Genomic DNA, 92,203 nt, shown 5'->3' with positions numbered 1-92,203 from the left:
GTGACATCCGGAAACTCAGCCTGCCAGAGGTAGTACACCTGAATCCCGAGAGGGACCCGGTGCCACAGGCAGCAGGGTTTTAAAGAGCCAGAACTATTTCATATGCCAACTATGTTGACAGGCTCCGTGGACGACTACCTAGTCACCCACAACACGAAACGGCCGCATCAGGCCGCAACATGAAGGGGGCAACGCCCTATGCCATCTTCTAGAAAGGGCTCCCCAAAGCGACGACGAAGGAACCCAGAAAAACGGCAGAAAATACTGCTTAACTATAGGGAACCCATGGGGGCATGTGACAGGTGAATACCGTCACTGTACAGACAAGCCCCGATTATTCCGAAACCTCACACGACATTTACATCTGTCTCTCATTTAACAAACAGCACCAAGACCAGCACTTACACTAGCCTTTCCTTCAAGGAGACAAAAAGAGGCCTGAATATTTCCAAAATTTCTTCCTCTTTTTTTGACTTTTCAACTATCCATTCGGCAAATTTTATTTTATAGTCCTTATGAGGCGTTCTTAGATAAGTATGATCTTCTGAAGGCGCATACTTAACAGCTGCATGTCTTGATTTATCACAATCGAGCAATTCTTTATGTGGCATGCATTCAAAATATAACGCTCCCTCATCAACTGCTTCTTTGTGTAAATCAGTTGAGAAACTATTCTCCAAAGTAAAAGGCCATGACACTTCAGGAATTTCGAGATCCTTCATAAAAAATGTGAATTCGTCACTGAATGGCAACCTACACCAACAGCTGCCATTGCCATTGTGATCAACCCAGACTCCACCACCTTTAAACCTCTTTCCGGAAAAATTGGACAAATCTCTCCCCTCTTTATCGTTATCTACCAAGACAAATATCAAAGCCTCCGAATTCAAAGATCTGAGCACAGCCCCATTCTGTGAGAGCCCTTTCATTTTTGTAGTACCACTACACGGAACTATTCTTATTTCGATACCATTACCAAACAGCTCCCACGCTCGCTCAAATATTATTTTATCCGATTCTCCCTCAACAAAAAGAATAGGCTTTGAATTTTCTTCAATCTCTTCCTTAAGCGATTGAGTGGCTTTCTCTAGCTCATTTAACTTTTTCGCCTGCACTCGCAAATAACTACTTACTGCAGGAAGTAACGGGGTTTCCTCCATTAAGTCAGCAGGCTCTTTGCCTAGTTTTATTTCTTCCGCTATACTTGTTTCTTTTTTTCTATCATCCTGAATCTTTTTAGATACAAAATAACGCTTTACAGACTCCTCTTCGAGTGAGAAAAAAGCAGGGCTATGACTTGTTAGAAAAATCTGCTTATTCCAACTTTTTGAGAAATCAAGAAAAGCTTTCGCCTCTTCACACGCACTGGCAAGTTCTAATGAATTTTCAGGCTCCTCGAATCCCCACACATGGTAGTCTCTTTTACTTTTATCCGACAAAAAACTTAATATTACAGGTATGTGCCTAGCCTGCACTCCATCTCCCTTCTGCAAAGTAAGCGAATACGGATCCTCGTGTTGATTTTTTGTTTCAAAATCGAGCGAGCGAAACAAGTCAGTGAGATCCTCAGGAGGTGCAATTACACTTTTAATATTTAAACCATGCAGTAAGCGCCGGCTAATTTCGTCTGTTTTATCTTGCAGCTCTTTAGTAAACCCACTCAGAGATTCATAAAATGTCTCATCGGCAGACAAAACATCATAGACCTGCCCCAACAAGCTCTCAAAAATACCTCTATCTTTTACTGCAGGGATGTAATGGAACTGGACCTTATTCAAAAACCTTGTCAAGAACTGCTGATTTTTCTTCTCAATAGAAGAATCAACAATATACTGATTACCTCTTGAAACGCTCCATGTTTTCTTTACCCAAAAAGTCTCACCAAGTGATTTCTCCCAGCTAGACGGAGTATCAAAAACCACCTTTATATATACAAACTTCCTAGTGTCTGCTCTTTCACTACATTCATGCATTCTACCATGGTTAAAATCCAAGAAAAAATCAAAATACCTTTCAGGATTTGTGCAATCATTAAAAAAAAGATTCAAAGCTCTCAAGAAGTTACTTTTCCCAGCATCATTTCTACCAAAAATTATTGTCATATCGGCTAGGTTTTGAAGGCTTTCCTTATAAATCGAACGGAAATAACCCACTTCTACAGTCTTGATCAATCTCATCAAATATCCTTGTTAAAATATAACCAAGATTTTCCACGAACAGCTCAGCAGAAAAATAATCAATATTAGTCTTTCACTCTCATACGCTACCGCCCGGGGATGACATCCTTTCCCTGCGACCGTCCTTGCCTGCGTTGTGCTACCTGTTCTCTCGGCGGTCGTCTCGGCAACCTTAACCTGAGTTAACTAGACCCTGTAACGGTTTGCAAAGAAAAAGGGCCTACCCTTTGGTAGACCCTTGATCCCGGTCACCCTAGCCGCGTCAGGCGTTCTGCCTAAACGTGCCTCACTCCCACTCGATCGTCGCGGGCGGCTTGCTGCTGACGTCGTAGGTGACGCGGGAGACGCCGGGCAGCTCGTTGATGATGCGGTTGGAGACCTTCTCCAGTAGCTCGTAGGGCAGGTGGGCCCAGCGGGCGGTCATGAAGTCGATGGTCTCCACGGCGCGCAGGGCGATGACCCACTCGTAGCGGCGGCCGTCGCCGACCACGCCGACGGACTTCACCGGCAGGAAGACGGCGAAGGCCTGGCTGGTCTTGTGGTACCAGTCGGCCTTGTGCAGCTCCTCGATGAAGATGGCGTCGGCCTCGCGCAGGATGTCGGCGTACTCCTTCTTCACCTCGCCGAGGATGCGCACGCCGAGGCCCGGCCCCGGGAAGGGGTGGCGGTAGACCATGTCGTAGGGCAGGCCGAGCTCGAGGCCGAGCTTGCGCACCTCGTCCTTGAACAGCTCGCGCAGCGGTTCGACCAGCTTGAGCTTCATGGTGTCGGGCAGGCCGCCGACGTTGTGGTGCGACTTGATCACGTGGGCCTTGCCGGTCTTGCTGGCGGCGGATTCGATCACGTCCGGGTAGATGGTGCCCTGGGCCAGGAAGTCGACGCCCTCGATCTTGCTGGCCTCGTCGTCGAACACCTCGATGAAGGTGTTGCCGATGATCTTGCGCTTGGCCTCGGGGTCGGCCTCGCCCTCGAGCTTGCCGAGGAACAGCGCCTCGGCGTCCACGCGGATCACCTTGACGCCCATGTGCTGGGCGAAGGTCTCCATCACCTGGTCGCCCTCGGCCTTACGCAGCAGGCCGTTGTCGACGAACACGCAGGTGAGCTGGTCGCCGATCGCCTTGTGCAGCAGCGCGGCCACCACCGAGGAGTCGACGCCGCCGGAGAGGCCGAGCAGCACGTGGCGGTCGCCGACCTGATCGCGCACCCGGGCGACCTGGTCCTCGATGATCTGGGCCGGGGTCCAGAGGCGCTCGGCGCCGCAGATCTCCAGCACGAAGTGCTCGAGGATGCGCTGGCCCTGCAGGGTGTGGGTCACCTCGGGGTGGAATTGCACGCCGTAGAAGCGCTTCTCCTCCCAGGCCATGGCGGCGATGGGGCAGCTCGGGGTCGAGGCGGTGACGGTGAAGGTATCGGGCACCCGGGCGACCTTGTCGCCGTGGCTCATCCACACGTCGAGCAGGCCGCGGCCGGTCTCGCGGTCGACGTGGTCCTTGATGTCCTTGAACAGCGCGGTCTCCTCGTCGACGCGCACCTGGGCGTAGCCGAACTCGCGCTTGTGGGAGCCTTCCACGGCGCCGCCGAGCTGCTCGGCCATGGTCTGCATGCCGTAGCAGATGCCCAGTACCGGCAGGCCCATCTCGAACACGCACTGCGGGGCGCGCGGTGAGTCGAGCTCGATGACCGACTCCGGGCCGCCGGCGAGGATGATGCCGCTGGGGTTGTACTCGCGGATCTCGGCCTCGGTGATGTCGAAGGCGCGGATCTCGGAGAAGACGCCGATCTCGCGCACGCGGCGGGCGATCAGTTGGGTGTACTGGGAGCCGAAGTCGAGGATCAGGATCTTGTGGGCGTGAATATCGGTCATCTGGCCTTTCCCGTGAGAGGTAGACGGCCCGGAAACAGGAAAGCTGGAAGCGGCGCGGCCACTTCCAGCTTCAAGCTTCCGGCTTCAAGCTTGGGTTAACCCGCGCGGTAGTTCGGGGCTTCCTTGGTGATCTGCACGTCGTGCACGTGGGACTCGGCGAAGCCGGCGCCGGTGATCTGCACGAACTCCGGCTTGGTGCGCATCTCCTGGATGTCGGTGCAGCCGGTGTAGCCCATGGAAGCGCGCAGGCCGCCCATCAGCTGGTGGACGATGGCGCTCATCACGCCCTTGTAGGGCACGCGGCCTTCGATGCCTTCCGGCACCAGCTTCTCGGCGCCTTCGCTCTTGTCCTGGAAGTAGCGGTCGGCGCTGCCCTGGCTCTGGGCCATGGCGCCCATGGAGCCCATGCCGCGGTAGGCCTTGTAGGTGCGGCCCTGGAACAGCTCGACCTCGCCCGGGGCCTCCTCGGTGCCGGCCAGCAGGCCGCCGACCATCACGCAGCTGGCCCCGGCGGCGATCGCCTTGGCCAGGTCGCCGGAGAAGCGCACGCCGCCGTCGGCGATCAGCGGGATGTCGTAGGGCGCCAGCGCCGCGGCGACGTTGGAGACCGCGGTGATCTGCGGCACACCGACGCCGGCCACCACGCGGGTGGTGCAGATAGAGCCGGGACCGATGCCGACCTTGACGCCGTCGGCGCCGGCCTCGGCCAGGGCCTTGGCCGCTTCGCCGGTGGCGATATTGCCGCCGATCACCTGGATCTGCGGGAAGTGCTCCTTCGCCCAGCGCACCCGGTCGACCACGCCCTTGGAGTGGCCATGGGCGGTATCGATGATGATCGCGTCGACGCCGGCCTCGGCCAGGGCGGCGATGCGGTCGGGCGTCTCGGGGCCGGTGCCCACGGCGGCGCCGGCCAGCAGGCGGCCGTCGGCGTCCTTGGCGGCGTAGGGGAAGGTGCGCGCCTTCTCGATGTCCTTGAAGGTGACCAGGCCGCGCAGGTGGAACTGGTCATTGACCACCAGCATCTTCTCGACGCGGTGCTCCTGCATCTTGCCCTTGATCACGTCGAGCGGGGTGCCCTCGGTCACGGTGACCAGGTGCTCGCGGGGAGTCATGATGTCGTAGACGCTGTCGCCGTGGTTGGGCTGGAAGCGCATGTCACGCTGGGTGACGATGCCGACCAGGGTCTCGCCCTCGACCACCGGGAAGCCGCTGAAGCCGTGCTCGGAGGCCATGGCCAGCAGGTCCTCGAGCTTGGCCTTGGGCCCCACGGTGACCGGGTCCTTGACGATCACGCTCTCGTGCTTCTTGACCTTGCGCACCTCCGCGGCCTGCTGGGCGATGCTCATGTTCTTGTGGATGATGCCGATGCCGCCTTCCTGGGCCATGGCGATGGCCAGGCGGGCTTCGGTCACGGTATCCATGGCGGCCGAGACGAGCGGGATGTTCAGGTAGAGGTTGCGGGTCAGGCGGGTCCGCAGGCTGACGTCCTTGGGCAGGACCTCGGAGTAGCCGGGTACGAGTAAGACGTCATCGAACGTAAGAGCTTCTTGGGCCATACGTAACATAATCGGCAACACCCATTTTGAGCAGATGGGAAGACGGGGGCGTGGAGAAGTTAATCAGCCATTATAACGGCTAGGGGACCGGGGCGGCAATGTGGTGTCGTGGCCTTCGGGATCCCCTCATCTACCCTGCAGGGCCTGCCCCCCTGCCTCGGCGGCCGCGCGCTGCGAACGTCGCGCGAATTCGCGCTGCCAGCGCGCCATGAAGGCGTCGCGGCGCTGGGGATCGACGAAGGCCAGCAGCGAGGCATTGAGCGGAATGGGGTAGAGACGGTCGCCGACCTGATCGCGCAGGCGCTGGGCGGTGTAGGGGCCGACCACGTCGGGACGCACGCTGAACAGCGGCGTCTGGCCGGCGAGCACCCGCTGGCCGTCGCGGCTGAGCAGGAAATCGAGGAAGGCCTCAGCGGCCCGCGGCTGCGGCGCGTCGCGATGGATAAAGGCCATGCGCATCATCACCAGCGAATAGTCCTGGGGCACCTGGACGACGACCTCGGGATGCTCCTGGGCCCACACCATGGCGTAGGAGCCCAGCAGGTTGTAACCCAGCCAGTAGCGCCCCGCGCTGATCCCCTCGAGCATGGCCCGGGTGTTGGCTTCCAGCACGGTCTCGGCGTCGCCCATGGCGGCGACCAGGTCCCAGAAACGGGTGGTGTAGCGGGCATCCTGCTGGAACAGGGTATACCCCACGCCGCTGCGCGAGGGGGAATAGGTCGTCACCCGGCCCCGCAGCAGCTCCAACTGCTCGGTCAACAGGGTATGCAGGTCGGCATGGGTGGCCGGCGGCATCATATGGCGCGACAGGTCGAGGCGGTAAGCCATGACGATCGGCTCGAAGGTGAAGCCGAACACCTCGTCACGCCACTTGGCCCACTCCGGCCAGCCCCGCGCTGCGGCGGAATTCAGTCGCCGCGCATAGCCTTCGTTGACGCGCGCCATCTGCCACGGCATGGCCGAGCTGATCACCACGTCCGGTGCCGGCTCGGCCTGGGCGACGCGCTCGTCGACCTCCAGGGTGGAGCGATCACGGAAGTCCAGGGCGATGTCGGGATGCGCTTGCTCGAAAGCTTCCAGCAGCGGCGCGACCACCTCGCGGTCCAGCGCCGCCTCGACCACCAGTGGCGTCGCCGCCCCGCCCGCAGCCGGTGCCAGCAGCAGGCCGACCAACAGCACGATACGGCAGTGCGCGATCATGGCGTCTCCTCCGGTGACAGGGGGAAGCGCAGGCCGACCCGGAGCCCGTGCGGCTCGCGAGCGGCCAGGCTCAGGCGGGCGCCATGGCGCCGGGCGATGGAGTCGACGATCGCCAGGCCCAGGCCGGAGCCGCGGGTGTCCTGGCGCCCGCCGCGCTCGAAGGGTTGGTGCAGGCGCTCTCGGACCTCCGGGGCCACGCCGGGCCCGTCGTCCTCGATGAACAGCTCCACCTCGCCGGCCTGGCGCACCAGGCCCAGGGTGATCATGCTGCCCGGCGGCGTGTAGCGCAGCGCATTGTCGATCAGGTTGCCGAGCAGCTCGCGCAGCGCCCAGGGCTCGCCGTGGATGAACAACGACGTGCCGGGCAGTTCGGCCAGCCCCAAGTCGTGATCCCCGGCGACATCGCGCTCGGCCCAGTCGAGCACGGTCTCGCGCAGCAGCGCCGCCAGGTCGAGGCGGCGCATCTCGCTGCCATCGGCGACATGGCGCAGGCGCGCCAGGCTCAACAGCTGGTTCGCCAGGCGGCTGGTGCGTTCGGCCCCACCGTGGACCGCCGCCAGCGCCCGGCGCCATTCGTCGGGCCGGGGGCTCTTCAGCGCCAGTTCACTGGTGCTCTGCAGCCCGGCCAGCGGCGTCTTGAGCTGATGGCTGGCATCGGCGGTGAAGCGCAACAGCGCATCGCGGCTCTCGCGCTGGCGGGCGAACAGGGTATCGAGGGTCTCGGCCAGCTCGCGCATCTCCTCCGGCACCCGGGCGTCGAACGGGCGCATGTCGTCGGCCTCGCGCTGGCGCAGCAGCTGGCGCAGCCGGCGCATGGGCGTCAGCGCCACGCGCATCGCCAGCAGCATCAACAGCCCGGCCAGCAGCACCATGACCAGGAAACGGGTCACCGCGCGCTCGAACAGCTCGCCGGCCAGCGCCTCGCGCCCGGCCAGGGTGTGACCGACCCAGATCTGCACCGGGTCCTGGGTTTCCCAGCCGGCCGAATCGAATTCCCGCCCATGCAGGCGCCAGCCGGCACCGGGGGTGTCGGCATTCGTCCACACCGGCTGCTCGGCCACCTGCTCGCGCCCGTCGGCCGGGATGGGGAAATCCAGGTTGGTCGAGACCCGCTGTCCGTCGGCATCGAGCACCGCGTAGAAGACGCGTTCCTGATGGCGGGTGGCGAGGATCTGCAACGCCGCGGCGGGAATCTCCACCACCGGCCGGCCCTCCTGCCATTGCACCGCCTCGGCGATGGTCAGCGCCGCGGCCTCGAGCTGGCTGTCGTAGGCGCGCTCGGCGGCACGCTGGGAGCTGACATAGGCCTCGATCAACAGCAGCGCCCCGAGTGCGCTCACGGTGACCAGCAACCATGCCGCCAGGCGCGATTTCAGGGTGCCGTCGACCTCGATCACCGCGGCTCTTCCTCGAGACGATAGCCCAGGCCGCGGAAGGTGCGGATGCGCAGCCCACTGCCCTGCAGGCGCTTGCGCAGCCGGCTGACGTAGACCTCGAGGGCATTGGTACCCACCTCGTCGAAGCCGAACAGCCGGCGCTCCAGGGCCTCGCGCGGGGCGATGCTGCCGGCATGCAGCAGCAGGCCCTCGACCAGCAGCAGTTCGCGGCGCGGCAGCTCCAGCGGCGCCTCGTCGAGGCTGGCGCTGCCGGTCTCGGGGTCGAAGGCCAGCGGCCCGTGGCGCAGGCGGTTGTCGCTGCGCTGCTGGCTGCGCCGCAGCAGGGCGCGCACCCGGGCCTCGAGCTCGGCGATCGAGAACGGCTTGGCCAGGTAGTCGTCAGCGCCCAGGTCGAGGCCGGAGACCCGGTCGTCGATGGCGTCCCGGGCGGTGAGGATCAGCACCGGAGTGGTGTCGCCGCGGTCGCGCAGCGACGCCAGCAGGTCGAGGCCGTTGCCGTCGGGCAGGCCAAGGTCGAGCAGCACCAGGTCGAAGCGGTCGTGGCGCAGCGCGGCCCGGCCCTCACCGTGGGTGGTAAACACCTCGACCGTATTGCCCAGAGGGGACAACGCCTGCTCCAGGGAGCGGGCGATCAGCGGATCGTCCTCGATGACAAGCAGGCGCATGCGACCAATGTCTCACAGTGTCGGGGATGAGATGACAGGTTGATGAAAGGTCGCGCGCCTAGCATCGCCCTGGTCATCACCGCGATGGCGGGCGAGACAGTTCCTCGCCTTTCGCACTCGCATCTCACAACAAGAGAACAGGAGTTCGTCATGAAGATCAATATGGCCATCCGTCACGCCTCCGGTATCGCCCTGCTGGGTGGCACCCTGCTCGCCGGCCACGCCCAGGCTGCCGGCGACACCGAGTGCATCGCCCCCGCCAAGCCCGGTGGCGGCTACGACCTGACCTGTCGTCTGGCGGCCAACGGCCTGCAGGAGACCGGGCTGATCGACAGGCCGATGGTCGTCAGCTATATGCCGGGCGGTATCGGCGCCGTGGCCTACAACCACGTCAACGGCGTGCGCACCGACGATCCCAACCTGATCGTCGCCGCCAGCACCGGCGCCGCCGTCAACCTGGCACTCGGCAAGTTCGGTCAGTACGACGGCGACGAGGTGCGCTGGCTGGGCGCCCTGGGCGTCGACTATGGGGCCATCGTCGTCAGCGCTGACGCACCCTGGCAGTCGTTGGACGAGTTGATGGCTGACCTCCAGGAAACCCCGGGCGAAATCGCCTTCGGCGCGGGCGGCACCGTAGGTAGCCAGGATTGGATGAAGGTGGCATTGACCGCCAAAACCGTGGACATCAACCCGCGCGACCTGCGCTATGTTGCCTTCGAAGGCGGCGGCGAGGCCCTGGCGGCGCTGCTCGGCGATCATATTCAGGTCTTCACCGGCGATCTCTCCGAGCTCAGATCACAGCTCGAGGGTGGAGACATCCGCGTTTTGGCAGCGCTCTCGGAGGAGCGGATGGGTGGGCCATATGCCGACATACCCACTGCAGCCGAACAAGGCTACGACGTCCAGTGGCCGATCTGGCGTGGCTATTTCATGGGGCCTGAGGTCAGTGATGAGGCCTACGCGACATGGGTCGAGCGCCTGAAGACCCTTTCGGAAGATCCTGGTTTTGCCGAAATCCGTGAGGCGCGTGGCCTTTTCCCGATGTCACGCTTTGGTGACAGCTTCGACACCTACGTGCAGGAGCAAATCACTGGCTTCAAGACACTGGCCGAAGAAGTAGGTCTGAAATGAAAATCGCTGCCGACCGACTGTTGGGGTTCGCGCTGATCGGTCTGGCGGCGTTCGTTGCCGTCCAGGCCATCAACCTGGAAGTCCCTTTCAACTATGAGCCCGTGGGACCACGGGCCTTTCCCCTTGGGCTGGCCATCCTGCTCGCTGCACTATCGCTGGCACTAGTGTTCAAACCTGGCCCCGACGGCCACTGGCCACACGGAGCGCTGGCTCTCAAGTTGTTGCTGGTACTGGGCTTGCTGCTGGTTTACACCATGTTATTCACCCGCCTGGGCTTTATACCCACGACGTTTATGGTAGTAGCAGCCTTGGCATGGTTGTTCGATGCCACTTGGGGCAAGGCGCTGATCGCCGGGGCACTGATGGCGGTAGGCAGTTTCTTTCTGTTTACCGAGGTGCTGGGCATCGCGCTTCCCACCGGGTACTGGCTAAACGCCATCATTTAAAGGAACGCCAAGATGTTTGATTTCCTGATCCAGGGCTTTGGCGTCGCGCTGAGTCCACTGAACCTGGGGCTGGCCTTCCTCGGTGCGCTGCTCGGTACGCTTTTCGGAGCGCTGCCGGGCATCGGGCCGATCAACGGTATCGCCATCCTGATGCCACTCGCCTATACCCTGGGCCTTCCGGCCGAATCAGCCCTCATCTTGCTCGCCGGTATTTACACCGGCGCGGAGTACGGCGGGCGCATGTCGAGCATCCTGCTCAACGTGCCCGGCGATGCCGGGGCGGTGATGACCACCCTCGACGGTTATCCACTGGCCAAGAAGGGCCTGGCTGGCCCGGCGCTGGGGCTGTCGGCGGTCAGTTCGTTCGTCGGCGCCACCATCGCCATCATCGGTCTGACGCTATTCGCACCGATGCTCGCTAAAGTGGCAGTAATGTTCGGCCCCGCTGAGTTCTTTGCACTGATGGTCTTCGCCTTCTCATCGATGGCGGTCATGATGGGCAAGGATCCGATCAAGACCGGTATCGGTGCGGTGCTGGGTGTACTGATCGCCATGGTAGGCGTCGACTCCGGTACAGGCGTATTGCGCTATACCTTCGGCATGGCCGAACTCTATGACGGCATCGACTTCGTGGTAATGATCATCGGGTTGTTCGCCATCAGCGAGATTCTGCTGATGTTAGAACACGCTAATCGTCCGGATAGCGAAAACGAGGAGATCCCGCCGTTGGGCCGCGTCTTCGTCACGCTAAAGGAGGTGCTCTACTGCAAGGGCGCAATGTTACGCTCAGGTCTGATCGGCTTTATCATCGGTGTGCTACCCGGTACCGGCGCCTCCGTGGCCGGCGCGGTGTCCTACACTACCGAGAAGCGCCTCTCCGACAAGGACGGCACCTTCGGCCATGGCGACATGCGTGGCCTGGCCGCCCCGGAGTCAGCCAATAATGCCGCAGCGGCGGGCTCCTTCGTCCCCATGCTGACACTGGGCATTCCTGGCTCCGGCACCACTGCCGTTCTGCTTGGCGCCCTGATGCTCTACAACATCACCCCTGGGCCAATGATGTTTACCGAGCGGCCCGAGGTCGCTGGCGGCCTGATTGCGTCCCTGTACATTGGCAACATTGTGCTGTTGGCGCTGAATCTGCCATTAGCCGGGGTCTTCGCCAAAGTGCTGACCGTACCGCGCTGGGTCCTAGTGCCAGCAATAGCCATTCTCGCCTTCGTCGGCGTCTATCAGCTGCATTCCGATCTCATGGCCATTTACCTGATGCTGATCATCGGTGTGTTCGGCTACCTGCTTCGCAAGCTGGGCTTTTCCCTGGCACCGGTGATCCTCGGCTATGTGCTCGGTGGCCTGATGGAGCAGAACCTTCGTCGTGCCTTATCGATCAGCGGGGGGGACGTCGACATCCTCTGGCAATCCGGTATCTCTCTGGGCCTGTGGATCGCCGCGGCGGCGCTGCTGGTGCTGCCCTGGCTGGTGCCGAAGCTGCTGGCCGGCAACTCACCCCGTGAGGACGTTGAGGACGGCTGAGGCAACCCACTGCCGTACACTACTTGCCCGTCGTGATATCACGACGGGCACGTCATCATGTTTCACCGGAGACGACAGTGTTGTGAAGAGCAGTATTGGAGCGCGGTTGGGGACCGCCGGAAGGTTTCTCCCCACTCTGGCCCTGGGGCTCACCGGAGGGGGCCTCGCCTACGCCCTGCACATTCCCCTGCCCTGGCTGCTCGGCGCCATGTTCGCTACCACCCTGGCGAGCCTTTCCGGCGCCCGGCTGCGCTCGCCGGGACGAGGGCGCAAGGGCGTGCTGGTGGTGATCGGGGTGATGCTGGGCGCGGCCTTCACCCCCGAGATGTCCGGCGACCTGCGCCTCTGGACCATGAGTCTGGCCGTCATGCTGCTGGCCACGGCAGTGATGATGGTCTTCTCGGTGTGGTTCTCGTGCCGGGTAGCCGGCCATTCCCTGGATACCGCCCTCTATGCCGGCGTACCCGGGGGCGTGTCGGCGGTCACCGGCATGGCGCTGGACTCGGGCGCCGATCTGCGGGTGGTGGGCATGACCCATGCCGTGCGTATCCTGGTGCTGCTGGTCGCCATTCCTCCGGTGCTGAAGGGCATCGGCCATGTCAGCCTGCAGCCCACCGGCATGGACCTGGCCCAGTGGCTGTGGCTGCCCGGCCCGGCGGACACCGCCTGGCTGGCCGGCGCCGGCGTGCTGGGCGCCTGGCTGGGGCACCGCCTGCACCTGCCCAACGCCCTGCTGTTCGGCCCGGCGCTGGTCTCGGCGGGGCTGCACCTGACGGGGCTGACCCATGCCGCCATCCCGCCGACGCTGATCGCCCTGGCCCAGGTGATCATCGGCGTCTCGGTGGGGGTGCGCTTCACGGGCACCTCGCTGGCCAAGGTGGGCCATACCCTGGTGATGGCCGGACTGCAGGCGCTGGGCCTGCTGGCCATCGCCATCCTCGCCGCCTGGGCCATCCACGCCGCGACGGGGGTGTCGCTGCCCGCGGCGCTGCTCGCCTACATGCCGGGTGGGGCGCCCGAGCTGAGCCTGGTCGCGCTGTCGCTGGGCATCGACCCGGCCTTCGTCACCTCGCACCACCTGCTGCGCATCACGGTGCTGATCCTGCTGATGCCCGTGCTGCTGAACCTCTGCCGACGCTGGAGCGCCTTGGGAAAACACTGATAAAGTTGCCTGCTACAGCCGCTCCAACCTTAGCTGTCGCGACATCCATGGATACCCACGAAATGGGCCATGGCGATGGCCAGGCGGGCTTCGGTCACGGTATCCATGGTGGCCGAGATGAGCGGGATGTTCAGGTAGAGGTTGCGGGTCAGGCGGGTCCAAAGGCTGACGTCCTTGGGCAGGACCTCGGAGTAGCCGGGTACGAGTAATACGTCATCGAACGTAGTACTTGGGCCATACGTAACATAATCCGCAACACCCAGTGCGCTGGCGGGGGGAGTGAAGTTAATCAACCTTCATAACGGCCAAGGGTGGGTCACGTCACGGGGGGAAAGGCAACGGAAGCGTAGCCCGCCTACGAGCCGGCCCATTAGAAAAGCTGGTATTACCATCAGGTTCGCCGCAGTGAACTAAAATGGATAGGCTCGACCAAGGCTTCCCTCAAGCAACGTGCCGCTCAGGAAAGGGGTGTCGACATGAACTGGGACCAGATCGAAGGCAAGTGGAAGGAGCTGAAGGGCAAGGCTCGCTCGAGCTGGGGCGAGCTCACCGATGACGAGCTGGATCAGCTCCAAGGCAAGCGCGACCAGCTGGTCGGCAAGTTGCAGCAGAAATACGGCCTGGCCCGAGAAGAGGCCGAGAAGCAGGCCGATGAATGGGCCAGGAAACTCTAACCCGAGTTGTGACTCGATCGACGAGCCACAGGAGGACTGCCATGCACAAGCACGTCCTGACCGTTGCGATTGCGGCCCTGGCTGGAAGCCTCGCCCTCGTTGCCCAGGCTGTCGAGGAGCCCGGTGCCCCCCAGGGCCTCTACGCAGCCGATGACATTCTGGGCTCCGATGTCTTTCTGGCCGACGACCCCGAGGAAGACGTCGGTAGCGTGGAGAACCTGTTGCTCGATGACGACATGCGCGTCACCGCCATCGTGGTCAAAAGTGGTACGGTCCTGGGCCTGGGCGGACGCGAGGTGGTCGTCGAAGCCGAACAGTTCCGGCTCGAAAGCGAGCTGGACGAGGCTGGCGCTACCACGCACCGCATCCTGGTGGAAGCCGCCGCCGAGGAGATGGAAGCGTTTCCGGAGTACGACCGTGACTGGTGGGAACAGGCCAGGGAACAAGCTCGCGAGACCTGGGAGAAGACCCGCGAGGGTGCCGCAAGCGCCTGGCATAGCACGCGCGAGGCCCTGACCCCCGACGAAGAGCCCACGCCCGAGCCTCCCGACGAGGCTGAAGTCCCCGAAGAAGCTGAAGTCCCCGAGGAGGCTGAAGCGCCCGAAGAGGCTGAAGCCCCCGAAGACCAAGGCTGATCTCCGCTGACGGGCCATCGCCCCACCGCCATGACATGACGCCGAGCCGGCCAGGCTCGGCGTCATGGGTGGGTAGCCGCCATGATAGAGTGGCGGCTCGCCCCCGTCAGGATGAGAGAGTGCCATGTCCCGCCCCGATGCCCCCGCCCTTTCCGTCAGCGAGGTGAACCGTCGCGCCCGGCAGACGCTGGAGCGCGACTTCGGCGAGCTGTGGGTCGAAGGCGAGCTCTCGGGGGTGTCGCGGCCGAACTCGGGGCATCTCTACTTCACCCTCAAGGACGACCGGGCCCAGCTGCGCTGCGCGCTGTTCCGCAACCGCGCGCGCTTCATCGCCGCGCCGATGCGCGACGGCGACCGAGTCAAGGTGCGCGGGCGGCTGTCGATCTTCGAGCCGCGGGGCGACTACCAGTTGATCGTCGAGGCAGTGCAGGCGGCCGGCGTCGGCGAGCTGCTGGCGGCCTTCGAGCGGTTGAAGACCCGGCTCGCCGCCGAGGGGGTGTTCGCCAACGCCCGCCCCCTGCCCTACCCGCCGCGCCACCTGCTGGTGCTCACCTCGCCCACCGGCGCGGCGATCCGCGACGTGCTGGCGGTGCTGGCGGCGCGCTGGCCGCAGGTCGCGGTGACGCTGATCCCGGTGCCGGTGCAGGGCCGCGAGGCGGCCCCGGCGCTGATCTCGGCGCTGGGCCTGCTCAACCGCCAGGCGGCGCTGGACCCGGCCCGCGACGCCATCCTGATCACCCGCGGCGGCGGCAGCCTGGAGGACCTGTGGGCCTTCAACGACGAGCACCTGGCCCGGGCGATCTTCCACTCGCGGCTGCCGGTGATGTCGGCGGTGGGCCACGAGGTGGACGTGACGCTCGCCGACTTCGCCGCCGACGTGCGCGCCCCCACCCCGTCCGCCGCGGCCGAGCAGCTGGTGCCCGACCGGCGCGAACTGGCCGCCCGCCTGGTCACCCTGGGCAACCGGTTACGGCGCGCCCAGCTCGGCCGGCTGGAGCGCGAGGCCCAGCGCCTCGACCACCTGCGCGCCCGGCTGCGCCACCCCCGCGAGGCGCTGGCGCGCCAGCGCACGACCCTGGCCCAGCTCGAGGCCCGGATGGTGCGCGCCATCCAGGGGCGGCTGGCGACCGAGCGCCGCCGCGAGGCGCACCTGGCCCAGCGGCTGGCCGCCCATCCGCCGGGGCGCCAGCTGGAAGAGGCGAGACAGCGGCTGGCCCGCGCCCGCGGCCGGCTGATCCCGGCCATGCAGCGCGAGCTCGCCCGCCGGCGCGAGCGGCTCGGCGGCCTGGCCCGCGAGCTGCAGGCGGTGAGCCCGCTGGCGGTGCTGGGGCGTGGCTATGCGATCCTGGAGGACCACCGGGGGCAGGTGATCCGTCGGGCGACGGACACCGAACCCGGCCAGGCCCTCACCGCCCGCCTGGGCGAGGGGCGCCTGACGCTGGAGGTGAAGCGGCGGCTGATGAAGTGACGCTCCCCTCGCCCACGGCCAGGAAAGGTTGCGCGAATTACCGATCGGTCATTCGAGGTAATGGTCAGCGCTCGTAGCGGCATGGAATTACCGCTCGGGAATTCACTCGATGCAGGTCGGCGGATTCGGCCCTATACTTACCGAACGGTAATTCAAGGCAGGGCATCTCATGGCCGACATCGACTCGCTCAAGCCTCGCCTGGTGGCCGAACGGATTCGCCACAGCGAGGACCTCGGCAAGCTGGTTCGCCGGGTTCGCACCGAACAGGAGCTGTTGCAGACTGACCTAGCGGGGCTTGCCGGCACCGGGAACCGCTTCATCGTCGACCTGGAGCGAGGCAAGCCCACCCTGCAGCTGCAGAAGGTCCTGGATGTGCTGGACCTGATGGGCCTCGAGGTCGTCATCCAGCGCAAGGGCACCATCAGGATCTGACCCCCAGCGCTGACAACCCACTGCCAGACTGCCCTCAACGAGCTGATTTCTCAGCAGGATTTCCGAGAATGCCTCACTCCTCGCTGTGGCGAGCGGCCGGCTTGAAGGTGCCGGGCTCGAGGTCATGGCGGGCCAGCAGCTTGTAGAAGTCGGTGCGGTTGCGCCCGGCGATGCGTGCCGCCTGGGTGACGTTGCCCTCGGTGATCTTCAGTACCTTGATCAGGTAGCTGCGCTCGAAGCCGGCGCGGGCGTCGTTGAAGGTCGGCAGGGCGTTGTCCTCGGCGGCCAGGGCCTGGGCCACCAGCGCCTCGGGGATCATCGCCGAGCTGGTCAGGGCCACGCACTGCTCGACCACGTTGACCAGCTGGCGCACGTTGCCGGGCCAGCCGCTGGAGGCAAGCAGGTTGAGCGCCTCCGGCGAGAAGCCCTTGACGAAGGGCTTGTGGCGCTCGGCGGCCTGGGTCACCAGGTGTTTGGCCAGCAGCGGCACGTCCTCGGCCCGCTCCTTGAGCGCCGGCAGCTTGAGGTTGACCACGTTGAGGCGGTAGTAGAGGTCCTCGCGGAACTCGCCCTCGTGCATGGCGCGGTCGAGGTCGCGGTGGGTGGCCGAGATGATGCGCACGTCGATGGGGGTCGAGGCGGTCGAGCCCAGCGGGCGAATCTGGCGCTCCTGCAGGGCGCGCAGCAGCTTGACCTGCAGCGTCAGCGGCATGTCGCCGATCTCGTCGAGGAACAGGGTGCCGCCATCGGCGGCCTGGAACAGGCCCTGATGCTGGCTGACCGCGCCGGTGAAGGCGCCCTTGGCGTGGCCGAAGAGCTCGCTCTCGAGCAGTTGCTCCGGCAGCGCCCCGCAGTTGATCGCCACGAACGGCTTGCCGGCCCGCGAGCTGGCCTTGTGGATGGCATTGGCCAGCAGTTCCTTGCCCGAGCCGGAGGCGCCGGTGATCAGCACGCTGACGTCGGAGGCCGCCACCATGCGCGCCTGCTCGAGGATGCGCTCCATGTCGGGGCTGCGGGTGATGATCGCCGAACGCCACGACTCGTCGCCCTCGGCGGTGGGGCCGCTGGTCTGGGCCAGCGCTTCCTCGATGGCGGCGAACAGCTCGTCGCGGTCGACCGGCTTGGTGAGGAAACTGAACACCCCCTGGCGGGTGGCGCTGACGGCGTCGGGAATCGAGCCATGGGCGGTGAGCAGGATCACCGGCAGCCCCGGGGCCTGGCGCTGGACCTCCTGGAACAGCGCCAGGCCGTCCATCTCGTCCATGCGCAGGTCGGTGAGCACCAGCTCGGGACGGTCGGTCTCCAGCACCTTGAGTGCCTGCCGGCCGCTCTCGGCGGTGGTCACCCGGTAGCCGCGGCTCTCCAGGCGCATGCCCAGCAGCTTTAGCAGACTGACGTCGTCGTCGACCAGCAGGATATGGGCACTGGGCTCGCGAGCGCCGGACATCCGCGCGCCAGGCCCTCGGCTAGCTTGCATTCGTGTAGCGTGCTTCACGTTTCATCTCCCTGTCAGTCGTTCTGCTGTCGCAGGTTGATGTTCTGTTCGATGGCGGTGAGCGCCTCCAGCTTCTCGGCCAGGGCGGCGTTCTCCGCTTCCATTGCGGCAAGCTCCTCCTGGGAACTCGCCAGGCGACCGGCCATGGCACGGCGCCCCTCCACCTCGTTGAGCCAGTAGCGCAGCAGCGGCTGCAGCGCCGCGGGCGCGGTATGCAGGTCGGCCTTGAAGAGCTCGGATGCGCGATCCCACTGGTTCTCGTTGCCCCAGGCCAGGAGCACGGCCCGGGCCAGCCTGCGCTCCTTGGCCTCGCCCGCCAGGCGAGAGAGCATGACGTCGCGCCAATTGCGCTCGCCGCGCTGGGAGGCCAGCCCGAAGGCGACCCAGTCGGGCAGCAGGCAGGCCTCGTCGTCGAAATCGGGAATCACGGCATGACAGCCCTTGGCCGCCGGCTGGGCCACCTTCGGTGCCATCGAGCGCGGCTGCTCGGGCAGCAATTCGCAACCGGCCAACCAGGTCACCGCCAGGCAGGCCAGCAGAGGGCGAAATTTCATCGTCATCGGTTCCTTGCGTGGGCGCTTGCTTCTCCGACGAGCGCCGGATGATCGGGGGCGATCTGCTCCGTCGCATGGGCACGCGGCAAGGTCAGACGGAAACAGACCGCATAGTACGGGTCGTTCACCAGTTCCAGGCTGCCCTGCTGCAGCCGGGCACAATCGGCGGCTACCGAGAGGCCGATGCCGGAGCCCTTGAGCGGCCCCTTGCGGCGGGCGCGGCCCTGATAGAAGGCCTCGAACAGCCGCGGGCGGTCCTCGTCGGCGATCGGCTCGCCGCTGTTGGCCACCTCGATCACCAGGCGGTCGTGGCCGCGGCGGGCGCGGATCTCCAGTTCGCCGGCATCCTCGCCATAGGCGATGGCGTTGGAGATCAGGTTGTCGAGGATGCGGGTGGTGGCGGTGCGGTCGGCGAGCCATTCCAGCGGACCGTCGAAGCAGTCGACCCGCATGCCCTTGTTGTCCAGTGCCAGGCGGTGCTTGGCCAGCACCTCCTTGACCACGGTGGCAACATCGAGCCGCTCGGCCTGCACCTGGCGGTTGTGCTGCAGCAGGTTGTAGTCGAGCAGCTGCTCGATCAGCCGCTGCAGCTCGCCGCCGCTGGCGTCGATCAGCTCGAGAATCTCGCGCTGGTGCGGCGACAGCTCGCCGACCACCCCGTCGGCGAGCAGCGCCGAGCCTTCGCGCACACTGGCCAGGGGGGTCTTGAGTTCGTGGGACATGTGGCGCAGGAACTGCTGTTTCTCGGCCTCGAGCTCCTCGAGGCGCGACGAGAGCCAGTCGAGTCGCTCGTCGAGCTGCACCAGCTCGGCCGGCCCCTGGATGGGCCGCACCACATGCGCCTGGCGGCCGCTGCCGATGCCCAGCACGCGCCGCTCGAGCTGGCGCACCGGGCGGATGATCAGCCAGGTGAACAGCAGCATCAGCACCAGGCTGGCCGAGACCAGCGCGGCGGTCTGCAGCCACAGCCGAGTCTGCACGGCCTCGGCACGTTCGCGAATCACCTCGATGCGGGAGTCGATCTGGCGGTTGGTGGCACGCCGCATTGCGTCGGTATGCTGGGCGAAGGGCAGGAAGTCGGTGAGCCGCTCCTCGAACTCCTCCATGGGCAGCTCGGGCAGCCGGGCGAGCTCCTCCAGTTGCTCCTGCAGCGCCGCCACGTCCGGGTCATCGGGCAGCAGCTGGCGCTGCTGGGCGAGCAGTTCGCGGTACTCCTCGATGCGCTCGGCGTAGATCTCCATCAGGCTCTCCTCTTCGACCACCGCGTACTGGCGAGCGCCGCGCTCCATCTCCAGGGCCAGGGCGCTGAGCGAGCGCGCCCGCCGGGTCTCTTCCACCGCCTGACGGGCGCTGACATCGGCCAGCCGCGACAGCTCCGACAGGGCCTGACCGGCCTGGAGCATCAGCACGGCCAGGGGGAGCATGACGACGAGAAAAGCCAGCAGAACGAGCTGCAGCAATGAGCGAGGGCGCCAACGACGCGAGACTCGGGTGGTCATGACCAGAGCTCTTTGCAGAATAATGAGAGGCATTGCCATCGTTTACGCTCAAAGAATACCAGAGTTCTGCTGGACAGCCTTCCGCTGCCTGCCATGCACCCAAAAAGGAGGGTAAAAAAAGGGCCGGCAGAGCCGGCCCAAGTACGCAGGGAACTGAAAGGGTCTGGGAAACACACCGCTCGACTGCCTGGTCAGATCGATCGGCCCGCTTTCCATGGGCCATAGGCCCCGAAGCCATGTGAAGATCGTTAGTTACCAGGGCCCATCTTCACATGCGGGTGGCGAACCACCCCTGCTTCGTTCCTGGCACCACCGCCGCGGCCTGGGCCGAAGGCGATGCTGCGCGATTCGATCCCCCCGGAAGGGGGATGAGGCATCCTTGCCTGGGCGTCCTTGCCCTTCTGGTACCCTTCCTTGCCTGGCGGCGGTACCCGTCTCATCGCAACCTAAAGTCACACATCGCTTGGAGCAGACGCTGATCGCTTCCGGGGCCGGACGCACAGGGCAGTGTTTGACCGGACTCCCTTGGCGATCGGAAAGCGGCTCGAGCCGTAATGAACCGCTTCCGTTGCTCACCCAACCTATTGCCAGTATCGTGCCATGAAATTGGCATTCCTTTTACTTTCAATGATTTATTATGAACAACAAGGTTGGCACGCCACCTCGCGTGACCGATCTCTCGCCAAAGGGCGAATTTTCGATGGCGTTTCGTCGCCGCATGGCGACACCAAATTCGCCAAACAGAAAAAAGCCACTAGAATCAGTGCATTGAAGCGTATGCCAATGGAGACACCCCTTCGGACCACGACGCCACCCGACGACAGTACTCAGCGCCCATGAATCGCGAGGGGAAGGGGGGGGCCGCTCAGGCGAGCGGCTTGACCAGGATCTTGGACTTGCGGGCGTGGTTGTAGGTGTCGCGCTTGAGCGGCGGCAGGGCCTCGATGTCGGCCATGCGGAAGCCGTGCTCGAAGAACCAGTGGGTGGTATGGGTGGTCAGCGCGAACAGCGCCGTGAGCCCCAGACGCCGCGCACGACGTTCGATCTCCGCCAGCAACAGCTCGCCCCGGGCCCCGCCGCGGTAGTCGTCATGCACCGCCACGCAGGCCAGCTCGGCCATCTCGGCGTCGCGGAAGGTGTGCAGCGCCGCACAGCCGATGACCATGCCGTCGCGCTCGATCACCAGGTAGTCGTCGATCTCGTGTTCCAGCCGCTCGCGGGAGCGCGGCACCAGCATGCCGCGTCGCTCGAGCGGCTCGAGCAGCTCGAGCAGGCCGCCGATGTCGCCGAGTTCCGCCGGGCGCAGCTGCTCGTAGCGGTGCTGGGTGATCATGGTGCCCACCCCGTCGCGGGTGAACAGCTCGCCGAGCAGGGCGTTGTGGTCGTGCCAGGAGATCAGGTGGGTGCGGGCCACGCCGTGCCGGGCGGCGGCACAGGCCGCGCCCAGGTGGCGGGCCAGCTCGCTGCCGGGGTCGGCCTGGCGCAGCAGCGGTTCGGCATCGGCCGGGGTCAGTTGGCGCTGCAGCCGGCCGCTCTGGTCGTACAGGCCGCTGGCCTCGCCGAGCAGGATCAGCTTGTCGGCGGAGAGCGCCATGGCGGCATGCTGCGCCACCTCGGAGGCGTCGAGGTCGAATACCTCGCCGGTGCTGGAGAAGCCCAGCGGCGGCAGCACCACCAGCGTCCCCTTCTCCAGCAGCCCCTCGATGGCCGCGGCCCTCACCCGGCGCACCTCGCCGCTGTGGTGGAAGTCGATGCCCTCGCGCACGCCCAGCGGCTTGGCCATCACCAGGTTGCCCGAGACCGCCGTCAGCTCGACGCCGTGCAGCGGGGTATTGGGCAGCCCCAGCGACAGCCGTGCCTCCAGCCACAGGCGCTGCTCGGCGGCGATACGCTCGACGCACGCCATGATCCCCTGGTCGGCGACCCAGCGACCCTGGTGGCACTTCGGCACGATACCGGCCGCCTCCAGGGCCTGATCGACCTGGGGGCGAATGCCGAACACCACCACCAGCCGCACGCCCAGGGTATGCAGCAGCGCCAGGTCCTGGATCAGCTGTTCGCTTCGCCCGCGTGCCATGGCCTCGCCCTCGATCAGGATCACGAAGGTTCGGCCCCGGTGGGCATTGATATAGGGCGAGGAATTGCGGAACCAGTCGACGAAGGGGAAACGAGTATCCAAGGCCGCACTCCGGCAGCAGATGAGAGAAAGGTGAAACCGCCTTCGACTATATCAGAGCCAATAAAAGGGCGGCACCACTGCCGTGGTACCGCCGTTTCGGGCTTCGGGCAGGATGTTACCCCTGCCCTGCTCGTAGCTCGTAGCTCGTAGCTCGTAGCTCGTAGCTCGTAGCTCACATTTAGCCGAAGATGCCCTTGAACATGAAGAAGAACAGAATCGCCAGGCCCGCGCCGGCCGGCAGGGTGATCAGCCACGACATGATGATGGTGCCGATCACGCGCAGGTTCAGGGCCGACATGCCGCGGGCCAGGCCCACGCCGAGCACCGCCCCCACCAGGGTGTGGGTGGTGGAGATCGGCAGGCCGGTGCCCGAGGCGAGCACCACGGTGGTGGCGGCGGCCAGGGTGGCGGCGAAGCCGCGGCTCGGGGTCAGCTCGGTGATGCCGGTACCCACGGTGGCGATCACCTTGTGGCCATAGGTGACCAGGCCGACGACGATGCCGATGCCGCCCAGCAGCAGCACCCACCAGGGCACCACGGCGGAACCGCCCACGGCGCCGCCGCGATGCACCACATCGACCACCGCCGCCAGCGGCCCCACGGCGTTGGCCACGTCGTTGGAGCCGTGGGCGAAGGCCATGGCGCAGGCGGTGAAGATCATCAGCACGCCGAACACCCGCTCGACATTGCCGTAGCCGAAGTTGTCGTCGGCGCGACGTTCGTAGACGACCCGCCGCTCCATCAGCACGCCGATGCCCATGATCACCAGGCCGATCGGAATCGACAGCAAGAAGCTCAGGCCGAAGCCCAGGTCGAGCCCCACATGCTTGAGGCCCTTGTTCAGGGTGACCATGGTGACGATGAAGCCGACCAGGAAGACGTAGAGCGGCAGATAGCGCTTGGCCGAGGCGAAGGGATCGCGGGCCTCGAAGATCAGGTGCTGAACCGACTTGAACAGCAGATAGGCGATGGTGCCTGCCAGCAGCGGCGAGACCACCCAGCTGGAGGCGATCTGGCCGACCTTGCCCCAGGCCACCGCTTCCATGCCCAGGCCCACGGCGGCGAAGCCGACGATGGCACCGACGATGGAGTGGGTGGTGGAGACCGGCCAGCCCCGGGCCGAGGCGATCAGCAGCCAGATGGCCGCCGCCAGCAGTGAGGCCAGCATGCCGTAGACCAGCAGTTGGGGGTCGTTCGCGAGCAGGGTCGGATCGATGATGCCCTTGCGGACGGTATCGGTGACCTCGCCGCCGGCCAGGTAGGCGCCGAGGAACTCGAAGATCACGGCGATGATGATCGCCTGCTTGATGGTGATGGCCCGGGACCCCACCGAGGTGCCCATGGCGTTGGCGACGTCGTTGGCGCCCACGCCCCAGGCCATGAAGAAGCCGAAGGCACAGGCCAGGATGATGAAGATTTCGCCGTGCTGCGCGATGATCGACATAGGGGAAGTCGTCCTATGTGGCTGTCAGGGAGTAGCGGATTGGCGTGATGGCGGACGCGCCGCGCACCCGGGCATGCGGTGCCGCGACGGATCGCAGCCTAGCGAGCCGTGAGGATCTGCAGGCGACTGCCGACGCGTTCGGCACGGTCGGAGAGTTCGCCGACCCAGTCGATGATCTTGTAGAGGAAGACCACGTCCACCGGCGGCAGCTGGCTCTCGAGCTCGAACAGCTGACGGCGGATGGCCACCTGCTGATTGTCGGCCTGCTGCTCGAGCACGTGCAGCTCGCGGATCAGCTTCTGCATTACGTCGGAGACGTTGCGGCCGAAACCGGACTCGAGCAGGTCCTTGAGCTCCTCCAGGGCGTGACGCGCCTGGGCCACGCAGGCCACGGAGGTCTGCATGTAGTCGCGCATCGGCTGGGCCAGGGGCTCCGGCACCTGCATGCGGCGGCCGAGCATGATGCCGGTGATGTCGCGCACCTTGTTGGCGATCTTGTCCTGGACGCTGATCAGGTCGAGGATGTCGGTGCGCGAGACCGGCAGGAACATGGTGTTGGGGAGGTTGAGACGCAGCTCGGTCTTGAGCTCGTCGGCCTCGTGTTCGAGCCGGGTGACGGTCTCGCGGTGTGCCTCGGCAACCTCCCAGTCACCGACGAGGGCGGCTTCGAAGAACGGCAGCAGTTGGTCGGCACATTCGTTGGCCTTGACGATGTGGGCCAGCAGCGGCTGGAATGGCGAGCGGCCGAACATCGCGGAGAACGGATTGGGTGTAACCATGGGTATCCATGTGCGCTGAAGAATTTGCGGCGACAGTATAGAGGCAGGCTCCGCTCCCGTCATGGAAATATCAACTTACCTTCACGAAACCGAGGTGGCGATGCCATGAGTCACGAGATCGAACTCAAGCTGGCCCTGGGGCCCCAGGGTCCCGAGGCGCTGCGTCGCCACCCGCGGCTCGCCGGCCTCGCGCCGCGGCTCGCCACCCTCGGCAACACCTACTTCGACACCCCCGAGGGGGCCCTGGCAACCGCCCGCATGGCGCTGCGCCTGCGCCGGGCCGATGGCCGGCTGCTGCAGACCCTCAAGACCCGCGGCCAGGGCGGCGGCGGGCTCTCGCGCCGCGGCGAGTGGGAGTGGGAGGTGCCGGGGCCGGGGCTCGACCTCGCCGGGCTCGCCGCCCTGCCGCCCATGGCCGGCCATGGCGACGCGCTGCTGGCCCGGCTGGTCCCGCGCTTTGCCACCGACTTCCGCCGCGAGACCTGGCGGCTCGAACTCGGCGAGGCTCGCATCGAGCTGGCGCTCGACCTGGGCGAGATCCGTGCCGCCGACCGCACGGTGGCGATCCGCGAGCTGGAGCTCGAACTCGAGGCCGGCGAACCGGAGGCCCTGTGGGACCTGGCCGAGGCGCTGGCCGAATCGGTTCCCCTGCGCCCGGCGGATACCAGCAAGGCCGCCCGGGGCGGCGCCCTGCTGGACGGCACCTGGACCCTGCCCGAAGGCGGCAGCGCCGACGCCTGGCTGCACCGTGCCGTGGTGGCACTGGATGCCCTGGCCGATACCGGCGAGCCCCGGTGGCGTGAGCTGGCCCGCGATGCCCTCCTGCACCTGGTCGACCCGGCGGGCAGCCCGCATGCCGCGGCCCGCGAACTGGCCCAGGGGCTCGACGATCCCGCCTGGCCGACGCCGGCCTTCGGCCTCGCCGCCCTGCGCCTCGCCCGCCGGCTGCCCGGGGACGGGCAGCTCAGCTGACGGGCAGGCAGGCTCCAGGGTGGTTGCACGACGCGGGCGGTTCGTGTGATGAGGGAGGTTCGTCAATGAGCAGGTCGGCAGCCGGGAGAGCACCATGACCCTAGACTTCAAACCCGGTGGCGCAGGGCTGCGTACCCGCGTCTTCCAGGTCATCTTCGAGTCCGACACGCCGCTGGCCAAGGGCTTCGACATCGCGCTGATCGGCGTGATCCTGGCCAGCGTGCTGGTGGTGATGCTCGACAGCATCCAGAGTCTGCGCGCCGACTACGGCACCCTCTTCTACTGGGTGGAGTGGGGCTTCACCCTTGCTTTCACCATCGAGCTGGCGGTGCGCCTCTACTGCCTCGACAAGCCCCTGCGCTACCTGCGCAGCTTCTACGGCATCGTCGATGTCATCGCCATCCTGCCCACCTGGCTGGTGCTGATCGTTCCCGGCGCCCAGTCGCTGGTGGTGGTGCGCCTGCTGCGGGTGCTGCGTATCTTCCGCGTGCTGCGGCTGATGCAGTTCGTCGGCGAGGCGCGCCTGTTGCTGGAGGCCCTGAGACGCAGCATCCGCCAGATCTTCCTGTTCTTCTTCGGCATTTTCATGCTGGTGACCATCTTCGCCTCGCTGATGTATCTGATCGAGTCCGCCGAGGCCGGCTTCACCAGCATTCCCCAGTCGATCTACTGGGCCATCGTCAGCCTGACCACGGTGGGCTATGGCGACATCGTGCCGGTCACCCCCATCGGCCAGGCGATCACGGTGCTGCTGATGCTGACCGGCTACTCGATCATCGCCGTGCCGACCGGGGTCTTCTCCGCCCAGGTGATCCGTGCCATCCGCGAGGACCGCTACTCCGACGAGGCCTGCCCCGGCTGCGGCCACGACCGCCACGAGAAACGTGCCAAGTACTGCCTGAAGTGCGGCACCTGGCTCGACGAGGAGACGCCGGACCCGCGCCTGACGGAGGCCGAGACGTAAAGGAGACAAGGAGGACGAGCCGCCGGAGCATTCAGCCGACGGCTCGCCCGGATCACTCGCGGAAGGGTTCGACGTCGCCGCGCCCCTCGCGGACGATCTTCGGCGGCAGGTCGCGCAGGTCGATGACGCTGGTGGGCTCCAGGTGGCAGGCGCCGCCGTCGATGATCAGGTCGAGGTGGGCACCGAAGCGGTCGCGGATCGCTTCCGGGTCGGTCATCGGCAGCGCCTCGCCCTCCGGAATCAGGGTCACGCTCATCAGCGGCTCCCCCAGGGCACCGAGCAGCGCCAGAGTGATGTGGTGATCCGGCACCCGCACGCCGATGGAGCGCCGCTTGGGGTGCAGCAGCAGCCGCGGCACCTCGGTGGTGGCGTTGAGGATGAAGGTATAGGGCCCCGGGGTATGGGCCTTGAGCAGCCGGAAGACGGCGTTGTCCACCTTGGCGTAGGTGCCGATCTCGGAGAGGTCCGAGCAGATCAGGGTGAAGTTGTGCTTGTCATCCAGCGAGCGCAGCCACTTGATCTTCTCGATGGCCTTCTTGTCGCCCAGGTGACAGCCCAGGGCGTAGCCCGAATCGGTGGGATAGGCCACGACGCCACCATGACGAATGATCTGGATCGCCTGGTCGATCAGCCGCTTCTGTGGATTCTCTGGATGGATCTGGAAGAACTGGCTCATGCGAGCTCCCTGTTCGATGGCCGATGAAAGTCTGTCACTACTATAACCCGGCCAGCCACTCACACCGCCACCACCTCGACGAGGCCGGCCAGGTGCGGGTGCACCCAGACCGGCGGGGTGGCGGTACGCGGCACCGGACTCATGCTGCCCGGGGCCAGGTGGCCGCCGGGAAAGTGGAAGTCACTGCCCACCGAGGCGTAGAGGTCGCGCTCCTGCAGCTGGCGCGCCAGGTCCCGGGTCGCATCCGGGTTCTGGAAACCGCTGACCAGCTCGGCGGCCTGGCCGCCGGCGGCGCGGAAGGCATCCAGCAGCAGGCCCCGCTTGCGCCGGGTCAGGCCGTGGCGCAGCGGATGCGCCAGCACCGCCACGCCGCCGGCATCGAGGATCCAGCCCACGGCCTCGGCGAGCTCCGGCCAGTGCGCCTTGACGTCGCCGGCCTTGCCGTTGCCGAGATGCTTCCGGAAGGCGGTGGCCACGTCGGGCACCAGCCCCGCCGCCACCAGGGCCCGGGCGAAGTCGGGCCGACCCAGCGGGCGCGGCGAGCCGGCCTGTTCCCGGGCCCGCGACAAGGCATTCTCCAGCCCCAGCGTCTCCATGCGCTGGGCGATCAGCTCGGCCCGCGCCTCGCGCGCCACGGCCTGGGCCTCGAGCCCTTCGACCAGGGAACCCTTGGCGCCCTTGGGCAGCAGGCCCACCACATGGATATTGATGCCGGCCCAGCGGGTGGAAAGCTCGGTCCCGGGCAGCAGACGGATCCCCTCGCGCTCGGCGGCGACGCGGGCCTCCTCGATGCCGGCCATGGTGTCGTGGTCAGTCAGCGCCATATGGGTCAGGCCCCGGGCCTTGCACAGCGCCACCACGTCGGCCGGCGGCAGGGCGCCGTCCGAAGCGGTGGAATGCATGTGCAGGTCGATGGAAAGCGGAGAGCTCTCGCCCTCGAAACGGGCGGGAAGTGCGTTCATTGGCATGACGCCGGCAGGTGACTTTGTCAGAATATCCGTTCATGGTGCTCGCCCGGCCGACCTCGGTCAATGCCGGGCCCCGCCGGACTCTCGCGGCCCGTGCCGCTCAACCCGAGGAAGCGACTGCGATGCTCTATGCGATCATCAGTGAAGATGTGAAGAACAGCCTGGAGCGGCGCCTCGCCGCTCGCCCCGATCACCTGGCGCGACTCGAGGAGCTGCGCGACGAGGGCCGCCTGGTGCTGGCCGGCCCGCATCCGGCCATCGACAGCGAGGACCCGGGCGAGGCCGGCTTCTCCGGCAGCCTGGTGGTGGCCGAGTTCGACAGCCTCCAGGAGGCCCAGGCCTGGGCCGATGCCGACCCCTACATGATCGCCGGGGCCTATGCCAAGGTGGAGGTGAAACCCTTCCGCAAGGTCCTGCCCTAGGGAAACACTGATTCATTACTGCGCTCGATATCTTGGCCGCCGGCGGTACTCAAGATCCTCATTGACTACCGTGTCAACTCCAGTCTCTCCGTTCCGGCGGCGACCAACCTATCATCGCTCGTGACATGAATCAGCGCTCCCCTACCTGAGGTAAGAACTTATCAACAACGGGTTTCCCACAGCATCTGTGGATAACACTGTTGAAACGCCGCGGACGCCTTGCGACAGCCCTGTCACGCCGGCGCTGCGGCGGCAACGATCAAATTCTGACCAGCACCTGCCCATCGGAGCTCCGCCTTGACCGCCGCCCCTGATGGCCTGCCCCCGCTGGCGGGCCTGGAGATCGCTCGCCTCGACTGGCGCCAGGACGAGACGGGCGAGTCCGCGCCGCACTCGACCGCCTTCGACGACGTCTACTTCTCCCGCCATGACGGCCGGGCCGAGACCGAGCACGTCTTCATCGCCGGCAACGACCTGCCGCGACGGTTCGCCGAGTGGCGCCCGGGGCGTCCCTTCGTGATCGGCGAGACCGGCTTCGGCACCGGGCTCAACATGCTCTGTGCCTGGGCCTGCTTCGATGCCCATGCCCCTCGGGGCGCGCGGCTGCACCTGGTCTCCACCGAGAAGTTTCCGCTCGCCAGGGAGGATCTCGCCCGGGCCCTGGCCGCCTGGCCGGACCTGGCCGAGCGCGCCGCGCGGCTGATCGCACAATGGCCCGAGCCGGTGGCCGGGGTGCACCGGCTGTGGCTCGACGCGCGGGTGACCCTCGACCTGCACTTCGGCGACACCACCGAGCGGCTGGCGCTGCTCGACGGCCGGGTCGACGCCTGGTTCCTCGACGGCTTCGCCCCGGCGAAGAACCCCGGGATGTGGCGGCCCGAGCTGTTCGTCGCCATGGCGGCGCGCTCGCGGCCCGGGGCGACCCTGGCCACCTTCACCTGTGCCGGCGTGGTCAAGCGCGGCCTGGCGGCCGCCGGCTTCGCCTGGCGCAAGGTGCCGGGCTTCGGGCGCAAGCGCGAGATGCTCGCCGGCGAGATTCCCGCCCCTCCGGTGGACGAACGCCGGCAGCGCACCCCCTGGTTCGCGCCGCCGACCCCCGAACCGGCGCGGCATGTCGCCATCGTCGGCGCCGGTATCGCCGGCGCCAGCGTGGCGCATGCCCTGGCGCGACGCGGGGTCGCGGTGACCCTGCTCGACCGGGAAGGCCCCGGGGCCGGCGGCTCCGGCAACCGCCAGGGGGCGCTCTACGTCAAGCTGGCGGTGGAAACCAACCCGCAGAGCCGGGTCTATCTCGCCGGGCTGCTGCACAGCCGGCGCTGGCTGGCGGCCCTGGACCCGGACCATGCGCTCTGGCAGCCCAGTGGCGTGCTGCAGCTGGCGACCAGCGACAGGGAGCGGGACCGCCAGCAGCGCTTCCTGGCCCACCACGCCCTGCCGGCGAGTGTGGTGGAAGGCCTCGATGCCGAGGCCGCCGCCGAGCGCGCCGGCGTCCGGGTAGTCGCCCCCGCCCTCGACTACCCGCTGGCGGGCTGGGTGCGGCCGGCGGCGCTCTGCGCGCACCTGGCCGACACGCCGGGGGTGACCTTCCGCCGGGGCGAGGTCAGCGACTTGGCGCGGACGGAGCGCGGCTGGCGGCTGGGCCTGGCGACCGGCGACACCCTGGCCGCCGACCAGGTGGTGATCGCCACCGCCGAGCTCGCCAACCGCTTTGCCCAGACCTCGCCGCTGCCGCTGCAGCCGGTACGCGGCCAGGTATCGCAGCTCGTGCTGCCGGCGGGGGTGCCCGCGCTCGAACGGGTGGTCTGTGCCGGTGGCTATGTGTCGCCGGCGCTCGACGGCGTGCTCACCTTCGGCGCCACCTTCGCGCCCAACGACTCGGCGACCGAGCTGCGCGAGGCCGACCATGCCGCCAACCTGGCGGAGCTCGAACGCACCCTGCCCGCCTTCGTGGCCGCCCTGCGCGATGCCGGCGCCGACCTCTCCCCGGCCCAGCTGACGGGCCGGGCGGCGCTCCGCGCCGCCAGCCCCGACAAGTCGCCCTACGCCGGCCCGGTGCCCGACGCCGGGGCCTGGCAGGCCGACTACGCCGCGCTGGCCAAGGACGCCACCCGCGTGCCCGACACGCCGGGCCGTCACCATGACGGGCTGTGGCTCAGCGCCGCCCACGGCTCACGGGGGCTCGCCAGCGCCCCGCTCTGCGCCGAGCTGATCGCCTCACGGCTCTGCGACGAGCCGCTGCCCCTGGAGTGGCCGCTGGTGGATCACCTGCACCCGGGGCGGCGCATTATCCGGGACCTGGTGAGGGGGAAGTAGGCAAGGGGCTGCACGTTTGCCGGATAAAGACACCGAGGCCTGCCCCTATGGGGTCAGACCCTGACGAATCCCCGCATTTTTCTCGACGTTGATGGCCTGTTCGCCGAAGAAGGCGCCGAGGCCGCCCCTATGGGGTCAGACCCCAGCCAAATCGCGAAGCCCGTCATGGTGCGTCTTGCGAGCGAATTCGACGCCGCCGGGGTCTGACCCCATAGGGACCTGCAGCGCTGGCAGCCTGCCTCCCATCCATGTCCAACACATTGATAATTCTTAAATATCTCTGGGGATGCCTCAGCGTCAGACCCCACAGGCTCCCCCAACATCGGCGCCCCACTCTCCCGGAGGAGCGATCTCACGGAAACACCGCAAGGTGCCAGTCGCCCAACGGCGTATCTACAATGCAAACCCGGAGCCCGTGGCCCGTGGCCCGTGGCCCGTGGCCCAGCCTACCCCTCCTCGTCATCGGCCAGGTCGCGGCCGAAGGCACGCCACTGGGCGAGGGTCATCACCTCGGTGCTCTCGGTCTCGAGGTCGTGGGCGATCAGCAGTTCGCCGCGCTCGAGCTGGCGCTTGAGCTCGGCGACCCAGCCGCGCATGCCGTCACCGGTATCGGTGGTGTCGTAGCCCTGGCGGGTGACGAAGGCCTCGAGCAGGGCGTCCAGGGTCTCGCCCGGCAGCATGCGGTGGGGCACCTCGATGAAACGCTCGCTCATGCCTCGCCCTCCCTCTTCGCGTCTTCGTTCACTTCGCCGCCGGTCTCGCCACTCTCCCAGCGCTCCAGGCGCGCCAGGAAGGCGGCCTCGTCGAGCACCGGCACGCCCAGTTGCATGGCCTTCTCGAGCTTGCTGCCGGCGGCCTCTCCGGCCACTACGGCGGCGGTCTTCTTCGACACGCTGCCGGCCACCTTGGCGCCCAGCGCCTGGAGCCGCGCCTTGCCCTCGTCGCGGGTCATGTTCTCCAGGGTGCCGGTGAGTACCCAGGTCTGGCCCGCCAGCGGCTGGGGCCGCTCGCCCACCGCCTCCTCGGCCCAGGTCACGCCCTGGGCGCGGAGGTCGGCGATGGTCTCGCGGTTGTGGGGCTGACGGAAGAAGGTGTGCACATGGGCCGCCACCACGGGGCCCACGTCCTCCACGGCCTCGAGGGCCTCGACCTCGGCCTCCATCAGCGCCTCCAGGGTGCCGAAATGGCGCGCCAGGTTGGCGGCGGTGGCCTCGCCCACCTCGCGGATGCCCAGGGCGAAGATGAAGCGCGCCAGCGTCGTCTGCTTGGCCTTCTGCAGCGCCGCGACCAGGTTCTCGGAGGACTTCTTTGCCATGCGCGGCAGGTCGGCGAGGCGTTCGGCCTCGAGCCGGAACAGGTCCGCCGGGGTGGTGACCCAGTTGCGCTCGACCAACTGGTCGATCAGCTTCTCGCCCAGGCCGTCGATGTCCAGCGCGCGGCGGGAGGCGAAGTGCTTGAGGGCCTCCTTGCGCTGGGCGGCGCAGAAGAGCCCGCCGGAACAGCGCGAGACGACCTCGCCCTCGAGGCGCTCGACCTCGGAGTCGCACACCGGGCAGCGCTCGGGAAAGACGATCTCCCGGGCATCGGCCGGGCGCTCCTCCTCCAGCACCCGCACCACCTGGGGAATGACGTCGCCGGCGCGACGGATGGCCACGGTGTCGCCGATCATCACGCCCAGGCGAGCGATCTCGTCGGCGTTGTGCAGGGTGGCGTTGGAGACGGTGACGCCGGCCACCGAGACCGGCTCCAGGCGCGCCACCGGGGTGATGGCGCCGGTGCGACCCACCTGGAACTCCACGTCGTTGAGACGCGTGGTCTCCTCCTGGGCGGGGAACTTGAAGGCGATGGCCCAGCGCGGCGCCCGGGCCACGAAGCCCAGCTCGCGCTGCAGGCGCAGGTCGTCGACCTTGATCACCACGCCGTCGATATCGTAGCCGAGGGCGTCGCGATGCTCGCCCAGGCGCCGACAGTAGTCGATCAGCCCGTCGCTGCCGGTCACTACCTTCAGCTCCCGGCTGGTGCGAAAGCCCAGCGCGCCGAGGCGTGCCATCAGCGTGCTGTGGGTGGCGTCGCCCGGGTCCGGCTCGATGCGGGCCACCTGGTAGGCGCTGAATTCCAGCGGCCGGGTGGCGGTGATCCTGGGGTCGAGCTGGCGCAGGCTGCCGGCGGCGGCGTTGCGCGGGTTGGCGAAGACCTTGCCGTCCTCCTCGCGGGCCCGGGCATTGAGCGCCTCGAAGCCGTCATGGCTGATGATCACCTCGCCACGCACCTCGAGCAGCTCCGGGTGGTCGCTGCCGCGCAGCTTCAGCGGAATCGATTTCAACGTCTTGAGGTTGGAGGTGATGCCCTCGCCGGTGCGGCCGTCGCCGCGGGTGGCGCCGCTGACCAGCATGCCGTTCTCGTAGACCAGCGACACCGCGGCGCCGTCGAGCTTGGGCTCGCAGCTGAACGCCAACTGCGCCGGGTCCCTTTCCAGCCGCTCGGCCACCCGCTTGACGAAGGCGGTGAGCTCGGCCTCGTCGAAGGCGTTGTCCAGCGACAGCATGGGCACGGCATGCTGGATTTCGGGGAAGCCGGCCGCCGGCGTCGCCCCGACCCGCTGGGTAGGCGAGTCCGGTGTCACCAGTTCGGGATGCGCGTCCTCGATCTCCTGCAGGCGGCGCAGCTTGCGGTCGTAGTCGGCATCGGTGAGCTTCGGCGCATCGAGCACGTAGTAGCGGTAGTTGGCGTCCTCGAGCTCGGCGCGCAGGCGCGCCGCCTCGTCCTGTATCGATGAGTCGGGCTGGGTCATGGAAGTCTGTTTCTCGGTCTATGGCGCGGGCCGTGAAGCTCGAAGCTCGAAGCTCGAAGCTCGAAGCTCGAAGCTCGAAGCTCGAAGCTCGAAGCTCGAAGCTCGAAGCTCGAAGCTCGAAGCTCGAAGCTCGAAGCTCGAAGCTCGAAGCCAGCATGATTCCCTAGCTTATCAAAGCGACAACCCCCGGTGGGACGCCACCGGGGGTTGTCTTCCAGCTTCAAGCTTACAGCTTACCGCTAATTCACCTGGTAGCGGTGCAGGCGGTTGCGCCGCACGAACTCCTGGACCCGCTGGCGGGCGAATTCCACGGTCTGGGCGGTCATCACGCTCTGGTTCTCGTCCTTCAGCTCGCCGCCCAGATGACGGACGATGACCATGGCGGTCTCGACCATCGCCTCGAAGGCGGCCGAGGTATCGCTGGCCCCCGGCATGGGCATCAGCAGGGTCACCCCGGGGGTCCGGAAGTCGTCCATGGACTCGATGGGGAAGGTGCCGGGCTTGATCACATTGACCATCGAGAACTGCAGCTGGCTCTCCGGGTCCTCGGTCTCGAAGCGGTGGAAGATGCCCATGTCGCGGCTGTAGCGCAGCCCGCAGGCGAGCATCAGGTCGAGCAGCGCAGTGCCGGAGAAGCCCTGCTCGTCGCGGGACATCACGCTGATGACGATGATCTCCTCGGCGTGGCTGAGGGCGTGCCGGGCATGCTCGGCGCTGACGTCGTGACGCAGCGCCTTCTCGAGTACCGGGTGGGCACGCACCACGTCACTCTGGAAGCGCTCCTCGACGGCCGGGGCCTCGTCACGGGGCGCTTCACGATGCTGCCGCTCCGGCGCCTCGGGGGGGAGCTCCTCGGCACTGCGCAGCCGCGGCGGGGCGAACAACGGATCGTCGTCGTCGGCCTGGGCGATGGCCTCGGCCTCGAGCCGGCGGCGCTCCTCCTCGCGGGCGGCCTTCGCCGCTTCGGCCTGGCGGCGCTGCTCGGCGTCACGCTCGGCCTTCTCGGCCCTTTCCTGCTCGCGGCGCTGCTTCTCGACTCGCTTCTGCTCGCGACGCTCGGCGATGGACTTCTGCAGCGAGGCGCCGAAACGGTGCATGGAGGCCCCCACCCGCTTCGAGCCGCTCTTGATCGAGTCGCTCACGCCGTCGAGGTCGACCAGCTGGTAGCGCTCGGCATCCTGGTGATCGTCGTGATCCTCGGGATCGGCGGCCAGGGGCGCCGAATCCGCCACGGTGGTCGCCTCGTCTTCCAGTGCCGAGAGGCTGGGTTCGCGACGCTCGCCGCTGGCCGACGCGCTCGACCGTGACGTGGTGGCATCCGGCGCCGGTTCGGCTGAGCGGCGGGCTTCTTCACGCGCTCCGGTACTCTCTTCGTTGACGGCCGCTTTCCTTTCGCTCTCTTCCCGACCTTCCCGAGCGTCGTGCACCGGCGCGACGGCCTCCGGCTCTGCCTGCGGCCGGCGGGCCGAGGCGGCCTTGCCGGCCTTGGCCGGTTCGGCACGCGATGGCGGGGACACCGCTTCGGCCGGCTCGGCGGACGACCGCGGCGTCACGGGCGCCTCCTCGCCGGCGCTGGCCTTGAAGCCGGCCAGCACGCGAGAAGGGCCGGGATGCTCCCGGCGCTCGAGCTTGGGTTTGGGTTGCATGCCGCTGTAGTCCGCGGGCCTGACGACTCGCGCCCCTCCGTTGGGCAGCTCCCAGTTGATTTCAGCCTCGCGGGCCACCGCTTCGGGGTCGGGCTCCTGCCCTTGCGCGTCGCCCTCCACCTCGTCGAGGCGAGGGATTCGACGCTGGCGCTGCAGGCGACGCACCCCATCGATGACGATGAGGGTCACCAGCGCCAACCCCAGGATGATCAGCCACTCTCTAAGTTCCATGGGTCGTCATGCCTTTTGCTAAGGCGCCATGCCTGATGGTTGTCCGTCAACAGCATAGCGCGATTGCCAAAAAAAGGGCCACTTTTTTGATTGTCAAGCCTGGCTTTTCTCGGCCGAGAGTCGACGGTGCCCTGTGCAATCGCCCTTCCATAATCCCTGTGCATCCATGCAATGCAGCAACATTGCCTTCCTTGTTACCCCTTTTGCCGTTCGCGATCAAGTCCGTCAGGCCTCGGCGAGGGCCGCGGCCTCCTCGACGCCCACTGCCACCAGGCGGGAAACCCCCGGCTCCTGCATGGTCACCCCCATCAGGCGTTCCGACGCCTCCATGGCGATCTTGTTATGCGTGATATAGATAAACTGAACCGTCTCCGACATCTCCTTCACCAGCTTCGCGTAGCGCCCCACATTGGCATCATCGAGAGGGGCATCCACCTCGTCGAGCATGCAGAAGGGTGCCGGATTGAGCTGGAAGATGGCGAAGACCATCGACAAGGCGGTGAGGGCCTTTTCCCCCCCGGACAGAAGATGAATGGTACTGTTCTTCTTGCCCGGTGGCCTGGCCATGATGGCCACGCCGGTCTCGAGCAAATCCTCGCCGGTCAGGGTCAACCATGCGGTTCCGCCCCCGAAGACCCGCGGGAAAAGTGACTGCAGGCCGGCATTGACTCGCTCGAAGGTCTCGCGGAAACGGGTGCGGGTTTCCTGGTCGATGCGGCGGATCGCCCGGTCGAGGGTCTCCAGGGCCTCGCTGAGCTCGGCGTGCTGGGCCTCCAGGTAGTCGCGCCGCTCGGCCTGCTGGTCGTACTCCTCGATGGCCGCCAGGTTGATGGCACCGAGCCGCCCGATGCGCTCGCCGAGCTCCTCGAGGCGGGTCTGCCAGGCGGACTCGGTGGCGTTGGGATCGAGCGACTCAGCCAGCTCGCGCTCGTCGTGGCCCAGCTCCCCGAGCTGCTCGTCCTGGGTCTCGGCCCTGAGGCGAAGCGCCTGGACCTGCATCCGCGCCTCCTGCAGCCGCTCGCGAATGCCCTCCAGGTGGCGCTCGTGGGCCTGGCGCGCCTGCTCGTCCTCGCGCAGCCGCTCGACCAGCTCGGCGGCCCGGCCTCGCACCTCGTTCAGCACGCGCTCCTCGCGCTCGCGACGGTCGAGCAGCTCGTCGAGACGCTCGCGGCGCTCCTCCTCGGGCTCGCGCAGCATCTCGCGCTCCTCCGCGAGCTCGGTGGCGCGCAGCTCGAGGCGCTCGCGCGCCTCGCCGGCACGCCCCTGCTGCTCGGCCAGCCCGGCCCGTTCGGTGGTCAGCCGCTCCTGCTCCAGGGCGAGCTGCTGGACCTTCTCGGCCAGCGGGCGCTGGCGACTGCGCAGCGAGGCGAGCCGCTCGCGGGCCAGCTGGCGCTCGCGGTCGAGCCGCTCGCGACGCTCGGCGCCCTCCTCGAGCCGCGCCATGGCCTGCTGCCAGCGGTCGCGCACCTCCTCGATGGCCAGCAGCGCCTCCTCGCGCGCCTCGGCCAGCCCGGCGAGCTCCTCGGCCAGTTCGGCGGCCCGCCCCTCCAGGTGCTCGAGGCGGCTGGCCAGGCCGCTGTCTTCGATCGCCAGCTGCTGGCGCTGCCGGTCGAGGTCCCGCTCCTCCAGCCGCGTTTCCTCCAGGGCTGCCTCGGCCTGCTCGACCCGCTCGGCGGCGTCGGCGAGGCGCGCCTCCTGCTCGTCCAGGCGCGCCTCCACGACCTCGAGCTCGGCCCGGGCCTCGGCCTCTCGGCGACGGCTGACCAGCAGGGCATCGAGCCCCTCGCCCTGGCCGCGGTGACGCGCCCAGCCGTCCCCCAGCCAGAGGCCGTCGGCGGTGATCAGGCTCTCGCCGGGCGAGAGCGACTCACGTTGCGCCCAGGCCACCTCGCGGGACGCGACGCAGCGGATGCCGGCCAGCCACTGGGCGGCGGCCCCGGCGCCTCGCACCTTCGTCGCCAGACTCGGGGCGGCGAGGCCGTCGGCCGGGCGCGCGCCGGCCTCGAGCAGGCCGAGCTCACCGGGGGCGGCGTCGAGGACGGCACGCCCCTCGCCGAGGGGACTCAAGCGTGCCCGCAACCAGGGCGAGAGCACCCAGGAGACGGCCTCCTCCCAGCCGGCATCGACCTCCAGGCTCTCGCCCAGGCGCGGGGCCTCGGCCAGGCCATGCCCGGCCAGGTGGGCATCGAGCGCCTCGTCGTGATCCGCCAGGCCCGCCTGGATCAGCGCCTCCAGCGAGGCCAGCTCACCCTGCAGGGTGCTGCGGCGCTGACGATCGATCTCGCGCGCCTGCTCCGTCTCGCGCACCCGCTCGCGGGCCGCGTCGCGGCTCGCCTGGAGCGCTTCGCGGCGCTCCTCCACCGCCTCGCGCGACAGCTCCAGCTCGGCCAGGCGCTCGGCCAGCTCGCCGCGCTGCCCGGCGAGCAGGGCGATGTCGGGCAGCTCCTCGTGCTGCTGGCGGCGACGACGCTCGTCGCCCTCGAGGCGCTCGAGCCGCCCCTCGAGCTCGCGCAGGCGGTCCTGGGCGCGTTCCGCCTCGCGGCTGGCCTCCCGCCACTGTTCGTTGAAGGCCTCCCAGGCGGCGTCGGCTTCCTCGGCCAGGGGTTCGGCGTCCTCGAGGCCCGCCTCCAGCTCGGCGAGCCGCTCGGCGACCTCCTCGCGTTCGGGGGCCAGGGTCTCGAGGCGTTCGTCGAGTCGCGCCAGGCGCTCGCCGTCGTCCTCGCCCAGGCGGTCGAGCTCGGCGAGTTCGCGCCGGGCGTTCTCGAGGTCGCGGGCGAGCTGGGCATCGCGGGCACGGGCGTGCTCGATGTCCTGCTCGAGGCGGGCGATGGCGGTGGTGGTCTCGTAGAAGCGCGCCTGCTGGGCATCGAGTTCGCCGGCCAGCCGGTCGTGGTCGGCGCGGGCCTCCTCGAGGCGGGTCTCGCACTGGCGCAGCCCCAGCACTTCGCGCTCGACGCCGGTCTCCAGGTCGCGGACCCGACTCTCCTCCTCGGCCTGGCTGGCGCGCAAGGCGCGGGCGCGCAGCAGCGCCAGCTCGCCCTTCACCCGATGCTCCTCCTGCTTGAGGGCCTGGTAGCGGCGGGCGGCCTCGGCCTGGCGCCTGAGGCGCTCGAGCTGCTTGTCGAGCTCCTCGCGGATGTCCTCCAGGCGCTCCAGGTTCTCCTGGGTGCGGCGCATGCGGTTCTCGGTCTCGCGGCGGCGCTCCTTGTACTTGGAAATGCCGGCGGCCTCCTCGAGGGTGGCGCGCAGCTCCTCGGGGCGCGCCTCGATCAGCCGCGAGATCATGCCCTGGCCGATGATGGCGTAGGAGCGCGGGCCGAGGCCGGTGCCGAGGAAGAGGTCGGCGATGTCGCGGCGCCGACACTTCTGGCCGTTGAAGAAGTAGCTCGACTGGGCGTCGCGGGTGACCAGGCGCTTGACGGCGATCTCGGCGTACTGGGCGTAGATGCCCCCCATGGTGCCGTCGCGGTTGTCGAAGAGCAGTTCGATGGAGGCCTGCCCCACCGGCTTGCGGCCGGTGGAGCCATTGAAGATGACATCTGTCATCGACTCGCCGCGCAGGGTCTTGGCCGAGGATTCGCCCATCACCCAGCGCACGGCGTCGATGATGTTCGACTTGCCGCAGCCGTTGGGGCCGACGATGGCGGTCATGTTGCCGTCGAACGGCACCGTGACCGGATCGACGAAGGACTTGAACCCGACCAGGCGAATCGACTTGAGGCGCATCCCTGCTGAATCCTCCGCTAGCCCGTGACCATCATTCGAAGACCCGGTCGATCACCACCTCGACGGGCGCGCCGTCGATGCCGCCCACCGGCACGCCCTCGCGGTCACCGAACAGGTCACCGGCCTGGGGAGTCGCCTCGCCGCTGGGCGAGACGCGTACCACCAGTCGTGCCTGGCTCACCCGGGAGAGGCTCGCCTCGGGCGACATCGCGCGGGTATCGTCGAGCACCAGGTCGGCCGGCAGGTCGCCGAGGCGCAGCCGGGCGACGGCCAGCGGCGGCAGGTCGCCCTCCATGTCCCGGGCCACCACGAACACCGCGGCATCGTCGTCGACGCGATCGGCGAGAGCATCGTCGAGGCTCACCCGCACATGGATGCCGGGGCCCTCGGCGGCCGCCTGTTCCCGCTCTTCCGGCGCCACCCCCAGGCGCTGCTGGGCCACGCGGATGCCTTCGCGCAGGGCCTGGCCGGAGGCCGGGTCATCCATGCCGGCAATGGCGCGGCGCCAGTGGTCGATGGCCGCCTCGTAGTCGCCGCGGTCGAAGGCCTCGATGCCGAGGATGCCGAGCACGGTGGGCTGGCTGGAGTCCAGCGCCAGGGTCTCGTCGACCAGCGCCTGCACCTCCTCGGTGAACCGACGGTCGGCGGCGAAGAACTCGACCTGGGCCAGCTGGCCGAGCAGCGATGCGTGGCGGCCCTCGATCTCGATCAGTCGCTCCAGGGCATCGCTCGCCTGGTCGGCCCGGCCGGCATCGCGGTAGAGCGGGAACAGCATCATCCAGACGTTGGGGTTGCCCGGCTGGCGGGCGGCCTGCTCCTCGAGACGCTCGATCATCATCGCCATGGAGCCGTCGGGATGGTTCACCACCTCCTGCCGCACCTCCAGCAGGGCGAGGTCGCCCTCGGCGCCTTCGTGCTGGTACCAGAACACGCTGGCGACCACCACCGCCACCATCACCACCGGCACCACGAGCCGGCCGGCGGCAGAGGGCTTGAGCGGCGCGCGCCCGAGGCTCTCGGTGTCCTCGAGCAGGCTGCGCTCGAGCTCCAGGCGGTCCTCCTCGAAGCGGGCCTGGTCGATATCGCCCCGCTCGAGGGCGGCCTCCAGCGAGGCCAGCCGGCGGCGATAGATGGCCAGGTTCTGGTCGGCGGAGCGGTCGTTGGCCTCGAAGTCGCGCTGGGCCGCACCCACGGCCGCGGCACGCCGCAGCGGTGACACCAGCAGCCACAGGGCCGGCAACAGCAGGATGGCGAAGGCGATCCAGAGTAGGCTCATTCGGTCCTCTCGCGATTGATCAGGGCGTCGAGACGGGCGCGCTCCTCGGCGCTCAGGCGCCGGGACGCCGTGCGCCGGCGGGCTCGCACCATGAGGATCACCACCAGGGCACCGAGCAGCACCAGGGCCGCGGGCAGGCCCCACAATAGCAGGGTGCGGCCCTCGAGCCGCGGGTTGTAGAGCACATAGTCACCGAAGCGGTTGACCATGAAGTCGAGGATCTCCTTGTCGGAGCGGCCATCCTGCAGCAGCACGTAGACCCGATCGCGCATGTCACCGGCGATGGGCGAGTCGGAGTCGTCGATCGCCTGATTCTCGCACTTGGGGCAGCGCAAGGTGGCGGTGAGATCTCGGTAGCGCTGCTCGGTCACCGGATCGTCGAACTCGCGGACCTCCACCGCCGCCTGGCCCAGGGCCGGCACCAGCAGGAGGACGCAGAGCAGCCATCGCATCATCAGCGCCATTTCTCCACCTCCGGCAATATCGTGTCGCGCACGTCCTCCGGCTTGATATAGCCGGTGTGGTGGTAGCGAATCACCCCGTCGCGGTCGACCAGGAAGGTCTCCGGGGCGCCGTAGACCCCCAGGTCGAAGCCCAGGGTTCCCTCCGGATCGAAGATGTTGACCTCGAAGGGGTTGCCGAACTCGTCGAGGAACTCGCTGCCCTTCTCGCGGGTGTCCTTGTAGTCGACCCCCACCAGGCGCACGCCGCGCTCGGCAAGGTCGAGCAACTGGGGCATCTCCTGCTTGCAGGTCGGGCACCATTCGCCCCAGACGTTGACCAGGGTGACTTCGCCCTCGAACAGCGAGGCGTCCACCACCCGCTCGGGATCCTCCAGGGTGGCGAGCTCGAAGGCCGGGAAGTCGCGGGCCATCAGCGCCGAGTCACGCTCGAAAGGGTTGATCGACAGTCCCATGTAGAGGAAGGCGCCGAGCGCCAGGAAGCCGACCAGCGGCAGCAACAGCAGCAGGCGACGCTTCATACGGTAACCTCCCGGGGCTTCTTGGCCGGGGCCCGTTCCGGGTCGCGGGCCGTGACGGTGCGCCGGTAGCGACGGTCGACCACCGCCAGCACGCCACCGGCGGCCATCAGCAGGGCCCCGAGCCACAGCCAGCGCACGAAGGGCTTGTACTGGATGCGCATGGCCCAGCTGCCGTCGTCCAGGTCCTCGCCCATGGCCACGTAGAGGTCACGGAAGAGCCCCGGGCGCAGCGCGACCTGGGTCATCGGCATGCCGCGGGCGATATAGAGCCGCTTCTCGGGGGTCATGGTGAAGCTGCGCCGGCTCTCGCCGCGCCGCACCTCGATCTCTGCGAGGTCGGCCAGGAAGTTGGCGCCGCGGCGGCTGGTCAGCCCGGTCATGGTGAAGGTGTAGCCGGCCACCTGGACACTGTCGCCCACGCCCATGCGCACGTTGCGCTCGATGGCGTAGTTGGAGACCACGGTGACGCCGACGATGGTCACCGCCATCCCCAGGTGCCCGAGGATCATCCCCCAGTAGGCCAGCGACAGCCGCTTCACGCCGGCCAGACGGCCGGACGCGTGACGCGTCCTGGTCCAGAGGTCGCGCAGCATGGGTAGCACGATCCACAGCGCCACCACCACCCCCAGGCTCACCTTGAGGTTCCACTCGCCGCGGTAGAGCAGCGGGGCGGCCGCGCCGATGACCAGGGCGACGAGGCCGGCGAGCCAGCTGCGCCGCAGCAGGTCGCCACTGTCGGTATGCTTCCAGCGTGCCAGGGGGCCGAGGCCCATGAACAGGCAGAGCACCACCGTCAGCGGCACGAAGAGCGCATTGAAGTAGGGCGGGCCCACGCTGATCTTGCCCAGGTTCAGGGCATCGAGCAGTAGCGGGTAGACCGTGCCGAGCAGCACCGTGACGGTCATGATCACCAGCAGGATGTTGTTGATCAGCAGCAGGGCGTCTCGGGAGAGCCAGCTGAAGCCGACCTGGTGGCTGACCCGGGGGGCGCGCAGGGCGAACAGCAGCAGCGAGAGGCCCACGGTGATGCCCAGCAGCACCAGGATGAAGAGCCCGCGGGAGGGATCGTTGGCGAAGGCATGCACCGAGGTGAGCACGCCCGAGCGCACCAGGAAGGTGCCCATCAGCGACAGCGAGAAGGTGGAGATCGCCAGCAGCACCGTCCAGCTCTTGAAGGCACCCCGCTTCTCGGTCACCGCCAGGGAGTGGATCAGTGCGGTGCCGGCCAGCCAGGGCAGCAGCGAGGCATTCTCCACCGGGTCCCAGAACCACCAGCCTCCCCAGCCAAGTTCGTAGTAGGCCCACCAGCTGCCCAGCGCGATGCCCACGGTGAGGAAGGCCCAGGCGATGTTGGTCCAGGGCCGTGCCCAGCGGGTCCAGGCGGCGTCCAGGCGCCCGCCCAGCAGCGCCGCGATGGCGAAGGCGAAGACCACCGAGAAGCCCACGTAGCCCATGTAGAGCATCGGCGGGTGCACGATCAGGCCGAAGTCCTGCAGCAGCGGGTTGAGGTCGGCACCGTCCTGGGGAATGTTGGGCAGCAACCGCTCGAAGGGGTTGGAGGTGACCAGCACGAAGGCCAGGAAGCCCACGCTGACCAGCCCCATCACGCCGAGGACCCGGGCCAGCATGTCGCGGGGCAGCTCCCGGGAGAAGCGGCTCACGGCGAAGGTCCAGGCCGCCAGGATCAGGCTCCACAGCAGCACCGAGCCCTCGTGGTTGCCCCAGACGGCGCTGGCCTTGTAGTACCAGGGCAGCATGGAGTTGGAGTTGCTGGCGACGTTGGCCACGCTGAAGTCGTCGAGCAGGTAGCTGGCGGTCAGGCAGACATAGGCGATGGCCAGGAACAGGAACTGGCCGGTGGCCATGGGGCGCGCATAGGCCATCCACAGCGGACGGCGGGTCGCCGCGCCGGCCAGGGGCATCACTCCCTGGACCAGCGCCATCAGCAAGGCGATGATCAGGGCGTAGTGGCCGATTTCGGGGATCATCAGGGTCTGCATGGACACTCCGGATCAGTTCTGGCTGGCGCCGTCGTCCTGGGCGCCGAGCCGCTCGGCCACCTCGGCGGCCTTGGCCTGGTAGTCGGCGGGCGAGTAGCCGGCCTCCTCCAGGGCCTGGGCCACTTCCGGCGGCATGTAGTTCTCGTCGTGGCGGGCCAGTACCTGGTCGGCCCTGAGCCAGCCGTCGCGCTGGAGCTCGCCGACCACCACCACCCCCTGCCCCTCGCGGAACAGGTCGGGGAGGATGCCGCTGTAGCGCACCTCGAGGTCTTCGACGTAGTCGGTCACGGTGAACGCCACCTCGAGGCTCTCGCGGTCGCGCGACACCGAGCCCTCCTTGACCATGCCACCGGCACGGATCTGGCGCTCGAAGGGCGCATCCCCGGCGGCGATCTGCACCGGGCTGAAGAAGAGGTTGATGTTGCTGCGCAGGGCGTAGAGGGTCAGGCCCACGGCAATGGCGGCCAGTGAGACCAGCCCCAGGACCACGAACAGCTTCTGCTTGCGTTTAGGTGTCATCGACGTGTCCACCCCTCTGATGGGAAACCGGTGCCCGGCCGCCGGCAAGGCGCCGCTCGCGCCGCGCCCGGCGCTGGAGGTTGCGCAGCAGTTGGCGACGCTCGCTGCGGGCATGTATCACGATGCCCCCGAGCAGCGCCGCGGTGACGGCCCAGGAGGTCCAGACATAGGGGCCGTGGCCGCCCATGGCAAGAAACTCGTTGAAGCTGGCGAAGGCCATCATGTCTCCTCCGCGGCAAGGTCACGCACCCAGCGCTTGGTCGACTCGCGGCGCAGGATCTCGCTGCGGGTGCGCATCAGCGTCAGGGCGATGAAGAAGCTGTAGAACCCCAGCAGCATGATCAACAGCGGCAGCCACATCTCCATGGGCATGGACGGCCGCGAGGTGACGGTGAAGGTGGCCGGCTGGTGCAGGGTGTACCACCAGTCCACCGAGTACTTGATGATCGGGATGTTGATCACGCCCACCATGGCCAGCACCGAGGCCGCCCGGGAGGCGCTGTCGCGGCTCGAGAAGGCACCGCGCAGGGCAATGACGCCGAAATAGAGGAACAGCAGGATCAGCATCGAGGTCAGGCGGGCGTCCCACATCCACCAGGTGCCCCAGGTGGGCATGCCCCAGACCGCCCCGGAGAACAGGGCGATGAAGGTCATGGCCGCGCCAAGCGGCGCCATCATCGCCGCCGCCATGTCGGCGACCTTGATCTTCCAGACCATGAAGATCAGCCCGGCCACCGCCATGGCGACGAAGATCGACTGGGCCAGGAAGGCCGCCGGCACGTGCACGTAGATGATGCGGAAGCTGTTGCCCTGCTGGTAGTCGGCCGGCGCGAAGGCCAGCCCCCAGACGCTGCCGACCAGGAGCAGCAGCGCCGCCGCGGCCCAGAACCAGGGCTGCAGGCGGGCGCTGATGGCGTAGAACCACCTCGGTGACCCGAGCTTGTGAATGAAGGCCCACATGCCTCGTCAATTCCTCAACCGTTGATACTGATACGCAGCGACGCCGCAATTGCCCAGGGGGCGAAGATCAGCGTCACCGCCAGCAGGGCGCCGAGAATGGCCAGATGCGCCGCAACGCCATCTCCCAGGATCGCCGCCTGCACGGCACCGGCACCGAAGATCAGCACCGGGATGTAGAGCGGCAGCACCAGCAGCGAGAGCAGCACGCCACCGCGCGAGAGCCCCACCGTCAGGGCCGCCCCGATGGCACCGATCAGGCTCAGGCTGGCGGTGCCCAGCGCCAGCGACAGCGCCAGGATCCCGTAGCTGCCGGCCGGCAGCGACAGCATGATGCCCAGCACCGGCGCCATCAGCGCCAGCGGCAGGCCGGTGAGCAGCCAATGCACCGCCACCTTGGCCAGCCCCAGGGCGGCCAACGGCTGGGGCGTGAGCAGCAGTTGCTCCAGGGAGCCGTCGTCGTAGTCGCCGCGAAACAGGCTGTCCAGCGAGAGCAGGGCTGCCAGCAGGGCCGCCACCCACAGCAGCCCGGGTGCGATGGTGGCCAGCAGTTCCGGGTCCGGCGAGATGCCGATCGGGAACAGGGTGATCACCAGGGCGAAGAACACCAAGGGGTTGAGCACCTCGCTGCGCCGACGCAACAGCAGCACCAGATCGCGTTTCAGGGTCGCCCGCAATGCGACCATCAGGCCGCCGCGAGGTTCCCGGTGGAAGGGCATGGCCGCCTCGGTGTCGGTCATCGGTGTCTCAGTGCCGGGCATCGTCTCCTCCCCCACCGAGACGGATACGCCTCAGTTCATCGGTGGCCCGGAGCTCATGGTGGGTGGTGACCAGCACGCAACCACCGGATCGGGCATGGGCGACGAGGCGCGCCTCCAGGGCCGCCACGCCGTCCCGGTCGATGGCGGTGAAGGGCTCGTCGAGCACCCACAACGGCCGCGGCGTCAGATCCAGCCGGGCCAGCGCCACGCGGCGCTGCTGCCCTGCCGAGAGCTGTCCCGTCGGCAGGTCCTCGAAGCCGGCGAGCCCCACGCCCTCGAGCGCCGCCAGGCGTGCCGCCTCGTCACCAGGCTCATCGGCCAGCGCCTGGTACCAGGCGAGATTCTCCAGCGGCGTCAGGGCCGCCTTGATGCCCGGCGCATGGCCCAGGTAGAGCAGGCTGGCGAGGAAATCGCCACGCACCCGGCGCATCGGCACCCCGTTCCAGAAGAGCTCGCCCCGATAGTCGGCCAGCTGGCCGGAAAGGATCTTGAGCAGCGTGGTCTTGCCGCTGCCGTTGGGCCCTTCGACCCGCACGATCTCGCCGGCGCGAATGTCCAGATCGAGATCCTCGAACAGCCGGCGGTCGTCACGCTCACAGGCCAGCTCTCGGGCTTGCAGACGCAGGGGCAAGGCACTCTCCCGACATGGGGTAATTTCGCCGGAACTCTACACGGAAAGGGCTTTTGCTGCCAGAGCAGGCCGTGTGTCAGCCGGTCGCAGTTGACCTGTATCAACGCTACCGTCGATAGCCGCCCCTTGCCAGATCCCGACCCCCTGCTATGCTTCAGATGCACTGTACGCATCGACAGTGGTTTGCTCACTGGTCTGCCGACAGGAGAGACGCATCATGCCAAAGGTCACCCCGCAGTTCCTGCATCGCCGGCCCAACCTGCCGCTGGCGGAGGCCTGGGAAGCCATCGAGGACGACGACCTGCTCCACGATGAGCTGATCGAGGTCCCCCTGCTGGGGCGGGTCTCGGCGGGACTCCCCATCGAGGCCTGCCTGGACGCCGGCAGCATCCACGTGCCCTCGCGCATGGTGCGCCGCAACACCTACGCCCTGAAGGTGCGCGGCGACTCGATGATCGATTGCAACATCTTCGACGGGGATGTGATCATCATCGAACGCCGCGAGAGCGCCGAGAACGGAGAGACCGCCGTGGTGATGATCAACGACCAGGAGGTCACCCTGAAGAAGCTCTACATCGAGAAGTCGGGCGTGCGCCTGCAGCCGGCCAACGAGAGCATGGCCCCCATCTACCTCAAGAACAGTGACATCCAGGTCCTGGGGCTGGTGATGGGCGTGGTGCGCCAGACGGGGCTGGCCGCCTGATGCGCTTTGCGGTGCCCGACATTCCCGCCGGGCAGTGGCGCGAGAGCGAGCTGGAAGTGGAGAAGAGCCGCTTTATCGCCTGGCTCTGCCATGCCCCGGACACGGCCGCCTTCGACGCCCTGCTGGCCGAGGCCCGTCGCGCCCACCCCAACGCCAGCCACCACTGCAGCGCCTTCATCGCCGGCCCGCCCGGCGAGCAGACCGCCATCGGTTTCTCCGACGACGGCGAGCCCGGCGGCACCGCCGGGCGGCCCATGTTCCAGGTACTCGCCGGCGCCGGCCTCGGGCAGGTGGGCTGCGTGGTCACCCGCTACTTCGGCGGCACCAAGCTCGGCACCGGCGGCCTGGCGCGGGCCTACGCCCAGGCCATCGCCCAGGCCCTGGAAGACCTGCCCCGGCGCGAGGTCATCGAACGCACCTCCCTGCAGTTGAAGCTCGACTTCGCCGGCGAGGCCGAGGCCCGCAGTTGGCTGGCCGAGCGCGGCATCCCCGTGGAGCGGGCCGACTACGGCGCCGATGGCGTGCTGCTCACCGTGGGCTGGCCCCGCGACACCGACGTCGACCTGACTCCGCTGGAGGCCCGGCTGCGCGGGCGGGTCAGCCGCCTTACGCCAACTCCCAGCGGGTGAGCGGGAACGCGACCCGCTATCAGGTCACCGAACTCACCGGCAGTGAAAGCCGGCGAACGCCCAGCAACAGCGCCACCAGCGTCACGGCAGCCGCCAGCCACAAGGCCAGCGGGAGGGTACCGAAGGGAAGCGCCATCACCAGGGCCACCAGGGCGGAGCCCAGGCACTGGCCGAACGTCCTGACCGAAGCCAGCACCCCCGAGGCACTCGAACTCATGGCAAGCGGAGCACTCCCCATGATTTCCCGATTGTTCGGGGCCTGGAAGAAGCCATAGCCGAGCCCGCACAGCAGGGAGGGCAGCACGAGGTACAGGGCCTGCTCCACCGCACTCAGCCAGGCCAGGCTGGACATGCCGGCCAGGAAGAGCGCCAGACCACCAGCCGACAACAGGGCAGGATCCCACTTGTCCGCCAAGCGGCCCGCCACCGGCCCCGATACCAGCAGCGCCATCGGCCAGGGCGTGAACAGCAGGGCGGCCTGCAAGGGCGTGGTCCCCAGGACCCCCTGATAGAAGAAGGGCAGCGCCACGAAGGCGGCACCCTGCCCGGTAAAGGCGAGCATCGTGACCACTGACGCCGAAGCGAATCGCGGCTCTGAAAACAGCGATAGCGGCACCAGGGGGGCCGGGGCGCGCCCCTGTCGCCAGATGAACAGGCCGGCGGCCAGCAGGCTGACAGCCGTCAGGCCAACGACGACGGCGTAGCTCTCACCATTGGCGATCCGCTCCATGCCAAGCACGAACCCTCCCATCATGAGCATGGAGAGCAGCGCTCCCGGCCAGTCGAAGTGACCACGACCGAGGGCTTCACCGGGAAGCGCGCGCCAGGCCAGCCATATGGCCACCAGACCGGTCGGCACATTGAGCGCGAAGACCCAGGGCCAGCTGGCAACGGAGAGGACGACACCGCCCAGTGAAGGCCCGGATGCCAGGCCAAGGGCGACGACCAGCGCATTCAAGCCGATGGCACGCCCCAGCAGGCGGCGGGGGAAGATCACTCGATAGAGCGAAGGGCCCAGACTGAGGATCGCCGCGGCACCCAGCCCCTGGACGGCACGGAATAGCAGCAGGACTTCCAGGCCGGGAGAGAGCGCCGCGCCGAGGGAACCCAGGGTGAAGAGCATCAGCCCGCCGGTAAAGACACGACGGTGACCGACGAGGCGACTGAGAGCGGCGAAGCAGAGCAGCGCCCCTGCACAGACAAGTTGATAGACCGTCGCGATCCATACCGCCTGCGAAGCGGGAGCGCCCAGTGCCACCGCCATCGTCGGCAGGGCAATGTTGACGATCCCCAGGTCGAGTACCGCCATCAGGGTCGCCAGAACCACCACCCACGCGGCCAACCGTCGCCGGGGCCCAGGCAAGCCTTGATCCCCCGGGGCCTCCTCGAAGAGTTGCCTCAGCATCGAAGCCTCCTTGTACGCTGTCGCATCAGGACCGCACGTCCGAGTTCCGCCTTTCTGCCATCCCGGGGCACTTCCGATGCACGTCTCTCCCCCATTCGGGCAAGTGCCGGACCGAGCGTGCCCGGGCGGCAACGGAGATTCGAAAGCGGTATACCATAAACAGGCGATCGGACTCAATTGACCGTGATCGTCACACCGTGCCGCTGGACACCATGGGGCCGGACGCCCCTCCCTCGAACGAACAGTGAGATACGCCAGCACGGCCCTGCGGCGCCGGATCCGCAGGCCGCTCCGGCATGGCGAATGGGAATCTCGCGCCCCGGAAATTGACCCAGGTCAGAAAAAGCCTTGACAGCATCGGAGGGGGGAAATTAGTCTTGCTACATGGCTTTTGGTATACCATGAGCCAAACAGGAAGACAGAAGCCTCACAACGCCAACGGCTCTGCCCTCCCTGACTCCCGTAGGCATACCAACAAGACGGGCCATTGACTGCAGCAGCAGCCAAGCCCCAGGCAACCAGGAGAGATCCCCATGGCCGAACTGATGAATCGTGACGATTTTCGCACCGCCCTTGAAGACGCCATCAAGGGCAAGAGCGCCAACAAGGCACCGTTCAGCGTGGCCTGGGCCAGCGGCAAGCTGAGCCGCGCCCACCTCGCCAAGTGGGCCGAGAACCACTACCACTACGTCGGCCCGTTCGCCGACTACCTGGCCTACATCTACGCCAACACCCCGGAGAACTACACCGAGGCCAAGGACTTCCTGCTGCAGAACATGTACGAGGAAGAGCTCGGCGGCGACCGCCACACCGACCTGCTGATTCGCTTCGCCGAGGCCTGCGGCACCACACGCGAGCGCGTCGAGAACCCCGACAACATGTCGCCCACCACCCGCGGCCTGCAGAGCTGGTGCTATGCCGTCGCCATGCGCGAGCATCCGGTGGTGGCCGTGGCCGGCCTGGTGGTTGGCCTGGAGTCCCAGGTGCCCTCCATCTATCGCAAGCAGACCCCGACCCTGCGCGACAAGTATGGCTTCACCGATGAAGAGGTCGAGTTCTTCGACCTGCATATCGTCTCCGACGAGATCCACGGCGAGCGTGGCTATCAGATCGTGCTCGAGCACGCCGACACCGTCGAGCTGCAGCAGCGCTGCCTGAAGATCTGCGAGATCGGGGCCCAGATGCGCCTGCTTTACACCACCGCGCTCTACTACGACTACGTGGCTGGCGACCTGCCCCTCTCCGAGCTCGACCTGGCGGCCTGACACGGCCCGCCCGGACTCGTACCGGCAACGATGCCATCGGGATCCCCGCCGACTCGGGTCGGCGGGGATCCGCCACAGGACAGACAGCGCCAACGATCAGAGGTGAGCTTCTTGGACAACGTCACTCAGTTTCACAATTACATCGACGGCAAGTGGCTGTCATGCGGCTCGGAGGCCACCTTCGAGAACCGCAACCCGGCAGACCAGGACGACCTGCTCGGTCATTTCCAGGCCTCTTCCGCGGAAGATGCCCAGCAGGCCATCGCCGCGGCCGAGAGGGCGTTCCCCGCATGGCGGGACACCCCCCTCTCGAAGCGGGCGAAGATCCTCAACCAGGCGGCCGATTATCTGGTCGAGCATATCGAGCAGTTCGCCGAGGAGCTGACCCGCGAAGAGGGCAAGCTGCTCGCCAACAGCCGTGACGAGATCGCTCGCTCGGCCCAGACCCTGCGCTTCTACGCCGTCGAGGGGCAGACCATTACCGGCGAGACCTTCCCCCAGGACGACGCCAAGATGATGGTGTATACCCAGCGCGAGCCGCTGGGCGTGGCCACCATCATCACGCCCTGGAACTTCCCGATCTCGATTCCGGCGAGAAAGATCGCCCCGGCCCTGATCACCGGCAACACCGTGGTGTTCAAGCCTTCGTCGGATGCGCCGCTGATCGCCTATCGCCTGGCGGAAGCGCTGCACCACGCCGGCGTTCCCGAAGGCGTCTTCAACTTTATTACCGGCGGCGCCTCCGCCATCGGCGAGGCGATCACCGGCGCCCCCGCGGTGCGTGCGATCTCCTTCACCGGCTCCACCGCCGCCGGCGAGAAGATCCACCGCAGCGCCTCGATGGCGACACGCACCCAGATGGAACTCGGCGGCAAGAACCCCCTGATCGTGCTGGACGATGCCGATATCGATACCGCCGTCGACCTGACCATCAAGGGTGGCTTCTCGCTGACGGGCCAGGCCTGCACGGGAACCAGCCGCGTGTTGATCGCCCGCTCGATCAAGGCCGAGTACCTGGAGCGCCTCGTCGCTCGGGTCAAGGAACTGCAGATCGGCAACGGCCTGGAGAAAGGCACCCAGATCGGCCCGCTGGCCACCCGCCAGCAGCTCGACAGCGTGCTCGGCTACATCGAGCTGGGCAAGCGCGAGGCGACCCATGTCCACGGCGGCGAGCACCTCACCGGCGGCGAGTACGACAAGGGCTTCTACGTCTCGCCGGCCATCTTCAGCGACGTGACCCAGGAGATGCGCATCGCCCAGGAGGAGATCTTCGGCCCGGTCGTCGCGGTGATCGAGGTCGACGGCTACGAGGACGCCATCGCCAAGGCCAACGACTCCCCCTATGGCCTCTCGGCAGGCCTGGTGACCAACGACATTCGCTACATCCAGCGCTTCCCGCTCGACGTCGAGGCGGGCACGGTCAAGGTCAACCGCACCACCACCGGCAACCTGGTCAACGCCCCCTTCGGCGGGCTGAAGCAGTCGAGCACCTCGACCTTCCGCGAGTCGGGTCGCGCAGGCCTCGACTTCTTTACCCAGACCAAGACCGTCTACATCGGTCGCTGAACACTCACTACACCAGATCAACAACAGACTCTGACGACAGGTGACACATGAAACAGGTATTTCGACTGGAACTGGAAGAGGCCAAGCTGATGGTGGAGGCCGCCAAGCAGCGCTCCGAGGAGATCGGCGTGCTGGAGACCATCTGCGTGGTCGATGACGGCGGCTACCCGCTGGCGCTGGAGCGCATGAACGGCGCCCGCGTCACCGGCCCCCAGATCGCCTGGAACAAGGCCTTCACCGCGGCCGGCCACAAGCGCTCGACCCATCTGTTCAACACCGCCCCCAAGGGCCCCGCCCTGCCCGGCAACGAGGCCTTCGGCATCCAGTGGAGCTTCGAGGGCAAGTTCGCCGTCTTCGTTGGCGGCTTCCCGATCGTGGTCGACGGCGAGGTCATCGGCGGCGTGGGCCTCAGCGGCGGCAACGGCGAGCAGGACACCCAGGCGGGCCTAGCGGCCCTGCAGGCCCTGCAGGATCACCTGGGTGAGGCCGGTCACGAGGTGATCGTCCAGGCCGACATCAAGAAATAAGCCCCCCCGTCGGCAAGTGGCCGCCGCCCCCTTGCCGACCCCTGACGACAAGAACAAGCCATGCCCCATGACGGGGGCCCAGGAGGCTGTCATGAGCTACCGCATCACCCTCAACGAGACCGCCGACACCTTCGAGGCCGAAGCGGGCGAACCCCTCCTCGATGCTGCCGAGCGGGCGGGCTTCCCGCTCGCCCACGACTGTCGCTTCGGTGGCTGCGGCGCCTGCCGCGTCAAGCTGCTCGAGGGCCAGGTCGACTACGAGGAGTTCCCCTTCGGGCTGAGCGAGGAGGAGGCGGCGGAAGGCTACGCCCTGGCCTGCCAGGCGCACGCCCAGTGCGACCTGACCATCAGCGCCACCCTGCTGCCGGCAGGGCACATCCCCGCCGACTTCCACGTCGCCACCATCGAGCGGCTGGAGAAGTTGAGCCACGACGTGACCCACCTGGTGCTGCGCATTCCCACGGCGAGCGAGGTGGACTTTCATCCCGGCCAGTACCTCAACGTCATGCTCGATGACGGCAGCCCACGCAGCTTCTCCATGGCCTCCCCGCCCAACGGCGAGCTGTTCGACTTCCATATCCGCCGCGTCCCCGGCGGCTACTTCACCGGGCGACTGGAGACGCACTACAAGCCCGGCGACGCCCTGGACGTGGAACTGCCCCTGGGCACCTTCCGCCACGATGCCGACAGCCCTCGGGACCTGCTGATGGTGGCCGGCGGTACCGGCCTGGCACCGATCAAGAGCATCATCGAATCGCTCCTGGACAGTCCCGATACCCCGAACATCGCCCTCTACTGGGGGGTGCGCCGCGCCGAGGATCTCTATCTCGATGACCTGCTGCACCAATGGACCCGCACCCTGCCGAACTTCCGCTACGTCCCGGTGCTCTCGGAGGGCGACGACCAGTGGGGCGGCCGCCGCGGCTTCGTACACGAGGCGGTGTGCCAGGATCACCAAGACCTGAGTGCCTTCGATGCCTATCTGTGCGGCCCGCCGCCGATGATCGCCGCGGCCAAGAGTGGTTTCTCCCAGCGCGGGCTGAGCGTGGAGCGCATCTTCTCCGACAGCTTCAATTTCACCCACGAGCTCGATGACAGCGTGGTTTGAGGAAACGCTGAATAACTCAGCCGAGCGAGATGAAGCGCAAGGCGCACGCAGCGCAGAAACCGGAGCCTAGGCGGTACTAGGTGAGGATTTCGAGCACCGCGCAACGCAGCGATTCGATCGCGCAGGCATCTATGCAGTGTTTCCTTGACGCTGCAGCGGATACGACGAGGTAAGCCATGCTGGATATCACCTTCATCACCAATGACCACAAGGTCATCAGCGCCCCCGCGGACTCCAACCTGCTGCGCATCTCGCTGCGGGAGAAGGGCGGCATCCCCTTCAAGTGCGGCGGTGGGCTCTGCGGCACCTGCAAGTGCCGCATCGAGGAGGGCATCGAGAACACCGATGCCGTCAAGAAGAAGGAGGAGAAGCTGCTGAGCGCCGACGAGATCGACCAGGGCTACCGCCTGGCCTGCCAGACCTTCCTGACCGGCAGCGTCAAGGTCGCCTGGGAAGAGGTCCCGAAGGGCGGCACCGGGGCCCGACAGCTGCGCCCCAGGGCCGAGGCCTGACGCTCACGCATCGACCCGCCCGGCGGGCCGGATCCCCCCGGGCCGGCCGCCATGCGGCTGGCCCACTACCATGACGAGGTCATATGATTACGGTTGGACTCATCGGCTACGGCACGGCCGGCAGGGACGTCGCCGAGGCCATTCTCTCCGGGCAGGCCGGCGACTGCCGTCTGGTCAGCGTGCTGGTCCGTGATGCTGGCAAGTATGCCGACACGCCCCTCGAGGGGTGTCGAATCACCGACAGCGAGGCGGACTTCTTCGCCTGCCGGCCCGACGTGGTCGTCGAGACGGCGGGGCACGAGGCGGTCAAGCGTTATGCCAGGCGAGCCCTGGAACAGGGTAGCGACTTCATGGTCGTCTCGGTCGGCGCCTTCTGCGACCCGGCACTGCTCGACGGCGTGACCGAGGCCGCCCGCCGCCAGGGCCGACGCCTGATCGTGCCTTCGGCGGCCATCGCCGGCCTGGACCGCATCGCCGCCGCCGCCCAGGGCCCCCTGGAGCGCGTCACCCTGACCACCCGCAAGCCCGTGAAAGCCTGGCGGGGCACCTTTGCAGAAGAGGTCGTGGACCTCGACACGATCACCCAGCCCACGCTGATTTTCGAGGGCAACGCGCGGGAATCTTCACGAGTCTTTCCCGAGAGTGTCAATGTGTCGGCGGCCTTGAGCCTGGCAGGCCTCGGCTTCGAGGCCACCGCGGTACGCGTGCTGGTGGACCCCACCATCGAGAAGAACGTGCACGAAGTCTCGGCCCGGGGGCTGTTCGGCGAAGTGCGTATCGAGGTGCGGAATACCCCCTCGCCCGACAATCCCAAGACCGGTTATATCGTCGCCATGAGCGTAGCGAGTGCGCTGAAGAACCTCTCCTCGCCCCTGGTGATCGGCTAGCCGTCGGCCCCTGACCCACAATGACACCGGGCGCCGCTGGATGGCGGCGCCCGGTGTCGTTGCGTTCTCTGGTGGATCAGACCCTGACGAATCCCACGACTATCCCGGCGATGGCGGCACGTTCGCCGAAAAAGGCGCCGAGGCCGCCCCTATGGGGTCAGCCCCCAGCCAAGTCGCGAAGCCCGTCATGGTGCGTCTTACGAGCGGATTCAACGCCGCCGGGGTCTGACCCCATAGGGACCGGCAGCGCTGGCAGCCTGCCACCCACCCATGCCCAACACATTGATAATGCTGAAATGTTTCTGGGGAGGCCTCAGGATCAGACCCGGGAGCGACTTACATAGGCCTTCCGGGACTTCTCCAGGTGGATGCGCGTGAAGCTCTCGGCCAGATCCCCCTCCCCGCTGCGGATGGCCCCCAGGATGTCCAGGTGCTCGCGCAGCGCCTCCTTGGTGCGCCCCGGCAGGCCGCTGCTGAGGTTGGAGAAGGCGCGAACGTAATCCTTGAGGTCGGTCAGCATCTCGTGCAACTTGGGATTGCCGGCGGCCCGGCCGATCAGGTCGTTGTACTTGACGTTCAGCTCCACGGCGTCCTCGTCGCCGTCACCGTCCGCCAGCGCATCGTCCATCTCGTCCACCAGCTGGTCGATCTCGACGATAATCTCGTCGTTGACCTTCTGGGCTGCCAGTCGCGCGGCCAGCGACTCCAGCGAGGCGAGGATCATGAAGACCTCGAGGATCTCCGCCTGGGTGATCTCGTTGACCACCACCCCCTTGCGCGGCACGGTGCGCACGAAGCGCTGCGTCTCCAGCCGAAACAGCGCCTCGCGAATCGGGGTGCGACTGATGTTGAGCTTATCGGCCAGCACCCTCTCCACCAGGCGATCCCCCGCCTTGTATTCACCGCGCAAGATGGCGTCCTTGAGGTAGGTGTATACCTTGTCGCGGATGGGGGAGAGATCTTGCTGGGTCCAGGGCTCTGCCATTCGGGCTACCATCGGTGTCATTGGCCAAAGGGAGAAAGATGGCAGCGTACCATATCGGCGGAATCTGGTACACGAAGACCCAGAGCGGGACGGGGCTATTGCCGATAGCCTTATCGCTCGAGGCTGTTCCGGCGACAGACCTGCGAGGAGGCGCGGTGACCCCATCCCTGGGCGCTGGCGCTACCTTCGCCCTGCTGCGCTCTCGCGTCCTGCTCCGCTTGCAGGGCCGGTGCTGGCCATCCATGGCCAGCCCGTTCGGAGGAATCCTCCTCACCCCTGGCGAAGGACCTCCTCTTCGGCCTGCCCCCGGCGCCTCTCGCTTTGAGCAACTGCGATTGCCGACAAGGCAGGCGAGAAAGTTGCCAATCAGCGCAGAGGCGTGCGTTCGAGCCGGGTCTCGATGTGACCGAAGGTCACCAGTTGCTTGAGTTCCGCCCGCGCCTCCTCGAGGGTCTCGAATCGTTCGAAGAACTTGAGCGGCACGCTGTTGACGGCGCCCCCCTCGCCGGCCTCCACGATGCTGACGCGTCCCCCGTCGGCGATGACCTCGGCAATGGTGAAATCGGCCTTCTTCTTGTCGTAGAAGAAGTATTCGTAGGATTCCACGGGCACCATGCCGCCCTCCGGCTGGGCAGCGTACTCGTCGGACTTGCTGGTCAGGATGATATACATGTTCGCTTCTCGAGTGAGTTCTTGTCGTGTCTCTTGCGCCATGCCGGGTGGGGCTTCGGCCCCCCGGGTCTTCTCAGGACGTCAGGGCTCGCTCACGCGGCTGGGCCGCCGCCCTCGGCTCGGCGATCAGTTCCCGAACCGCCGCCGCCAACCCCTCCAGGGCCTCCTCGACGATCGCCTTGCCGATCTCGTAGCTGGCCTGGGTGGCATCGCCGATACAGCCGTTGCGGGTCATCTCCTCGTAGCGGTAGAAGCCCTGGATGGGGTTGCCCGGCCGAAGCCCTTCCCAGCGCCCACCCGCCACGATGTCGCCCTTCTCCAGCCGCTCAGGGCGAACCAGGTGGGGCGCCAGGTAATAGGCCTCCGACACCTCGCGCTCGCAGCTGTGACCATAGAGGGTCGAGTGGATGTGCTCCTTCATGGCACTCTTGGCGGCCGCGGTGGTCTTGGCGTAATAGCACTCGACCCCCAGCTCCTGGGCAAAGGTGGCGCAGGCCATCCCCAGCGTGGCCTGGTTGCCACCATGCCCATTGAGGAACAGCACCCTGTCGATGCCGTGCCGCTGCAGCGATGTGACCATGTCCCGCAGCAGCGCCAGCAGCGTTTCCGGCCGCAGGCTGATGGTGCCCGGAAAGTTGAGGTGGTGGGGTGAGATACCCATGTTGACCGTCGGCGTGACCATCACCTGCGGATGGAGGACCTTGGCCAGGCGCTGGGCCATCGACGTGGCGAGCACGGCATCGCAGCTCTCGTTCATGTGTGGCCCGTGCTGTTCATGGGCCCCTACCGGAATGATGGCCATCTTGACCGTCTTCAGGGCGTCCTCGACCTCCGGCCAGGTCATCTCTGTCAGCACATAGCTGTCCATCCCGCTCTCCTCCAGGGCGATGCGAGCGCCGCCGCGCGACCCTCTCCCCCCCTTCTGTAGTTGTCGTTACCGTGTTGTCGTCAGGAATCACACCGCAAATGGTTTACGGTATACCAATAAGAAACTAGCCGAAGGGGGGCACCGCTGTAAAGCCCCGGGTCGCCAACAGGCGTCGACACTCGCCAGGCCAAGGGTCAGGCATGGCAGCTGCGGCGCGCCACCTGGCTGGAGAGGGTGATGTGCTCCTCGATCAGGGCGCGCGCGCGCCGCGCATCGCGTTCGATGGCGAGCTGCACCAGGGCGTCATGCTGGGCATCGAGGCGCTGACGCAGCTCAGGCGCCCGCGGCGCCACCCGACGGTAGCGGTCGAACTGGTCATGCAGCTGTGCAATGAAGCGCAGCAGCCAGATCGAACCGCAGGGCGCAACCAGGGCATTGTGGAACCGCGTATGGAGCTGCTCCCACTCCCCCACCGGAGTGTCGTCGCCGGCCCGGGTCAGGCGATGGTTGGCGGCCAGCAGCTGGGACTCCCACTCGGCGTCACCGCGCTCGATCGCACGCTCGATGGCCATCCCCTCCATCTGCCGGCGCATCTCGGTGATGTCGTCCAGTTCATGACGGGTCAACTTCAGGACCCGGAAGCCGCGCTGATTCTCCTGATGCAGCAGCCCGTAGGCCGCCAGGCGATTGAGCGCCTCGCGCAGTGGGCTCAGCCCCACTTGGTACGTCTCCCTCAGCGCCGTGATCGACAGGCGTTCACCCGCACCGAACCGCCCATTGAGCAGATCCTGACGCAAGACCTCGAACAGGCGGCTCGCCCCTGTCGCTGCCTCCTTGATGCTTTTCGCCATGGCGTGGCTCCCTATCTTTTTTGGAATTTGGTATACCGAAACCTTGACGCTCTCGGTTTGCGTGTCCTACTCTAGCCCACATAATCGATTTTTTCCATAAAAACACATTGGGCACTCCAGGCAAGTTGCTGTTTTCTATTGCATCGCCACCCGCCCCTCTCAAGGAATCACTGCCTCATGAGCACACCGGAACAGCGCAAGATCTTTTGCTCCTTCCTGCGCATCGGCCTGCTGGGGTTCGGTGGCGGCCCCTCCATGATTCCCCTGGTACACCAGGAGGCGGTCAAGCGGCATGGCTGGCTCAAGGACGAGGAGTTCGCCGACATCCTCGCCATCGCCAACACCCTGCCGGGCCCCATTGCCACCAAGATGCCCGGCTACATCGGCTATCGCGTCGGCGGCCTCCTCGGCTGCATCAATGCCGTGCTGGCCGTGATCCTGCCGATGATCGTGGCCATGATCCTGCTGCTGGGGCTGTTCAGCCACTATCGCGATGTCGGCTGGATCCACGGCATGGGGCAGGCCGTGGTCCCAGTGGTGATGGTGATGATGGCCCAGCTCGCCTGGGACTTCCTGAACAAGTCTCGCCTGGCGCTCGGCTGGACCGTCAGCCTGCTCATGGCTGCCACCTCCGGCGGACTGATCCACTGGGTGGGCGTCCACCCGGGCTGGATCATCGGGGCCCTGCTGGTCACCGCCCTGCTGCAGCCGACCCGGGAAGCCGGCAAGACCAAGGAGGCAACCCAATGATCTACCTGCAGCTGTTCCTGGCCTTCTTCATTCCCAACATCATCGGCTATGGCGGTGGTCCTGCCATCATCCCCCTCATCGAGGCGGAAGTCGTGGGCAACTACGGCTGGATGAGCGCCCAGGAGTTCGCCGAGACCCTCGGGCTCGGCAATGCATTGCCGAGCCCGATCGCCACCAAGATGGCCGGTCATGTGGGATACGAGGTGGCCGGGATGGGCGGAGCGCTGGTGGCCGTGTTCGCCACCGTCGTGCCCTCCCTGCTGCTGATGCTGGGGGCGCTGGGCCTGATCTATCGCCACCGGGAGTCGCCTCGCGTCAAGCGCATGAGTCAATGGGTTCGCCCCGTCATCGCCATGATGATGGCCTGGCTGGTGGTGAGCTTCTTCAACGAGGGCCTGGCCGGAGCCGGACCCATGCACACCCTGCTGATCGGCAGCGTGGCAGCCGTTGCCCTGCTGCGCTTCAAGCTTCATCCCGCTTTCGTGGTCGCCGGTGCGCTGGCCTACGGCGGTTTCATGCTGGGCTAGTACCACGCTAGAACTGGCGAATAGCAACACAGCAGCAACAGGAGAAAGCCATGAAACGAGCCCCACCCTAGCCTTGCACCACCGTTCGCACCGCTTTTCATGTGCAATTGGCATAACGCTACCGCGACAATGCAGTAATCCGACAATTACAACCAATCGATGGGCAACCGACAGCGAGTCGGTGCCACATGGCCAAGCCTGACAACACAACAAGGTGCAAAATGGAACAACTGGAACAGGTACCCCTCACGGCATCGCACTGGATCTTCCTGCTGGTCATCCTGGCGATCTTCGTCTCGATCGGCTTCCGCAAGGGGGTCATCATCCCCTCCCTCGCCGGCATCTTCATGCTCGGCCTGCTGGCCGAGGCGCCCCATGAGGGCGTGCTCAATCAATCGATCTTTGCCACCCAGGTGGTCTTCCAGGCCCTGCTCAATGCCGGGAATGAGCTGTTCGACATCATGCTGGTCATCGCCCTGATGGTGGCCATGCTGAAGTCCCTGCAGCAACTTGGCGCAGACCGGCTCATGGTGGCGCCCATGAAGCGGCTGATGATCGGCCCCTGGACCGCCTTCTTCGCCCTCGGCATCACCATGTATATCGCGGCAGCCTTCTTCTGGCCGACACCGGCCGTGGCCCTGGTCGGCACGGTGCTGATCCCGGTGGCCATGCAGGTCGGCCTGCCAGCGATCGGCGCCGCCATGGCGGTCAACCTGTTCGGTCACGGCATGGCCCTGTCCGCCGACCCGGTGATCCAGGGCGCCAGCCGCCTCACCGCCGGTGCCGCCGGTGTCGACACCACTACCCTGGTCCCCTATACCCTGCTGTTCTCGCTCACGGTGGGTGCCGTGGCCGTCACCATCGCCTTCCGCAACCTGCGCCGCGACATGCGCTCGGGTGCGCTGAAGGCACCGGCGTCCGATGCGGTGTTCACCCCCGAGTCGCCCAAGTCGGTCAACGCGGCCGCCGTCCAGCCGACCACCGTCGCCGAGGCGCCCGAGACCGGCCGCTATGCGCGCCTGTTCGCCGTGGCCGTGCCGGTGATCCTGCTGGGCATCGCGGCGCTGATGATCTATCGCGCCCTCTTCCTGCCCGACCAGGCGATCCGCGGCGGCGACGCCACTGCACTGCTGGGCGGCACCGCCACCGTGCTGCTGGTGCTCTCGTCCTTCGCCTCGCACGGCCATCACGCCCTTGACGGCATCAGCAGCTCTATCCGCGACGGCTTCTTCTTCGCCATCAAGATCTTCGCGCCCATCCTCCCGATCGCCGGCTTCTTCCTGCTGGGCCACCCGGACCATGCCGCCGGTGTGATCGGCAACGGCGCTACCGGCTATCTGTTCGACATCGGCCATAACATCGGCCACTTCATAGATGGCAACACCATCCTGCTGGCGTTCGGCATGGCCTTCATCGGCCTGCTCACGGGCATGGACGGCTCCGGCTTCTCCGGCCTGCCGCTGGTGGGCTCGTTGTCAGGCGCGCTGGGTACGGGCGCCGGTGTCAACGTCAACGTGCTGGCCGCGCTGGGCCAAGTGTCAGCGATCTTCGCCGGCGGCGGCACCCTGGCCGCCTGGGCCTTCGGCGTGGCGGCCGATGCCGGGATTGCCGGGGTCAGTCCGGCCGAGCTGGTCCGGCGCAACTTCGTGCCGGTGATCTCCGGTATCGTCGCGGCATCGATCCTCGCCATCCTGCTGATGTAGTCTGCCGGTGCCCACCCCGAGCCCCCGGCGTCTCCGGCGCCGGGGGCTCGTGATCAAGAGGAGGAGGCGAAGGAAAAAAGGATTGACGAGCTTTCGCCCCTGACACATGGTATACCATACGCCAAATACTGAATGGCACGCCGAACCCTCGCGGCTGGAACGACCGGCCCGACCCGACGACGAAGAGCCAAGGTGACTGCTATGCCCCTGATCAAGATCCACAAGAACGGCGAGGTCTTCGAAGGCGAAGTCCAGCCCAACACCAACCTGGTAGTGCGCGCTGGCATTCGCCAGTTTCCCTACCCCCACCTGAGCTATGGCTGCGGGATGGGCAAGTGCGCCAAATGCATGTGCAAGGTGGTCAAGGGCGGCGAGGCGTTGCCCGTGCCCAACTGGAAGGAGAAGAAGATGCTGGGGCCACGCCTCGAGCAGGGCTACCGGCTGGCCTGTCAGCTGTGGGTCGAGGAGGACCTGGAGCTGGCCCAGGAGAGCGCCGGGAAAACGGCTCGATCGGTGCAACCGGACGCCGTCACCACGACTTCCTGATTCTCCTCCCCTCTTGTCTCCCATGATGCACGAAGCCCATCGGCGCTGGCCGATGGGCTTCGTGCATTTATGGGTGCCGTCATGACGGCAGACGTCAGCCCAGGTACTTGATCATCACCCCGGCGGCCACCGCCGAGCCGATGACGCCGGCCACGTTGGGGCCCATGGCATGCATCAGCAGGAAGTTGTGCGGGTTGGACTCCAGCCCCACCTTGTTGGAGACCCGCGCCGCCATCGGCACCGCCGAGACCCCCGCCGAGCCGATCAGCGGGTTGATCGGCATCCTGCTCATCGTGTTCATCAGCTTGGCCATCAGGACGCCGCAGGCGGTGCCGATGGCGAAGGCCACCATGCCCAGCCCCAGGATGCCCAGGGTCTCGAAGGCCAGGAAACGATCGGCCATCAGCTTGGAGCCCACCGACAGCCCCAGGAAGATGGTCACGATATTGATCAGCGCATTCTGTGCCGTATCGCTCAAGCGTTCGACCACGCCGCACTCGCGCATCAGGTTGCCGAAGCAGAACATCCCCAGCAGCGGCGCGGCGTCGGGCAGGAACAGCACCACCAGGATCAGCAAGCTGAGCGGGAAGACGACCTTCTCCAGCTTGGAGACCGGCCGCAACTGGGTCATGGCGATCTCGCGCTCCTGCTTCGTGGTCAGCGCCTTCATGATCGGCGGCTGGATCAGCGGCACCAGCGCCATGTAGGAGTAGGAGGCCACGGCGATCGCGCCCAGCAGTTCCGGCGCCAGGATGCTCGACACATAGATCGAGGTGGGGCCGTCGGCGCCGCCGATGATGCCGATGGCGGCGGCCTGCTGGAGCGAGAAGTCCATCCAGCCCATCGCCGACATGCCCACCGCGCCGAGCAGGGTGGCGAAGATGCCGAACTGCGCCGCCGCCCCCAGGAACAGCGTCCGCGGGTTGGCCAGCAGCGGGCCGAAGTCGGTCATCGCGCCCACGCCCATGAAGATCACCAGCGGAGCGATACCCGAGGCGATCGCCACGTTGTAGAACTGGTAGAGCACGCCGTGGGCAAAGCCCGCGTCCATGGCGAGGTCGTTGGCCGCGCGGATCAGCGCCGGGGAGGTATCGCCATGCAGTACCTCGGCGACCTCATGCCGCCACCCCTCGACACCGCTTGCCGGTTCGAGGCCGACCTGCAGCGCTGCGGCCATCTGTTCCAGCACCTCGGGGCGGGCCAGGTGCGCCGCCTGCTCGGCGGCGGACAGCGCCAGCCCCGCCTCGGGGATGTTGGCCAGTATCCCGCCGAAGCCGATCGGCACCAGCAGCAACGGCTCGAACTTCTTGGCGATGGCCAGCCACAGCAGCAGCAGGCCCACCACGACCATCACCGCCTGGCCCGGGGTCAGGTTGTAGAGACCCGAGCCTTCCCATAGCGTCAGTAGCTTTTCCATGGGATCACCCTCAGAGCTCGATCAGGGTGTCGCCGACGGCGACGCTGTCGCCCTCGTTGACCCGGATGGCCGATACCGTGCCGGCGGTCGAGGCGCGTACCTCGGTTTCCATCTTCATCGCCTCGAGGATGATCACCACGTCGCCGGCCTTGACGCTGTCGCCCGGCCGCACGTTGACCTTGAAGATGTTGCCGGCCAGCGGCGCGGGGATCGCCTCGCCGCTGGGCGCCGGCGCCGCCTCGGCGGCCTCGCTCGCCTCGCTGACCTGGCCGATCTCGCCGCCCTCGGCGACCTCGACCACGTAGGCCTTGCCGTTGACCTTGACGGTATAGGTCTCGGGGCCACTGGACACGGCCGGGGCCTGGGCGGGGGCGCCGCCCTGCCGTGAGGCGACCGGCAGCGTCGCGGCCGAGCCGGGGTTGTCGGGGGCCTGGGGCGCCGGCTCGAAGGCGTCGGGGTTATCGCGGTGCTTGAGGAACTTCAGGCCGATCTGCGGGAAGAGCGCATAGGTCAGGACATCGTCGATCTCGCGCTCGCCCTCGGCCAGGCGAATGCCCTCGGCCCTGGCCTTCTCCTTGAGCTCGGCGGTCAGCCTGTCCATCTCCGGCGCGAGGTTGTCGGCCGGGCGACAGGTGATCGGCTCGCCCCCCTCCAGCACGCGGGCCTGCAGCTCCTTGTTGAATGGGGCCGGGGCGGCGCCGTACTCACCCTTGAGCAGCGCCTGGACCTCCTTGGAGATCGACTTGTAGCGCTCCCCCATCATCACGTTCATCACCGCCTGGGTGCCGACGATCTGCGAGGTCGGGGTGACCAGCGGGATGAAGCCCAGGTCCTCGCGCACCCGCGGGATCTCCTTGAGCACGTCGTCGAGCTTGTCACCGGCGCCCTGCTCCTTGAGCTGGCCTTCCATGTTGGTGAGCATGCCGCCCGGCACCTGGGCGATCAGGATCCGCGAGTCGATGCCCTTCAGCGACCCCTCGAAGGCGGCGTACTTCTTGCGCACCTCGCGGAAGTAGGCGGCGATCTCCTCGAGCAGCTCGAGGTCCAGGCCGGTGTCGCGCGCGGTACCCTGGAGGATGGCCACCACCGACTCGGTGGGGCTGTGGCCGTAGGTCATGGACATCGAGGAGATGGCGGTATCGACGTTGTCGATGCCGGCCTCGGCGGCCTTGATCGCGGTGGCGGTGGACATGCCGGTGGTGGCATGGCACTGCATATGGATGGGGATATCCAGCGCGGCCTTGAGCTTGGTGACCAGTTCAAAGGCGTCGTAGGGCTTGAGCAGGCCGGCCATGTCCTTGATGGCCAGGGAATCGGCGCCCATGGCGGCGATGCTCTTGCCGAGCTCGACCCAACCGTCCAGGGTGTGCACCGGGCTCACCGTGTAGGAGAGCGTGCCCTGGGCGTGGCCCTCGACCTTGCGCACCGCCCGGATGGCGCGTTCGAGGTTGCGCGGGTCGTTCATGGCGTCGAAGACCCGAAAGACGTCGACGCCGTTGGTCCGGGCGCGCTCGACGAAGCGGTCGACCACGTCGTCGGCGTAGTGGCGATAGCCGAGCAGGTTCTGGCCGCGCAGCAGCATCTGCTGGGGGGTGTGGGGCATGACCTCCTTCAACGCCCGTATCCGCTCCCATGGATCCTCGCCGAGGTAGCGGATACAGGCGTCGAAGGTGGCGCCGCCCCAGGACTCCAGGGACCAGAAGCCGACGCGGTCGAGCTTCTCGGCGATGGGCAGCATGTCGTCCAGGCGCATCCGCGTGGCGAACAGCGACTGGTGGGCATCACGCAGTACGACATCGGTGATGCCCAGCGGGCGAGCAGCATTGTCAGTCATGGGAGTGACCTTGTCGTTATGGGATGGAGGATGAAACCGGCAAGGAGCGCTCAGCGACGATGGCGACGCCGATAGCGATGCACCGCGGCACTGATGACCGCCATCAGGTCATCGTCCTGGCGGGGCGTCGGCGCGCGGCGGTCGGTGGCGGAGGCAGGGACCGCCGGCTCGGGGAAGAAGCGGCCGATCGTCTTGGACATCAGGGTGGTGACGATCACCAACACGGTAAGAAAAACAAAAACAAAGCCCATACCGACGCCCATCAGGGCCAGCCCTTCCTGTAGTAGCTCGATGTCCTGCATGCGGCGTTCTCCTAGATCTTGTCTCCAGCCGGCGCCGATCTCACGCGATCAGGCCGGCTTGCGTAATTTTTTCGATCATATAACCTGCCACATCCCCGGCAGATTGCAATGGCGATATGGTGGAAATCAGTGTTGTTAATTTACTACATAACGGCCGCATCGGCCTAGCGCCCATGGAGGGCGTGATCGATGCCGTGACCCGCGATCTGCTGACACGACGCGGCGGCTTCGACTGGGCGGTCACCGAGTTCGTGCGCGTGGTGGACGCCCGCTTGCCACCTCGCGTCTTCCTCAAGCACTGCCCCGAGCTCGCGGCCCCCCGTGTCGCCACGCCCAGTGGCGCGGCGGTGCACCTGCAACTGCTGGGCGCCGACCCGGAGGCCCTGGCCGCCAATGCCCGCCAGGCACTCGCACTGGGCGCCGTGAGCCTGGACCTCAATTTCGGCTGCCCGGCCAAGCTGGTCAATCGCCATGACGGCGGCGCCTCGCTGTTGCGCGACCCTCGCCGGGTACAGGCCGCCGTGGCCGCCGTGCACGCCGCGGTGGGCGATGCGATCCCGGTCACCGCCAAGATCCGCCTGGGCTTCTCCGACCGACGCCGGGCGCTCGAGTGCGCCCTGGCCGCCGAGGATGGCGGCGCACGCCAGTTGGTGGTCCATGGCCGCACCCGCGACGAAGGCTATCGGCCGCCTGCCCACTGGGAGTGGATCGGCCGCATTCGCCGGCGGCTACGCATCCCGGTGGTGGCCAACGGCGACATCTGGACCCTCGAGGACTACTGGAAGGCCCGCACCCTCTCGGGCTGCCGCGATGTCATGCTGGGTCGCGGGGCCCTGGCCGACCCCTGGCTCGCCCCGCGCATCCGCCACTGGCAGGCCACCGGCGAGCGGCTGCCGGCGACTCGCTGGTCGCAGCGAGGCCAGCTTCTGGCCGAGTATGCTGCAATGCAGCGTAACATACTTCCCGACCGGATTGTCACCTCCCTGGTGAAGCAGTGGCTGAACCATATGCGCGCCCGCGACGCCGAAGCGGCCCGACGCTTCCAGGCGCTCAAGCGACTCACCGACCTGGATGCCCTGGCGGCAGGGCTGCAGGCAGCGGAACCCGGCACCAGCACTCCCCCGCCCGGCACGCACAGCACCGAGCCGACGGAACGCCGCAGACGGCTTGTCGTCGGTAAATAAAACCAATAAACAAAAAAAGAGGCGCTCGTCGCATCGCGACGGCGCCTCAAACGATCGCGGAACCGACGCACGAGCGGCGACGCCGATTCAGCCAGCAGAACGGTGCGGTTCCGGAAAGCAGAAGACCCGCCCTCGTGGGCGAGGACGGGTCGAGATCTGGCGCGCCCGGGAGGATTCGAACCTCCGACCACCTGATTCGTAGTCAGGTACTCTATCCAGCTGAGCTACGGGCGCTGGATACAATGATGGAATCACTGTGGGGAATGCGACACGTGGCGGAGATGCCACCGGCAACATTCACTCGAAGATGGCGCGCCCGGGAGGATTCGAACCTCCGACCACCTGATTCGTAGTCAGGTACTCTATCCAGCTGAGCTACGGGCGCTCTATCTTCACACTGTGCCGAACCGCTCCGGATGGGGGTTTGCTGATGAAGCCACCCTCGGGAACTTGGCGGAGAGGGAGGGATTCGAACCCTCGATGGGGCTATAAACCCCATACTCCCTTAGCAGGGGAGCGCCTTCAGCCACTCGGCCACCTCTCCCTCATCGACACGGCGCGTATGTTACCGTTTCTGAAGGCCATTGTCCAGCGACCTTCGTGGTTTTTTCAGACTGACGGCGGCGATCATCCCGGCACGCCTCAGCCTTCCTGATCACCACCCTCTGCATCGGCCTTCTCGCGCTGGATGCGCTGGTAGATCTCCTCGCGATGCACAGCGACATCCTTGGGGGCGTTGACGCCGATTCGGACCTGGTTTCCCTTGACGCCCAGCACGGTGACGGTGATGTCGTCTCCGATCATCAGGGTTTCGCCGACTCGGCGGGTCAGGATGAGCATGGCTGATCTCCTTCTCAGACTTGTTCTCGGACTTGCGGGCAACGGGATGTTCGCCGACAGGGCGGCACCGCCTCATTATGTGGCATCGCGTCGTCCCTGACCAATGGCGCCGACTCCATGACACCCCCGAGCAGCCCGTTCGCCGTTACAGGGGTGTCATGGACTTCCCTACAAGCGTAGAAGGTGTCGGCCGCACGCGACGCCCTTATTCGCTCTCGATGTCGCTCTTGTCCAGGCCGAAGGCCTTGTGCAGGGCCTTGACCGCCAGCTCCATGTGCTTCTCGTCGACCACCACCGAGATCTTGATCTCCGAGGTCGAGACCATGCGGATGTTGATGTTCTCCTCGGCCAGCACCCGGAACATCTTCGAGGCCACACCGGCGTGGGAGCGCATGCCCACACCCACCAGCGAGACCTTGGCGATGTTGTCGTCGCCCTTCACTTCGCCTTCGCCCAGTTCGGGCAGTACCTGCTCCTTGAGGATCTTCAGGGTCTGCTTGTAGTCGCCCTTGGCCACGGTGAAGGTGAAGTCCGTGTAGTCGCCGGCCGGCGCCACGTTCTGCACGATCATGTCGACTTCGATGTTGGCATCGGCGATCGGGCCCAGGATGCGCCAGGCCACGCCCGGCACGTCGGGGGTGTTGAGCAGGGTCAGCTTGGCTTCGTTGGCGGTGAAGGCGATGCCGGAGATCAGCGGTTCTTCCATGGAATCCTCGTCTTTGTCGGAGTCTGCAATGATCAGGGTGCCGGGGCCATCCTCGAAGCTGGACAGCACGCGCAGCGCGACATTGTACTTGCCGGCGAATTCGACGGCGCGGATCTGCAATACCTTGGAGCCCAGGCTCGCCAGCTCGAGCATCTCCTCGACGGTGATGGTCTCGAGACGCTGGGCCTTGGAGCAGACCCGCGGGTCTGTGGTGTAGACGCCGTCGACATCGGTGTAGATCTGGCACTCGTCGGCACCCAGCGCCGCGGCCAGGGCCACGCCGGTGGTGTCGGAGCCGCCGCGGCCCAGGGTGGTGATGTTGCCCTCCTCGTCGACACCCTGGAAGCCGGCCACCACGACCACCTGGCCGTCGTCCAGGTCGGCCCGTAGCTCATCGGTCTCGATGCGCTGGATGCGCGCCTTGGTGTGGGCGCTGTCGGTCTGGATGCCCACCTGGGAACCGGTGTAGGAGGTCGCCGGCACGCCCAGCTTGTGCAGGGCCATGGCCAGCAGCGAGATGGTGACCTGCTCACCGGTGGAGACCAGCATGTCCATCTCGCGCGGCGTCGGCTCGTCGTTGATCTCGTTGGCCATGCTAATCAGGCGGTTGGTCTCGCCGCTCATGGCGGAGACCACGACCACGACCTGATGGCCGTCGTCGCGGAAGCCCTTGACCTTCTCGGCCACGGCCTTGATGCGCTCCACGGAGCCCACCGAAGTGCCGCCGAACTTCTGTACGTATAGTGCCATATGCCGTTTTCCCTCGTAGGTCGAGCGGGTAGCGCCCGGATGAGTGAAAGGTGAATGAATGTGGCCAGGGCCGGGGCATCGCTGCCACCGGCCCTGGGAAAGCGGTTACTGGAGCCGCGACTCGACCCAGCCCGGTACGCTCTCGAGCGCCCCGGGCAGGGCCGCCACGTCGTTGCCGCCGGCCTGGGCCATGTCGGGTCGGCCGCCACCCTTGCCGCCGACCTGGGAGGCCACGTGGTTGACCAGTTCACCGGCCTTGACGCGGCCGGTGAGGTCCTCGGTGACGCCGGCGATCAGGCTCACCTTGCCGGCACTCTCGTCGGCCACGCCCAGCACCACGATGCCGGAGCCCAGCTTGGTCTTGAGCTGGTCGAGCATGCCGCGCAGCTCCTTGCCGGACACCCCCTCGAGTCGGGTGGCCAGCACCTTGACCCCGTTGACCTCCCGGGCCTGGCTGAGCATGTCGCTGCCGGCGGCGCTGGCGAGCTTGGCCTTGAGCCGCTCGAGTTCCTTCTCCAGGGTGCGGTTGCGCTCGAGCAGCGACTCGACCCGCTCCTCCGCCTGCTCCGGCTTGGCCTTGAGCCGCTCGCCGATGCGATTCAACCGGGCCTCCTGCTCGCGGAACCAGGCGAGTGCCCCTTCGCCGGTGATCGCCTCGATACGACGCACACCGGAGGCGATGCCGGTCTCGCTGACGATATGGAAGCAGCCGATGTCGCCGCTGCGCGCCACGTGGGTGCCCCCGCACAACTCGATGGAGAAGTCGTCATCGCCGATGGTCAGCACCCGGACGTCGTCGGCGTACTTGGCCTCGAACAGTGCCGCGGCGCCCTTGGCCTTGGCCTCGTCGAGGCTCATGTGCTCGATGCGTGTCGGGGCATTGGCGAGGATCTGCTCGTTGACCAGGCGCTCCACCTCGTCCAGCTGCTCCGGCGTCATCGCCTCGAAATGGCTGAAGTCGAAGCGCAACCGCTCGGGGGTCACCAGCGAGCCCTTTTGCTGGACATGGTCGCCCAGCACCAGGCGCAGCGCCTGGTGCATCAGGTGGGTGGCCGAGTGGTTGCGCACCGTGGCCGCTCGCAGCCTGGCGTCGACCTGTGGGCGCACCTCGACCCCCACCGCGAGAGCGCCCTCGAGCAAAACGCCGTGGTGCAGGTGGTGGCCGGCCTGCTTCTGGGTGTCGGTGACCAGGAAGCGGCCGCCGTCGTCGAGGTGCAGGTAGCCGGTGTCGCCCACCTGGCCGCCCGACTCGCCGTAGAAGGGCGTGCGGTCGAGTACCACCACGGCCTTCTGCTCGGGCTCCAGCGCCGCCAGCTCGTTGCCGGCGCTGTCGACGATGGCGGTGACCCTGGCGCGATCCTCCAGGCGGTCGTAGCCGGTAAAGGCGGTCTCGCCCTCGAGCTCCAGGGCGGCAGCGTAGTCGGCGCCGAACTGGCTGGCGGCGCGCGCCCGCTCCCGCTGGGCCTCGAGCTCGCGCTCGAAGCCTGCCTCGTCGAGGGTCACGCCGCGCTCGCGACAGACGTCGGCGGTGAGGTCATAGGGGAAGCCATAGGTGTCGTAGAGCTTGAACACCGTCTCGCCGGGCAGCACCTCGCCGTCGAGACCGCCCAGCGCCTCCTCGAGCAGGCGCATGCCGTGCTCGAGGGTGCGGGCGAACTGCTCCTCCTCCTTGAGCAGGATGCGCTCGATCTGGTGGCGCGCCCGACGCAGCTCCGAGAAGGCCTCGCCCATCTCGGCGTCCAGCGCCCCCACCAGCTTGTGGAAGAAGCTGCCCTTGGCGCCCAGCTTGTGGCCGTGACGGATGGCGCGGCGGATGATCCGGCGCAGCACATAGCCGCGCCCCTCGTTGGAGGGCAGCACGTCGTCGGCGATCAGGAAGGCGCAGGAGCGGATATGGTCGGCGATCACCCGCAGCGACGGCGTGGTGGTGTCGTCATGGCCGGTGGCGCGGGCCGCGGCCTCGAGCAGGCTCTGGAAGAGATCGATCTCGTAGTTGGAGTGCACGCCCTGCATCACCGCGGCGATGCGCTCCAGCCCCATGCCGGTGTCGATGGACGGCTTGGGCAGCGGGTTCAGGGTGCCGGCCGCGTCGCGGTCGAACTGCATGAACACCAGGTTCCAGATCTCGATGTAGCGATCGCCGTCCTCCTCGGGGCTGCCGGGAGGCCCGCCCCACACCTCGGGGCCGTGGTCGAAGAATATCTCGGAGCTGGGGCCGCAGGGGCCGGTGTCGCCCATCTGCCAGAAGTTGTCCTCGTCGAGCTTGGAGAAGCGCGCCGGATCGATCCCCATCTCGTCCTTCCAGATGCGCTCGGCCTCGTCGTCGCTGACATGCACCGTGACCCACAGCTTCTCCTTCGGCAGGCCCAGCACCTCGGTGAGGAAGACCCAGGCGAAGCGGATGGCGTCACGCTTGAAGTAGTCGCCGAAGCTGAAGTTGCCCAGCATCTCGAAGAAGGTGTGGTGGCGGGCGGTATAGCCGACGTTGTCGAGGTCGTTGTGCTTGCCGCCGGCACGCACGCAGCGCTGGGACGAGGCCGCCCGCACGTAGGGGCGCGGGTCGCGGCCGAGGAAGACGTCCTTGAACGGCACCATGCCGGCGTTGGTGAACAGCAGGGTCGGGTCGTTGCCCGGCACCAGGGAGCTGGACGGCACGACGGTGTGGCCGTGCTGTTCGAAGAAACTCAGAAAGGCCTGTCTGATATCTGCGCTTTTCATGGGGTATCCGTGGCGATGGCATGGTGACCCGGCGGGCAGGCGGGAGTCCGGCGAGAGCCGGAAACGCCGCGCCGGCGCGCGCTGCTCGCGCCACCCGGGCTTTCGCAAAGGGAGCTATTATACCGCAGTTGTCAAGCGACTGAAGAGGGCCGCCCGGACGGGCCCAGGCCTATCGCAGTGAGCGTTTTTTTCACACCCTCGCGGAGTCGGGGCTACCCCGGGGGCAGGCCCGCCCCCGGCGCCCCGCGGCTAGACTAGCCCTGTTCAGGCGCTTCGTCCCAGGCGTGGGCCAGGGCGTGGCGCAGCTGGTCGAACGCGAACCCGCGGCCGGCCAGGAAGCGCTCGCGGCGGGCACGCTCGCGAGGGGTGTCGCCGGGGCCGGTGAAGCGCCGCGCCAGGGCATCGCAGGCCAGGGCGAACCAGTCGGCCTCGCCCTGGCCCTCGAGTTCGGCGAAGGCGTCACGGATCCGCTCGCGATCGATGCCGCGCCGCTCGAGCTCGGCGCGGATCTTCAGCGGACCCTGCCCTCGAGCGATCCGCGAGCGCAGGAAGCTCTCGGCGAAGCGGGCGTCGGACTGCAGCCCCTGCTCGGCCAGGGCGTCGAGGCAGGCCTGGATGTCGGCCGCTTCATGGCCGCGGGCAGACAACCGCTCGAGCAGCTCGGCGCGAGAGTACTCGCGCCGCGCCAGCAGGCGGATGGCATCGTCCCGGGGGGTCGCGTCGCGACCGGGGGCTGGCTGGTCGGGCATCGTTTAGAGCAGGTCGTCCTCGCGCGCCTCGGCGCCGGCCACCGCCACCTCGGCCTCCTCCTTCTTCGGCTCCGGTGCGGCGAGCAGCTGGGCGCGGATCTGGCTCTCGATCTCCTCCATGATGGCCGGGTTGTCCTCGAGGAACTGGGCGGCATTGGCCTTGCCCTGGCCGATCTTGTTGCCCTGGTAGCTGTACCAGGCGCCGGCCTTGTCGACCAGCTTGCACTGCACGCCCAGGTCGATCACCTCGCCGGCATGGTAGATGCCCTTGCCGTAGAGGATCTGGAACTCGGCCTGGCGGAACGGCGGCGCCACCTTGTTCTTGACCACCTTGACCCGCGTCTCGTTGCCGGTCACCTCGTCGCCCTGCTTGACCGAGCCGGTGCGGCGGATATCGAGACGCACGCTGGCGTAGAACTTCAGCGCATTGCCCCCGGTAGTGGTCTCGGGGCTGCCGAACATCACGCCGATCTTCATGCGGATCTGGTTGATGAACACCACCATGCAGTTGGCGTTCTTGATGTTGCCGGTGATCTTGCGCAGCGCCTGGGACATCAGGCGCGCCTGCAGGCCGACGTGGGAGTCGCCCATCTCGCCCTCGATCTCGGCCCGCGGGGTGAGCGCGGCCACCGAGTCGATGATGATCACGTCGACGCCGCCGGAGCGCACCAGCATGTCGCAGATCTCGAGGGCCTGCTCGCCGGTGTCTGGCTGGGAGACCAGCAGGTCGTCGAGGTTGACGCCGAGCTTCTCGGCATAGCTGGGGTCCAGGGCGTGCTCGGCATCGATGAAGGCGCAGGTCTTGCCCTGCTTCTGGGCCTGGGCGATCACCGACAGGGTCAGCGTCGTCTTGCCCGAGGACTCCGGCCCGAAGATCTCCACCACCCGACCCAGCGGCAGACCGCCGATGCCGAGCGCGATATCGAGCCCGAGCGAGCCGGTGGACACCGACGGCATGACCACCCGCGGGGCATCGCCGAGGCGCATCACGGTGCCCTTGCCGAACTGGCGATCGATCTGGGAAAGCGCAGCATTCAGCGCCTTGGAACGGTTGTCGTCCTGAGCCATCACGGGTCTCCTGGCAATGGAATGAAACGAGAGAAATGGATTGGGTACTGTATGACTGCACAGTAGTATGGCGAAAAAAACCTCGCTCGGCCAGCATCGGCGACGGGGGCGCGTCAGTCGCGCTCCAGCTGCCGGATCAGCCCGACCAGGGCCTCGCGCACCGCCTGCTCGCGCACCGCGCGACGATCGCCGGGAAAGTGGCGACGGACCGCCTGCTGGTGCTCGCCGTCGCCCCAGGCCAGCCAGACGGTGCCCACCGGCTTCTCGGGGCTGCCGCCCCCCGGGCCGGCCACCCCGCTGATCGCCACGCCGAGGTCCGCGCCGCTGTCGCGGCAGGCGCCGGCGACCATGGCCTCGACCACCTCGCGACTGACCGCGCCGTGCTCCGTGAGGGTCGCTTCCGGGACCCCCAGCAGGCGGGTCTTGGCGCCGTTGGCATAGGTCACATAGCCGGTCTCGAACCAGTCGGAGCTGCCGGCCACCGCGGTGATGGCGCTGGCCACCCCGCCGCCGGTGCAGGATTCGGCGGCCGTCACCGTCACGCCACGCTCGCGGCAGGCCCGCCCCAGGCGTTCGGCGAGCAGCGTCAGGTCGAGATTGGCCAGGCTAGCGGCACTGTGGGACATCGCATCGCTCCTGAAGGAATTTGCGTCGACTTTTCCGTACAATACTGCCTTTGTTCGCGACATGCAGGCCGCGGCACACCACGCTGCCGCGGCCCCACGGAACCCGACGGAGTATCACAGGAACCCCATGTCCCAGGCCAGCGCCCAGCATACGCCGATGATGGCCCAGTACCTCAAGATCAAGCGCGAGCATCCGGACGTGCTGCTCTTCTACCGCATGGGCGACTTCTACGAGCTGTTCTTCGACGACGCCAGGCGCGCCGCGTCCCTGCTCGACATCACCCTGACCCAGCGCGGCCAGTCCGCCGGCAAGCCGATTCCCATGGCCGGGGTCCCCTACCACAGCGCCGAAGGCTACCTGGCCCGCCTGGTGGCCGCCGGCGAGTCGGTGGCGATCTGCGAGCAGATCGGCGATCCGGCGACCAGCAAGGGACCGGTGGAGCGCCGCGTGGTGCGCATCGTCACCCCGGGGACCCTCTACGACGAGGCGCTGCTCGACGCCCGCCGCGACAACCTGCTGGTCGCCCTGCATCCGCGAGGCGAATGCTGGGGGCTGGCCTGGCTGGAGCTCTCCAGCGGCCGCTTCAGCGTGCTGGAAGTCGAGGGCGAGGGCGAGATGCTGGCCGAGCTCCAGCGCCTGGACCCGGCCGAGCTGCTGGTCCCCGAGGGCCTGGCGCTGCCGCCGGGCCTCGACGGGCGCCGCGGCCTGCGTCGCCAGAGCGACTGGCTGTTCGACCTGGAGAGCGCCAGCCGCACCCTATGCGACCAGTTCCAGGTCCAGGACCTGCGCGGCTTCGGCTGTGCCCACCTGGAAGCGGCACTGACCGCCGCCGGGGTGCTGATCGACTACGCCCGCGACACCCAGCGCTCGCGACTGCCCCATGTCACCGCCATCGGCGTGGAGAGCCGCGACGATGCCGTGGTGATCGATGCCGCCAGCCGCCGCAACCTGGAGATCGACACCAACCTCGGCGGCACCGCCGACAACACCCTGGCCAGCGTGCTCGATACCACCGCCACCGCCATGGGCTCGCGGCTGCTCAAGCGCTGGCTCAACCGGCCGCTGCGTGACCGCGACCAGGTCGCGGCGCGCCAGGCGGCGGTGGCCCTGCTGCTCGACGTCGAGGGCTTCGTGGCGCTGCGCGAGGCACTCAAGGCGATCGGCGACATGGAGCGCATCCTGGCGCGGGTCGCGCTCTACAGCGCCCGCCCGCGGGATCTCGCCCGGTTGCGCGACGCCCTCGCGGCCCTGCCCGGGCTGGAGCGGGAACTCGCCGTCTACAGCGAGGGCACGGCCCTCGACGAGCTGCGCCGGCACATTCGCCCCTACCCCGCGCTGGCCGACACCCTGACCCGCGCCCTGGTCGAGAACCCACCGGTGGTCATCCGCGACGGCGGGGTGATCGCCGAGGGCTTCGACGCCGAGCTCGACGAGCACCGCGGGCTCGCCGAGCACGCCGGCGACTACCTGGTCCGGCTCGAGACCCGCGAGCGGGAACGCACCGGCCTGCCCGGGCTCAAGGTCGGCTACAACCGGGTCCATGGCTACTACATCGAGATTCCCCGCGCCCAGGCCCGCGACGCCCCGGCGGACTATGTCCGCCGCCAGACCCTGAAGAACGCCGAGCGCTTCATCATCCCCGAGCTCAAGGAGTTCGAGGACAAGGCGCTGTCGGCGAAGTCCCGCGCCCTGGCCCGGGAGAAGCTGCTCTACGACGGCCTGCTCGACACCCTCAACGCCGACCTCGATGCGCTGCAGGCCACCGGCCGCGCCCTGGCGGCGCTGGACGTGCTGTGCGCCTTCGCCGAACGCGCCCAGGCGCTGGACTTCTCGCGCCCCCAACTGCTCGAGCCCCCCGGCATCAGCATTCGCGGCGGCCGTCATCCGGTGGTGGAGCAGGTCAGCGAGACGCCCTTCGTGCCCAACGACCTGGTGATGGATGACACGCGGCGGATGCTGGTCATCACCGGGCCCAACATGGGCGGCAAGTCCACCTACATGCGCCAGGCCGCGCTGATCACCCTGCTCGCCCACACCGGCAGCTTCGTGCCGGCGGACGCGGCGGAGATCGGCCCGGTCGATCGCATCTTCACCCGCATCGGCTCCTCCGACGACCTCGCCGGCGGGCGCTCCACCTTCATGGTGGAGATGACCGAGACCGCCAGCATCCTGCACAACGCCACCGACCACAGCCTGGTGCTGATGGACGAGATCGGTCGCGGCACCAGCACCTTCGATGGCCTGTCGCTGGCCTGGGCCAGCGCCGAGCACCTGACCCGCTCGCGGGCCTTCACGCTGTTCGCCACCCACTACTTCGAGATGACGGCGCTGGCCGACCAGGCCGGGAGCGTGGCCAACGTGCACCTGACGGCGGCGGAACACAGGGATGGCATCGTCTTCATGCACCGGGTGGAAGAGGGACCGGCCAGCCAGAGTTACGGCCTGCAGGTGGCGCAACTCGCCGGCGTCCCCCCCGCGGTGATCGCCCGCGCCCGGGAGAAGCTCAGCCTGCTCGAGCAGCAGGAGATCGACCAGGGCAGCCGCCAGCTCGCCTCCGCAACGGACGGGCCCGGCGTACCGCAGCAGACCGACCTCTTCGCCAGCGCTCCCCACCCGCTGGTGGAGGAGCTCGGCGCCCTGGCCGTGGACGACCTGACGCCACGGCAGGCGCTGGAGCTGCTCTATCGCTGGAAGGGGACGGTATGAATGACCGACAATGGCAGCGGGGCACGCTTGCGGGAAAGCCCGCGCCACGACTAGAATGGCCCGATCAAATTATCAGGATTATAAGAACCACTTCTCTTATAACCATTCCTGAGTTACTCATTACCGGCCGCGGGCGACCCCGGCCCGAGGGAGGGAGACTGACATGACATTCGTCGTCACCGAGAACTGCATCAAGTGCAAGTACACCGACTGTGTCGAGGTCTGCCCGGTGGACTGCTTCTATGAAGGCCCCAACTTCCTGGTGATCCACCCCGACGAGTGCATCGATTGCGCCCTGTGCGAGCCCGAATGCCCCGCCGAGGCGATCTTCTCGGAGGACGAGCTGCCCGAGGGCCAGGAGCCGTTCATCGAGATCAACGCCGAGCTGGCGGAGGTGTGGCCGAACATCACCGAGAAGAAGGACCCGCTGCCCGACGCCGAGGAGTGGGACGGCAAGCCGGACAAGCTCGAGCAGCTCGAACGCTGATCCCGGTCACCTGGCACGCAAACGACGCCGCCGAATGTCTCGCGACATTCGGCGGCGTCGTTTCTGCCTTGAGCGAAGAAGGAGAACACCAGGCAAAAAGGCGGCCCGCAGGCCGCCCGCTCCCAGCCAATCCTTGGGCGGCTCCCTCCGCCCGACTCCTGTGGCGCCTTCCCTGCCCGGAAGCGGCTTCCTGTCGCACCAGGCGCACCACACTTGCATCCCGTTGCATCCTGCCGAGAGAACCTTGCCGTTCTCCCTTGTCCCATGACCATTGTGGCAGCCCTGCGCTGCAGCACAACCCTCCCCCGGCCGCGCATCTTTCGCGAGCCAGCGCAAGCCGGCTCGGATGAGGCCAAATCAATCCAATAAAATCAACAACATAAAAAGACCGACACCGGAAGGTATCGGTCTTCGACAGGCGTGACGAGCGAATCTCTTCGGCTCTATGTAGGCAATTTCCTACAAAAGATCAGGCAAAAGACAACAGCGTTCGATTACTGCCCCTTGACGGCCGCACGCCCCGGGTAGCTCACCCGGTCGCCCAATTCCTGCTCGATCACCAGCAGGCGGTTGTACTTGGCGACACGATCGGAACGGCTCAGCGAACCGGTCTTGATCTGGCCGGCACTGGTGCCCACGGCGAGGTCGGCGATGGTGGTGTCCTCGGTCTCGCCGCTGCGGTGGGAGATCACCGCGGTGAAGCCGGCATCCTGGGCCATCTTGATGGCGTCCAGGGTCTCGGAGAGCGAGCCGATCTGGTTGAACTTGATCAGGATGGAGTTGCCGATCTGCTCGTCGATACCGCGCTTGAGGATCTTCGTATTGGTCACGAAGAGGTCGTCGCCGACCAGTTGCACGCGGTCGCCGAGCTTGTCGGTCAGCGCCTTCCAGCCGCCCCAGTCGGACTCGTCCATGCCGTCCTCGATGGAGACGATGGGATAGTCGTCGCACAGCTCGGCCAGGTAGTCGACGAAGCCTGCCGCATCGAAGGACTTGCCTTCACCGGACAGGTTGTACTTGCCATCCTTGTAGAACTCGGAGGAGGCGCAGTCGAGCGCCAGGGTCACGTCGCGGCCGAGCTCGTAGCCGGCATCGGCCACCGCCTGCTTGATGACCGCCAGCGCCTCGGCGTTGGAGGCCAGGTTCGGCGCGAAGCCGCCCTCGTCGCCCACCGAGGTGGCCAGGCCCTTGGCCGACAACACCTTCTTCAGGGCGTGGAAGATCTCGGCACCCATGCGCAGGCCTTCGCGGAAGTTCGGCGCGCCGACCGGCTGAACCATGAACTCCTGGATATCGACGTTGTTGTCGGCATGCTCGCCGCCGTTGAGGATGTTCATCATCGGCAGCGGCATCTGGTACCGGCCCGGCTGGCCGTAGAGCTCGGCGATGTGGGCGTAGAGCGGCATGCCCTTGGCGTTGGCGGCGGCCTTGGCGGCGGCCAGGGACACCGCGAGGATGGCGTTGGCGCCCAGCTTGGCCTTGTTGTCGGTACCGTCGAGCTCGAGCATGGCGTCGTCGAGGCCGCGCTGGTCACGGGCGTCGATGCCCAGTAGACGCTCACGGATGGGACCATTGACCGCCTCGACGGCCTTGAGTACCCCCTTGCCGAGATAGCGCGCCTTGTCGCCGTCGCGCAGCTCGAGCGCCTCGCGGGAGCCGGTGGAGGCGCCGCTCGGCGCGCAGGCCACGCCCGCCGCGCCACTCTCCAGGCGCACTTCGGCCTGCACGGTGGGATTGCCGCGGGAATCGAGCACCTCGAGGGCGTGAATGTCGACGATCTTGGTCATATGCGTTTTCCTTTTGTCGTGTCAGCGTGAAGAAGCGTGTTATTGGATCTCGAGCGGCGCGAACCCCTTCACCAGGTCATCGATGGCCTTGAGCTGGGTGAGGAAGGGCTCGAGCCTGTCCAGCGGCAACGCACAGGGGCCGTCGCACTTGGCGTTGTCGGGGTCCGGATGGGCCTCCAGGAAAAGCCCGGCCAGCCCCACGGCGACACCGGCACGGGCCAGCTCGGCGACCTGGGCGCGACGGCCGTCGGCGCTGTCCGCCCGCCCGCCGGGGCGTTGCAGCGAGTGGGTGACGTCGAAGAACAGCGGATAGCCGGTCTGCTTCATGTCACCGAAGCCGAGCATGTCGACCACCAGGTTGTTGTAGCCGAAGCTCGAACCCCGCTCGCAGAGGATCAGGCGGTCATTGCCGGCCTCCTCGCACTTGCGGATGATGTGGCGCATCTCGTGGGGCGCCAGGAACTGCGGTTTCTTGATGTTGATCACCGCCCCGGTCTCGGCCATGGCCACCACCAGGTCGGTCTGGCGGGCCAGGAAGGCCGGCAACTGGATGATGTCGGCGACCTCCGCCGCCGGGGCGGCCTGCCAGGGCTCGTGTACGTCGGTGATCACCGGCACCTCGAAGCGCGCCTTCACCTCGGCCAGGATCTCCAGCCCCTTCTCCAGCCCCGGGCCGCGGAAGGAGTGGATCGAACTGCGGTTGGCCTTGTCGAAGCTGGCCTTGAACACGTAGGGCATGCCGAGCCGGCCGGTGACCTCGACATAGGCCCCGGCGACCTCGAGGGCGAGCTCCCGGGACTCGAGCACGTTCATGCCGCCGAACAGCATGAGCGGCAAGGAATTGCCGGCGGTGAGGCCGGCAAAGTCGATGTGACGTTCGGATCTGGACGCGGTCATGACAGACATGGGCCTCACTCCTGGTGCGAGGGCTGGACACGGGTACGTGCCGCCTTGTGCTCCAGCGCCGCATTGACGAAGCCGGTGAACAGCGGATGGCCGTCACGGGGCGTGGAGGTGAACTCCGGGTGGAACTGGCAGGCCACGAACCAGGGGTGGTCCGGCAACTCGACCATCTCCACCAGGGAATTGTCGACGCTCTTGCCGGAGACCACCAGGCCGGCCTTCTCCAGCGCCTCGACGAACTGGTTGTTGACCTCGAAGCGATGACGGTGACGCTCGACGATCTCGTCGGCGCCATAGGCCTCGCGGGCCCGGGTGCCGGCCGCGAGGTGACAGATCTGGCCGCCCAGACGCATGGTGCCGCCCAGGTCGGAGCCCGCATCGCGCAGCTCGATCTTGCCCTCGGCGTTGATCCACTCGGTGATCAGGCCCACCACCGGATGCTGGGTGTCGTGGGTGAATTCGGTGGAGTTGGCGTCTGCCCAGCCGGCCTTGTTCCGGGCGAACTCGATCACCGCCACCTGCATGCCGAGGCAGATGCCGAGGTAGGGAGTGCCGCTCTCGCGGGCATAGCGGGCGGTGGCGATCTTGCCTTCCACCCCGCGCTCGCCGAAACCGCCGGGGACCAGGATCGCGTCCTTGCCGGCCAGGCGCTCGGTGCCGTGGCGCTCGATGTCCTCGGAGTCGATGTAGTCGACGTTGACCTTCACCCGGGTCTGGATACCGGCGTGGATCAACGCCTCGTTGAGCGACTTGTAGGCGTCGAGCAGCTCCATGTACTTGCCGACCATGGCGATGTTGATCGACTTGAGCGGGTTGAGCTTGGCGTCGAGGACGTGCACCCACTCGCCGAGGTCGGCCTCGTCGGCCGTGAGGCGCAACTTGTCGCAGACGATCTCGTCGAGGCCGTGCTCGTGGAGCATCAGCGGGATGCGGTAGATGGTGTCGGCATCCTGCAGCGGGATGACCGCGCGCTCTTCCACGTTGGTGAACAGCGCGATCTTGCGGCGCTCGGCTTCCTCGAGCTCGACCTCGCTGCGGCAGATCAGGATATCGGGCTGGATACCGATGGAGCGCAGCTCCTTGACGCTGTGCTGGGTCGGCTTGGTCTTGGTCTCCCCCGCCGTCTTTATATAAGGCACTAACGTAAGGTGCATGAAGATCGCCCGGCTCGCACCCAGCTCGCTTCTGATCTGGCGGATCGACTCCAGGAAGGGCAGCGACTCGATGTCGCCGACGGTGCCGCCGATCTCGACGAGTGCCACGTCGAAGCCCTCGCCGCCGGCATAGACACGGCGCTTGATCTCGTCGGTGATGTGGGGGATCACCTGCACGGTGCCGCCCAGGTAGTCGCCGCGGCGCTCGCGACGCAGCACGTGCTCGTAGACACGCCCGGTGGTGAAGTTGTTGCCCTGGGTCATCTTCGTGCGGATGAAGCGCTCGTAGTGACCGAGGTCGAGGTCGGTCTCGGCGCCATCCTCGGTGACGAACACCTCGCCGTGCTGGAAGGGGCTCATGGTGCCGGGATCGACGTTGATGTACGGATCCAGCTTGAGCATGGTGACCTTGAGGCCGCGCGCCTCGAGAATCGCCGCCAGCGAGGCCGACGCGATGCCCTTGCCGAGTGAGGACACAACGCCGCCGGTCACGAAGATATATCGTGTCATGGAGAACCTGTCGAATCGTGATCATGAGGCGTGGCAGGAAACCGCGCCGGGATGGGACGACAGACTAGCAGAATACGACCAATGGCTCAATTTTGGCCAGGCCAGAGGAGGCCATACAGGAGCAGGGCTGGCTAGAGAAGCGACTTTGCAAGGACGCTGACAGAGAGCGAAGCGACTAGCGGCGATCGACAGGGATGTCGATCGAGGGCCGGCAAGAGGGACCTTGTTCCGGCCCGACGCGCAAGTCGCAAGCGAGATGTCAGGGTTTCGTCCTTGTGCGTCGCGAGTCTGCCAGCGCTGCTCCGGTGGCCAGCACCCGCGGCTGTTCCGGCGACAGGTCTTCGCGGAGGCGCTGTGAACCCCTCCCTGGGCGCTACATTCTTCATCCATGAAGAATGACCTCCGCTCCGACCCGTCCCCGGCGCCGCTCACCCTTGGTGGAGCCATCGCGCTCGAGCTTCGAGCTTCGAGCTTCGAGCTTCGAGCTTCGAGCTTCGAGCTTCGAGCTTCGAGCTTCGAGCAGGATGGTACCTCCGCCCTGCCCGAGGCCCGAAGCCCGCGGCTCGTGGCTTACACCCCCAGGTAGTCGAGGATGCCCTCGCCGGCCTGGCGGCCCTCGTAGATGGCGGTGACCACCAGGTCGGAGCCGCGCACCATGTCGCCACCGGCGAAGATCTTCTCGTTGGTGGTCTGGAAGGCATAGGCGCCCTCTTCCGGCGCCTTGACCCGGCCGCGCTCGTCGAGCTCGATGCCCACGGTCTCGAACCAGGGCGCCGGGCTCGGCTGGAAGCCGAAGGCGATGACCACGGCATCGGCGGGGACGATCTCCTCGGAGCCCGGCACCACCTCGGGGCGCTGGCGGCCGTTCTCGTCGGGCTCGCCCAGGCGGGTGCGCACTACCTTGACGCCCTCGACCTTGCCCTCGCCCACCACCGCGACCGGCTGGCGGTTGAACAGGAACTCGACGCCCTCCTCGCGGGCGTTGGCCACCTCGCGACGCGAGCCCGGCATGTTCTCCTCGTCGCGACGATAGGCACAGGTCACGCTCGCCGCGCCCTGGCGGATCGAGGTGCGGTTGCAGTCCATGGCGGTGTCGCCGCCACCCAGCACCACCACCCGCTGATCCTCGAAGGTGATGTAGTCGCGGGGGTCCTTCTCGAAGCCCAGGCAATGGTTGACGTTGGCGATCAGGAAATCGAGCGCCTTGTGCACCCCCGGCAGGTCCTCGCCCGGGAAGCCCCCCTCCATGTACTTGTAGGTACCCATGCCGAGGAAGACCGCGTCATACTCCTCGAGCAGGGTGTCGAAGGCGATGTCGCGGCCGATCTCGACGCCGAGACAGAACTCCACGCCCATCTCCTCGAACACCGCCCGGCGGCGCTCCATGACGTTCTTCTCGAGCTTGAACTCGGGGATGCCGAAGGTCAGCAGGCCCCCGATCTCCGGGTACTTGTCGAACACCACCGGCTTGACGCCGTTGCGCACCAGGATGTCGGCGCAGCCGAGCCCCGCCGGGCCGGCCCCGATCACCGCCACCTTGCGGTCGGTCCAGGTCACCTTGGACATGTCCGGGCGCCAGCCCATGGCGAAGGCGGTATCGGTGATGTACTTCTCCACCGAACCGATGGTCACCGCCCCGAAGCCGTCGTTGAGGGTGCAGTCCCCCTCGCACAGGCGGTCCTGGGGACAGACCCGGCCGCACACCTCGGGCAGGGTATTGGTCTTGTGCGACAGCTCGGCGGCCTCGAGGATGTTGCCCTCGGATACCAGCTGCAGCCAGTTGGGAATGTAGTTGTGAACCGGGCACTTCCACTCGCAGTAGGGGTTGCCGCAGTGCAGGCAGCGATGCGCCTGGCTGGCCGCCTCCTGGGGCTTGTAGGGCTCGTAGATCTCGGCGAACTCCCGCGAGCGGGTCCGCGCTTCCTTCTTCTTCGGGTCCTGGCGACCCACGTCGATGAACTGGAAATCGTTGCTCAGACGGTTTGCCATGGTCTCTGCTCCTCTCTGCCTGGCTTACTCGGGACGCCGACGGGATTCAGCGAGCAGGCCATTGAGGCTCGCTGCCTTGGGCTTCACCAGCCAGAAGTGGCGAATGAAGTCGCTGAAGTCCTCGAGGATCGCCTGGCCCCGGGCAGAGCCGGTCTCGGCGACGAACTCCTCGACGACCTCCCGCAGGTGACGCCGGTAGGCCTCCATGGCCTCGGTGTTCACTCGGTGGATCTCCACCAGTTCATGGTTGTACTTGTCGACGAAGGCGCGGTCCTCGTCGAGCACGTAGGCGAAGCCACCGGTCATGCCGGCACCGAAGTTGACCCCGGTCTCGCCGAGCACGCAGATCATGCCCCCGGTCATGTACTCGCAGCAGTGGTCTCCGGCTCCTTCGATCACCGCATGGACGCCGGAGTTGCGCACCCCGAAGCGCTCGCCGGCGGTGCCCGCGGCGAACAGCTTGCCGCCGGTGGCGCCATACAGGCAGGTGTTGCCGATGATCGCCGTCCGGTGGCTCTCGAACCGACTGCCCGCCGGCGGCACGATCACCACCTTGCCGCCGTTCATGCCCTTGCCGACGTAGTCGTTGGCATCGCCCTCCAGGTAGAGGTGCAGGCCGCGGGCGTTCCACACGCCGAAGCTCTGGCCGGCCACGCCCTTGAAGCGCGCGGTGATCGGCGCGTCCTCGAGCCCCTCCTCGCCATAGCGCTTGGCGATGGCGCCGGAGGTCAGCGCCGCCACGGAGCGGTCGCAGTTGGTGATGGTGAACTCGAACTCGCCACCGGACTTCGACTCGATGGCATCCTTGAGCGCCTCGAGCACCTCCTGGTTCTTGGCACCCGGGTCATGGGGCACATTGCGACTGACCCGACAGAACTGCGGGGCGTCCTCGGGCACGAAGTCGTTGGCGAGCAGCGGCGTCAGGTCGAGGTTGCGCTGCGACGGCGTGATGCCCTCGAGCACCTCGAGCAGGTCGGTGCGCCCGATCAGGTCGGTGAGCCTCCTCACCCCCAGCATGGCCATCAGCTCGCGCACCTCCTCGGCGATGAAGCGGAAGTAGTGCTTGACCATGTCGACGGTGCCGCGGAAGTGCTCGTCGCGCAGGTAGTCGTGCTGGGTAGCGACGCCGGTGGCGCAGTTGTTGAGGTGACAGATGCGCAGGTACTTGCAGCCCAGCGCCACCATGGGCGCGGTGCCGAAGCCGAAGCTCTCGGCGCCGAGGATCGCCGCCTTGACCACGTCGAGGCCGGTCTTCAGGCCACCGTCGGTCTGCAGGCGAATCTTGTCGCGCAGGCCGTTGATGCGCAGCGCCTGGTGTACCTCGGGCAGGCCCAGCTCCCAGGGAGAACCGGCATGCTTGATCGAGGTCAAGGGGCTCGCCGCGGTGCCGCCGTCATAACCGGAGACGGTGATCAGGTCGGCATAGGCCTTGGCCACGCCGGTGGCGATGGTGCCGATGCCGGGCTCGGAAACCAGCTTCACCGACACCTGGGCATCCGGATTGACCTGCTTGAGGTCGAAGATCAGCTGCGCCAGGTCCTCGATGGAGTAGATGTCGTGGTGCGGCGGCGGCGAGATCAGGGTCACGCCGGGCACCGAGTAGCGCAGCCGGGCGATCAGGTCATTGACCTTGCCGCCGGGCAGCTGGCCGCCCTCGCCGGGCTTGGCGCCCTGGGCCACCTTGATCTGCAGCACCTCGGCGTTGACCAGGTAGGCCGGGGTGACGCCGAAGCGCCCCGAGGCGATCTGCTTGATCTTGGAGGAGCGAACGGTGCCGTAGCGGGCCGGATCCTCGCCGCCCTCGCCGGAATTCGAGCGACCGCCGGCCTCGTTCATGGCCTGGGCCAGGGCCTCGTGGGCCTCCGGCGACAATGCGCCCAGCGACATGCCGGCGCTGTCGAAGCGCGGGATCAGCTCCTCGATCGCCTCGACCTCGTCGAGCGGCACCGCCTCGGCGGCCGGCTTGAGCCTGAGCAGGTCACGAATGGTGGCCGGCGCCCGCTCGTTGACCAGCGCCGCGAATTTCTTCCACTTGGCGTAGTCGCCCTCCTGCACGGCCTGCTGCAGGGCCATCACCACGTCCGGGTTGTAGGCGTGGTACTCATGGCCGTGCACGTACTTGACCAGGCCGCCCTGGGAGATGCCCTTGCGGGGAATCCAGGCATCGCGGGCGAGCCACTCCTGCTGCAGCTGCAGCTCGGCGAAGCCGGTGCCCTCGATGCGCGAGGCCATGCCGGTGAAGCACAGCTCCATCACCTCGGAGGCAAGGCCCACGGCCTCGAACAGCTGGGAGCCGCGATAGGAGGCCAGGGTCGAGATGCCCATCTTGGAGAGGATCTTGAACAGCCCCTTCTGCAACCCCTTGCGGTAATTCTCGCGGGCATCGGCCGGGTTGCCGACCAGCTCGCCGGTGCGGTGCATGTCGGCCATGACCTGGTAGGCCAGCCAGGGGAAGACGGCGGTGGCGCCCACCCCGAACAGCACCGCCATCTGGTGGGCGTCGCGGGCATAGCCGGTCTCGACCACGAGATTGGCCCGCGGGCGCAGCGCCAGGCGACCCAGGTGGTGGTGCACGGCACCGACGGCCAGGGCGGCGTGGATCGGCAGCTGCCCCTGCGCGAGGTTGGCATCCGACAGCACCAGGACCACCTTGCCGTCGCGCACCGCGGCCTCGGCCTGGCGACAGAGCTCGACGATCGCTCCCCTGAGGCCAGTCTGCTCGGGGTCATAGCCGAGCGACAGGACATGACTGGCGAAGGCGGGATCGTCCTGGTCCACCAGCGCGGAGAACTTGCGCGGCGAGAGGACCGGCGTCGTCAGGATGATGCGGTGGGCGTGGCCGGGGGTCGCCTGGAAAACGTTGAGCTCGGGCCCGATGCAGGTCTCCAGCGACATCACGATCGCTTCGCGCAGCGGGTCGATGGCCGGGTTGGTGACCTGGGCGAACTTCTGGCGGAAGTAGTCGGTGAGCAGCCGCTGCTTGCCCGACAGCACCGCCATGGGGGTGTCGTCGCCCATGGAGCCGACCGCCTCCTGGCCACTCTCGGCCAGCGGACGCAGCAGCTGGTCGCGCTCCTCGAAGCTGATCTGGAACATCTTCTGCTGCACGTTCAGCGCATCGACGCTCATGGTCTGGAAGCTGGCGAGTTCGGTGAGCGCGGACTCGAGGTAGTTGGCTTCCTGCTTCAACCAGCGCTTGTAGGGATAGGCCGACTTGAGGCGTTCGTCGATGTCGCTGGTGTGCAGCACCTCGCCGGTCTCGGTATCCACGGCCAGTATCTGGCCCGGGCCGACGCGCCCCTTGGCCACAACGTCCTCGGGCTTGTAGTCGTAGGTGCCGATCTCGGACGCCAGGGTGATGTAGCCGTTACGGGTGATCACCCAGCGGGCCGGACGCAGGCCGTTGCGGTCGAGCATGCAGACCGCCTGGCGACCATCGGTCATCACCACCCCGGCCGGGCCGTCCCAGGGCTCCATGTGCATGGAGTTGTACTCGTAGAAGGCGCGCAGGTCGCCGTCCATGATCTCGACGTTCTGCCAGGCCGGGGGCACCATCATGCGCACGGCACGGTGCAGCTCCATGCCGCCGGTCAGCAGCACCTCGAGCATGTTGTCCATGCTCGAGGAGTCGGACCCGGTGGTATTGACGATCTCCTCGAGCTCGGCGATGTCGGGCAGCCGCTCGTTGACGAAGTTCTCCTTGCGCGAGTTCGCCCAGCCCCGGTTGGCCTCGATGGTGTTGATCTCGCCGTTGTGGGCCAGCAGGCGGAACGGCTGGGCCAGCGGCCAGCGCGGCGCGGTGTTGGTGGAGAAGCGCTGGTGGAAGACGCAGATGGCGGTCTCCAGGCGTTCGTCCCCCAGGTCGCGGTAGAAGGCCGGCAGGTCCACCGGCATCACCAGCCCCTTGTAGGAGACCACTTCCGGCGACAGCGAGCAGACATAGAAGTCCTCGTCGTCGCGCAGCGCCTGCTCGGCACGCCGGCGGGCCATGTAGAGATCCACGTCGAAGTTGCCGGCATCTTCGCCACCCGGCTCGACGAACAGCTGGCGGATGCGCGGCAGGCAGTCCAGGGCCATGGGGCCGCAGACGCTCGGGTCCACCGGCACCTCGCGCCAGCCCAGCACCTTCAGGCCACGGGCCTCGAGCTCGGCCTGCAGGGTCTCGCGCCCGCGGCTCTCGCGCGCATCGTCGTCGGGCAGGAAGACCGCGCCGACCGCATACCGGCTGCCCAGCTCGACCCCGAGGGACTCCTGTGCCACCTCGCGCATGAAGGCATCCGGCATCTTCAGCAGCAGGCCGCAGCCGTCGCCGGTCTTGCCGTCGGCGGCGATGCCGCCGCGGTGGGTCATGCAGGTCAGGGATTCGATGGCGGTCTTGAGAAGGTCGTGACTGGCCTGCCCTTCCATATGGGCGATCAGGCCGAACCCGCAGTTGTCACGGAACTCGCCGGGCTGGTGAAGACCTCTGTTCATGGGCATGCCTCGGATAGGGATGTTTCTTTCTCAGCCAATGCGTGATATTCTATTTGGTTTTCTTTTTATCATTGTCACCATCGAGTGCATCGACTGCGCGGCAAAAAAGGCTAACAAGGATAGCGAGCCTGGTAGCCTCCACGCAATCATCCCGCCCCTCCCGCACCTCGAAAAACGATGGCAAATCCGGAACTTGCGACTCCCTTTCGGAAAAAAATCCCAACAAGTCAACGACTTGCAAAGCCCTTAAGCGGTTTTTAAACGAACGGGGCGAGAGATTAGACTTTAGTCTAAAATGCCACATCAACCCCATGCCGATCCGGCATACCGCATACGGATTGATGTATCGCCAGGGATTGCCGGACGGGTGACCGCCGCGCTGCCGGGCAGTGCCACCCCCTGGAAACCGCGCAGAGACGACGACGCCCGCACGTGGCGGGCGTCGACGACAAGCGATCACGGGGTCTCACCGGGATTCAGCGGCGCGGGAACTCCGCGAGCAGCGCCGTCAGCGTCTCGACGGGCGTCTCGTCATGCACGCAGGCATCCCCCAGGGCACGCAGCAGGATCAGCCGCAGACGACTGTCGAGGTTCTTCTTGTCCAGGCGCATGATGGCGAGGAAGTCGTCGACCGCCATGTCGGCCGGCACCGCCAGCGGCAGGGCCGCGGCCTCGAGGATGGCGCGCACCCTCGCCACCTCGGCCTCGGTAAGCCAGCCCAGGCGCTGCGAGAGCTCGGCGGCCATCAGCATGCCGACCCCCACCGCCTCGCCGTGCAGCCACTTGCCGTAGCCCTGGTGCGCCTCGATGGCATGCCCGAAGGTGTGCCCCAGATTGAGCAGCGCCCTCACCCCCTGCTCGGTCTCGTCCTCGGCGACGATCTCGGCCTTGAGCGCACAGCTGCGCTCGATGGCGCGGGTCAGGGCCGCGGCATCGAGGCCGCGCAGGGCGTCCATCTCCGCCTCCAGCCAGGCCAGGAAGTCGGCATCGCGGATCAGGCCGTACTTGATCACCTCGGCGAGCCCGGCCGAGAGCTCCCGCGGCGGCAGGGTGGCCAGGGTGTCGGTGTCGATCAGCACCGCCCGGGGCTGCCAGAAGGCGCCGATCATGTTCTTGCCACGCGGGTGATTCACCCCGGTCTTGCCGCCTACCGAGGAGTCCACCTGGGCCAGCAGGGTGGTCGGCACCTGGACGAAGGCCACGCCGCGCTGGTAACAGGCCGCGGCGAAGCCGACCATGTCGCCGATCACCCCACCGCCCAGGGCGACCAGGGTGCAGCGACGGTTGAAGCCGGCCTCGAGCAGGGCGTCCCAGATGCGACTGACGCTCTCCAGGGTCTTGGTCGCCTCGCCGTCGGGCAGCACCAGCTCGCGCACCTCGAGACCCTCCGGCAGGCCCCGCCTGACGCCTTCCAGGTAGAGCGGCGCCACCACCTCGTTGGTGACGATCATCACCTGGCGCCCGGCCAGGTAGGGAGCCAGCCATCGGGAGTCGCCGAGCAGGCCGGGGCCGATATGGATGGGGTAACTGCGCTCGCCCAGCGCCACCTGGAGGGTGCGCGGGGCGTCCGGGGAGTCGGTCATGGGGTCAGGCCTTGCATTGCAGGGGATCGACCAGGCGCGTGACGCGCCGCACGATCTCGTTGACCACGGCCCGCGGACCGCGGCGGTCGGTACGTACGATGATGTCGGCGGTGGCGCGGTAGAGCGGGTCGCGCAGGGCGAACATCTCGCGCAGCACCTGCTCGCGGTCGCCGCGCTGCAGCAACGGCCGGTTGCGGTCCTTGGCGGTACGCCTGAGCTGCTGCTCCACGGTGGTGAAGAGGTAGATCACGGTGCCGCGGTCGCGCAGGGCACGGCGATTCTCCTCGCGCAGCACCGCGCCCCCCCCGGTCGCGATGACCACCCCCTCGAGGTGGGTCAGCTCGTCGATCATCTGGGATTCGCGCTCGCGAAATCCCGCCTCGCCCTCGACGTCGAAGATCCAGGGGATGTCCGCGCCGCAGCGCGCCTGGATCTCGTGATCGCTGTCGAGGAAGTCGCGTGACAGTTCGGCCGCCAGCAGGCGGCCAATGGTGCTCTTGCCGGCCCCCATGGGGCCAATCAGTATCAGGTTGGGTAAGTCCAGCATCAGCGAATGGCCAGGCCGTCCTCCAGGATTCTGGGAGTGATGAAGACCAACAACTCCACTTTCTGGTTACTGCTCTCATTGAATCGGAAAAGCCGCCCCAGTACCGGAAGGTCGCCTAAGAACGGGGTCTTGGCCAGCCGGGTCAGCTCTTCAGTGGTGAGTATACCACCCAACACGACGGTCTCGCCGTTGTTGACCAACACCTGGGTCTGGATCTGGTTGGTGTCGATGGCGGGCACCCCGCCGAACTCCTGATCGGCGACGGTATCGTTGTTGATCATCAGGTCCATGATGATGCGGTTGTCCGGGGTGATCTGCGGGGTCACCTCCAGCGACAGCACCGCGTCCTTGAACTCCACGTTGGTCGCCCCGCTGGAGGTCGACTCCTGAAAGGGAATCTCCTGGCCCTGCTTAATCACCGCAGTGCGCTGGTTGGCGGTGATCACCCGCGGCTGGGAGATGGTCTGGCTCTTGTTCTCGCTCTCCAGCGCCCGCAGTTCGAGATCGAGCAGGATATCGCCGGACAGGTAACCGAAGGCCAGGGAGGTGAGGGGATCACGCCCATCGCCGCCAAGATCCACCGCCAGGCCGCCACGCGGAATCCGGACCAGTTCATCCGCGACAGGATCGAAGAAGACCTGATTGGGGTTATCGCCTGTGGCGGCGCCACCCAGATTGAAACCCTGCCGCGGGCCACCATCGCCCGCCCTGCCGCGATTCGAGGAAACCCCCCAGTTGACGCCCAGCTCCCGGGTGACGCCTTCACGGGCGATGACGATGCGCGCCTCGATCTGGACCTGGCGCACCGCCACGTCCAACTGGTCGAGGGTGCGCAGGATCTCGTCGATCTGCTCGGCGGTGTCCTGGATCAGCAGGGTGTTGGTGCGCTGGTCCACGGCCACCCGGCCACGCTCCGAGAGCAGGCCGAACCCCTCACCGCCGCGCAGCAGTTGCGCCAGGTCGTCCGCCTTGGCATAGCGCACCTGGACATACTCCGAGGTCAGCGGCGCCAGGGTCTCCATCTGGCTGCGCGCCTCGAGCTCCTGGCGCTCCATGTCGGCGAGCTCGGCGGCCGGCGCCACCACGATGACGTTGCCCTCCTGGCGGCTGGCCAGGCCATGGCTCTTGAGCACCAGGTCCAGGGCCTGGTCCCAGGGCACGTCCTGGAGGTTGAGGGTCACGCGCCCGGTGACGCTGTCGCTGGCCACCAGGTTGAGACCGGTGAAGTCGGCGATGATTGCCAGCACCGAGCGGACCTCGATGTCCTGGAAGTTGAGAGTGATGCGCTCGCCGGTGTAGGCGAACTGGTCGCGGACGCGCTGCTCGCGCTCCGCCGGGGTCACCGGCTGGGCCTCGATGGTCAGCCGGCGGCCGCTCTGGGTGGCGACCATGGCGAACTCGCTACTGGCCTCGATGTCCAGGGTCACGCCGTCGCGGCCGACCCGCGGCGTGATGCGCCGCAGCGGGGTACCGAAGTCGCTGACGTCGTAGACCTGGTTCAGGGCGTCGGGCAGCTCGACGCCGCGCAGGTCGGCGGTGATGCGATGGCGGCCGGCTTCGCGCACCCGCGCGTCGACGCCGGCACGGTCGAAGGTGATGATCAGCCGCCCGGCCCCGCCGTCGCCGCGGCGGAAGTCGATGTTCTCGATGCCGGGACCACCGACACTGGCCGGTGCCGGGCGCGATTCGCTGCCCGGGGCGGTCTCGGGGGCGGCCTCGGCGACCGGGGTGGCCACGCCGCCACCGATGGAGAGCCGCAGCCGGTCACCCTGCTGACGGGTGTTGTAGGGCAGCGGCCCCGCCAGGTCGAAGACCAGCCGGGTCCGGGAGCCGGCCTCCAGGGCGGTGACCTGCTCGACCCCGCCGATGCCGAGGTCGAAACGACGCTGATCGAGCCGACTGGAGGTATCCATCAGGTCGATGGTCAACCGGGCGGGATCGTCGAGCCGGTAGCCACGCACCTCGGGCACCGGTCCAGTGAAGCTCAGGTCCACTTCCAGCTCGCCGCCGCTGCCCTGGCGGAAGTCCAGCTCGTCCAGGGTGGAGGCCGCCAGGGCCACCGAGGAGACCGCCAGCAGCACCAGTGCCGCGAGTCCACGCATCGTCTGTGTCATCATTCCCTTCCCCCGCTGCAGTGTCGCCCGCCCCTGCGCGGCGCGACGACACCCCTGTTATCGGTTCTTCAAGCGCTGTCAGTCATCCAGCGACAGTCGTGTGCTGCGCTCGATCCAGCCACCGC

At 67.0% G+C, this 92,203-nt stretch carries 77 protein-coding genes, 3 tRNA genes and 1 pseudogene (1 of these 81 cut by a window edge); 27 read left to right on the top strand and 54 right to left on the bottom strand.

The features are described 5' to 3' along the window. Positions 1-401: 401 nt before the first annotated feature. The 6 genes from MKP05_RS02860 to MKP05_RS02835 all read right to left on the bottom strand — a co-directional run bounded on the left by MKP05_RS02860 (position 402) and on the right by MKP05_RS02835 (position 8,859). Positions 402-2,177, bottom strand: a complete 1,776-nt coding sequence (locus MKP05_RS02860; RefSeq protein WP_240566926.1) for an ATP-dependent nuclease — start codon at positions 2,175-2,177, stop codon at positions 402-404. Positions 2,178-2,463: 286 nt separating this feature from the next. Continuing rightward, positions 2,464-4,041: a glutamine-hydrolyzing GMP synthase gene (gene guaA, locus MKP05_RS02855; protein ID WP_240566925.1), complete on the bottom strand. Its 1,578-nt coding sequence runs from the start codon at positions 4,039-4,041 to the stop codon at positions 2,464-2,466. Positions 4,042-4,136: 95 nt separating this feature from the next. Beyond that, positions 4,137-5,606, bottom strand: coding sequence for an IMP dehydrogenase (guaB, locus tag MKP05_RS02850; protein ID WP_240566924.1), 1,470 nt, complete (start codon positions 5,604-5,606; stop codon positions 4,137-4,139). 117 nt (positions 5,607-5,723) lie between these two features. Continuing rightward, positions 5,724-6,797, bottom strand: coding sequence for an ABC transporter substrate-binding protein (locus MKP05_RS02845; protein WP_240566923.1), 1,074 nt, complete (start codon positions 6,795-6,797; stop codon positions 5,724-5,726). Continuing rightward, on the bottom strand, positions 6,794-8,194 hold the full coding sequence (locus tag MKP05_RS02840) for a sensor histidine kinase (protein WP_240566922.1): 1,401 nt from the start codon (positions 8,192-8,194) through the stop codon (positions 6,794-6,796). The genes MKP05_RS02845 and MKP05_RS02840 overlap by 4 nt, the downstream gene beginning before the upstream one ends. After that, a complete protein-coding gene (locus MKP05_RS02835) occupies positions 8,191-8,859 on the bottom strand; it encodes a response regulator (RefSeq protein ID WP_240566921.1) in 669 nt (222 codons plus the stop codon). The genes MKP05_RS02840 and MKP05_RS02835 overlap by 4 nt, the downstream gene beginning before the upstream one ends. A gap of 150 nt (positions 8,860-9,009) precedes the next feature. On the opposite strand from MKP05_RS02835, the gene MKP05_RS02830 reads away from it, so the two are divergent. From MKP05_RS02830 to MKP05_RS02815, 4 genes are all read left to right on the top strand, one after another. After that, positions 9,010-9,990, top strand: coding sequence for a Bug family tripartite tricarboxylate transporter substrate binding protein (locus MKP05_RS02830; protein WP_240566920.1), 981 nt, complete (start codon positions 9,010-9,012; stop codon positions 9,988-9,990). Then, positions 9,987-10,436, top strand: coding sequence for a tripartite tricarboxylate transporter TctB family protein (locus MKP05_RS02825; RefSeq protein ID WP_240566919.1), 450 nt, complete (start codon positions 9,987-9,989; stop codon positions 10,434-10,436). The genes MKP05_RS02830 and MKP05_RS02825 overlap by 4 nt, the downstream gene beginning before the upstream one ends. Positions 10,437-10,448: 12 nt before the next feature. Beyond that, positions 10,449-11,969 carry a tripartite tricarboxylate transporter permease gene (locus tag MKP05_RS02820; protein WP_240566918.1) on the top strand — a complete coding sequence of 507 codons (1,521 nt, stop codon included), beginning with the start codon at positions 10,449-10,451 and terminating at the stop codon, positions 11,967-11,969. A gap of 82 nt (positions 11,970-12,051) precedes the next feature. Beyond that, positions 12,052-13,131: an AbrB family transcriptional regulator gene (locus MKP05_RS02815; protein ID WP_240566917.1), complete on the top strand. Its 1,080-nt coding sequence runs from the start codon at positions 12,052-12,054 to the stop codon at positions 13,129-13,131. Positions 13,132-13,181: 50 nt separating this feature from the next. Here MKP05_RS02815 and MKP05_RS02810 read toward each other — a convergent pair. Beyond that, a pseudogene (locus MKP05_RS02810) lies at positions 13,182-13,394 on the bottom strand (IMP dehydrogenase); the annotation flags it as partial. A gap of 213 nt (positions 13,395-13,607) precedes the next feature. On the opposite strand from MKP05_RS02810, the gene MKP05_RS02805 reads away from it, so the two are divergent. From MKP05_RS02805 to MKP05_RS02790, 4 genes are all read left to right on the top strand, one after another. Next, positions 13,608-13,805: a CsbD family protein gene (locus MKP05_RS02805; protein ID WP_110283060.1), complete on the top strand. Its 198-nt coding sequence runs from the start codon at positions 13,608-13,610 to the stop codon at positions 13,803-13,805. Between the two features lie 41 nt (positions 13,806-13,846). Continuing rightward, positions 13,847-14,440, top strand: a complete 594-nt coding sequence (locus MKP05_RS02800) for a PRC-barrel domain-containing protein (protein ID WP_240566916.1) — start codon at positions 13,847-13,849, stop codon at positions 14,438-14,440. Between the two features lie 124 nt (positions 14,441-14,564). Beyond that, positions 14,565-15,908 (top strand): exodeoxyribonuclease VII large subunit, encoded by a 1,344-nt coding sequence (gene xseA / locus MKP05_RS02795; protein WP_240566915.1) that lies wholly within the window; start codon positions 14,565-14,567, stop codon positions 15,906-15,908. Between the two features lie 169 nt (positions 15,909-16,077). Beyond that, positions 16,078-16,341 carry a type II toxin-antitoxin system Y4mF family antitoxin gene (locus tag MKP05_RS02790; protein ID WP_240566914.1) on the top strand — a complete coding sequence of 88 codons (264 nt, stop codon included), beginning with the start codon at positions 16,078-16,080 and terminating at the stop codon, positions 16,339-16,341. A gap of 73 nt (positions 16,342-16,414) precedes the next feature. Here the strand turns inward: MKP05_RS02790 and glrR are convergent, their stop codons facing one another. From glrR to MKP05_RS02760, 6 genes are all read right to left on the bottom strand, one after another. Further along, positions 16,415-17,788: a two-component system response regulator GlrR gene (gene glrR, locus MKP05_RS02785; RefSeq protein WP_240566913.1), complete on the bottom strand. Its 1,374-nt coding sequence runs from the start codon at positions 17,786-17,788 to the stop codon at positions 16,415-16,417. Between the two features lie 62 nt (positions 17,789-17,850). After that, the gene (locus MKP05_RS02780) at positions 17,851-18,390 is read right to left on the bottom strand and encodes a hypothetical protein (protein WP_110283056.1); all 540 of its coding nucleotides are present in this window, start codon (positions 18,388-18,390) and stop codon (positions 17,851-17,853) included. Positions 18,391-18,392: 2 nt separating this feature from the next. Continuing rightward, complete coding sequence (locus MKP05_RS02775) at positions 18,393-19,889, bottom strand: ATP-binding protein (protein WP_110283055.1); 1,497 nt, start codon at positions 19,887-19,889, stop codon at positions 18,393-18,395. Between the two features lie 865 nt (positions 19,890-20,754). Continuing rightward, positions 20,755-22,068 carry an amino-acid N-acetyltransferase gene (gene argA, locus MKP05_RS02770; protein ID WP_240566912.1) on the bottom strand — a complete coding sequence of 438 codons (1,314 nt, stop codon included), beginning with the start codon at positions 22,066-22,068 and terminating at the stop codon, positions 20,755-20,757. Between the two features lie 178 nt (positions 22,069-22,246). Beyond that, positions 22,247-23,512, bottom strand: a complete 1,266-nt coding sequence (locus MKP05_RS02765) for an inorganic phosphate transporter (RefSeq protein ID WP_240566911.1) — start codon at positions 23,510-23,512, stop codon at positions 22,247-22,249. Positions 23,513-23,610: 98 nt separating this feature from the next. Beyond that, entirely contained in the window at positions 23,611-24,291 is a 681-nt protein-coding gene (locus MKP05_RS02760) for a TIGR00153 family protein (protein WP_240566910.1), read from the bottom strand. A 105-nt stretch (positions 24,292-24,396) separates the two neighbouring features. Here MKP05_RS02760 and MKP05_RS02755 point away from each other — a divergent pair, with 105 nt between their 5' ends. Beyond that, positions 24,397-25,263, top strand: a complete 867-nt coding sequence (locus MKP05_RS02755; RefSeq protein WP_240566909.1) for a CYTH domain-containing protein — start codon at positions 24,397-24,399, stop codon at positions 25,261-25,263. A 94-nt stretch (positions 25,264-25,357) separates the two neighbouring features. Next, a complete protein-coding gene (locus tag MKP05_RS02750; protein ID WP_240566908.1) occupies positions 25,358-26,227 on the top strand; it encodes an ion transporter in 870 nt (289 codons plus the stop codon). A gap of 52 nt (positions 26,228-26,279) precedes the next feature. Here the strand turns inward: MKP05_RS02750 and MKP05_RS02745 are convergent, their stop codons facing one another. Further along, positions 26,280-26,903 carry an L-threonylcarbamoyladenylate synthase gene (locus MKP05_RS02745; RefSeq protein WP_240566907.1) on the bottom strand — a complete coding sequence of 208 codons (624 nt, stop codon included), beginning with the start codon at positions 26,901-26,903 and terminating at the stop codon, positions 26,280-26,282. Between the two features lie 59 nt (positions 26,904-26,962). Further along, positions 26,963-27,871 (bottom strand): PHP domain-containing protein, encoded by a 909-nt coding sequence (locus MKP05_RS02740; protein ID WP_240566906.1) that lies wholly within the window; start codon positions 27,869-27,871, stop codon positions 26,963-26,965. Between the two features lie 122 nt (positions 27,872-27,993). Here MKP05_RS02740 and MKP05_RS02735 point away from each other — a divergent pair, with 122 nt between their 5' ends. Together MKP05_RS02735 and mnmC are read left to right on the top strand one after the other, a co-directional pair. After that, positions 27,994-28,293 (top strand): YciI family protein, encoded by a 300-nt coding sequence (locus MKP05_RS02735; protein WP_240566905.1) that lies wholly within the window; start codon positions 27,994-27,996, stop codon positions 28,291-28,293. Between the two features lie 297 nt (positions 28,294-28,590). Next, positions 28,591-30,606, top strand: coding sequence for a bifunctional tRNA (5-methylaminomethyl-2-thiouridine)(34)-methyltransferase MnmC2/FAD-dependent 5-carboxymethylaminomethyl-2-thiouridine(34) oxidoreductase MnmC1 (mnmC, locus tag MKP05_RS02730; RefSeq protein WP_240566904.1), 2,016 nt, complete (start codon positions 28,591-28,593; stop codon positions 30,604-30,606). 446 nt (positions 30,607-31,052) lie between these two features. On the opposite strand, the gene MKP05_RS02725 is transcribed toward mnmC, so the two are convergent. The 13 genes from MKP05_RS02725 to ccmA form a co-directional block, all read right to left on the bottom strand. Further along, positions 31,053-31,319: a YheU family protein gene (locus MKP05_RS02725; RefSeq protein ID WP_240566903.1), complete on the bottom strand. Its 267-nt coding sequence runs from the start codon at positions 31,317-31,319 to the stop codon at positions 31,053-31,055. Then, a complete protein-coding gene (gene ligA / locus MKP05_RS02720; protein WP_240566902.1) occupies positions 31,316-33,397 on the bottom strand; it encodes an NAD-dependent DNA ligase LigA in 2,082 nt (693 codons plus the stop codon). Before ligA ends, MKP05_RS02725 begins: the two co-directional genes overlap by 4 nt. Positions 33,398-33,636: 239 nt before the next feature. Then, a complete protein-coding gene (gene zipA / locus MKP05_RS02715; RefSeq protein WP_240566901.1) occupies positions 33,637-35,274 on the bottom strand; it encodes a cell division protein ZipA in 1,638 nt (545 codons plus the stop codon). A gap of 225 nt (positions 35,275-35,499) precedes the next feature. Continuing rightward, positions 35,500-39,000, bottom strand: a complete 3,501-nt coding sequence (gene smc / locus MKP05_RS02710; RefSeq protein ID WP_240566900.1) for a chromosome segregation protein SMC — start codon at positions 38,998-39,000, stop codon at positions 35,500-35,502. A gap of 31 nt (positions 39,001-39,031) precedes the next feature. Continuing rightward, positions 39,032-40,276 carry a c-type cytochrome biogenesis protein CcmI gene (gene ccmI / locus MKP05_RS02705; RefSeq protein ID WP_240566899.1) on the bottom strand — a complete coding sequence of 415 codons (1,245 nt, stop codon included), beginning with the start codon at positions 40,274-40,276 and terminating at the stop codon, positions 39,032-39,034. Next, positions 40,273-40,740 (bottom strand): cytochrome c-type biogenesis protein, encoded by a 468-nt coding sequence (locus MKP05_RS02700; RefSeq protein ID WP_110283029.1) that lies wholly within the window; start codon positions 40,738-40,740, stop codon positions 40,273-40,275. Before MKP05_RS02700 ends, ccmI begins: the two co-directional genes overlap by 4 nt. Further along, entirely contained in the window at positions 40,731-41,258 is a 528-nt protein-coding gene (locus tag MKP05_RS02695) for a DsbE family thiol:disulfide interchange protein (RefSeq protein WP_240566898.1), read from the bottom strand. The genes MKP05_RS02700 and MKP05_RS02695 overlap by 10 nt, the downstream gene beginning before the upstream one ends. Further along, positions 41,255-43,246: a heme lyase CcmF/NrfE family subunit gene (locus tag MKP05_RS02690; RefSeq protein WP_240566934.1), complete on the bottom strand. Its 1,992-nt coding sequence runs from the start codon at positions 43,244-43,246 to the stop codon at positions 41,255-41,257. Before MKP05_RS02690 ends, MKP05_RS02695 begins: the two co-directional genes overlap by 4 nt. 24 nt (positions 43,247-43,270) lie before the next feature. Then, positions 43,271-43,777 (bottom strand): cytochrome c maturation protein CcmE, encoded by a 507-nt coding sequence (gene ccmE / locus MKP05_RS02685; RefSeq protein WP_240566897.1) that lies wholly within the window; start codon positions 43,775-43,777, stop codon positions 43,271-43,273. Then, positions 43,767-44,000 (bottom strand): heme exporter protein CcmD, encoded by a 234-nt coding sequence (ccmD, locus tag MKP05_RS02680; protein ID WP_306766771.1) that lies wholly within the window; start codon positions 43,998-44,000, stop codon positions 43,767-43,769. Before ccmD ends, ccmE begins: the two co-directional genes overlap by 11 nt. Next, positions 43,997-44,737 carry a heme ABC transporter permease gene (locus tag MKP05_RS02675; RefSeq protein ID WP_240566896.1) on the bottom strand — a complete coding sequence of 247 codons (741 nt, stop codon included), beginning with the start codon at positions 44,735-44,737 and terminating at the stop codon, positions 43,997-43,999. The genes ccmD and MKP05_RS02675 overlap by 4 nt, the downstream gene beginning before the upstream one ends. Positions 44,738-44,751: 14 nt before the next feature. Next, on the bottom strand, positions 44,752-45,474 hold the full coding sequence (ccmB, locus tag MKP05_RS02670; RefSeq protein ID WP_240566933.1) for a heme exporter protein CcmB: 723 nt from the start codon (positions 45,472-45,474) through the stop codon (positions 44,752-44,754). Positions 45,475-45,481: 7 nt separating this feature from the next. Next, positions 45,482-46,126, bottom strand: coding sequence for a cytochrome c biogenesis heme-transporting ATPase CcmA (ccmA, locus tag MKP05_RS02665; RefSeq protein ID WP_110283022.1), 645 nt, complete (start codon positions 46,124-46,126; stop codon positions 45,482-45,484). Between the two features lie 217 nt (positions 46,127-46,343). Between ccmA and lexA the strand changes: the two genes are divergently transcribed. Next, positions 46,344-46,829, top strand: a complete 486-nt coding sequence (lexA, locus tag MKP05_RS02660; protein WP_110283021.1) for a transcriptional repressor LexA — start codon at positions 46,344-46,346, stop codon at positions 46,827-46,829. After that, on the top strand, positions 46,829-47,458 hold the full coding sequence (locus tag MKP05_RS02655; protein ID WP_240566895.1) for an IMPACT family protein: 630 nt from the start codon (positions 46,829-46,831) through the stop codon (positions 47,456-47,458). The genes lexA and MKP05_RS02655 overlap by 1 nt, the downstream gene beginning before the upstream one ends. A 19-nt stretch (positions 47,459-47,477) precedes the next feature. Here the strand turns inward: MKP05_RS02655 and MKP05_RS02650 are convergent, their stop codons facing one another. Beyond that, complete coding sequence (locus MKP05_RS02650) at positions 47,478-48,863, bottom strand: MFS transporter (RefSeq protein WP_240566894.1); 1,386 nt, start codon at positions 48,861-48,863, stop codon at positions 47,478-47,480. A gap of 533 nt (positions 48,864-49,396) precedes the next feature. Here MKP05_RS02650 and MKP05_RS02645 point away from each other — a divergent pair. The 6 genes from MKP05_RS02645 (at position 49,397) to nadX (ending at position 54,728) form a co-directional block, all read left to right on the top strand. Beyond that, positions 49,397-50,128 carry an iron-containing redox enzyme family protein gene (locus MKP05_RS02645; protein ID WP_240566893.1) on the top strand — a complete coding sequence of 244 codons (732 nt, stop codon included), beginning with the start codon at positions 49,397-49,399 and terminating at the stop codon, positions 50,126-50,128. Between the two features lie 111 nt (positions 50,129-50,239). Continuing rightward, positions 50,240-51,694 (top strand): aldehyde dehydrogenase family protein, encoded by a 1,455-nt coding sequence (locus MKP05_RS02640; RefSeq protein ID WP_240566892.1) that lies wholly within the window; start codon positions 50,240-50,242, stop codon positions 51,692-51,694. A gap of 47 nt (positions 51,695-51,741) precedes the next feature. Continuing rightward, positions 51,742-52,221, top strand: a complete 480-nt coding sequence (locus MKP05_RS02635) for a GlcG/HbpS family heme-binding protein (protein ID WP_240566891.1) — start codon at positions 51,742-51,744, stop codon at positions 52,219-52,221. Between the two features lie 91 nt (positions 52,222-52,312). Next, the gene (locus MKP05_RS02630) at positions 52,313-53,329 is read left to right on the top strand and encodes a 2Fe-2S iron-sulfur cluster-binding protein (RefSeq protein ID WP_240566890.1); all 1,017 of its coding nucleotides are present in this window, start codon (positions 52,313-52,315) and stop codon (positions 53,327-53,329) included. Between the two features lie 176 nt (positions 53,330-53,505). Then, entirely contained in the window at positions 53,506-53,841 is a 336-nt protein-coding gene (locus MKP05_RS02625) for a 2Fe-2S iron-sulfur cluster-binding protein (protein WP_240566889.1), read from the top strand. Positions 53,842-53,924: 83 nt separating this feature from the next. Further along, the gene (gene nadX / locus MKP05_RS02620; RefSeq protein WP_240566888.1) at positions 53,925-54,728 is read left to right on the top strand and encodes an aspartate dehydrogenase; all 804 of its coding nucleotides are present in this window, start codon (positions 53,925-53,927) and stop codon (positions 54,726-54,728) included. A gap of 319 nt (positions 54,729-55,047) precedes the next feature. Here the strand turns inward: nadX and MKP05_RS02615 are convergent, their stop codons facing one another. The 4 genes from MKP05_RS02615 to MKP05_RS02600 all read right to left on the bottom strand — a co-directional run bounded on the left by MKP05_RS02615 (position 55,048) and on the right by MKP05_RS02600 (position 58,104). Then, a complete protein-coding gene (locus MKP05_RS02615; RefSeq protein WP_240566887.1) occupies positions 55,048-55,713 on the bottom strand; it encodes a GntR family transcriptional regulator in 666 nt (221 codons plus the stop codon). A gap of 366 nt (positions 55,714-56,079) precedes the next feature. Next, positions 56,080-56,385 (bottom strand): ferredoxin, encoded by a 306-nt coding sequence (locus MKP05_RS02610; RefSeq protein ID WP_240566886.1) that lies wholly within the window; start codon positions 56,383-56,385, stop codon positions 56,080-56,082. A 73-nt stretch (positions 56,386-56,458) separates the two neighbouring features. Continuing rightward, positions 56,459-57,253, bottom strand: coding sequence for a creatininase family protein (locus MKP05_RS02605; RefSeq protein ID WP_240566885.1), 795 nt, complete (start codon positions 57,251-57,253; stop codon positions 56,459-56,461). Positions 57,254-57,447: 194 nt separating this feature from the next. Then, on the bottom strand, positions 57,448-58,104 hold the full coding sequence (locus MKP05_RS02600; RefSeq protein ID WP_240566884.1) for a GntR family transcriptional regulator: 657 nt from the start codon (positions 58,102-58,104) through the stop codon (positions 57,448-57,450). Between the two features lie 177 nt (positions 58,105-58,281). Between MKP05_RS02600 and MKP05_RS02595 the strand changes: the two genes are divergently transcribed. The 4 genes from MKP05_RS02595 (at position 58,282) to MKP05_RS02580 (ending at position 61,630) form a co-directional block, all read left to right on the top strand. Then, entirely contained in the window at positions 58,282-58,854 is a 573-nt protein-coding gene (locus tag MKP05_RS02595; protein ID WP_240566883.1) for a chromate transporter, read from the top strand. Further along, positions 58,851-59,381 (top strand): chromate transporter, encoded by a 531-nt coding sequence (locus tag MKP05_RS02590; RefSeq protein ID WP_240566882.1) that lies wholly within the window; start codon positions 58,851-58,853, stop codon positions 59,379-59,381. Before MKP05_RS02595 ends, MKP05_RS02590 begins: the two co-directional genes overlap by 4 nt. Positions 59,382-59,602: 221 nt before the next feature. Further along, positions 59,603-61,084: a hypothetical protein gene (locus MKP05_RS02585; RefSeq protein ID WP_240566881.1), complete on the top strand. Its 1,482-nt coding sequence runs from the start codon at positions 59,603-59,605 to the stop codon at positions 61,082-61,084. 201 nt (positions 61,085-61,285) lie between these two features. Next, positions 61,286-61,630, top strand: coding sequence for a 2Fe-2S iron-sulfur cluster-binding protein (locus tag MKP05_RS02580; protein ID WP_240566880.1), 345 nt, complete (start codon positions 61,286-61,288; stop codon positions 61,628-61,630). Between the two features lie 94 nt (positions 61,631-61,724). On the opposite strand, the gene MKP05_RS02575 is transcribed toward MKP05_RS02580, so the two are convergent. The 3 genes from MKP05_RS02575 to MKP05_RS02565 are packed head-to-tail and all read right to left on the bottom strand — an operon-like array spanning position 61,725 to position 65,183. Next, positions 61,725-63,047, bottom strand: coding sequence for a sodium ion-translocating decarboxylase subunit beta (locus tag MKP05_RS02575; RefSeq protein WP_240566879.1), 1,323 nt, complete (start codon positions 63,045-63,047; stop codon positions 61,725-61,727). 10 nt (positions 63,048-63,057) lie between these two features. Next, a complete protein-coding gene (gene oadA / locus MKP05_RS02570) occupies positions 63,058-64,881 on the bottom strand; it encodes a sodium-extruding oxaloacetate decarboxylase subunit alpha (RefSeq protein WP_240566878.1) in 1,824 nt (607 codons plus the stop codon). Between the two features lie 50 nt (positions 64,882-64,931). Next, complete coding sequence (locus MKP05_RS02565) at positions 64,932-65,183, bottom strand: OadG family protein (protein ID WP_110283017.1); 252 nt, start codon at positions 65,181-65,183, stop codon at positions 64,932-64,934. 173 nt (positions 65,184-65,356) lie between these two features. Between MKP05_RS02565 and MKP05_RS02560 the strand changes: the two genes are divergently transcribed. Next, on the top strand, positions 65,357-66,367 hold the full coding sequence (locus tag MKP05_RS02560) for a tRNA dihydrouridine synthase (protein ID WP_240566877.1): 1,011 nt from the start codon (positions 65,357-65,359) through the stop codon (positions 66,365-66,367). Positions 66,368-66,524: 157 nt separating this feature from the next. On the opposite strand, the gene MKP05_RS02555 is transcribed toward MKP05_RS02560, so the two are convergent. The 9 genes from MKP05_RS02555 to MKP05_RS02515 form a co-directional block, all read right to left on the bottom strand. Further along, a tRNA-Arg gene (locus MKP05_RS02555) sits at positions 66,525-66,601 on the bottom strand. Positions 66,602-66,675: 74 nt separating this feature from the next. Next, positions 66,676-66,752 (bottom strand) — tRNA-Arg (locus MKP05_RS02550). Between the two features lie 66 nt (positions 66,753-66,818). Next, positions 66,819-66,911, bottom strand: a tRNA-Ser gene (locus MKP05_RS02545). Positions 66,912-67,009: 98 nt separating this feature from the next. Next, positions 67,010-67,207, bottom strand: a complete 198-nt coding sequence (csrA, locus tag MKP05_RS02540; protein ID WP_110283015.1) for a carbon storage regulator CsrA — start codon at positions 67,205-67,207, stop codon at positions 67,010-67,012. A 205-nt stretch (positions 67,208-67,412) separates the two neighbouring features. Further along, a complete protein-coding gene (locus MKP05_RS02535; protein WP_240566876.1) occupies positions 67,413-68,663 on the bottom strand; it encodes an aspartate kinase in 1,251 nt (416 codons plus the stop codon). Between the two features lie 105 nt (positions 68,664-68,768). Further along, positions 68,769-71,381 carry an alanine--tRNA ligase gene (gene alaS, locus MKP05_RS02530; RefSeq protein ID WP_240566875.1) on the bottom strand — a complete coding sequence of 871 codons (2,613 nt, stop codon included), beginning with the start codon at positions 71,379-71,381 and terminating at the stop codon, positions 68,769-68,771. Positions 71,382-71,635: 254 nt separating this feature from the next. Continuing rightward, positions 71,636-72,130 (bottom strand): regulatory protein RecX, encoded by a 495-nt coding sequence (locus MKP05_RS02525; protein WP_240566874.1) that lies wholly within the window; start codon positions 72,128-72,130, stop codon positions 71,636-71,638. Between the two features lie 3 nt (positions 72,131-72,133). Next, positions 72,134-73,198, bottom strand: coding sequence for a recombinase RecA (gene recA / locus MKP05_RS02520; protein ID WP_110283011.1), 1,065 nt, complete (start codon positions 73,196-73,198; stop codon positions 72,134-72,136). 113 nt (positions 73,199-73,311) lie between these two features. Then, positions 73,312-73,824, bottom strand: a complete 513-nt coding sequence (locus tag MKP05_RS02515) for a CinA family protein (RefSeq protein WP_240566873.1) — start codon at positions 73,822-73,824, stop codon at positions 73,312-73,314. Positions 73,825-73,951: 127 nt separating this feature from the next. Here MKP05_RS02515 and mutS point away from each other — a divergent pair, with 127 nt between their 5' ends. Together mutS and fdxA are read left to right on the top strand one after the other, a co-directional pair. After that, positions 73,952-76,531 (top strand): DNA mismatch repair protein MutS, encoded by a 2,580-nt coding sequence (gene mutS, locus MKP05_RS02510; RefSeq protein ID WP_240566872.1) that lies wholly within the window; start codon positions 73,952-73,954, stop codon positions 76,529-76,531. A 163-nt stretch (positions 76,532-76,694) separates the two neighbouring features. Next, entirely contained in the window at positions 76,695-77,018 is a 324-nt protein-coding gene (fdxA, locus tag MKP05_RS02505) for a ferredoxin FdxA (RefSeq protein ID WP_110283008.1), read from the top strand. Between the two features lie 494 nt (positions 77,019-77,512). Here the strand turns inward: fdxA and eno are convergent, their stop codons facing one another. From eno to MKP05_RS02460, 9 genes are all read right to left on the bottom strand, one after another. After that, the gene (gene eno / locus MKP05_RS02500; protein WP_240566871.1) at positions 77,513-78,805 is read right to left on the bottom strand and encodes a phosphopyruvate hydratase; all 1,293 of its coding nucleotides are present in this window, start codon (positions 78,803-78,805) and stop codon (positions 77,513-77,515) included. A 39-nt stretch (positions 78,806-78,844) separates the two neighbouring features. Next, positions 78,845-79,702 (bottom strand): 3-deoxy-8-phosphooctulonate synthase, encoded by an 858-nt coding sequence (kdsA, locus tag MKP05_RS02495; protein WP_110283456.1) that lies wholly within the window; start codon positions 79,700-79,702, stop codon positions 78,845-78,847. 14 nt (positions 79,703-79,716) lie between these two features. Then, a complete protein-coding gene (pyrG, locus tag MKP05_RS02490; protein WP_240566870.1) occupies positions 79,717-81,372 on the bottom strand; it encodes a CTP synthase in 1,656 nt (551 codons plus the stop codon). Positions 81,373-81,942: 570 nt separating this feature from the next. After that, the gene (locus MKP05_RS02485; protein ID WP_240566869.1) at positions 81,943-83,361 is read right to left on the bottom strand and encodes an FAD-dependent oxidoreductase; all 1,419 of its coding nucleotides are present in this window, start codon (positions 83,359-83,361) and stop codon (positions 81,943-81,945) included. A gap of 24 nt (positions 83,362-83,385) precedes the next feature. Continuing rightward, positions 83,386-87,834, bottom strand: a complete 4,449-nt coding sequence (gene gltB, locus MKP05_RS02480; protein ID WP_240566868.1) for a glutamate synthase large subunit — start codon at positions 87,832-87,834, stop codon at positions 83,386-83,388. Between the two features lie 476 nt (positions 87,835-88,310). After that, on the bottom strand, positions 88,311-89,417 hold the full coding sequence (gene aroB, locus MKP05_RS02475; RefSeq protein ID WP_240566867.1) for a 3-dehydroquinate synthase: 1,107 nt from the start codon (positions 89,415-89,417) through the stop codon (positions 88,311-88,313). A gap of 4 nt (positions 89,418-89,421) precedes the next feature. Then, positions 89,422-89,964, bottom strand: coding sequence for a shikimate kinase AroK (gene aroK / locus MKP05_RS02470; protein ID WP_110283002.1), 543 nt, complete (start codon positions 89,962-89,964; stop codon positions 89,422-89,424). Continuing rightward, positions 89,964-92,078, bottom strand: a complete 2,115-nt coding sequence (locus tag MKP05_RS02465) for a type IV pilus secretin PilQ (protein ID WP_240566866.1) — start codon at positions 92,076-92,078, stop codon at positions 89,964-89,966. The genes aroK and MKP05_RS02465 overlap by 1 nt, the downstream gene beginning before the upstream one ends. 78 nt (positions 92,079-92,156) lie before the next feature. Then, positions 92,157-92,203, bottom strand: the end of a protein-coding gene (locus MKP05_RS02460) for a pilus assembly protein PilP (protein ID WP_240566865.1). Its footprint extends 484 nt past the window's final position; 47 of the gene's 531 nt are visible here — the last part of the coding sequence; its start codon lies beyond the right edge, outside the window; its stop codon occupies positions 92,157-92,159.

Source organism: Halomonas flagellata (genome assembly GCF_022487945.1).
Taxonomy (GTDB): domain Bacteria; phylum Pseudomonadota; class Gammaproteobacteria; order Pseudomonadales; family Halomonadaceae; genus Halomonas; species Halomonas flagellata.
Note: the sequence above shows the minus strand (reverse complement) of the source record. Positions and strands in the feature narration are given on the sequence as shown.

What these genes read in the sequence shown, in the direction of transcription:
- MKP05_RS02600 (WP_240566884.1), bottom strand. Translation starts at nt 58,104, where the DNA reads ATGGCGAAAAGCATCAAGGAGGCAGCGACAGGGGCGAGCCGCCTGTTC.
- MKP05_RS02800 (WP_240566916.1), top strand. Translation starts at nt 13,847, where the DNA reads ATGCACAAGCACGTCCTGACCGTTGCGATTGCGGCCCTGGCTGGAAGC.
- MKP05_RS02590 (WP_240566882.1), top strand. Translation starts at nt 58,851, where the DNA reads ATGATCTACCTGCAGCTGTTCCTGGCCTTCTTCATTCCCAACATCATC.
- ccmB (WP_240566933.1), bottom strand. Translation starts at nt 45,474, where the DNA reads ATGACCGACACCGAGGCGGCCATGCCCTTCCACCGGGAACCTCGCGGC.
- MKP05_RS02580 (WP_240566880.1), top strand. Translation starts at nt 61,286, where the DNA reads ATGCCCCTGATCAAGATCCACAAGAACGGCGAGGTCTTCGAAGGCGAA.
- alaS (WP_240566875.1), bottom strand. Translation starts at nt 71,381, where the DNA reads ATGAAAAGCGCAGATATCAGACAGGCCTTTCTGAGTTTCTTCGAACAG.
- mutS (WP_240566872.1), top strand. Translation starts at nt 73,952, where the DNA reads ATGTCCCAGGCCAGCGCCCAGCATACGCCGATGATGGCCCAGTACCTC.
- gltB (WP_240566868.1), bottom strand. Translation starts at nt 87,834, where the DNA reads ATGAACAGAGGTCTTCACCAGCCCGGCGAGTTCCGTGACAACTGCGGG.
- guaB (WP_240566924.1), bottom strand. Translation starts at nt 5,606, where the DNA reads ATGTTACGTATGGCCCAAGAAGCTCTTACGTTCGATGACGTCTTACTC.
- MKP05_RS02650 (WP_240566894.1), bottom strand. Translation starts at nt 48,863, where the DNA reads ATGCTGAGGCAACTCTTCGAGGAGGCCCCGGGGGATCAAGGCTTGCCT.
- MKP05_RS02605 (WP_240566885.1), bottom strand. Translation starts at nt 57,253, where the DNA reads ATGGACAGCTATGTGCTGACAGAGATGACCTGGCCGGAGGTCGAGGAC.
- MKP05_RS02760 (WP_240566910.1), bottom strand. Translation starts at nt 24,291, where the DNA reads ATGGTTACACCCAATCCGTTCTCCGCGATGTTCGGCCGCTCGCCATTC.
- MKP05_RS02585 (WP_240566881.1), top strand. Translation starts at nt 59,603, where the DNA reads ATGGAACAACTGGAACAGGTACCCCTCACGGCATCGCACTGGATCTTC.
- MKP05_RS02610 (WP_240566886.1), bottom strand. Translation starts at nt 56,385, where the DNA reads ATGTATATCATCCTGACCAGCAAGTCCGACGAGTACGCTGCCCAGCCG.
- guaA (WP_240566925.1), bottom strand. Translation starts at nt 4,041, where the DNA reads ATGACCGATATTCACGCCCACAAGATCCTGATCCTCGACTTCGGCTCC.
- MKP05_RS02765 (WP_240566911.1), bottom strand. Translation starts at nt 23,512, where the DNA reads ATGTCGATCATCGCGCAGCACGGCGAAATCTTCATCATCCTGGCCTGT.
- fdxA (WP_110283008.1), top strand. Translation starts at nt 76,695, where the DNA reads ATGACATTCGTCGTCACCGAGAACTGCATCAAGTGCAAGTACACCGAC.
- MKP05_RS02755 (WP_240566909.1), top strand. Translation starts at nt 24,397, where the DNA reads ATGAGTCACGAGATCGAACTCAAGCTGGCCCTGGGGCCCCAGGGTCCC.
- aroK (WP_110283002.1), bottom strand. Translation starts at nt 89,964, where the DNA reads ATGCTGGACTTACCCAACCTGATACTGATTGGCCCCATGGGGGCCGGC.
- MKP05_RS02805 (WP_110283060.1), top strand. Translation starts at nt 13,608, where the DNA reads ATGAACTGGGACCAGATCGAAGGCAAGTGGAAGGAGCTGAAGGGCAAG.
- MKP05_RS02835 (WP_240566921.1), bottom strand. Translation starts at nt 8,859, where the DNA reads ATGCGCCTGCTTGTCATCGAGGACGATCCGCTGATCGCCCGCTCCCTG.
- MKP05_RS02535 (WP_240566876.1), bottom strand. Translation starts at nt 68,663, where the DNA reads ATGGCACTATACGTACAGAAGTTCGGCGGCACTTCGGTGGGCTCCGTG.
- MKP05_RS02675 (WP_240566896.1), bottom strand. Translation starts at nt 44,737, where the DNA reads ATGTGGGCCTTCATTCACAAGCTCGGGTCACCGAGGTGGTTCTACGCC.
- MKP05_RS02775 (WP_110283055.1), bottom strand. Translation starts at nt 19,889, where the DNA reads ATGACCACCCGAGTCTCGCGTCGTTGGCGCCCTCGCTCATTGCTGCAG.
- eno (WP_240566871.1), bottom strand. Translation starts at nt 78,805, where the DNA reads ATGACCAAGATCGTCGACATTCACGCCCTCGAGGTGCTCGATTCCCGC.
- MKP05_RS02820 (WP_240566918.1), top strand. Translation starts at nt 10,449, where the DNA reads ATGTTTGATTTCCTGATCCAGGGCTTTGGCGTCGCGCTGAGTCCACTG.
- MKP05_RS02595 (WP_240566883.1), top strand. Translation starts at nt 58,282, where the DNA reads ATGAGCACACCGGAACAGCGCAAGATCTTTTGCTCCTTCCTGCGCATC.
- MKP05_RS02825 (WP_240566919.1), top strand. Translation starts at nt 9,987, where the DNA reads ATGAAAATCGCTGCCGACCGACTGTTGGGGTTCGCGCTGATCGGTCTG.
- MKP05_RS02625 (WP_240566889.1), top strand. Translation starts at nt 53,506, where the DNA reads ATGCTGGATATCACCTTCATCACCAATGACCACAAGGTCATCAGCGCC.
- MKP05_RS02830 (WP_240566920.1), top strand. Translation starts at nt 9,010, where the DNA reads ATGAAGATCAATATGGCCATCCGTCACGCCTCCGGTATCGCCCTGCTG.
- nadX (WP_240566888.1), top strand. Translation starts at nt 53,925, where the DNA reads ATGATTACGGTTGGACTCATCGGCTACGGCACGGCCGGCAGGGACGTC.
- ccmI (WP_240566899.1), bottom strand. Translation starts at nt 40,276, where the DNA reads ATGAGCCTACTCTGGATCGCCTTCGCCATCCTGCTGTTGCCGGCCCTG.
- glrR (WP_240566913.1), bottom strand. Translation starts at nt 17,788, where the DNA reads ATGTCCGGCGCTCGCGAGCCCAGTGCCCATATCCTGCTGGTCGACGAC.
- ccmE (WP_240566897.1), bottom strand. Translation starts at nt 43,777, where the DNA reads ATGACACCTAAACGCAAGCAGAAGCTGTTCGTGGTCCTGGGGCTGGTC.
- MKP05_RS02860 (WP_240566926.1), bottom strand. Translation starts at nt 2,177, where the DNA reads ATGAGATTGATCAAGACTGTAGAAGTGGGTTATTTCCGTTCGATTTAT.
- csrA (WP_110283015.1), bottom strand. Translation starts at nt 67,207, where the DNA reads ATGCTCATCCTGACCCGCCGAGTCGGCGAAACCCTGATGATCGGAGAC.
- MKP05_RS02515 (WP_240566873.1), bottom strand. Translation starts at nt 73,824, where the DNA reads ATGTCCCACAGTGCCGCTAGCCTGGCCAATCTCGACCTGACGCTGCTC.
- MKP05_RS02690 (WP_240566934.1), bottom strand. Translation starts at nt 43,246, where the DNA reads ATGATCCCCGAAATCGGCCACTACGCCCTGATCATCGCCTTGCTGATG.
- MKP05_RS02485 (WP_240566869.1), bottom strand. Translation starts at nt 83,361, where the DNA reads ATGGCAAACCGTCTGAGCAACGATTTCCAGTTCATCGACGTGGGTCGC.
- MKP05_RS02845 (WP_240566923.1), bottom strand. Translation starts at nt 6,797, where the DNA reads ATGATCGCGCACTGCCGTATCGTGCTGTTGGTCGGCCTGCTGCTGGCA.
- MKP05_RS02635 (WP_240566891.1), top strand. Translation starts at nt 51,742, where the DNA reads ATGAAACAGGTATTTCGACTGGAACTGGAAGAGGCCAAGCTGATGGTG.
- MKP05_RS02465 (WP_240566866.1), bottom strand. Translation starts at nt 92,078, where the DNA reads ATGACACAGACGATGCGTGGACTCGCGGCACTGGTGCTGCTGGCGGTC.
- MKP05_RS02655 (WP_240566895.1), top strand. Translation starts at nt 46,829, where the DNA reads ATGCGCTTTGCGGTGCCCGACATTCCCGCCGGGCAGTGGCGCGAGAGC.
- MKP05_RS02725 (WP_240566903.1), bottom strand. Translation starts at nt 31,319, where the DNA reads ATGAGCGAGCGTTTCATCGAGGTGCCCCACCGCATGCTGCCGGGCGAG.
- MKP05_RS02750 (WP_240566908.1), top strand. Translation starts at nt 25,358, where the DNA reads ATGACCCTAGACTTCAAACCCGGTGGCGCAGGGCTGCGTACCCGCGTC.
- ccmD (WP_306766771.1), bottom strand. Translation starts at nt 44,000, where the DNA reads ATGATGGCCTTCGCCAGCTTCAACGAGTTTCTTGCCATGGGCGGCCAC.
- MKP05_RS02700 (WP_110283029.1), bottom strand. Translation starts at nt 40,740, where the DNA reads ATGGCGCTGATGATGCGATGGCTGCTCTGCGTCCTCCTGCTGGTGCCG.
- lexA (WP_110283021.1), top strand. Translation starts at nt 46,344, where the DNA reads ATGCCAAAGGTCACCCCGCAGTTCCTGCATCGCCGGCCCAACCTGCCG.
- MKP05_RS02780 (WP_110283056.1), bottom strand. Translation starts at nt 18,390, where the DNA reads ATGAAATTTCGCCCTCTGCTGGCCTGCCTGGCGGTGACCTGGTTGGCC.
- MKP05_RS02695 (WP_240566898.1), bottom strand. Translation starts at nt 41,258, where the DNA reads ATGAAGCGTCGCCTGCTGCTGTTGCTGCCGCTGGTCGGCTTCCTGGCG.
- smc (WP_240566900.1), bottom strand. Translation starts at nt 39,000, where the DNA reads ATGCGCCTCAAGTCGATTCGCCTGGTCGGGTTCAAGTCCTTCGTCGAT.
- MKP05_RS02575 (WP_240566879.1), bottom strand. Translation starts at nt 63,047, where the DNA reads ATGGAAAAGCTACTGACGCTATGGGAAGGCTCGGGTCTCTACAACCTG.
- MKP05_RS02525 (WP_240566874.1), bottom strand. Translation starts at nt 72,130, where the DNA reads ATGCCCGACCAGCCAGCCCCCGGTCGCGACGCGACCCCCCGGGACGAT.
- MKP05_RS02790 (WP_240566914.1), top strand. Translation starts at nt 16,078, where the DNA reads ATGGCCGACATCGACTCGCTCAAGCCTCGCCTGGTGGCCGAACGGATT.
- recA (WP_110283011.1), bottom strand. Translation starts at nt 73,198, where the DNA reads ATGGCTCAGGACGACAACCGTTCCAAGGCGCTGAATGCTGCGCTTTCC.
- xseA (WP_240566915.1), top strand. Translation starts at nt 14,565, where the DNA reads ATGTCCCGCCCCGATGCCCCCGCCCTTTCCGTCAGCGAGGTGAACCGT.
- ligA (WP_240566902.1), bottom strand. Translation starts at nt 33,397, where the DNA reads ATGACCCAGCCCGACTCATCGATACAGGACGAGGCGGCGCGCCTGCGC.
- MKP05_RS02645 (WP_240566893.1), top strand. Translation starts at nt 49,397, where the DNA reads ATGGCCGAACTGATGAATCGTGACGATTTTCGCACCGCCCTTGAAGAC.
- oadA (WP_240566878.1), bottom strand. Translation starts at nt 64,881, where the DNA reads ATGACTGACAATGCTGCTCGCCCGCTGGGCATCACCGATGTCGTACTG.
- MKP05_RS02560 (WP_240566877.1), top strand. Translation starts at nt 65,357, where the DNA reads ATGGAGGGCGTGATCGATGCCGTGACCCGCGATCTGCTGACACGACGC.
- pyrG (WP_240566870.1), bottom strand. Translation starts at nt 81,372, where the DNA reads ATGACACGATATATCTTCGTGACCGGCGGCGTTGTGTCCTCACTCGGC.
- MKP05_RS02745 (WP_240566907.1), bottom strand. Translation starts at nt 26,903, where the DNA reads ATGAGCCAGTTCTTCCAGATCCATCCAGAGAATCCACAGAAGCGGCTG.
- zipA (WP_240566901.1), bottom strand. Translation starts at nt 35,274, where the DNA reads ATGGAACTTAGAGAGTGGCTGATCATCCTGGGGTTGGCGCTGGTGACC.
- MKP05_RS02615 (WP_240566887.1), bottom strand. Translation starts at nt 55,713, where the DNA reads ATGGCAGAGCCCTGGACCCAGCAAGATCTCTCCCCCATCCGCGACAAG.
- MKP05_RS02565 (WP_110283017.1), bottom strand. Translation starts at nt 65,183, where the DNA reads ATGCAGGACATCGAGCTACTACAGGAAGGGCTGGCCCTGATGGGCGTC.
- aroB (WP_240566867.1), bottom strand. Translation starts at nt 89,417, where the DNA reads ATGACCGACTCCCCGGACGCCCCGCGCACCCTCCAGGTGGCGCTGGGC.
- MKP05_RS02630 (WP_240566890.1), top strand. Translation starts at nt 52,313, where the DNA reads ATGAGCTACCGCATCACCCTCAACGAGACCGCCGACACCTTCGAGGCC.
- MKP05_RS02740 (WP_240566906.1), bottom strand. Translation starts at nt 27,871, where the DNA reads ATGCCAATGAACGCACTTCCCGCCCGTTTCGAGGGCGAGAGCTCTCCG.
- MKP05_RS02735 (WP_240566905.1), top strand. Translation starts at nt 27,994, where the DNA reads ATGCTCTATGCGATCATCAGTGAAGATGTGAAGAACAGCCTGGAGCGG.
- kdsA (WP_110283456.1), bottom strand. Translation starts at nt 79,702, where the DNA reads ATGACCGCGTCCAGATCCGAACGTCACATCGACTTTGCCGGCCTCACC.